Source organism: Shewanella sp. 10N.286.52.A9 (genome assembly GCF_041468985.1).
GTDB lineage: Bacteria > Pseudomonadota > Gammaproteobacteria > Enterobacterales > Shewanellaceae > Shewanella > Shewanella japonica.
Window position 1 is genome coordinate 1 of sequence record NZ_JBFRJQ010000020.1, and the last position, 115343, is coordinate 115343.

98 protein-coding genes and 1 riboswitch are annotated in these 115343 nt (G+C 41.7%); of the genes, 50 read left to right on the plus strand and 48 right to left on the minus strand.

Annotated features, from left to right (window positions below):
- The 3 genes from AB4128_RS14705 to AB4128_RS14715 form a co-directional block, all read left to right on the plus strand.
- Positions 1-2403: DMSO/selenate family reductase complex A subunit (locus AB4128_RS14705; protein ID WP_372038146.1), on the plus strand; the 2403-nt coding region annotated here is incomplete at its 5' end.
- Positions 2404-2425: 22 nt separating this feature from the next.
- The gene (locus AB4128_RS14710) at positions 2426-3052 is read left to right on the plus strand and encodes a DMSO/selenate family reductase complex B subunit (protein ID WP_372038147.1); all 627 of its coding nucleotides are present in this window, start codon (positions 2426-2428) and stop codon (positions 3050-3052) included.
- Between the two features lie 87 nt (positions 3053-3139).
- Positions 3140-3730: a molecular chaperone gene (locus tag AB4128_RS14715; RefSeq protein ID WP_372038148.1), complete on the plus strand. Its 591-nt coding sequence runs from the start codon at positions 3140-3142 to the stop codon at positions 3728-3730.
- A gap of 71 nt (positions 3731-3801) precedes the next feature.
- On the opposite strand, the gene AB4128_RS14720 is transcribed toward AB4128_RS14715, so the two are convergent.
- A complete protein-coding gene (locus AB4128_RS14720; protein ID WP_372038149.1) occupies positions 3802-4728 on the minus strand; it encodes a permease in 927 nt (308 codons plus the stop codon).
- 124 nt (positions 4729-4852) lie between these two features.
- On the opposite strand from AB4128_RS14720, the gene AB4128_RS14725 reads away from it, so the two are divergent.
- A complete protein-coding gene (locus tag AB4128_RS14725) occupies positions 4853-5179 on the plus strand; it encodes a helix-turn-helix transcriptional regulator (protein ID WP_055025955.1) in 327 nt (108 codons plus the stop codon).
- Positions 5180-5207: 28 nt separating this feature from the next.
- Here the strand turns inward: AB4128_RS14725 and AB4128_RS14730 are convergent, their stop codons facing one another.
- On the minus strand, positions 5208-5741 hold the full coding sequence (locus tag AB4128_RS14730; RefSeq protein WP_372038150.1) for a dihydrofolate reductase family protein: 534 nt from the start codon (positions 5739-5741) through the stop codon (positions 5208-5210).
- 324 nt (positions 5742-6065) lie between these two features.
- On the opposite strand from AB4128_RS14730, the gene AB4128_RS14735 reads away from it, so the two are divergent.
- On the plus strand, positions 6066-7940 hold the full coding sequence (locus AB4128_RS14735; RefSeq protein WP_372038151.1) for a methyl-accepting chemotaxis protein: 1875 nt from the start codon (positions 6066-6068) through the stop codon (positions 7938-7940).
- Positions 7941-8260: 320 nt separating this feature from the next.
- Here AB4128_RS14735 and hutZ read toward each other — a convergent pair whose 3' ends face one another.
- The 3 genes from hutZ to AB4128_RS14750 all read right to left on the minus strand — a co-directional run bounded on the left by hutZ (position 8261) and on the right by AB4128_RS14750 (position 11587).
- Positions 8261-8803, minus strand: a complete 543-nt coding sequence (gene hutZ, locus AB4128_RS14740) for a heme utilization protein HutZ (RefSeq protein WP_055025952.1) — start codon at positions 8801-8803, stop codon at positions 8261-8263.
- A 72-nt stretch (positions 8804-8875) separates the two neighbouring features.
- Positions 8876-9385: a heme utilization cystosolic carrier protein HutX gene (gene hutX, locus AB4128_RS14745; protein ID WP_055025951.1), complete on the minus strand. Its 510-nt coding sequence runs from the start codon at positions 9383-9385 to the stop codon at positions 8876-8878.
- 165 nt (positions 9386-9550) lie between these two features.
- Entirely contained in the window at positions 9551-11587 is a 2037-nt protein-coding gene (locus AB4128_RS14750) for a TonB-dependent hemoglobin/transferrin/lactoferrin family receptor (protein ID WP_372038152.1), read from the minus strand.
- Positions 11588-11941: 354 nt separating this feature from the next.
- Here AB4128_RS14750 and AB4128_RS14755 point away from each other — a divergent pair, with 354 nt between their 5' ends.
- From AB4128_RS14755 to hutW, 8 genes are all read left to right on the plus strand, one after another.
- On the plus strand, positions 11942-12706 hold the full coding sequence (locus tag AB4128_RS14755; protein ID WP_065110228.1) for an energy transducer TonB: 765 nt from the start codon (positions 11942-11944) through the stop codon (positions 12704-12706).
- A gap of 20 nt (positions 12707-12726) precedes the next feature.
- On the plus strand, positions 12727-13497 hold the full coding sequence (locus AB4128_RS14760; RefSeq protein ID WP_119968100.1) for a MotA/TolQ/ExbB proton channel family protein: 771 nt from the start codon (positions 12727-12729) through the stop codon (positions 13495-13497).
- Positions 13497-13919 (plus strand): biopolymer transporter ExbD, encoded by a 423-nt coding sequence (locus AB4128_RS14765; RefSeq protein ID WP_055025947.1) that lies wholly within the window; start codon positions 13497-13499, stop codon positions 13917-13919. The genes AB4128_RS14760 and AB4128_RS14765 overlap by 1 nt, the downstream gene beginning before the upstream one ends.
- 103 nt (positions 13920-14022) lie before the next feature.
- The gene (locus AB4128_RS14770) at positions 14023-14913 is read left to right on the plus strand and encodes a hemin ABC transporter substrate-binding protein (RefSeq protein ID WP_055025946.1); all 891 of its coding nucleotides are present in this window, start codon (positions 14023-14025) and stop codon (positions 14911-14913) included.
- 59 nt (positions 14914-14972) lie between these two features.
- Positions 14973-15989 carry a FecCD family ABC transporter permease gene (locus AB4128_RS14775; protein ID WP_372038153.1) on the plus strand — a complete coding sequence of 339 codons (1017 nt, stop codon included), beginning with the start codon at positions 14973-14975 and terminating at the stop codon, positions 15987-15989.
- A 1-nt stretch (position 15990) separates the two neighbouring features.
- A complete protein-coding gene (locus tag AB4128_RS14780) occupies positions 15991-16920 on the plus strand; it encodes a heme ABC transporter ATP-binding protein (RefSeq protein WP_235530993.1) in 930 nt (309 codons plus the stop codon).
- Positions 16921-17172: 252 nt separating this feature from the next.
- The gene (locus AB4128_RS14785; RefSeq protein WP_372038154.1) at positions 17173-19020 is read left to right on the plus strand and encodes an ABC transporter ATP-binding protein; all 1848 of its coding nucleotides are present in this window, start codon (positions 17173-17175) and stop codon (positions 19018-19020) included.
- 240 nt (positions 19021-19260) lie between these two features.
- A complete protein-coding gene (gene hutW / locus AB4128_RS14790) occupies positions 19261-20646 on the plus strand; it encodes a heme anaerobic degradation radical SAM methyltransferase ChuW/HutW (RefSeq protein WP_372038155.1) in 1386 nt (461 codons plus the stop codon).
- A gap of 90 nt (positions 20647-20736) precedes the next feature.
- On the opposite strand, the gene AB4128_RS14795 is transcribed toward hutW, so the two are convergent.
- Positions 20737-21642, minus strand: coding sequence for a LysR family transcriptional regulator (locus tag AB4128_RS14795; protein WP_080914568.1), 906 nt, complete (start codon positions 21640-21642; stop codon positions 20737-20739).
- 210 nt (positions 21643-21852) lie between these two features.
- Here AB4128_RS14795 and AB4128_RS14800 point away from each other — a divergent pair, with 210 nt between their 5' ends.
- Complete coding sequence (locus AB4128_RS14800; RefSeq protein ID WP_372038156.1) at positions 21853-22251, plus strand: VOC family protein; 399 nt, start codon at positions 21853-21855, stop codon at positions 22249-22251.
- Positions 22252-22341: 90 nt separating this feature from the next.
- The gene (locus AB4128_RS14805) at positions 22342-22881 is read left to right on the plus strand and encodes an NADPH-dependent FMN reductase (RefSeq protein ID WP_372038157.1); all 540 of its coding nucleotides are present in this window, start codon (positions 22342-22344) and stop codon (positions 22879-22881) included.
- A 5-nt stretch (positions 22882-22886) separates the two neighbouring features.
- Here the strand turns inward: AB4128_RS14805 and AB4128_RS14810 are convergent, their stop codons facing one another.
- The 3 genes from AB4128_RS14810 to AB4128_RS14820 all read right to left on the minus strand — a co-directional run bounded on the left by AB4128_RS14810 (position 22887) and on the right by AB4128_RS14820 (position 24596).
- Entirely contained in the window at positions 22887-23408 is a 522-nt protein-coding gene (locus AB4128_RS14810) for a GNAT family N-acetyltransferase (protein WP_080914566.1), read from the minus strand.
- 73 nt (positions 23409-23481) lie between these two features.
- A complete protein-coding gene (locus tag AB4128_RS14815; protein WP_055025938.1) occupies positions 23482-24138 on the minus strand; it encodes a Bax inhibitor-1 family protein in 657 nt (218 codons plus the stop codon).
- A 107-nt stretch (positions 24139-24245) separates the two neighbouring features.
- Positions 24246-24596, minus strand: a complete 351-nt coding sequence (locus AB4128_RS14820; RefSeq protein ID WP_055025937.1) for a DUF4870 domain-containing protein — start codon at positions 24594-24596, stop codon at positions 24246-24248.
- Between the two features lie 484 nt (positions 24597-25080).
- Here AB4128_RS14820 and AB4128_RS14825 point away from each other — a divergent pair, with 484 nt between their 5' ends.
- Positions 25081-27018, plus strand: a complete 1938-nt coding sequence (locus tag AB4128_RS14825; RefSeq protein ID WP_372038158.1) for a diguanylate cyclase — start codon at positions 25081-25083, stop codon at positions 27016-27018.
- A gap of 44 nt (positions 27019-27062) precedes the next feature.
- Here AB4128_RS14825 and AB4128_RS14830 read toward each other — a convergent pair whose 3' ends face one another.
- The gene (locus AB4128_RS14830) at positions 27063-27860 is read right to left on the minus strand and encodes a molybdate ABC transporter substrate-binding protein (protein ID WP_372038159.1); all 798 of its coding nucleotides are present in this window, start codon (positions 27858-27860) and stop codon (positions 27063-27065) included.
- A gap of 607 nt (positions 27861-28467) precedes the next feature.
- On the opposite strand from AB4128_RS14830, the gene AB4128_RS14835 reads away from it, so the two are divergent.
- Positions 28468-29922 carry a methyl-accepting chemotaxis protein gene (locus tag AB4128_RS14835; RefSeq protein WP_372038160.1) on the plus strand — a complete coding sequence of 485 codons (1455 nt, stop codon included), beginning with the start codon at positions 28468-28470 and terminating at the stop codon, positions 29920-29922.
- Between the two features lie 80 nt (positions 29923-30002).
- Here the strand turns inward: AB4128_RS14835 and AB4128_RS14840 are convergent, their stop codons facing one another.
- From AB4128_RS14840 to AB4128_RS14850, 3 genes are all read right to left on the minus strand, one after another.
- Positions 30003-31745 (minus strand): sugar phosphorylase, encoded by a 1743-nt coding sequence (locus AB4128_RS14840; RefSeq protein WP_372038161.1) that lies wholly within the window; start codon positions 31743-31745, stop codon positions 30003-30005.
- A 64-nt stretch (positions 31746-31809) separates the two neighbouring features.
- A complete protein-coding gene (locus tag AB4128_RS14845; protein WP_055025932.1) occupies positions 31810-33030 on the minus strand; it encodes a hypothetical protein in 1221 nt (406 codons plus the stop codon).
- Between the two features lies 1 nt (position 33031).
- Complete coding sequence (locus AB4128_RS14850; protein ID WP_055025931.1) at positions 33032-33883, minus strand: mannosyl-3-phosphoglycerate phosphatase; 852 nt, start codon at positions 33881-33883, stop codon at positions 33032-33034.
- 340 nt (positions 33884-34223) lie between these two features.
- Between AB4128_RS14850 and AB4128_RS14855 the strand changes: the two genes are divergently transcribed.
- Positions 34224-34679, plus strand: a complete 456-nt coding sequence (locus AB4128_RS14855; protein WP_065110240.1) for a hypothetical protein — start codon at positions 34224-34226, stop codon at positions 34677-34679.
- Between the two features lie 196 nt (positions 34680-34875).
- Here the strand turns inward: AB4128_RS14855 and AB4128_RS14860 are convergent, their stop codons facing one another.
- From AB4128_RS14860 to dmeF, 3 genes are all read right to left on the minus strand, one after another.
- Positions 34876-36705 carry a GGDEF domain-containing protein gene (locus AB4128_RS14860; RefSeq protein WP_372038162.1) on the minus strand — a complete coding sequence of 610 codons (1830 nt, stop codon included), beginning with the start codon at positions 36703-36705 and terminating at the stop codon, positions 34876-34878.
- Between the two features lie 195 nt (positions 36706-36900).
- Positions 36901-37317, minus strand: a complete 417-nt coding sequence (locus AB4128_RS14865) for a MarR family winged helix-turn-helix transcriptional regulator (RefSeq protein ID WP_055026387.1) — start codon at positions 37315-37317, stop codon at positions 36901-36903.
- 3 nt (positions 37318-37320) lie between these two features.
- The gene (gene dmeF / locus AB4128_RS14870) at positions 37321-38316 is read right to left on the minus strand and encodes a CDF family Co(II)/Ni(II) efflux transporter DmeF (protein ID WP_372038163.1); all 996 of its coding nucleotides are present in this window, start codon (positions 38314-38316) and stop codon (positions 37321-37323) included.
- Positions 38317-38729: 413 nt separating this feature from the next.
- On the opposite strand from dmeF, the gene AB4128_RS14875 reads away from it, so the two are divergent.
- Complete coding sequence (locus AB4128_RS14875; protein WP_065110242.1) at positions 38730-39287, plus strand: TMEM165/GDT1 family protein; 558 nt, start codon at positions 38730-38732, stop codon at positions 39285-39287.
- Positions 39288-39437: 150 nt separating this feature from the next.
- Here the strand turns inward: AB4128_RS14875 and AB4128_RS14880 are convergent, their stop codons facing one another.
- On the minus strand, positions 39438-40193 hold the full coding sequence (locus AB4128_RS14880) for a class I SAM-dependent methyltransferase (RefSeq protein ID WP_055026389.1): 756 nt from the start codon (positions 40191-40193) through the stop codon (positions 39438-39440).
- Positions 40194-40343: 150 nt separating this feature from the next.
- Between AB4128_RS14880 and AB4128_RS14885 the strand changes: the two genes are divergently transcribed.
- Positions 40344-41186 carry a 23S rRNA (adenine(2030)-N(6))-methyltransferase RlmJ gene (locus tag AB4128_RS14885; RefSeq protein ID WP_119968091.1) on the plus strand — a complete coding sequence of 281 codons (843 nt, stop codon included), beginning with the start codon at positions 40344-40346 and terminating at the stop codon, positions 41184-41186.
- A 221-nt stretch (positions 41187-41407) separates the two neighbouring features.
- Here AB4128_RS14885 and AB4128_RS14890 read toward each other — a convergent pair whose 3' ends face one another.
- The 3 genes from AB4128_RS14890 to AB4128_RS14900 are packed head-to-tail and all read right to left on the minus strand — an operon-like array spanning position 41408 to position 44253.
- Entirely contained in the window at positions 41408-41668 is a 261-nt protein-coding gene (locus AB4128_RS14890) for a hypothetical protein (RefSeq protein ID WP_372038164.1), read from the minus strand.
- Positions 41669-41704: 36 nt separating this feature from the next.
- A complete protein-coding gene (locus AB4128_RS14895; RefSeq protein ID WP_372038165.1) occupies positions 41705-43084 on the minus strand; it encodes a M28 family peptidase in 1380 nt (459 codons plus the stop codon).
- An 8-nt stretch (positions 43085-43092) separates the two neighbouring features.
- The gene (locus AB4128_RS14900; protein WP_372038166.1) at positions 43093-44253 is read right to left on the minus strand and encodes a lytic transglycosylase domain-containing protein; all 1161 of its coding nucleotides are present in this window, start codon (positions 44251-44253) and stop codon (positions 43093-43095) included.
- Between the two features lie 612 nt (positions 44254-44865).
- Between AB4128_RS14900 and AB4128_RS14905 the strand changes: the two genes are divergently transcribed.
- On the plus strand, positions 44866-46494 hold the full coding sequence (locus AB4128_RS14905; protein ID WP_055026392.1) for an AbgT family transporter: 1629 nt from the start codon (positions 44866-44868) through the stop codon (positions 46492-46494).
- 83 nt (positions 46495-46577) lie between these two features.
- Here AB4128_RS14905 and AB4128_RS14910 read toward each other — a convergent pair whose 3' ends face one another.
- From AB4128_RS14910 to AB4128_RS14925, 4 genes are all read right to left on the minus strand, one after another.
- The gene (locus tag AB4128_RS14910) at positions 46578-47039 is read right to left on the minus strand and encodes a TlpA disulfide reductase family protein (RefSeq protein ID WP_192023106.1); all 462 of its coding nucleotides are present in this window, start codon (positions 47037-47039) and stop codon (positions 46578-46580) included.
- 275 nt (positions 47040-47314) lie between these two features.
- A complete protein-coding gene (locus AB4128_RS14915) occupies positions 47315-50476 on the minus strand; it encodes an efflux RND transporter permease subunit (protein WP_372038168.1) in 3162 nt (1053 codons plus the stop codon).
- 9 nt (positions 50477-50485) lie between these two features.
- Positions 50486-51631, minus strand: coding sequence for an efflux RND transporter periplasmic adaptor subunit (locus AB4128_RS14920; protein ID WP_055026394.1), 1146 nt, complete (start codon positions 51629-51631; stop codon positions 50486-50488).
- Between the two features lie 378 nt (positions 51632-52009).
- Positions 52010-53101 (minus strand): MBL fold metallo-hydrolase, encoded by a 1092-nt coding sequence (locus AB4128_RS14925; RefSeq protein ID WP_372038169.1) that lies wholly within the window; start codon positions 53099-53101, stop codon positions 52010-52012.
- A 105-nt stretch (positions 53102-53206) separates the two neighbouring features.
- Between AB4128_RS14925 and AB4128_RS14930 the strand changes: the two genes are divergently transcribed.
- A complete protein-coding gene (locus AB4128_RS14930; RefSeq protein ID WP_055026396.1) occupies positions 53207-53827 on the plus strand; it encodes a TetR/AcrR family transcriptional regulator in 621 nt (206 codons plus the stop codon).
- Positions 53828-53834: 7 nt separating this feature from the next.
- Here the strand turns inward: AB4128_RS14930 and AB4128_RS14935 are convergent, their stop codons facing one another.
- Complete coding sequence (locus AB4128_RS14935) at positions 53835-54524, minus strand: DNA-3-methyladenine glycosylase I (RefSeq protein ID WP_055026397.1); 690 nt, start codon at positions 54522-54524, stop codon at positions 53835-53837.
- Between the two features lie 46 nt (positions 54525-54570).
- On the minus strand, positions 54571-55125 hold the full coding sequence (locus tag AB4128_RS14940) for a thioesterase family protein (protein ID WP_055026398.1): 555 nt from the start codon (positions 55123-55125) through the stop codon (positions 54571-54573).
- A gap of 239 nt (positions 55126-55364) precedes the next feature.
- Positions 55365-55540: riboswitch (FMN riboswitch) on the plus strand.
- Between the two features lie 93 nt (positions 55541-55633).
- Between AB4128_RS14940 and ribB the strand changes: the two genes are divergently transcribed.
- A complete protein-coding gene (gene ribB / locus AB4128_RS14945; protein WP_055026400.1) occupies positions 55634-56290 on the plus strand; it encodes a 3,4-dihydroxy-2-butanone-4-phosphate synthase in 657 nt (218 codons plus the stop codon).
- Positions 56291-56371: 81 nt separating this feature from the next.
- On the opposite strand, the gene AB4128_RS14950 is transcribed toward ribB, so the two are convergent.
- Positions 56372-57043, minus strand: coding sequence for a flagellar brake protein (locus AB4128_RS14950; RefSeq protein WP_082972452.1), 672 nt, complete (start codon positions 57041-57043; stop codon positions 56372-56374).
- A 196-nt stretch (positions 57044-57239) separates the two neighbouring features.
- Entirely contained in the window at positions 57240-59294 is a 2055-nt protein-coding gene (prlC, locus tag AB4128_RS14955) for an oligopeptidase A (protein WP_080914547.1), read from the minus strand.
- 296 nt (positions 59295-59590) lie between these two features.
- On the opposite strand from prlC, the gene AB4128_RS14960 reads away from it, so the two are divergent.
- The 4 genes from AB4128_RS14960 to AB4128_RS14975 all read left to right on the plus strand — a co-directional run bounded on the left by AB4128_RS14960 (position 59591) and on the right by AB4128_RS14975 (position 63857).
- A complete protein-coding gene (locus AB4128_RS14960) occupies positions 59591-60325 on the plus strand; it encodes a hypothetical protein (RefSeq protein ID WP_192021845.1) in 735 nt (244 codons plus the stop codon).
- Positions 60326-60466: 141 nt separating this feature from the next.
- Positions 60467-61030 carry a hypothetical protein gene (locus tag AB4128_RS14965; protein ID WP_192021844.1) on the plus strand — a complete coding sequence of 188 codons (564 nt, stop codon included), beginning with the start codon at positions 60467-60469 and terminating at the stop codon, positions 61028-61030.
- Between the two features lie 273 nt (positions 61031-61303).
- Positions 61304-62659 carry a glutathione-disulfide reductase gene (gene gorA, locus AB4128_RS14970; RefSeq protein WP_055025864.1) on the plus strand — a complete coding sequence of 452 codons (1356 nt, stop codon included), beginning with the start codon at positions 61304-61306 and terminating at the stop codon, positions 62657-62659.
- Between the two features lie 277 nt (positions 62660-62936).
- Positions 62937-63857 carry a helix-turn-helix transcriptional regulator gene (locus tag AB4128_RS14975; protein WP_065110277.1) on the plus strand — a complete coding sequence of 307 codons (921 nt, stop codon included), beginning with the start codon at positions 62937-62939 and terminating at the stop codon, positions 63855-63857.
- Between the two features lie 115 nt (positions 63858-63972).
- Here the strand turns inward: AB4128_RS14975 and AB4128_RS14980 are convergent, their stop codons facing one another.
- Together AB4128_RS14980 and AB4128_RS14985 are read right to left on the minus strand one after the other, a co-directional pair.
- On the minus strand, positions 63973-65925 hold the full coding sequence (locus tag AB4128_RS14980) for a BCCT family transporter (protein WP_372038170.1): 1953 nt from the start codon (positions 65923-65925) through the stop codon (positions 63973-63975).
- A 470-nt stretch (positions 65926-66395) separates the two neighbouring features.
- Positions 66396-68315, minus strand: coding sequence for a S9 family peptidase (locus AB4128_RS14985; protein ID WP_231919217.1), 1920 nt, complete (start codon positions 68313-68315; stop codon positions 66396-66398).
- Between the two features lie 497 nt (positions 68316-68812).
- Between AB4128_RS14985 and AB4128_RS14990 the strand changes: the two genes are divergently transcribed.
- Together AB4128_RS14990 and AB4128_RS14995 are read left to right on the plus strand one after the other, a co-directional pair.
- On the plus strand, positions 68813-69526 hold the full coding sequence (locus tag AB4128_RS14990; RefSeq protein ID WP_372038171.1) for a hypothetical protein: 714 nt from the start codon (positions 68813-68815) through the stop codon (positions 69524-69526).
- A complete protein-coding gene (locus AB4128_RS14995; protein ID WP_372038172.1) occupies positions 69526-70239 on the plus strand; it encodes a type 1 glutamine amidotransferase in 714 nt (237 codons plus the stop codon). The genes AB4128_RS14990 and AB4128_RS14995 overlap by 1 nt, the downstream gene beginning before the upstream one ends.
- A gap of 159 nt (positions 70240-70398) precedes the next feature.
- Here the strand turns inward: AB4128_RS14995 and AB4128_RS15000 are convergent, their stop codons facing one another.
- The 3 genes from AB4128_RS15000 to AB4128_RS15010 all read right to left on the minus strand — a co-directional run bounded on the left by AB4128_RS15000 (position 70399) and on the right by AB4128_RS15010 (position 74585).
- Positions 70399-72150: a flotillin family protein gene (locus AB4128_RS15000; RefSeq protein ID WP_372038199.1), complete on the minus strand. Its 1752-nt coding sequence runs from the start codon at positions 72148-72150 to the stop codon at positions 70399-70401.
- Between the two features lie 102 nt (positions 72151-72252).
- Entirely contained in the window at positions 72253-72897 is a 645-nt protein-coding gene (locus AB4128_RS15005) for a YqiJ family protein (protein WP_055025858.1), read from the minus strand.
- Positions 72898-73061: 164 nt separating this feature from the next.
- Positions 73062-74585 carry a DUF3612 domain-containing protein gene (locus tag AB4128_RS15010; RefSeq protein WP_055025857.1) on the minus strand — a complete coding sequence of 508 codons (1524 nt, stop codon included), beginning with the start codon at positions 74583-74585 and terminating at the stop codon, positions 73062-73064.
- A 206-nt stretch (positions 74586-74791) separates the two neighbouring features.
- On the opposite strand from AB4128_RS15010, the gene AB4128_RS15015 reads away from it, so the two are divergent.
- Positions 74792-75310: a hypothetical protein gene (locus tag AB4128_RS15015; RefSeq protein ID WP_055025856.1), complete on the plus strand. Its 519-nt coding sequence runs from the start codon at positions 74792-74794 to the stop codon at positions 75308-75310.
- Positions 75311-75545: 235 nt separating this feature from the next.
- Positions 75546-75986 carry a cyanase gene (gene cynS, locus AB4128_RS15020; protein ID WP_080914537.1) on the plus strand — a complete coding sequence of 147 codons (441 nt, stop codon included), beginning with the start codon at positions 75546-75548 and terminating at the stop codon, positions 75984-75986.
- 96 nt (positions 75987-76082) lie between these two features.
- Here cynS and AB4128_RS15025 read toward each other — a convergent pair whose 3' ends face one another.
- The 4 genes from AB4128_RS15025 to AB4128_RS15040 all read right to left on the minus strand — a co-directional run bounded on the left by AB4128_RS15025 (position 76083) and on the right by AB4128_RS15040 (position 82099).
- Entirely contained in the window at positions 76083-77804 is a 1722-nt protein-coding gene (locus tag AB4128_RS15025; RefSeq protein ID WP_372038173.1) for a protein kinase domain-containing protein, read from the minus strand.
- An 81-nt stretch (positions 77805-77885) separates the two neighbouring features.
- On the minus strand, positions 77886-78728 hold the full coding sequence (locus AB4128_RS15030) for a formate/nitrite transporter family protein (protein ID WP_065110285.1): 843 nt from the start codon (positions 78726-78728) through the stop codon (positions 77886-77888).
- Positions 78729-78938: 210 nt separating this feature from the next.
- Positions 78939-80468, minus strand: coding sequence for a cytochrome c oxidase accessory protein CcoG (ccoG, locus tag AB4128_RS15035; protein WP_372038174.1), 1530 nt, complete (start codon positions 80466-80468; stop codon positions 78939-78941).
- A 185-nt stretch (positions 80469-80653) separates the two neighbouring features.
- Positions 80654-82099 carry a sigma-54 interaction domain-containing protein gene (locus AB4128_RS15040; RefSeq protein WP_372038175.1) on the minus strand — a complete coding sequence of 482 codons (1446 nt, stop codon included), beginning with the start codon at positions 82097-82099 and terminating at the stop codon, positions 80654-80656.
- Between the two features lie 191 nt (positions 82100-82290).
- Between AB4128_RS15040 and AB4128_RS15045 the strand changes: the two genes are divergently transcribed.
- Positions 82291-83223 carry a YeiH family protein gene (locus AB4128_RS15045; protein WP_372038176.1) on the plus strand — a complete coding sequence of 311 codons (933 nt, stop codon included), beginning with the start codon at positions 82291-82293 and terminating at the stop codon, positions 83221-83223.
- Positions 83224-83320: 97 nt separating this feature from the next.
- Here AB4128_RS15045 and AB4128_RS15050 read toward each other — a convergent pair whose 3' ends face one another.
- The 3 genes from AB4128_RS15050 to AB4128_RS15060 all read right to left on the minus strand — a co-directional run bounded on the left by AB4128_RS15050 (position 83321) and on the right by AB4128_RS15060 (position 85582).
- A complete protein-coding gene (locus AB4128_RS15050) occupies positions 83321-83512 on the minus strand; it encodes a hypothetical protein (protein WP_055025849.1) in 192 nt (63 codons plus the stop codon).
- Positions 83513-83630: 118 nt separating this feature from the next.
- Complete coding sequence (locus tag AB4128_RS15055; protein WP_372038178.1) at positions 83631-84260, minus strand: paraquat-inducible protein A; 630 nt, start codon at positions 84258-84260, stop codon at positions 83631-83633.
- Between the two features lie 143 nt (positions 84261-84403).
- Entirely contained in the window at positions 84404-85582 is a 1179-nt protein-coding gene (locus AB4128_RS15060) for an HD-GYP domain-containing protein (RefSeq protein ID WP_055025847.1), read from the minus strand.
- A 346-nt stretch (positions 85583-85928) separates the two neighbouring features.
- Between AB4128_RS15060 and AB4128_RS15065 the strand changes: the two genes are divergently transcribed.
- From AB4128_RS15065 to AB4128_RS15075, 3 genes are all read left to right on the plus strand, one after another.
- Positions 85929-87287, plus strand: coding sequence for an isochorismate synthase MenF (locus AB4128_RS15065; protein ID WP_372038179.1), 1359 nt, complete (start codon positions 85929-85931; stop codon positions 87285-87287).
- A 247-nt stretch (positions 87288-87534) separates the two neighbouring features.
- Complete coding sequence (locus AB4128_RS15070; RefSeq protein WP_055025846.1) at positions 87535-88212, plus strand: 7-cyano-7-deazaguanine/7-aminomethyl-7-deazaguanine transporter; 678 nt, start codon at positions 87535-87537, stop codon at positions 88210-88212.
- A gap of 257 nt (positions 88213-88469) precedes the next feature.
- Positions 88470-88925, plus strand: a complete 456-nt coding sequence (locus AB4128_RS15075) for a GNAT family N-acetyltransferase (protein ID WP_055025872.1) — start codon at positions 88470-88472, stop codon at positions 88923-88925.
- 931 nt (positions 88926-89856) lie between these two features.
- Here AB4128_RS15075 and AB4128_RS15080 read toward each other — a convergent pair.
- Both AB4128_RS15080 and AB4128_RS15085 read right to left on the minus strand, forming a co-directional pair.
- The gene (locus tag AB4128_RS15080) at positions 89857-91989 is read right to left on the minus strand and encodes a cache domain-containing protein (RefSeq protein WP_055025845.1); all 2133 of its coding nucleotides are present in this window, start codon (positions 91987-91989) and stop codon (positions 89857-89859) included.
- Positions 91990-91992: 3 nt separating this feature from the next.
- Entirely contained in the window at positions 91993-93375 is a 1383-nt protein-coding gene (locus AB4128_RS15085; protein ID WP_055025844.1) for a sigma-54 dependent transcriptional regulator, read from the minus strand.
- 300 nt (positions 93376-93675) lie between these two features.
- Here AB4128_RS15085 and AB4128_RS15090 point away from each other — a divergent pair, with 300 nt between their 5' ends.
- The 8 genes from AB4128_RS15090 to mutM all read left to right on the plus strand — a co-directional run bounded on the left by AB4128_RS15090 (position 93676) and on the right by mutM (position 100870).
- A complete protein-coding gene (locus AB4128_RS15090; protein WP_055025843.1) occupies positions 93676-94497 on the plus strand; it encodes a substrate-binding domain-containing protein in 822 nt (273 codons plus the stop codon).
- On the plus strand, positions 94497-95204 hold the full coding sequence (locus AB4128_RS15095) for an ABC transporter permease (protein WP_055025842.1): 708 nt from the start codon (positions 94497-94499) through the stop codon (positions 95202-95204). Before AB4128_RS15090 ends, AB4128_RS15095 begins: the two co-directional genes overlap by 1 nt.
- A complete protein-coding gene (locus AB4128_RS15100; protein WP_119968074.1) occupies positions 95201-95911 on the plus strand; it encodes an energy-coupling factor ABC transporter ATP-binding protein in 711 nt (236 codons plus the stop codon). The genes AB4128_RS15095 and AB4128_RS15100 overlap by 4 nt, the downstream gene beginning before the upstream one ends.
- Entirely contained in the window at positions 95895-96479 is a 585-nt protein-coding gene (gene mobA, locus AB4128_RS15105; RefSeq protein WP_055025840.1) for a molybdenum cofactor guanylyltransferase MobA, read from the plus strand. Before AB4128_RS15100 ends, mobA begins: the two co-directional genes overlap by 17 nt.
- Before the next feature lie 39 nt (positions 96480-96518).
- A complete protein-coding gene (locus AB4128_RS15110; protein ID WP_372038180.1) occupies positions 96519-98333 on the plus strand; it encodes a bifunctional molybdopterin-guanine dinucleotide biosynthesis adaptor protein MobB/molybdopterin molybdotransferase MoeA in 1815 nt (604 codons plus the stop codon).
- Positions 98334-98356: 23 nt separating this feature from the next.
- A complete protein-coding gene (gene moaA / locus AB4128_RS15115) occupies positions 98357-99343 on the plus strand; it encodes a GTP 3',8-cyclase MoaA (protein ID WP_065110291.1) in 987 nt (328 codons plus the stop codon).
- A 171-nt stretch (positions 99344-99514) separates the two neighbouring features.
- Positions 99515-99970, plus strand: coding sequence for a hypothetical protein (locus AB4128_RS15120; protein WP_372038181.1), 456 nt, complete (start codon positions 99515-99517; stop codon positions 99968-99970).
- A gap of 84 nt (positions 99971-100054) precedes the next feature.
- Positions 100055-100870: a bifunctional DNA-formamidopyrimidine glycosylase/DNA-(apurinic or apyrimidinic site) lyase gene (gene mutM, locus AB4128_RS15125; RefSeq protein WP_119968070.1), complete on the plus strand. Its 816-nt coding sequence runs from the start codon at positions 100055-100057 to the stop codon at positions 100868-100870.
- A 103-nt stretch (positions 100871-100973) separates the two neighbouring features.
- On the opposite strand, the gene AB4128_RS15130 is transcribed toward mutM, so the two are convergent.
- Both AB4128_RS15130 and coaD read right to left on the minus strand, forming a co-directional pair.
- Positions 100974-102500 (minus strand): capsule assembly Wzi family protein, encoded by a 1527-nt coding sequence (locus AB4128_RS15130; RefSeq protein WP_372038182.1) that lies wholly within the window; start codon positions 102498-102500, stop codon positions 100974-100976.
- 63 nt (positions 102501-102563) lie between these two features.
- On the minus strand, positions 102564-103055 hold the full coding sequence (coaD, locus tag AB4128_RS15135; protein WP_055025835.1) for a pantetheine-phosphate adenylyltransferase: 492 nt from the start codon (positions 103053-103055) through the stop codon (positions 102564-102566).
- Positions 103056-103295: 240 nt separating this feature from the next.
- Here coaD and wecB point away from each other — a divergent pair, with 240 nt between their 5' ends.
- Both wecB and AB4128_RS15145 read left to right on the plus strand, forming a co-directional pair.
- A complete protein-coding gene (gene wecB / locus AB4128_RS15140; RefSeq protein WP_372038183.1) occupies positions 103296-104429 on the plus strand; it encodes a non-hydrolyzing UDP-N-acetylglucosamine 2-epimerase in 1134 nt (377 codons plus the stop codon).
- A gap of 13 nt (positions 104430-104442) precedes the next feature.
- Positions 104443-105576 carry a glycosyltransferase family 4 protein gene (locus AB4128_RS15145; protein WP_055025834.1) on the plus strand — a complete coding sequence of 378 codons (1134 nt, stop codon included), beginning with the start codon at positions 104443-104445 and terminating at the stop codon, positions 105574-105576.
- 90 nt (positions 105577-105666) lie between these two features.
- On the opposite strand, the gene AB4128_RS15150 is transcribed toward AB4128_RS15145, so the two are convergent.
- Both AB4128_RS15150 and AB4128_RS15155 read right to left on the minus strand, forming a co-directional pair.
- A complete protein-coding gene (locus AB4128_RS15150) occupies positions 105667-106419 on the minus strand; it encodes a glycosyltransferase family 25 protein (RefSeq protein WP_055025833.1) in 753 nt (250 codons plus the stop codon).
- 94 nt (positions 106420-106513) lie between these two features.
- Positions 106514-107395 (minus strand): adenylyltransferase/cytidyltransferase family protein, encoded by an 882-nt coding sequence (locus AB4128_RS15155; RefSeq protein ID WP_225442137.1) that lies wholly within the window; start codon positions 107393-107395, stop codon positions 106514-106516.
- A gap of 149 nt (positions 107396-107544) precedes the next feature.
- On the opposite strand from AB4128_RS15155, the gene AB4128_RS15160 reads away from it, so the two are divergent.
- The 3 genes from AB4128_RS15160 to AB4128_RS15170 all read left to right on the plus strand — a co-directional run bounded on the left by AB4128_RS15160 (position 107545) and on the right by AB4128_RS15170 (position 110690).
- Positions 107545-108618: a CDP-glycerol glycerophosphotransferase family protein gene (locus AB4128_RS15160; protein ID WP_192021833.1), complete on the plus strand. Its 1074-nt coding sequence runs from the start codon at positions 107545-107547 to the stop codon at positions 108616-108618.
- Positions 108619-108705: 87 nt separating this feature from the next.
- Positions 108706-109815, plus strand: coding sequence for a glycosyltransferase family 9 protein (locus AB4128_RS15165; protein ID WP_119968223.1), 1110 nt, complete (start codon positions 108706-108708; stop codon positions 109813-109815).
- Positions 109816-109841: 26 nt separating this feature from the next.
- Positions 109842-110690, plus strand: coding sequence for a glycosyltransferase (locus AB4128_RS15170; RefSeq protein WP_372038185.1), 849 nt, complete (start codon positions 109842-109844; stop codon positions 110688-110690).
- 371 nt (positions 110691-111061) lie between these two features.
- Here AB4128_RS15170 and AB4128_RS15175 read toward each other — a convergent pair whose 3' ends face one another.
- The gene (locus AB4128_RS15175) at positions 111062-112093 is read right to left on the minus strand and encodes a glycosyltransferase family 9 protein (protein ID WP_372038186.1); all 1032 of its coding nucleotides are present in this window, start codon (positions 112091-112093) and stop codon (positions 111062-111064) included.
- Between the two features lie 104 nt (positions 112094-112197).
- Here AB4128_RS15175 and AB4128_RS15180 point away from each other — a divergent pair, with 104 nt between their 5' ends.
- Entirely contained in the window at positions 112198-112911 is a 714-nt protein-coding gene (locus AB4128_RS15180; RefSeq protein WP_372038187.1) for a 3-deoxy-D-manno-octulosonic acid kinase, read from the plus strand.
- 12 nt (positions 112912-112923) lie between these two features.
- On the opposite strand, the gene waaA is transcribed toward AB4128_RS15180, so the two are convergent.
- Positions 112924-114213, minus strand: a complete 1290-nt coding sequence (waaA, locus tag AB4128_RS15185; protein ID WP_372038188.1) for a lipid IV(A) 3-deoxy-D-manno-octulosonic acid transferase — start codon at positions 114211-114213, stop codon at positions 112924-112926.
- 303 nt (positions 114214-114516) lie between these two features.
- Between waaA and AB4128_RS15190 the strand changes: the two genes are divergently transcribed.
- Positions 114517-115173, plus strand: a complete 657-nt coding sequence (locus AB4128_RS15190; protein WP_055025827.1) for a TetR/AcrR family transcriptional regulator — start codon at positions 114517-114519, stop codon at positions 115171-115173.
- Positions 115174-115343: the final 170 nt, after the last annotated feature.

Here is a 115343-nt window from a genome sequence, read left to right on the forward strand (position 1 = left end):
ATGGAACGCAGAAGTTTCTTGAAAATGAGTGCTGCATTGGGTTGTGCTGCAACAGTAACAGGCTGTAATTCAAGCTCAAAAGATGCTGAGCCACTACCGCCGCAACCACCTGTTGATGAAAAAATTGATTGGTCTTGCTGTACTTGTAACTGTGGCCACAATTGCCCACTAAAAGTAGTGACTGTTGATGGCAAAATCACTCGCGTTGAAACAGATGATGTAGGGGGTGATGAATTTGGTACTCATCAGGTAAGAGCTTGCTTAAAAGGTCGCTCAAGTCGCAAAAAAGTATACTCGCCAGATAGACTTAATGGCCCTATGAAGCGTGTTGGCCCACGTGGTTTAGCAAGTAGCTTTGTAGAGTGCACTTGGGAAGAAGCCTTTGATACTATCGCGGAAAATTTAAAAAAAGTTTACTCAGAAGCTGGCCCATCGGCTGTTTATCCTCACTACGGAACCGGCCGTTTATATGCTAACTACTCTGGTGGTGATTGGCGTTGGGCTGGTCAATGGGGCGCTAAGCTCATGTGTGAAATGGGTGGATATTTAAATCATTATGGAACTTATAGCTCGTCACAGCAACTTGCTGCGATGACACACACATATGGCACTAATGCCTCAAGTACCTACACTGAAATCTTAGACAGTGACTTAGTCGTCGCATTTGGTTTTAACCCTGCTGAAACGCGCATGAGCGGCGGCGGTGGAACATATGACTGGAGCACTTGTACTCAAGGCAAAAAAGTCATCATGATCGATCCTCGTTACTCAGATTCAGCTTTAGGTAAAGAAGATAAGTGGTTAGCTATTCGTCCAGGAACAGATGCCGCTCTATGTGAAGCATTAGCCTATGAGTTGATTTCAACTAATCGCCACAATAAATCTTTCTTAGATAAGTACTGTGTTGGTTTCGATAGTGACACCCTGCCAGCATCAGCACCAGCTGGTAGTGATTATTACTCACACATTATGGGTTTTGGCGAAGATAACACGGCTAAAACACCTGAGTGGGCAGAAAAAATTACCGGTATTGCAGCAACTGATATTGTTGAGTTAGCGAATACATTAGCCAGTGCAAATGCTCCTTTCATCTGTCAAGGCTTAGGGCCTCAACGACACGCAATTGGAGAGCAAACCGTACGTGCAATTGTCATGTTGCCATTATTGCTTGGTAAAGTTGGGGTTGATGGTACTAACTCTGGTACTTGGCCTGGGCACGGCACCAACTCTATAAGTTTATCTCCTAAAGGAGATAACCCATATGCTGGCAGCATCTCTTTCTTTACCTGGATTGACGCCATTGAACGTGGCACTGAATTCACAGCAGAGTCAGATGGTTTAAAAGGCGTTGAAAAGTTAGATAGTAATATTCGCTTTATTTGGAACTATGCAGGTAATGCCCTGATTAACCAACACTCAGACTCTTTTGGCACTCATAAAATTTTGGCAGCAAAAGAAGCCGATGAGCTATTTATTTTAGTTCACGACGTGTTCATGACCCCAAGTGCCAAATATGCTGACATTTTACTTCCTGATCTAACAGATCTGGAACAAACAGACGTATCAGCATTTGGTGGAACAAATCAAGAGACGGTTATTCCAATTACTTCTTCAGTTGACTGCCCTGTTGATGCAAAAGATTGTTTTGAAGTCACGTTAGAAATAGCCAAACGTTTAGGTGTAGAAGGGCCAGTATTCGAAGGTAAAGATTATAATCAATGGCTGCATGAACTGTACGCACGTGATCAAGCCAGAGCAAATGGGACTCTGCCTAATTACGACGATTTAGTAAAAGGTGGCTTACACAAAATCAAAAAGCCTGAGTTTAAAAACGTTGCATTTAGCTCATTTTTTGCAGACCCAGAAACAAACAAATTAAACACTCCAACAGGAAAAGTAGAGATTTACTCAGAAACATTGGCTGACATGGGTAATTCATGGGAGTTACCTGAAGGTGATTCAATTCCAGCTATTCCGAAGTATCACAAAACTTGGGAAAGTTATGAGGATACAGAAACCCGTGACACATACCCAATTCAGTTAATTGGTCACCATACAAAAAGTCGAACCCACTCTAGCTTCCATAACATCAAATGGATGCAAGAAGCATACGAAGATGCGGTATGGATGAACCCTAAAGATGCAAGTGAGCGTGGAATTACCGACGGGGCTAAAGTAGAAATCCATAATGATCGCGGTAGTGTCATTATTGCTGTGAAAGTTACACCACTGATTATGCCTGGTGTAGCGTCGCTAGCTCAAGGAGCTTGGTTAGACAGCAGCAGACTAGATGAGAAAGTGGACATGGGCGGTAATGTTAATTCATTAACAAAATACCATCCAACACCGATTGGTAAATGTAATCCACAACATACTAACTTAGTTCAAATTCGCCTAGCATAGCTAGCTATATCGAGAATATATTATGACTGAATTAACCCAATATGGTTTCCATATCGATACGCAAAAATGCAGTGGTTGTAAAACGTGCCAAGTCGCTTGTAAAGACAAGAATGACCTCGATGTAGGCCCACTATGGCGTCGTACTTACAAATATGGAGGTGGCAGCTTCCAAGAAGTATCTGACGGTGTTTTTACCAATGATATTTTTGCTTATTATGTCTCAATCAGCTGCAACCATTGTAATAATCCTGTATGTGTTAAAGCCTGTCCTACAGGGGCAATGCACAAACGTCGCGAAGATGGTTTAGTCCATGTTGCCACAGATTTATGTATTGGCTGTAATAGTTGTGCAAGAGCTTGTCCTTACGATGCCCCGCAATTAGATACCCAACGTAAAGTCATGACTAAGTGTGATGGTTGTGCTGATAGAATCGCTGACGGATTAAAACCTTCTTGCGTTGAATCATGCCCACAACGCGCAATAGATTTCGATAAAATTGACATACTAGAAGTTAAGTACCCTAATGCCGTTATTGGTGATGTTAAACCATTACCAAGTAGCAGTATCACCAACCCTAACTTGCTTATTACTGTTAATCGACATAGTAGTCGCTCAGACGGCTCTATTCAAAACGAGAACGAAATCTAGTCTCTCCAAAGATAATAAAGATGGCCTATGCGCCATCTTTATTAGTCGACTTATAAATAAATCACCATTGCTAATGCGGAGTTTCAATTGAAGCAAATTGATTTTGAGAATACTGAAGCAGTATGTCGCGTACTATCTGGGATGTTGTTTAATACGCCAAGCGAAGATTTTTACCAGCAAATGAGTAAAGAAATATTATTAAGCTGGCCAACTATTACCACCCCAATAGATGAGATTACTTGCTCAATGCAACGTTCATTGTCAGAGCAAAGCTTTACTACATTGCGTGATGATTTTTATCAACTTTTTATTGGTCCTGGCGTAAAGAAAGCATACCCTTGGGGGTCAGTCTATACAGATAAAGATAACCTAGTAAATGGAGCTTCATGCGTTGCTTTTGAGCAATTCTGCATGCAGCACGGAATGACGATTAACTTGCCCAAAAAGCAGCCGCTTGATCATATTGGTCTGATCCTGGCAGTGTTAGCTAATTTACTCAAAGAGCAAAAGCCCGATCTCGCTTTAATAGTAATTAAACAACACCTGATGCCATGGTTACCGCAATTCTTAAATTGTGTAGACACAAATGCCGAGACAGACTTCTATCGTGGTGTTGCTAAATTAGTGGCGATTACAATTGATGATTTAATATTATTAAATGATATGTCAGCTGAATAACAACACAGAAACAAAAAAGCACTCGCCACATATGATTCGTGATGAGTGCTAAATCTACTTATTCTTACCCCTTAGAAAATGAATTGATATAAAAACCCTGCACTGATCGCCATTGAAATAATGACAAACAGAAATGCCGCAATCATTTGGTTTTTAAATATCGACTTAAGCAAAATCACTTCTGTTAAGCTCGCACCTGCACTGCCTATAATTAGCGCCATTACCGCACCTAATCCCATACCTTTTGCTGCAAGTGCTGCACTTAATGGGATCACCGCTTCTGCTCGAATGTATAACGGAATACCGATAACTGCTGCCACAGGAATGGCTAATGGATTATCTTCACTAGCGATACTTGCAACAAACTCTGTCGGCATAAATCCGTAAATTAATGAGCCAATGGCAATACCCCCTAACAGGTAAGGTAAAACCGTTTTAAAGTCAGCCCATGTGCTGTTCCAAATCTTGCGCCACTTGCTTACAGGTACAGATTTAGCCCCACAACCACTCCCACAACCTTTTGACTCAGGTGCAATATAGGCTTCAGGTTTGACATACTTTTCAAACCCAAGCTTTTCAAGGGTAAAACCAGCAATGACAGACACGCCCATTGCCATCACAAAATAAAACAGTGTGACTTTCAAACCAAATGTCACTGCAAATAAACCAATAATGATTGGATTTAGCAGTGGGCTTGCAAATAAAAATACCATCATGGTGCCAAAGCCTGCTTTAGCACGCAGTAACCCTTTTAAAAACGGGATAGTTGAACAAGAACAAAATGGAGTAATGGCACCTAACAATCCTGCTACCACATAACCTCGGCCATTTTTACTGCTCAGAATCCGCTGAATTTTTTCTGGTGGAATGTATTGCTGTAATACGCCCACTAAATAACTAATAGCAATAAACAGAATCGTTAACTCAACGGCTAAGAACACAAACATGTCGAGTGTTTCTTTAATCATAGTGCTATCAACTGCATTGAAGTCGAACATAGTGTAAACCTTATATCTATATTTCTAGAATAATCGAAATATAAGTGATCTCACTAGATAGATCAATATATTTCTAGTATTATCGAAATATATTTTTGTTATACCGCTCCTAAGGAACTAAACAATGGAAATCGATACGGTTGCGAAAACACTAAAAGAATTAGGTCATCCAACAAGGTTAACCATATATAACAAAGTGATACGAGCAGGGTTTCAAGGTATTGCAGTGGGCAGTTTACAAGAAAGTCTCGGTATTCCAGGTTCAACCCTTTCACACCATATTGCCAGTTTAGCCTCTGCGGGGCTGATTTCTCAGCGACGTGAAGGGCGCACCTTATTTTGCGTTGCCGAATTTACCCAATTAGAGTCTGTCATCGTCTTTTTACAAAATGAATGCTGCGCCGATCAAACTTGCGGTGAAAAGCCCGTTATAGGCAAAAAAAACGTATAATCAAAACAAACGTATAGTCAAAATACACCTATCGAACTCGTTTAAATTGATTGGTCACTAAGCAGCCAAGATGTTGTTGACTGCTTATATGTGTAAATTTAAGTGGTTCAGCTAAATCACCGAATAATGGAATACCACCACCAAGCAGCTTCGGTATAGTGGTAATGATTAACTCATCAATCATGTCGTGCTGCAAAAATTGTTGAATTGTCACACCACCATCAATATATAAGTCATTAAATCCCTTGGCGTTAAGCTCAGCGACCACTTGTGCAAGATCGCCTTTCACTAAAGACACCTTATTTGTCAATTCACTCGGGACTTCTGATAAGGTGCGACTCAACACGAATACGGGTTTGGTATAAGGCCAATCACAATCAAAGCTCAATACTTTTTCGAAGGTATTTCGTCCCATGACCAAGCCATCAATGCGTGCCATAAAGTCGCTAAACCCCATGTCAGACCCTTCTGGGTTAGGCGTTTCATGAAGCCAATCAATGTTGTTATTTTTATCGGCAATATAGCCATCTAAACTCGTTGCAATAAATACGATATTTGCCATTGTGTCACCTCGATAATATTCACATGAGTGTAGCAAATTTATTCTGCAAATGATGAGTTTAAGAAAGCTCAAATCTACGTCGCTTTATTACTTTCAAGCTATAGCATTTTGAACAAGGATGAATTTTTATTGCAATAAAGCAAGCTTGTATATCGTCTGTTCTGGTTTCGTTATCAAGGTGTTTTGCTTGCTGATTTAATCAGCAATTTGCTATGAAAAAACGACCACTTATGACATTATCCGCCGCTGAAAAATAGCCCTATTTGGGCAAGCATTGGTTGCTAAATACTTCCCCCTTTCAATAGCAAGGTCACACTGGTTTATATGAAATCTAATTCGTTAAAATTGAAAATTATCTTTCCGGTATTAATCGCCTTAACAGTCGTCATTGCCCTATTGTCTTGGCAAAGTTATTCCAGCCAAAAAACCATGTTGTTAACCTCAAATCTAGAGCAGGTTCAGCGGCTCAGCAGCCAACAAACTGAAAGAATTAGTGATTGGTTATCATCTAAAAAAGATATTCTGAATGCGCTCAAATCACGGATTAATCAAGGCGACGACATTCATGTTTTGCAACAAGCATTAGATTCAGGTCGCTTCGAGTCCACATACTTTGGTAAAGATACCGGTGAGATGATCGATGCAGACACTAGCATTGATAATACAGGTTATGATCCTCGCACTCGTCCTTGGTATCAGCAAGCAATGACCAGCCAAGCGATGATTCTTACCAAACCTTATGTAGACTTCCCGACTAAAAAAGTCGTGATTACCCTTGCTGAAAAAATCCATAATGGCGTCATTGCCAGCGATGTGAATATTAACGACTTAGTCGATGATGTTAACCGTATGACCTTGCCTTCTAATGGCTTCGCTATCATGATGCATAAAGATGGTACGGTTATCGCTTATAAAGATGCATCAAAAGCGATGGGACATATTCGCGATATTGATAACCAACTGGATCTCAATGTATTGCAGCAACAGCGCCGCAGTGATCAATTAATTCCAATCCATTTTGAGCTTGAAGGCCGTGACAAATTAGTCTGGGTTGAGGATATTCCTCAAACGGATTGGGAACTGATTATTCTACTTGATCAAGCAACGCTTGAAGCCCCTCTAGCGAGCTTGCTTGTCAAACAACTTGGACTAGCTGCATTAGTGCTTTTAGCAAGTATGGCAGTGATTTCATGGTTAATGACTAAGTTACTTCTCCCTCTCGGTCGTGTCTCAAATGCACTGTTTAAAATCGCTGATGGAAACGGTGACTTAACCCAGCGTATTGACGTTGAGTCTAAAGATGAAGTGGGAGTGTTAGCTGATAGCTTTAATCGTTTTGTTAGCAGCCAGCACTTACTCATTAGTCAAATAAGACAAGTGGCACACCAACTTGATCAAAATGCTGATAATAGCTTAGTGAACAGTCGTCATGCTGAAAAAGAAATTCAAATCCAGCAGCAAGAAGTCACTATGGTCGCCACTGCGGTAACTCAAATGGCCAGTGCGACACATGAAATTGCATCCAGTGCAGAAAATACCGCTACCGCAGCGCAACAATCCAGTAGTAGCAGCTTACAAGGCCAAAGCTTGGTGGATAATACCCGTCAATCAATTCATTTGTTGGCCAATGAAGTCACCCAAGCAACGGATGTGATTAGTGAATTGAGCCGTCATGCTAATGCTATTTCCAGCATCTTATCGACGATTCAGGGAATTGCTGAACAAACCAATTTATTAGCACTAAACGCAGCCATTGAAGCGGCAAGAGCTGGTGAGCAAGGACGTGGGTTTGCCGTTGTTGCAGATGAAGTACGTGTACTTTCTCGTCGTACTCAAGATTCAGCCCAAGAAATCTATGAAACGATTGAAACGCTACAAACCACCACATCAAACGCTGTTGAGCTAATGCAAAGCAGCCAAGCACTCGCGACTAACAGTGTCGAAGATGCCAATGAAGCGAATAAAGCCATTGAAGAAATTACCCAAGCAGCGGCATTAATTTCAGATATGGCCAGTCAAATTGCTACCGCAGCAGAAGAACAAACCCAAGTGACAAATGAGATCACGCAGAATACAGTGGCAATTAAAGACGTCACGGATGAAATTGCACAAGCATCCGTCACAGCCCATCAAGAAGCGCAGCAATTAAAAGGGCAAGCAAAGGCACTTAATGACTTAGTGGCCACGTTTATTTTATAAGCAAAAATCGACAATTTTTGGCCAAGGCCTCAATAAGGAAAAGCCCAAGTTTACATTAAGTAAACTTGGGCTTTTTGCCATTAAAGTGAGCAACAAATCTTGTTAAAACAATATCATCTTTTGGGGTTGAAGTTATTGTATTTGTTTAAGTAAAACCACAATAATGCAGTAGCACACTCACTTGTCATGGCAAATATCGTAACATCTAGAAATGCACTTAACTAGTACTAAATCATTACAAATATATTGCAAAAACATTACAAACCCCATGTCGAGAAAGTAGCATAAAACTCAGTTAACCTAGGCTAACTGAATTCTGATTACGCTTTTTCAGCTGGCTCTTTTGGGGTGCCATGATGACCATCACGCTTCCAATCTACATCAAGTAACTCTGCACCTGACAAGCTAAATGCTTGGCCAAATCCTTTAACGTATAAGCCATGATGCGGATTTAGTTTAAATAGATTGAAGTCAGTTAATCCTGCTAGATTGTCAATCATTTCGCCAAAACGTGCCGACAATGCCGCCACACCTTTAGTGAATGTTTCACTATCACGGGCAACAATTTCAGCTGTCGCATCAAAGGTTAAACGCTTACGTGCAAACACACTTTTCGACTCAGACTCATCAGCAACTAGCATGACAGACAGTTTATTAGAGGCTTTTAAGTTAGTGCCGTGGCGTGCTAACTCGCTGACCAAAATATAAAAACCATCATCGGCCAATGCAAATGGAGCATAACTGGCGTTAGGTACACCATCAGCATCTTGCGTTGCCAATTGTAAGGTTGAACGTTGCGCTTTGAATTCTTCAATTTCTGGAAGAAGTTTCTCTCGTAAGCGTTGCTCTTTTTCTGTCGACATCACACATTCCTTTTCTCTATTTTCTAATCAGCAGCGATGACAAACAGTCATCAAAAACGTTGTCATCAACAACTAAGCTGCAATGTTCACGCTATCTTTAAGTGCCTGAAAACGCTCAACCTGTTCACTTAATAACACGCGCTTTTTGTCTCTGCCTAAATACACTTTAAAAACCACTTCACCTTGTGCGCCGAAGAAGTTAATTGAGTGGCTTTCAGTGCCTCTGAACGGCTTGCTGATCAGGGCAATTGCACTGATATCATCCAGCTTTAAGTGGCCATGTAAGCCTTCACCTTTGGTGATTAAGTTGTAGTAACCATGAGCGTACTTACCCTTAGGGAAGCTACCCTTAAATTCAAAAATGCTACCTGATGCAGACACAATCGTGGTCATATTGCCCCACTCTGGTAGTGAAGCCAGTAAGTTATCTTTTTCTGTCAGTGGTAATAAAGCCAACTGCTCTGAAGGCAGTGCTTTAACGACTTCTAACTCTGTGATTGCTAACTCAGCTGCAACCTGTCCTGGCATCGCTGCAGGGTTGTCGGCGAGGTACTGCTTGATTTGTTCTACTGATACAGCCATGGAATAACTCCAAATATTTAATAACCCTAATATACGAATCTTAAATCCTGAAAAAGCCGCTCAAGCTTTTACCCTTGAGAGGCTTTCCAGATAAGAGAGCAAGTGTTATCCACACTATTGCTCTCTCACCTCGGTCTAAATTAATTCGTTTAATGGGTAAAAGAATTAAAACGAGTAACGCGCTGACAATTTGAAATTCCTGCCTTGCTCATACAAGGTTTGCCACGCTTGGCGATATTCCTCATCACCGATATTTTCTACTGCAAAATCTACACGCAAGCCTTCGAATGTCCCCATTGCTGGTTCCCAAGCTACGTAAACATCCCACAATTTGTACGAGTCATATTGCTCTAGGTTGTCAGTTGGTAACTGATCTTGCTCAGCAACATACGTAAAACGAGTACCAAACTTCATATCGCCTTCCATAATGGCTTGCGATAAATCTAAGCCCATTTTCTTAGCTGGGATATTAGATAGATACTCATCTGACTCTTTATCTTTACCTTCAGTTTGACCATAGTTGAAGGTCAAACGAGTTTGCTTATAACGGTAGCGAGTGGTGAACTCAAAACCAGTTAATTTAGCTTCGTCGACATTATCCCAAGAGGTCGTTTGCTCAAGTCCTGGAATCCCATAAAGTGGGTTAGATACAGACTGTTCGATGAAATCATCAACATCGTTTCTGAATGCACTTAAGGTCACCACTAACTCATCATCGCCCGCTAAATCAGCAAAACGCATGTCGGCTTTGATCTCTTTGTTTTGCGCTTTTTCAGCTTTCAGATCTGGATTAATCTCGAAAGTGTTACATAAGCCATCTGGCAAGAAACCTGGGATAGAAGGAATACAGTAATGTGTCCCTGTTGAGTACATTTCTTCCATGCTTGGTGCACGGAATGCTTCGTCGTAACGTGCACTTAAGGTTAACCAATCAGTCGACTTCCACACTAAGCCAACAGATGGCGTAAACGCATTGTCGTCAGATGATTGGTTTAAGTTATTACTTTCATTTTTGAAGGTGTCGTAACGTACTGCAGCATCCAGTGCCAAGGTATCGGTTAAGCTAATATCAGCTTTAGTGAAAGCCCCCCAAACCGTAGACTCACCGTCGATATCATCAGGACGTTCACCAGCTTGACCATTATCGTCACGTACAGTATTAATGGTGTCTTTGTAACCATCCACACCATATGTCAGCACAGTATTGCCAAAGGTAGAGCTGTTATTAAGGCTAAAACCTATGGTGTCGTATTCAGTGCTATCAACTTGGTCTTTCGTCACACGATCTTCGTCGTAATTAGTGCTATTCCAATATAGCGTCGCGTTTAAATCCAACAATGGGTTATCTGTTGGGTTTAAGCTGTAATCTAACGTCACGTTTTGATCTGTCGTATTGCGTTGAACTAATGGTACTGAGCTGCCCACGTTAGTCGCTGGATTACTTGGTACTAACTCATCAGTATCTGAAAAACGTGCAGAAAACTGTAGACGCTGATCATCAGTTGGTTCCCAACCTAATTTAGCTAAACCGCTCGTTGCTTCTGAAGCACTGTTTTCAAGGGTTTGGTCGTTACCAATCTTGATATTGTTGCTGTCGTGGTAGCTACCACTTAATAACCAATCAATATTGTCAGCTAAACCATATAAAGTACCGCTGGTTTTGATCTTGTCGCCGTTCGTTTCAAAACCTTGTTTGATGTAGCCACCAAAGGTATCGCCTTCATCTAAAAAGTCTTGGGCTGATTTGGTATTTTGTGCAACCACACCACCAATCGCACCACTTCCCCATAAGCTACTTGCAGGGCCACGCACAACTTCGATTGAGCTTAGTAGCTCAGGGTCCATGAAATAGGTGCCACGGTGACCAGAATTGGTGTTTTGACGCGCGCCATCAATAGTTTGTAGTACTCGCTGTCCACTTAGACCACGGATTTCAACACCTTGAGACGAAGCACGAGGACCATTAGTCACACTAACGTTAGCTTCGTTTTTCAGTGCATCTGCAACCGAAGAAGGTTGTGACTCTTGCATTTTTTCTTCGCTAATCACTGTCACGCTTCGGCTAGTATCAGAGACTTTTTCACTGATACGCGTTGCTGTGACTAAAACTTCATCAAACTCGGTGACTGTTTTGCTTTCTTGTGCATATGCGGTTGTACTGAAAACCATTGCCATTGCTACTACGAGTGGCTTCTTGGTCATGATTAAATCCTCAAAGTATAAATACAAAATTCGGCTTAGTTCGAGGGAAGTAATGACCACTTTGTGTTAGTGAAAAAGCTAATGAATCATTCAGAAAAACTAATCACAAAGTATTATTACCGCCTAACTAATTGCCGCACTTTACCTGAGAATAAAACTTAGATCAAATGAAAATCATTATCATTTGCGATCTCATTACTTATGTTGTATGTTTAGCGATATCTTGATACTTACTATTATTAAGTGATTGTAATTATTAGCTTTGTAAAGATTGTAAAGATTTTCAGCTAACTGATTGCTTTTCTTAAGAATGGTCAATATCTAACCGAATGCTGTTGTAGAAGAATATAGATCATGACACCTAGACGATATTTTGCTTTTGGATGTTTAACCGTTTTAATCCAAGGAGGCGTTCTCGCCTCTCAAAATACTGAACCTGAAATTCAGCTCGCGGCAGGGTCTGCAATGGGGTCAAATCAAGCTGTTAGTGTCATGGTGGCAATGCAAGCAAGTGCACAAGCTCAAAGCACTGAGCAAACCATTGAAGAAGTGCTTCCAGAGCTTAAGCCAGAAATTAAACCAGAGCCGAAGCCAGAAGTTAAACCAGAACCTAAGCCAATTCCTGAGAAAGTCGTCAAAACCGATCCTAAAAAGCCAGCACCCGATAACGTCATCGCAAAAGTTGAAGAAGTCATTGAGCAAGAAGTCGTTGAACCCACACCGACGCCTGTGACCGAGCAACCTCAAACCGAAATATCAGATACCGAACTTGCCAGCACAGATGCAAGTGCAACCCATGAACAGCAACAAGTGGAGGCCCAACAAGGCGTTACTCAACAAACCGTCGCGTTACAGAAACCGACATTTTCAGCGCCGCCATCACAACCTAATTACCCAAGAAAAGCACGTAAAAGAGGCTTTGAGGGCACAGCGACAGTGGAAGTCATGTTTAATCAAATTGGTGAGCAACTTTCGCTCACTTTAGTTAATAGTTCAGGTTATAGCCTACTTGATGCAGCTGCGATTGATGCTGTTGAAAAGTGGAAATTTGCCGCACCTTCACCGCAAACCGCTTTTGCTTACACAGTAAGAGTCCCGGTGAAGTTTGCGCTAAATTAATCTGAAGATAGGAAACCAACATGTCTCAACCACTATATTTGCAGCTCTCAGAGCAATTAGGCTACTTAACTTGGCCACTGTTTATTTGTGCTTTTTTAGCATCACTTATCATTCTTGAACGACTTGCGTTAATGGCCAATGAGTTATTAAAACGTGACGCTTGGTTAACAGAACTGAGAAAACAAACTCGCAGTGCGACAACAGAGCAACGTCAGCAATTAATTGCTCAACTAAGCCAAGGCCGCAGTATGTTGGCTAAAGGAACGGGGCTATTGTTATCCCATGGTGACCATCCTAGAGCCATGCGTGAAGAAATTTTAAATTTATGGCTAATCAAGCAAAAAGAAAAACTGCAATCGGGCTTAAAAGTATTACATATTATTGGTGTCATCACCCCGTTACTCGGCCTATTGGGCACAGTATTAGGTCTTATTGAAATGTTCAGCCAGCTGGGAATTTCAGACGGTCCCGTCACTCCATCACAATTGGCAACAGGACTTGGACTAGCAATGAATACCACAGCTGCAGGTCTTATCATTGCCGTGCCAGCCATCACCATGTCACATTTGATTGGGTTATGGGCTGAAAAACGCTGCAACAAAATGGCTCATGCACTCAACCAGCTTAACTTATGGTTAGAAGGCTTCGACCAAGCATTAAATATTGGTTGTGAAGTCCCTTGCGGCGCGAATGCACCTTGCCTTAAAGCCAGCAATACCCACGCAAGTCAGCAACAGACTTCATCAAACATGACACCACCAATGGCAGCAACCTTGTCGGAGTCAAACTGATGATTGGCTCTGAACAAGGCATAGGATCGTCGGCTCAAAGTAGCATTGGCATCGATCTTACGCCGCTTATCGACATCATCTTTATCGTATTGGTGTTTCTGCTACTGACAGCCAATACCCAGTTACTGACGTTACCAGTGGATGTCCCCACTGAAACCAAGTCAGAACTGGTGGGCTTATCTCAGGAAGAACACCTTTCAGTCAACATCATGGATGAAGCACCACATTGGGCACTCGACGGACAAACGTTTGACCAATTTGACCAGTTTGAAGCAGCCTTTATTAGTGCGTTTAATGCTTCACCTGATCTCAATGTGGTGGTTGCTGCAGATAAAAATGCGCCAGTACAACCATTGATGACCGTACTTGCTTTATTACAAAGACAGCAAATCAGTAATACCCAAATTTTAATGGAACCCTAATGACTGCGCTTCTAATACTGACAATCGACTCACAGTAAAAGAAACACATAGGGTTTCCACAGTAATTTTTGAGCCTTTATCATATTTATTCGGAGTTTTAATTATGCTCAAGCAACAAACACGTCAATCTAAAACCTTTTTATTCGCCAGCTTAATGGCACTTTCTGGGGCTATTTTTAGCTCAGCAACCATGGCTGAACAGCGCGTTGTCAGCGCAGGTGCTGGTATCACTGAGTTAGTGATTGCCTTGGAGGGGAGTAACGAGTTAGTTGGTGTCGATTCGACTAGTCAAGTCCCTGAAGAACTCACCTCAGTTGCAAAACTTGGCTACCACAGAATGCTGTCGGCAGAGGGTATTTTAGCGTTATCACCAACGTTATTATTGGGCTCTGATGCTATGGGACCTAAAAATACCTTAGAGGTTTTAGCTGGCGCCAATGTTGAAGTGGTATCGCTACCTAATGCCAATACTAAAGAACAACTCCTGCAAAATGTTGAAAAAATGGGGCAGCTACTAGAAAGAGAAACTCAAGCGGCAGCACTCACAGAGCAAATTCAACAGTCTTTTGCAGAAATTGATGCTAAAAAACACACCATCGCCAAACAAGGTGATGCCCCTAAAGTCCTTTTCCTACTGCTACAACCTGACCGTCCAGCGCGTGTTGGCGGCGACGACACTGCTGCAGATATCATTATTAACCTTGCTGGCGGCAATAATATAGCGGGTTTCTCAGGTTATAAGAGCGTTTCTCAAGAAGGTATTTTAGCCCTGCAACCTGATGTCATTCTGATTTCAAACCGCAGCGAAGAAGTGGCAGAAGATCCTGCAGAAACGCTATTAGCCCAAATGCCATTACTTGCTCATACCCCAGCAGGCGAACATAAGCTGATTAAAAACTTGTCAGCTAAAGCATTGCTCGGCGGATTGGGGATCAGTGCTGTCGAAGCTGCCGATCAGCTTGCCAGTGACTTTATTGAGATCCAACAGCGCTAAGTTTGTTGAACGGCTATAGCAAATATTAAACGTGCTGCATTAACGCACTAGGAACTATCATGGAAAATCAACGTTGGCTTTGGCCCTGTTTACTCACCGCTTTGGTGATAACAAGCCTGTTGTCTGTCAGCATCGGACCATTACAAATTAGCCCTTCCACCAGCTTCAATGCCATGGTGAATTGGGCAACTGGACAAGAATTAGCTGCGGTTGCTCCCCACGAGCAACTGGTTATTAATAACGTCCGTTTACCCCGAACTCTTTTAGCTCTAGCTGTGGGCGCAACATTAGCCCAGTGTGGCGCTGTCATGCAGGGGTTATTCCGCAATCCGCTGGCGGATCCTGGCATTATTGGTGTGTCCTCAGGAGCAGCACTTGGTGCAGCAATTTGTATTGTGTTATTCCCCCAAGGTGGTGAATACCTTGTGGCTTTTAGCGCCTTTTTCGCTGGGCTTATTACCACCTTGATTGTATACCGTTTAGCATCGAGCCCAAGCGGTACCTCTGTTGTGCTACTGCTGCTTTCAGGTGTTGCCGTAGCCGCACTTGCAGGTGCTGGTATCGGAGTGCTGACCTATATGGCCAACGATATGGCATTACGTGACTTAACCTTATGGCAAATGGGCTCGGTCGCGGGAGCACAATGGCATTATGTTGTACTGAGCTTAATCGCCCTAGCCTTAATCAGTTGGCAATTTAATAAAAGTGCTAAGGCATTAAATGCATTATTGCTAGGCGAAGCAGAAGCAAGGCACCTTGGACTTGATGTTGATATGCTCAAACTCAAGTTAATTGTTTTGTGTGCTATTGGCGTCGGTATTGCTGTTGCAGCTACTGGGATTATTGGCTTTATCGGTCTTGTTGTTCCGCATTTAGTGAGAATGATGATAGGGCCAGATCACCGCTTATTATTGCCTTTAAGCGCGATGTTAGGTGCTGCAATATTGGTGGTTGCAGACATAGGCGCACGCTCTATTGTTGCACCATCTGAGCTCCCCGTTGGCCTTGTCACGGCACTGTTAGGTGCGCCTTTCTTTATTATTCTATTACTCAAACAGCGCAATAAGTTGGTGTAATATGATGAGAAATCTAGAATTAAAATCCATGCTTAAAACACATAAATCTGCGCCTGCATTATCAGGATTAGAATTGGCTGGCGCTGATACCAACAACACGCCATTGACTCAACATAAGTCAAAGCCCGATGCATTCAGTCACTCTGCAGTGCAAGCCTCACAATCGGTTATTAATATCAGAGATTTATCTGTTCATATTGGCAAAAAAGCCGTGTTAACAGATATCAATCTAGACATTATGCCCGGCCAAGTGACGGCGCTGCTTGGCCCTAATGGTGCGGGTAAATCCACGCTGTTGAAAAGCCTTTGCCAAGAAGTGGCATTAACCTCTGGTGAGATCACTTTACAAAACAAACCACTCGCCAAGTGGGATCGTGCAGAGCTAGCGAAATCCCTTGCTGTTTTGCCACAACATGCGTCACTTACGTTTCCATTTAAAGTCCACGAAGTGGTGCAGATGGGGTTATACCCATTAACCCTTAATCAGCAACAAGGCGCTGAATTGGTGGATAAACAATTAGAACAAGTGGCACTGTCTGCATTGAAATATCGCAGCTATCCAACGCTTTCAGGTGGTGAAAAACAACGTGTGCAATTAGCGCGAGTGTTAACCCAACTTGCTCAGGCACCGAGTCACCCAATTTTGTTTCTTGATGAGCCCACATCCGCATTGGATTTAGCTCAACAGCATCGCGTCCTAGAACTCGCTCAAAGCTTGGCTCGTGAGCAAAACTATTGCGTTATTGTGGTATTACATGACCTCAATCAAGCTTGCCGTTATGCCGACAGATTAGTGGTACTTGAACAAGGTGAAGTGGTCAGTGATGGCGCACCTTATGAAGCGCTAACCGCTGAAGTGATCGAGAAAGTTTGGCACTACAAGCCCACCTTAGTTATCGATCCTAAAAGCAACCTTCCACTTATTTTTTAATATACAGAAATTCAAATATCGCGCAGCCTCTTAGCCATTGCTAGGAGGTCACTGCCATTTTTACTCTAATACCAATCACGATAAGTAAGTGTTCAGAAATAGCGTAGGAAACATACTTGAGAACAAGGCAGATTTTTTTATAAGTAATTATTCTACTGTCAAAAAATCTAATACCGTTATCGCGTGTTTTCACAAGCTAGGGTGAACAGTTATTTATTACGATTGGTATAAAACCTTGTTAAGGACGCAACTTTGCAACAACCTCATCCACAGCTTAATTGGGCTTGGTTAAAACAGAAGATTCTTGCCCATAAACGGCAACTATTTCAGGCAAATATGATAGCCGTTGCCGCCACGTTATTAAGCTTACCTATCCCAATGCTAATGCCATTTCTAGTAGACGAAGTGTTGCTAGAAAAACCAGGTTGGCTATTAAACACCTTGCACCCAATTTTGCCTGACAGTATGCACAGTGCTGGCGTGTATATTGTTATTGTTTTAGTGGCTGTGATTGTGCTGCGGTTACTGACGATGGTGACACAAGTTATCCAAGCCAGAGAGTTCACCAAAATCGCCAAACGCATCAGTTTAGATGTGCGTGAGCGCATGCTAATGCAATTACCTAATATGCAAATAAGCGCGTTTGATAAATACGGTAGTGCAGGATTGGCATCTCGCTGTATTACTGATGTTGATACTCTTGAGCGCTTTGTCAGTGACACTTTGTCACGGCTGATCATCAGCGTATTGACTATCGTCGCCATTGCCAGTGTCTTGCTATGGCTCAACTGGCAATTGGGTTTGATGATCATTTTGCTCAATCCATTGGTTATCTACTTCTCTTCTCGATTTGCTGAACACGTCAAAACATTACGTCGTAAAGAAAACGCAGCAACTGAAGCATTTCAACAAGCCCTCGTCGATACCATTGATGCCACAAGAGAGCTACGGTTAGCACAGCAAGAAAAGCACTATTATCAACGTGTATTTGGCTTAGCCTCCAATTTAAGCCAGCATGCCATTGCCAACCAATGGAAAACAGATGCGCTCAATAAACTCAGCTTCACTACTTTCTTGCTGGGATTTGAATGCTTTCGTGCGATGGCCATCTTTATGGTGTTGGTTTCAGACTTATCCGTCGGCCAAATTTTTGCCATCTTCAGTTACCTTTGGTATTTGATGGGACCCATTCAAGAGTTATTGAACATTCAATATGCTCGATTTGGCGCACAAGCCTCGATGGAACGACTCAATCAGTTATTAGCGTTAGACACTGAACCCGCAGAAGTGGAAACGCAACAGCCACAAAAAGTGACTCGACCACAACAATTTACTGAAGCACCAGCACAACAACTTACTGAAGCATCAGCACAACAAGCCATGGGCTTAACCATTGAATTTGATAATGTCAGCTTTGGTTTTGCCGAAACGCCAAACTTGTTCCACCAGCTTAACTTACATATTGCTGCCAATGAATCCGTTGCCTTACTAGCAATGAGTGGCGGCGGTAAATCAACCTTAGTCAATTTACTGCTCGGCTTTTACCCTGCTCAATCAGGGAACATCTTAATAAACGGTCAGACTATCGATGACTTTGGTATCAACACATTAAGGCGTCGAGTAGGTTACGTGCCGCAACACCCTAAGCTTATCGCTGGCACATTACGTGAAAACCTGACTTTCGGCGCTGATGTAAGTGATTCAACACTATGGCAAGCCCTTGAAAAAGCGGAATTATCAACCACTATAGCCAGTTGGTCAGAAGGGTTAGATACAGACTTAGGTCGCAGCGACACACGATTATCAGGCGGGCAACTGCAACGTCTCGCAATTGCCAGAATGTGGATCTCAGCACCTGATTTAGTCATTTTAGATGAGGCGACTTCAGCCCTTGATGCCGCAACAGAAGCCAAAGTACTGCAAAACTTACACGCATTTTTGCAAAACCGTAGCTGCATTATTATTGCCCATCGACTGAATAACCTAGATTTAGCCGATCGAATTCTGGTGTTAGATGACGGCCAAATTGTGCAGTCAGGTAACCAGACGCAGCTCAAACAAGAGGCGGGATTGTTTAAGCAATTGTTTGCCACGACTTAGCGCAAATAGCATAGCAATAGGCCGTTTAACGTGACTAAAAAGGCATGCATTAGCATGCCTTTTTTATTCAATAGCAATCCAACTACTCGCCTTACAACAAGATCACTAACGCATCTATTTAACCCAGTTTCGCTGACAATCTTTACAATGCAAAGCGGCAAAACTTGATCTAAACCAAGCAAAACGCAAATGATAATGGTTATCATTAACTATATTTATTTTTACTTGATGTGAGTAACCATGATCTTAACTTCTTCCATGACAGGCATTGCAAGCCCAGACCCTTTGCAACATGCATTTAAAGTCAAAAGCGCTCCCCATGCAGGTCGAAGTGGTAGCCGTCCAATTAAAGTTGATGAACAGCTTTGGCAACAATGGTGGCAAACGGAAACAACTGCAGATAAACGTGCTTTATATATTCATATTCCATTTTGTCGTAAGCGTTGTAGCTTCTGTAATTTCTTTGAAAATGGCGCTAAACCTGAGCGCATTAGCCACTACATGGAAGTATTGTGTCAGCAGTTAACACTCGCCTCGCAAACAAGGCTGGCACAAAGTCAGCCCTTTGACACGGTTTACGTCGGTGGTGGTACACCGACTGATATTACCGCTGAGGAAATTGCCAAGTTAGGCCAAGCTATTCAACGATTTCCATTAGCTGATAATGCAGAAGTCACCCTAGAAGGCCGCCTAAATGGTTTTGATGACGCTAAGTTTAACAATGCGCTAGATAACGGTTTTAATCGTTTTTCATTTGGTGTTCAAAGCTTTGATACTGCTGTACGCAAAGCCGCAGGTCGTTTTGATGATAAAGAGACTTTGCTTAAGCGATTACAACAACTTAGCCAACATCCAAGCGCCAGTATTGTCATCGACTTGATCTTTGGTTTACCAGGGCAAACCATGGATATATGGCAACAAGATATTCAAGCTGCAATTGACTGTGGAGCCCATGGCGTCGATTTATATCAGTTAATTGGCTTAGCGGGTAACCGTATCGATAAAGCCAGCGAAAAAGGCAAAGTATTAGGTACAGAAACCAGTGAATTTCAGGCTGATAGCCAAACCCGTGCCAGCATGTATGCCTATGGCGCTAATGCACTAGAAAGCCAGCAATGGCAAAGATTATCTAGCTGTCATTGGCGCAGAGATGACCGTGAGCGCAGCGTGTATAACTCACTCGCTAAAAGCGGTATCGAAATTTTGCCTTTTGGTGCTGGCGGCGGCGGTAGCATTCATGGTCATGGCATGATGAATGCCAGAGATTTAAGTGAGTGGCACCAAGCACAAGTTGTCACTGAAGATGCAGAGTCGAGCAGCCAGACACGATTGCCAGCACAAGTACCAGGCATGGCGCTCAGTCCAAATCCATCTGCCGCATTTGATGCTATTTTTAAACGTGGCTTAGATTCAGGCACATTAACATTCGATGGGATTGAAACCGATGTTGTTATTCATTTGCAGCCATTGTTTGAAGCATGGCAGCAAAATGGACTCGCAACGATAAATGACAGTTGCTTGAAACTCACGCTTGCTGGCCGTTTTTGGAACGTGAATATGCAAACGGGTTTATTTGAGTATTTAGCTAAAAACCCAATGAATGCAGAAGCACAGTTAGCAAGCTAATTGACCAACTGAGGCGAAGCAGATATGCCAATAAACTGGGATATCTGCTGCATCAAATACCGCTTGTTCATATCGTGAATAATGGACAAGTTATGAAGCTGGCATATGCTCCACCAGCATATCAATGAAACTTCGCACCTTTGGAGTTAAATGCTTGCGACTAGGATACACAGCGTAAATATCCACTTCAGGTTGCACATAGTCACTAAACAACACCGTCAGCTTTTTCTGCTCTAATGCCTTAGATAAATAAAAAGAAGGCAGGCGGCAAATACCATGATCATCCAGCACCATTGCTAATTCCATATCCGCATTATTGCAACCGATAACTTGGGGAACATCAACCGTCACTGTCGCTTTTTCAGGATGTTCAAATACCCAACGACTAGGATGCTTTAAATTGGTGTAACAAATACATTGATGAGTAATAAGGTCTTCTGGAGACTGCGGCGTCCCATGTTTTGCTAAATATGCTGGCGTTGCTACCACTAGTGCGTGAAATCGGCTGAGGCGCTTACAAATCAAATTAGAATCATCGAGCTGTTGGGTTGCTCTTATCGCTAAGTCATAACCATCTTGAATTAAGTCGACATGACGGTCACTAAAATCAATGTCTAAGTTTATTTGTGGGTATTGCTGCATGTATAAGGACAATATCGGTTGTAAGTGCATTAAACCTAAAGTGACCGGGCAGCTAATTTTTAACGTGCCACTAGGCACTTGTAAGCGACTATCTAACATAGCGACAGCTTGCTCTGCATCTTTGACTATCTGCACACACTGCTGATGAAATAGCTTACCTTCTGGCGTTAAACTCAATGAGCGTGTACTGCGATGTAACAAGCGGGTTTGTAATCGCTGCTCTAATTTTGTCACCACTTTACTGATGTGCGATGTCGAGTGACCGGTTTTTTCGGCGGCAATCGAAAAGCTACCAGATTCGATAACTTGACTAAAAATGACCAGGCCATCAAACAATTTAGGGTCAAGATTCATATGTCACTCTCTCCATCAAATTAGCCAGACACACAGGTCGACATTCATTCCAAAGTAACACCAATTTTCAATATAACCCAGAATTACAAGTCATATGGAAATAATCATTTACCTTATACCTACTTAATCCCACGCCGTGATATCGCTAAAGTAACCACATCAACGCACGAGGGCTCAAGCCTTTAAGTGGTTAACTATAAGGAAATAATCATGGAACAGATCACTCGAATTAATCATTATGGGTTACGCGTAAAAGACCTTGATATTGCTAAAGCATTTTACGCGCAACTTGGATTTAATTATGTGGCTGGTCCATTAGGGCCAGAGCCAGTAGCGATTGTCGAACACCCGAGTGGTATCAACATTAATTTTATTTTGAATGCCGCACAAACTGACACGAATGTACTAATGGATATTCCCACTAAACACACTGGCTATACCCATATTGCGTTAGAAATTAATAATGCTGACGTCATGATTGAGCAATTAAGCGAACGCAACATTCCACTCAGTGGTGAACTAATGCAGCACATTAATGGACGTTCATTCTTCATTCGAGATCCTGACAAAAATGTCATCGAATTTATTGAATACAAGCACGTAAATTAATGTTAAACATAAATAAATACGAGTAATTTACCCCAATATACGTTTTGTTTTAACTGACTTATTCTGGCTTAAAGAGCCTAAGGCAATAACATGAAAATTTTAGCATTTGCAGCAAGCAGCAGTCGTCATTCCATTAATAAACAACTCGCACAATATGCGGCTAACCATGCCGCGACATTAGTTAATAATGCCGAAGTTGAATTGCTCGATATCAATGACTACGAAATACCATTATTCAGTGAAGACCGTGAGAAAGAATTGGGTCAGCCAGACTTGGCTAAAGCTTTTTTCAACAAAATTGGTCATGCGGATGCTATCGTTATTTCATTTGCAGAGCATAACGGCTCATACACCGCAGCGTATAAAAACCTATTTGATTGGACATCACGCATTGATCAAAAAGTTTTTCAGGGTAAGCCAACATTACTACTGGCCACCTCGCCTGGCCCAGGCGGCGCGAGTACAGTACTTGCAGCGGCAACAGGTTCAGCCCCTTACTTTGCCGCTGAGGTCAAAGGCTCGATGTCAGTCCCTAGCTTTTATCAAAACTTTGATACCGAGAAAGGTCAGTTAACCAATGCAGAACTTGTCGCAGAACTGAATCAAGCTGTGGTTCAATTAGTTAGCTAAGTCACTCAAACCACTCGATAACGCTGTATTATTGCCGCAGCGTTATCTGAGCTCTGATCGTCTGACAATGATATCTCTGAGGCTAGTACCCCGCCATTTACCATAATCATTTTTGCTGAAGCGACATTGTGCTTATAGCAATGAATGTGTAGCTCATTAATGCCTTTGAGTTTTGCCTTAGCAATAACCAGCCCCATGAGTTCAGCCCCTAAGCCTTGACCTCTATAACTTGGACGAATGCCCAAGCCAATGTGCCCGCCACAATGTCTAATAGCGTCATTTAACCGCAAGCGTAAATTGGCGACACCAACTAACTCAGCCTCATCAACTAACCAATAGGTTTCGCTGGCGACATAACCTTGAGGCAAGTTAACCCCATCAGCAAAGTTCTGAATTTTTTGCAACATGGCTTCAAAATCTTGATGTTCAAAATCCAGTGGAAAAGGATAACGCTCTTCATCGGCTAGTTCTGCAATATAAGCAAGATAACTGGATTGGTATTCTGCACTGGGTTTAACGAGTTTCAATGATACTTTCCCTATATTAATTGAGACAAAAAAAGAGCCTCACGGCTCTTTAATGTTAACGCCTAATGAGCACTTACTTGCGACCTAAAATACGTAAAATTCTTAGGAATAAATTAATGATGTCCATATACAAGGCTGCAGCGCTATCTATCGCGTTATCAACTGTTTTAGGAATTTGATTTGCGCGCCCCCAGTCGTAGCCAATATAGCCACAAAAGATCAGCACGACTATCCAATCTAATATGCCATGGTGGATCCCAAAGACATAAATTTCAATTAATTCGATGACGATAACCAACAGCAGCGCAATGGTTAACGCTCCGGCAATTTTACTGAAAAAAGCAGGGAACAATGTGCCTAAACACATCATTGCAATAGTCACTAACCCAGTAATACGAATGGCTTCAGACACGAGTGCAGCGTCATATTGACTCACAACCAAGTTAATAATGAAACCAAATGGCACGACCACGAAGTTGTAGCCAATAAAGCTCACCACAGGTTTATCTGACGATGAAAATAGGTAAATACCTAAAAAACATGACGCAAAGTAACCAATAAAAAATACCCAAGAATTAACAGATGCAATCGCTTCTGGGGAAATATTAGTCACCATCCACCAGTTAATGCCAAAGCCCCAGCATAGGGTTAACCCAATCAATAAATTGTATAATGGCCCACTGATAATCTTGTCTGTGGTATATGTTCGATCAAATACATTTGTTTCCACTTAGCTTTCCTTATCACTCAATCATTCTTCAACTTACGTTCAAATAAAAATGACGAAAGCACAGCTTTCGTCATTGAGCCTTTCTGGTCATACTGACCCAGTGAGGTTTATTTAATTAAACGTAAGATATAAGGCACTTTAAAGTCTTCTGCTTTTGATGCCGCAATCGCACCTAAAATGCAAAACACTAAGTTAAATATCCCAACAGCAAACATGGTCAACATGCCAATAACGATAATAAATAGAAGGCTTGAAATAAAGTAACCAATGATAACGGTGATCGAGAGGTTTAACGATTCTTTTGCTTGCTGGCGAACATATTCATCATCAGTCTTGACGAGATATAAAACCAAACCAGGAATAAAACCAAAAAAGATGGTGCCTATCCAACAAAGTAGTGCCAAGTTTTTAGAGTCTTGACTCACTTCTTGAGTTTGTAATGTTGTTTCTTCACTCATTTTTGCAATCCTTATTTGCCTGATTTAGGCACTTTTCTTTTAGAGTTGTTGTGGTTATCGAAGGCATATTAAGCAGAGTTTATGACAGGAATATGCAAAAGCTGGTGTAAGGATAAATCTGAAAGCTCCTTTTCACGTACTCGATAGCAATCCTTCACGTCTCGAATGACAATATGTTCCTTAACTTAGATTACCCAGCTCACCTCGTTAGTGCAATAGTACTCTTTGATTAAAATCACACTTTACAATTATCATTAAACATTTAAAAACATCATCTTATAACGCTTACCTGACTCTCCTTCCTTGCGTCATTGTTTAAAACTACAGCGTCATCAGCCTCAATAAAAAGTCGTAACAAGGCTCTGTGGCATTAAATGGTAACTCTTTAATTACGACTTTTATTAAGCTAGTTATCACCCAAGAGCGGCTGTTTGGTGACGTGCTGCCATATTGATTATCAACTTTTTATCGTCTAAGTAGGCTTATGCAACAGACTCAACGAAGAAAAAATATTCGCGTATTCAAGCTGATTTTTAGTGTCATATTGATGTTCAGTATCAGTGTGGGGTTTTACATATTTAATCAGTACCAAAAAATTGAAAATGACGAAATGAAGCGTATCAATGACAAGCACAGTCAGCGATTAACGTTTTCAACAGACAAGCTCGCAGCTGTTATTGAGGGCGTTGATGACATCATCAAAAAGCTCACTACGAGCCCGCAGATCATGAAATTTACTGAGCACCCTAGTCAGAGCAGCCGCGATACGCTTGAAAATATGTTTTATTTTGTGGCAAAAAATGAAGCCATATACTCGCAGATTCGTTATATAAACAATGATGGTATTGAGCTAATTAGGGTTAATAACCTAGGTGTTCAACCCTTGCGAGTGCCTACAGCGCAATTACAAAACAAGTCTCAACGCCCGTATTTTGTGTATGCAAAGCAGCTAAAACAAGGTGAAGTTGGTACTTGGCCAGTCGACTTAGAAATTGAAAATGGTGAGTTATCACAACCTATTCAGGCAAGCATGCGTATCATCTCGCCTGTTTATCACCAACAAAAACGTCAAGGGTTTATGGTGATAAACCTGAGCATTTCTAACATGCTAAGCGCCATTGATGGGCTTCATCAAGATAATGTCGTGACAAAAATATTTGAACATCAAGGCCACTTACTTGCAAGCGATCAACCTAATGAAACATTAGATAATTTACTTCATAACAAAGCTGGCTCTAGCTTGGCTGAGCTTATGCCTAATTTATGGAAGCAAATTCAATCGTCTGAAAATGGCCGCCTAACTCAAGATGATGCAGTCTACTCTTATGCAAGGCTATCCCTTGGAGAGGCCTACAGCCCACTTGGCCAGTATATTGTTATATCGAGCCCGACAGATTCACCTTATGTGCAACAACAAAAACAACACCTGCTGGTGAATGGCTTACTCATTTTGCTACTGATTGCGGGTATTTGTGGCTACATTTTCAAATTATACAACCAGCATGAAAATGAATTGGCTAACAGCCAATTGATTGAAGCCGCTTTTAATGGTGTTGCGGGCGTGATTATTACTAATCCACAGTTTGCATTAATAAAAGTGAATCAAGAGTTTGTGCGGGTTTCGGGTTATACCCAAAAACAACTACTCAATAAATCACTGTATCAATTAAACCTGTCGCTCAATGAGCATCAAGTTGCCGCCATAAAAATACAATTAGAAAAGGATGACTTATGGAAAGGTGAGATTGTCGGTCATAACAAATCAGGCCTGCAATATACGCTGATAACCCGAATACAAACGTTAAAAAACAACATAGGGCAAGTCAAAAAGTACGTGATTACCTTTATCGATATTACGCAACGAAAACTGCTTGAAGAAGAGTTACGAAACCAAAGTGAGTCGGATCCTTTAACCGGAGTCTGGAATCGTCGTAAGTTTGACAAGGAGCTAGATAATCTCACGGTTTATACTAAACGTTATCCTGATTACCAAGCATGTTTAGGGATCATCGATATAGACCATTTTAAAGTCATCAATGATAAGCATGGACACGATGCAGGTGATGTTGCATTGCAAAAGTTAGCCCATTTTTTAAATCAGCAATGCCGTGAGACAGACATTGTCGCTCGCATTGGTGGAGAGGAGTTTGCAGTGTTAATGCCACACACCTCAGCAGCTCAAGCTGAGGCTGTGCTTAATCGACTTTGCCGTATTATTGATGCCAATTCGCAGTTCCCTTTCACCATTAGTGCTGGAGTCACTAAAGTAAAAGACGATGCGACCTTAGCCTATAAACATGCTGATATCGCCATGTATAGAGCAAAAAAAGCGGGGCGAAATCAGGTTATACAATATGATGCGACAACGACGAGCAACACTCAGATGCGAATGACATCAAGCTCGAAACTGAGTGTCGTATAAAGCTAAAACGCTTGAATTAGGCCAGCGATACTGGCCTAAAATCACTATTTTAATGGGGTATCAAAACCGTATTTAGCCAAAATTTCTTGGCCATCCGATGATAAAATAAAGTGCGCTAAACCAGCGGCATCAGGGTTAGCCCCATTCACAAGCGTTAACCCATATTGTGCGCCAACAGATAATGCTTCTGGCACGCTAATAATTTGTAACGCTGGCACTTCTTTTTGTGCCAATACCGCATTGGTACAGTAGGTTAAGAAGATGTCTGCCTGATTATTTTCCATTACCCAACCGTAAGGGTTGCGCCCTTCAGGCGCTTTAGCTGAGTGTTCACCACCTGTTAGCTGTAACGCTTTTTGTTGTAATGTTTGCTCTGCACCTATTTGTAACTGTTCAGCTTTGGCAAATAACTTCCAAGCATAATCACCCGCAGGATCCGCTTTGGGTGTGGATGTGCCCACTCTAATATCCTTGCTTAGCATTTTATCCAATAACTGCTCACTGGTAAGTGAGACACTTTGCTGGGCAATGGCACAGAGCTTATTGCCAGCAAATCGCACTACAGGCCCTGCTTTATCAGCTTTATTAAGAGTCGTTGGGTGTTTCATGTTTGCAGAGGCATACAAATCGACATGCTCGCCTTGTTCAATTCGCTTACGTAATAATCCAGATGGGGCAAACTGCGACGCCACTGCTACATCATATTGATCTTGATATTGAGCAACGACTTCCGTCATTGCCGTCTTTAAACTTCCTGCAGCTCTAAACTCTACTGTCTCAGCGGCAACCGTACTCGCTGAGAAGCTGCTCATTACAGCTAAGGTGACTAACCATTTTTTCATGTTAATTCGCTCACAAGTTAATATTTTAAGGTCAATGATTTGGCATTAATCACTATTGATTCATGCCGTTACATTATTCTCAGTCGCTTACACTATGCTTTTCGGCACAAAATAAACTCGGCATTCATCGCAAAATCAAACATTCACATCAATAATTTACATAGAGGAAAACAGCGGTAAAGAACATAACGTTAGTGACTATCGCTCGCTATTTGGCATGACATTATTAGCCCAATGACACAGCACTTCTCGCTAAACTTTTTGTTATCTGCGCCGATATCTCTATTATCAGTGCCAATAAACAATGTGTTTATGTCACCTCACTTAGCTCAACCAATTAATTGGGTTTGATTGGTGATGTAACGTGAAATTAATCAACAGATAAATCGCTAAAAAAAGATAAAAAACAATCAGTGACTGTCAGACTGAGATCTGTCTCGATTTATTCACTGGTAATACTCGGTAACATGCCAGCTTATTACATGTAACACTTTGTATTGATGAATTAAATTATCAATATAATTTACAGAATATATTGTAGGCACTGACCGCATTTGCAACTTAATGTCAGGGCTAGATTGTTGCTTTGACTAAAGGAATGCTCGACATGAAACAAATTAGCTTTCGTAAAGTAGATGCTGTACTCATTAAGCTCAGTTTAAACGGTAAGTTTTGGGTTATATGCGCTCTTGTCACCGCGATTACCGCCGCTATAGCTATGACTCAATACGTCAATTACACCAATCAAATTGAATACAGTTCAGAGCAATTCGCTCAATCCAGAGTCAATGCTTTTGCACAAAGCGCTCAAGCTCAAGGGCTTGATGATCAGGCATTAGTTGATTTCGCTCATCTCATTGATGCAAAAGTTGGCCAATTAACTCAGGCTACACGCTATCAAGACAACATTACCGTAAGCGCACCCGTCAATAACTCAGCGTTAATTCTAACAGTGAATGTCGCTAAATTAGAGGCAGACCCCTTATCCAGCGCAAGCAGCATGCTGATTTGGGCATTTGCCGGTTTATTGCCTCTGTACCTACTGTGTTATTGGATTTCGACTTCGTTAGGTGGCGGACTATGGGACATGTATGTTGCCATCAAACGTCTTGCTGAAGGTGACTTAACCTGTCGCCTTAATTTTTTTGGTACGGATGATTTCAGTCTTATTGCCCGAGAAATTGATCGCAGTGCCGATAACATGAGCGAAATGGTGACCGCCATCGCAGCCAATGCGCAAACCTTGTCTAATGCTGCACAAGAATTTAATCAGCAAGCGCAGCAAAGTGAGCAGCTTACTGAATATCAACATAACTTTTTAGATACAGTATCGGTGGCAATGTCGCAAATGACCACGGCGATTGAAGCGGTCTCGCACCATGCAAGCAGTACCAGTGAACAAACTCAAACAAGCTCATCGCAAGCCAACAATAGCCAAGTGCAAATCAGTGAAGCCGTCAATCGTATTGGCACTTTAACGGGTCGCATCTCGCAGGCATCTATCTCTGTTGATGAGCTATCAAAAGCTGCTGCCAATATTGGTGAAGTAGTCACCACGATTAATAGTATTTCAGAGCAAACTAACTTATTGGCGCTTAATGCTGCCATTGAAGCGGCACGAGCGGGTGAACAAGGTCGTGGGTTTGCTGTCGTTGCCGATGAAGTACGTACTTTGGCTAGTCGCACTCAGCAAGCGACTGTAGAAATACAAACCATGATAGAAGGGTTACAGAAAGACACGGGCACCTTATCGCATATTACTGAAGACATTGTTAAACAAGCTGAGCAAGGGCAACAAGCCATTGCCTCGGTGGGTGAAGATGTTGATGGCATGGTCACTTCAATTAACCATGTGTTTGATATGAGCTCGCAGATCGCTTCATCTTCTGAGCAACAAAGCGCAGCTTCTCGTGATATTGCTCAGCAACTGCATGACATTCGTAGCCAAGCAGAAACGATACATGAAACATCACATCGCTCAGTGACCATTGCAAACCAACTCACTCAAGCATCTGTTGGATTAGATGATATTTTAAAACAGTATCGTTTGGCTAAATCATAAGCCGACTTAGGTACTCGCTAACTCATTGAGGCGAATAGCATCTTCGCCTCATTGTATTTTTCGTTAATAAGCTTTGATCGTTAAGGTACGTTACTAATCCAAACCGTTTGGTAAGGCTCTAATAATTGCGTAGCAGTAATATCGTGGATCACTTCGCCGTCAATCAAATCAAACCAGGTTTCGGTACCAATTAAGTTCAGCTCGGCCAAGGGTAAATCTATCGGTTGGTCTGAAATATTACTGATACAAAAAATGCTCTGTCTACGATCGCGACTCTGACGCCAAAAGCCAAATAACTGCAACCCTAAGTGCAAGGTAAATTGAGTCGCATTAGGATTAAATGCAGCTTGATTGGTTCGAATAGTTATCAGCTTAGTCAGTGCTGCAAGCACTTTAGCATGGGTACTATTGTCATCGGCAAGCAAGCCATTCAGTTGTTCTGCATCCCAACGATGACGATTAATTGAGCGATTATGAGAGGTATTAGCCAGTTTCTCATAATCATTTTCGGTGCCCAGCAAGCTATGAATATATATCCCAGGGATCCCTTCCAGCCCCAACATAATGGCATGGGCACAGGTAAAGCGCGCTAAACCAAATTGGTCTTTGCCTTTCGTTGTACCTTGCAAGGCATCGATGAGTGCGATGTTCATTTCATAGGGCTTTTTATGGCCATCTTCGCTCGTTCGGCTGGAAATCTTACCGCCAAACAACACCATGGTTTCTACTAGACTGTCAATTTCATCCTGCTCTAATATCCCTTCAACAGGCCTTAAACCCACACCATCATGTGAAGCAATAAAGTTAAAATAAGTGGTGCCATCCTGTGCTGGAGGCATGCTCATTTGCCAACGTTTTAAATACAAACAGCTTCCTGTAATCAAAGTATTAATCAGTAAAGGCGGCAATGAGAAATTATAAATACAGTGCGCTTCGTTGGCGTTGCCAAAATAAGTCAGGTTTTGAGTATTGGGAATATTGGTTTCGGTGATCACGACTGCATCTTGTTGAGCATGCTCTATTAATGTGCGTAATAAACGGATCACTTCATGGGTTTGCGGTAAGTTAATTGATTTCGTGCCGACAATTTTCCACAAGAATGCCACGGCATCAAGGCGGAAAATATTCACGCCGGCATCAAGGTATTGCCTAATGATACGTGTAAATTCGATAAGCACTTGTGGATTTCTAAAGTCAAAATCCACTTGATCATGGCTGAAGGTACACCAGACATGCTGCCAGCCTTTACTTGTATGAGTTGGCCTTAATAACGCAGAGGTTCTTGGGCGAACCACTTGAGATAAATCATCGTCAACATTGGCGGTAAAAAAGTAATCATGCCCAATACCTTCACCCTTGATAAAGTTCTGAAACCAAGCACTTCGACTAGAACAATGATTGATGACTAAATCAGACATGAGTCTGCGCTTTGACGCTATGGCGGTAATATCAGACCAATCACCCAAGCCATCATTGACGCTTGAGTAATCGATAACAGCAAAGCCATCATCCGAACTAAATGGAAAAAATGGCAGAATATGCACCGCATTAATGCATTCAAGATGCGTATCCATAAAGTCGGATAACGTGGCTAACGGTTTTTGATCTGCTGCAATAATGCTGTCGCCGTAGGTTATCACTACCACATCTTTTTCAGACCAATGATTACTGTATGGTCGAGGAGTAAAGCCACCTTGAGTAATGCGCATAATATCGACCAACACATCAGCAAGTTCATCATAACTTTGTGTTAGCTCAACATCTTTATAAATGCATCCAAGCTGTTGAATCAGTTTATGCTTTAAACTTTCTATTTCTGTCATAAGCCTATCTTCTAACGTTTATCAGATTAGACTGGCAGCCCACCAGCCTTATCGACCTTATTCATTACATAAACTCAGCGTTATCCGCTTCTACAGCCGATTTAAGTTGCTCAAGTACGTCAGGCATAGCACTGATCACTCGGCTCCATGTTGGCATGAATGGCGTTTCCATTGGGTTATCTAAAAAGCGCTGACCTGCTGTCACAATGTTTTGAGTAAACATTTCAACGGCTTTTTCTTCGGTATGAATATCGGTTGATAACCCGTTCATCAATGCGTCATTATGGTAGGTTTCCACGTAATCTAAGGCGATACGATAATAGGTTGCTTTTAATGTTCTAAAGGCTTCTGTATTAAAGGTTTCACCTTGGGTAGCCAGTTTGCGATAAAACGCCTTAGTAATATCTATCGACATTTTTGATAATCCCGCTTCGGCATTATCGAGCGACAAATCTTGATGCTTATGATCATAATTATCGGCAATATCGACTTGGCAAATACGGTTGTGGGCATAGTTACGGTGCATTTCACTGAGCACGCCAATTTCTAAGCCCCAATCACTCGGAATACGTAAATCATTTAGCACATCACGTCGAAAGGAGAATTCACCTGCCAGTGGGTACCGAAAACTATCCATGTATTCAAGGTAATCGTTATGGCCAACGACTCTTTGCAGCGCTTTGATCAATGGCGTAACCAGCAGACGTGACACACGACCATTAATTTTGCCGTCTGACATGCGGGCGTAATAGCCTTTACTGAACTCATAATTAAACTGCGGGTTAGCAACAGGATAAAGTAAGCGCGCTAACAATGACTTTTCATAGGTGACGATGTCACAGTCATGCAGGGCGACTGACTCAGTTTTGCCTGATGCTAAAATATAGCCCATGCAATACCAAACATTTCGTCCTTTCCCCAACTCTTTGGGCGCTAAACCCAGTGCACTGAGTTTTGCATCTAGTGCTTGTAATCTTGGCCCATCGTTCCATAACACTCGGTGATGTTGCGGTAATTGATTGAAGAATTTTAGCGCTTGCTGATACTGCGCTTTATCAGCTCGGTCTAAACCTATTACCACTTCCGATAAATACGGCACATCTTTCAATTTATTAATGATATTGGGTAACGCTTCACCTTCTAGCTCTGAATATAGCGAAGGTAAAATTAGCCCTAGTGGTCGAGTTTTGGCAAATTTCATGAGGTCCTTTTCCATTTCCTCATGGGTACGCTGGGTTAAATTATGTAATGTGGTCACAATACCATTCTGATAAAAGTCAGCCATGTTATGCCTCCTCAGCTGTAAATAAACTTGGGGTGGGAGAATCAAGTAATAACGCTTGCAAGCATTCAGCCCAGCCCTTGGGACCGTAGTGGCGGCTTTGCATGGTTTTATTGCTGGTTTGAATTGTTGGGAAAGTATGGGTTGGCGACTTAATTTGAATCGCAATATCGGCGGCTTCAAGCATGGCACTATCATTTCCGCTATCGCCCAAGGCTATTGTGTTAACCCCTACCTGATATGCGTTAGCATAAACCTGTGCCAGCCAGTTCATTGCACACCCTTTGTCGGTATGGCCGCCCACATGCAAAAATCGACCACCTTGCAACATATTGGCACCAAGCTTCTGCATATGGTCAATAAAGCGTTGCTTGCGCTCTTCATCAGCCGTCCACAATAGCGGCTCTGAGTAATGCCTTACTAAGGCAAGTTCTGCTTTCTCTGCGGATAAGTCGGTGAGTTCACATAGCTCATCAGCACTGAGTGATGAAAAGCCAATGAAGTCTTCTGCAAATTCACTTGCTTGATTGTCTAATAGACTGAGCCAATGTTGCCTTGTTTCACAAAAGGCTTTAACCCAGTAATACCCCTCGGTCACAGTATCTTCAGGTTGTTGTTCAAAGTAGCCAATTGGGATATATACCACGGCGCCATTTTCAGAAATAAATGGAGAATTAAAACCAATGGTTTGTTGAATTTTTTCCATTTCAGCAAAGGTTTTACTGGTATTGGGAATAATAGGAATTTGTTTTTCAACCAACGCCTCTATCACGCCAATTGCACTCGAAAAGCTATAGTCATAGTGGTCGAGTAAAGTGCCATCCATATCGGTAAAAATAAGCGGTTGAGTCGTCATTTTCTTCCCCTGCCATTTCGCTAATCATTGTGTGATTAAATTAAACGTTACAGGGAACATGCCAGCTTGATATAAAATGCACCAAATTGGTTAATTACTTACTTTAGCTATTGATTTTAAATATTAATTTATTAACGCGCGGAATCATAAATAGGATTAAAAATTCAAGATTCAAACAATGTTGTGCTGACTTTTACATCATCGATGCACTATAAAGGTGCAATTTTACATTGTTCACACTATCGACTACACCTTAATAAGCTGTCATTACATTAGGGCTGAAATTTAACCTAGAAATGGCTTATTTGAACTAGCGAAAACCGCTATGTAAGGAGTGAGCATGCGATTTAACCAGGCTTTTGAGGTATTAGATCATTTGATTGATGTTTATGAAGCTATTTCGATGGCGTGTGAACGCTTATTAGATGAAACAGAAACTGAACGATCTCGGATGTTGCTGCATTATTTAATTCAAAAACAACGTGAAAATATCCAGTACATACGCGATATAAAATTGAGAATGCCAGAGTCACTGCTTAACACATGGATAGATGAAGATATCGAGAAAAGCATTATTAGTGCGACAAAAGATATTCATGTTGCCTCTAATGTCAAAACCCATGAGTTGATGGAGCACGTCGACACGCTTCATGAAAACATCATCGTTTGGCTTAATGTCACGACCAACGTAATCCCCAATCAAGATTTGCTGATTCAATTACAGAACATCACTGATTCGCTTAATCAACGCCATCGACAATTAGCTCAAGCTGTTAATCGTATGGATGATATGTAAGTGAGGGTCTGATCCTTCAAATGCGAGTTTGGCCTTTGCGACCTTTCACTTATCATTCTGACGTCGAAAGACATTGGCAGGCAACGAGAATGTTTAACTCAACTAAACATTGCATCCACTCCAAGGGTTTCGTTGCTTGCTTTTTTTATCTATTTCTATGCACTGTTGGATATACTCTCGCCTCGTTAACTGAGCTTTAAGCACATTGGGGAGCAAGGTAGACTTTATTTTTACCAGAAAACTTCGCTTGGTATAATGCATCATCTGCTTGCTTGGTAAGATCGGATAAATTTGATGGCTGACCAGCACTCAATGTCGCGACGCCTAAACTAATCGTAAACTCCACTTCAATCCCATCAAAGTGAAATGATTGAGCCGCAATACCGTTTCTCAACCTATCTGAGATGGTAAAGGCTTCGTCCAGCGTGGTGTTGTCTAATACAATCAAAAACTCCTCTCCACCAATACGCCCGACTAAGTCTTGTTTTTTGAGCCAACTGCTTGCACGTTTGGCAGCCGCCTTAATTGCTAAATCACCAATATGATGCCCATAGCGATCATTAATTGCTTTAAAGTTATCAATATCAAAAATTATCACTGAGGCTGGGCGCTGTTTTTTGATGGCTCTTTCTATAATGCGCTGGCCTTTTCGGAAGGTATAGCCTCTGTTTGATAATCCGGTGAGATAATCGGTTTGAGCACGTTTTTTCAAGGTCTTTCGAGAATGCAGTAACACTAAAATCACACTAAACAATACAATGGCCAAGACCAGAAATAAGGTTAGCTTTAGATCGCTTATGCGTTCTTTATCAGCAACTGCGGCCCAGTTGAGTTCATTAATGGCTAAGCGATTGGCTAATAACTCATTCTCAAAACTCGCCAGTTTTATATTATGATCAAGTGACGTTGTCAGTACCTTATTATCGATAATGCTTTGATTATCTTCCCTTTCAACATCAATAACTTCCAAAAACAGGTTAGCAGCTTTATTCGACTCGCCTGCTGCAAGGGCGATAATCGCATCCGCTTTTAAAAACATGGCTTTCATGTTGGCTGGGAAGTTTTTATTTTGCCTAAATATCTGTGCCATTTCCGCAGCGCGAGGTAGGTTACCACTACGAACATACGCAATCGCCAGATACAAATACCCACTTGTGACAAAATACTGCTCTTTAGTGGTGTCTTTTAACGATATGGCTTTTTCGAGATGCAATACCGCTTGATTAAAGTCAAAGGTTCTTAGCGCCACTCTGCCAGCATTAAGATGGGAGAAAAATAACAGATCATTTGGCTTTGTGGCCTGACGGGCAAGTTCAAATTGCTGCTGAATATTGTCTTCGGCTTTATCCCAGTCACCTAGCTTAATCGCTTGGCTCACCATGTTGTGCTGCATATTGAACATGTCTTCAATATCGTTAATGGTTTTCCAAGTTTCATACGCTTTTTGAAAGTTTTCGTAGCCGCGTTGGTGCAAGCCTACTCGACGATATAAGCTGCCTGTGGCGTTATATATCATTGCCTTACGATTGACATTCAAACTGTCACTTCTATCCACAATCAGCAATGCTTCATCTAATAAGTCTATGCCCTTATAGACATTGTCTGGTTCAATAAAGCAAAAGGCAGTTTGTGTCATCGCCTTAGCTAATAATTCTGCATTGTCATAGTTACGAGCATATTCGAGTGCTTGGTGTCTATCAGGACAATAGCTTGCGGGGTCATTCGCTTTAAGGTACCAAGCAAATGAACGCTCTAAATGGCTGTCGATTAACACCTCACTGATCGGGAGGTATTTTACTAGAGCAATACCTTTATCATAACTACTGATGGCGAGGTCGAGCTGGCGTAGCTTTTCGTGTATTTGTCCATACAGGAAGTACACTTTGGCCTGCTCTTCAGGTGTAAAATCATGATTGTTCAGATCAAACTGATCCAGCAAGTTAATTGCTTCGGCGGGAGTAACGGCATAAACATCAGTTTCTAACTGATTAAGTGTGGGGTTTGCTAATCCTTCAGTAGTGAACATCAGAAGGCATCCGCATAAGCAGAAGATCCACCCTCTTGATAACAATACATCCATATACCGCCCCAATTTTATCATCCTTTCGTATTATGCTTGCCAGCAGGGTAACATGATAATACGTCTAGATTAAAGCATTGATTGTATGGGGATAATGTTACCTTTAGTTACATTAATAACGAAGTGCCTAGTTAACAGTTTTTAAAATAATTTATTCATTTTTTGCATAGCAGATATCAAGGTTTCAGCCTCTGACGGAGACATCTCTAAGGTTAAATCTTGCATTAACTCGACATGTAGCTGATGGTGCTGGCGATGAATTGCCAGGCCCTCCTCGGTTAAGTTCAATAATGTGGCTCGACCATCTTTAGGATCAGCACAACGTACCATCAGCCCAAGCTTCACTAATTTATCGACTTGTACAGTTAACGTACCTGTGGTGATCCCCAGTTTTTGCGCTAATGCATTCATTCTTAACGCGCCAAAGTTTCCCAACACTTCTATAGTGTGAGTCTGAGCTAAACTGTAGCCAGTCTCTTTTACAACCGATTGCTCCCAAGAGGACATCTTGTCATAAAATTCAGTAATGGTTTGATTTAGCAGTTCAGTATTTGGCATCGCTTATCTCATAGGGTGTACTTCAAGTGTCAAGTGATGGATTTTATCAAACTGATTTAATAAGGTCTTATATTCATGCAAAGAATAAGTTGTTTGTTTGGCAACTAATGTTATCGCCGCCGAATAATGATGACCACTGACCTTCCAAACATGCATGTCTTTGACATCAGCATAAGGGGCTAATGCCTGTTCAATTTGCTGTTTATATTCAGCATCAATACTCTCATCTAATAACACAGGACTAGTTTGCTTCATTAATCCTAGCGTCCATTTAGTAATCACAATTGCACCCACCATCCCCATCACAGCATCAAGCCAATGCCACCCATAAAACTTACCGAACACCAACGCCACTATCGCCAAAACAGAGGTTAATGCATCTGCTAACACATGCATGTAAGCCGCCCGTAGATTATGGTCATGGTGTTTTTCACCTGATGCGTGATGATGACCGTGTGCATGCTGTTCATGATGGTGCTCATGGGAATGAGAATGTGATGTGTGGTCATGGGCATGAGAATGACCGTGAGAATGGCCGTGCGAATGATCATGATGGTGATGATCACCTAACAAAAAAATACTTGCCACATTAACCGCTAAACCAATAAAAGCCACCATAATAGCTTCGTTAAAATGAATCTCATGTGGGTTAAATAAACGATTAATTGATTCCACCATCATTAATAGTGCCACCACACCAAGTACAATCGCACTGGTGTACCCGCCTAAAACACTCACCTTACCAGCCCCAAATGAAAACTTATCAGAATTGGCATGTTTCCTAGCATAACGGTAAGCAAACAATGTAATGCAAAAAGCGGCGGCATGGGTGCCCATATGCCAACCGTCAGCTAACAAAGCCATAGAGCCATATACTGTGCCAGCAATGATCTCAACCACCATCGCCGTCACAGTCAATATCAATACGTAGAGGGTTCTCTTTTCACCGGAACTTTGTTGGGCACAAAAGTCATGTTGATGTTCTGTAGTAAATCGCACGCTGGCACCTATAGTTTGACAATCAAAGTATTCTTTAGAATTTAACTTGATTATCAAACTATTTCAACACCATCCTTTTAAACCAATGACATAGATAACATAACGAAGAAAGCTACCGAGTCGATAAAGCCAATAATGGCGCGACTTCGGCCGTTATTTAGCAAACGCTAACTTGAAAAGAACGCTGACAATCTTTACAATGCCGCTGTCTTTGGGGAGTAACTTGCCACTCATTTAAACAGCCTTTAAATAAGTTGGTTTGTTCGTCAACATAATTGATGCAAAATCATCATGGCGTTCAAGGCTTTGTCACCACAGAGCTGAGTGAGACCATAGACAACAATCGCAACCCGAGGTGGGGAGCGAGTGTTGTCTTGGTTGTTAATTTTCCCCACCTCTAAAAAGAGAGCCTCTTGAGCGTACTTGCCATATCAATTACCACAGTCGCATTAGCCGAAATTGGTGATAAGACTCAACTATTATCATTACTGCTTGCCAGTCGGTACCGTAAACCTATCCCTATAATTGCAGCGATATTTTTAGCCACTATTGCAAATCATGCCTTGGCTGCCTATTTAGGTGTCATCATTGCCGATATCATCACTCCAACAATGCTTAAATGGGTTCTTTTTGCCAGTTTTATTGCTATGGCTGGATGGATTTTAGTACCAGATAAGCTCGATGATGATGAGAAAGTGTCAAATAGAGGGCCATTCGTAGCTAGCTTTATCGCATTTTTTATTGCTGAAATAGGTGATAAAACACAAATAGCGACATCAATATTAGGCGCTCAATATGCCGATGCATTATTGATGGTGGTGCTAGGCACTACCATAGGTATGTTACTTGCCAATGTGCCAGTGGTGATCATTGGTAAACTGTCAGCAGACAAGCTGCCGTTAAAACTGATACGCCAAATCACCGCTGGGTTATTTGTCATACTCGCTGTGTCGGCAATCGCTATTACTTAATGTGCTGGGCGGCTAGTAGCCTAAATAAGGGGTAAGGGGTAAGTCTTAACATCAGTGATAATCAATGCCATCACTGACTAAGAGAGGGTGTGATATTAAGTCAATCTTGAACGGCGAATAGGCAATGCATCGAGCACGCTAGAAAGCACGTTACCCTGCCTTCATCGCCGCTTTGACGTAAACATCAAAGCGATTTTTCTTCTGCGCGAGCACCATACTGGGTTTCACTCCATCAAGGTCTTCCGCGTAATCTGGGCGTTTAACCACAACTCTTTTTGTCGCCAACGCTTGCGCAGGTGTTAATAGAGCATCAGCATCTAAGTCTGCGCCAACAAGGGTTTGAAACACACGCATCTCTTTTTTAACCAATGCTGATTTTTCACGATGAGGATACATTGGGTCAAGGTAAACCACATCAATTTCTTCACCCGATGCCGCCGCAGCATCGGCCAGAGCTTCAATACTCGACCCATGAAATAAGCTCATTCGTTGTTGCATCCATTCACCAATTTCAGCATCTTCATACGCTCGGCGTAAACCATCTTCAAGTAACGCAGCTACTACGGGGTGACGCTCTACCATAATCACTTTACAACCCAAACTGGCTAATACAAATGCATCACGACCTAAGCCCGCCGTACCATCGACCACTGTGGGACTAATCCCTTGCTTTAAGCCCACAGCTTTAGCAATCGTTTGCCCACGGCCACCACCAAATTTACGACGGTGTGCGACGGCACCAGAAACAAAATCTACACTAATACCATCTAGCTTTGGCTCATCACGTTTATGCAAACTTAAGGTGTTGTGTTCAAAGCGCAGTTCAAATAACGCGGCTTTATCCCATTCCAATCCCCAACGTTCACTAATATCGACCAGTGACGGATATTGCTGATTAAAAAACATTGGTATGTGCAAAAGTATTTCCAGTATTTATGAGACTCAAGCCTATTATGCCAAAAGCCTGCAACAGTGAATACCTATACCTGCTATGACTTAGCCCCTATAATGTGTCCATCTTGCAGTTTTACTGCTTACTCATATTCGGACATTCTCATGTTAAGTTACCGTCACGGTTACCATGCTGGCAATTATGCTGATGTACTCAAGCACACTATGTTGCTGCAAGTACTTAAACTTATGCACAAAAAACATAAGCCTATGGCTTACATTGATAGCCATGCGGGTGCTGGCGGCTATGCTCTTACCGATGAGTTTTCAAAAAAAACGGGCGAGTATTTAGATGGTGTCGCCAAACTGTGGGGCAAAGACGACTTACCTGAGCCTTTGCAGCAATATGTTGATGATGTAAAACATTTTAATCAAGGTGAAGAAGAACTAGCTTTTTACCCAGGCTCACCAGCATTTGTTGACATGAATATGCGCGAAAAAGACCGCATGGTATTACATGAGCTACACGGTACTGACTTCGCTTCCCTTGATGAACAATTTGCCAATGACCGCCATATTCGAGTTGTAAAAGGTGATGGTCTTAAAGGCTTAATAGCGGCTGTACCGCCACTTGAACGTCGTGGTGTTGCGCTAATTGATCCAAGTTATGAAATCAAAACAGACTATCAAGATGTCGCCAATGCAATCATTAAGGCTCACAAACGTTTTGCCACTGGGGTTTACATGCTTTGGTATCCTGTTGTGGATAGAGCGCAAACAGAGGCCATGTTGAAAATATTGGCAGATAGTGGCATTAAAAATCAATTGCGAATTGAGCAATCCATTACACCTGACAGCGATGCTTTTGGTATGACTGCAGCTGGATTATGGATTATTAATCCGCCTTGGCAGTTAGATATTGCAGCAAAAGAAACCTTGGATTACTTAGAGCGATGCTTAGGGCAAAGCGGCGGTAAGACCGTGGTTAAGCTAGAAGTACCAGAATAGGGCACTAAAACAATCTAGATTAACAGGGCCTGCAAACAATCATTTAGGCCAGTTCATTTAGTGAATTGTGCCTTCATATAAAAGCCCATGTCGCTCTTTGTAATAAAAGAGAGTACATGGGCTTTAATACTTCGAGCCAGTTAAACTAAGCTGCTATATAAAAAGCGGCTATATAAAGAGCGGCTATATAAAGAGCGACTTACAAAAGCTAAATACCTGCACTAAATACAACTAGATTCATCATTATTCAATGCGCGGCTCAGTGCACCAAACATGGCACTAAAAAGGCCGACTGCCGCATCTTGTTTATTGTTATCACTAGAAGACACATGGTGAGATCGCGATTCCCTCTCCTCTCTGTCTTTAGCATTCCCGTATGCTCCTGTGACAAAGTCACAACCAGCATTTGACGCAGACCGAGACGAACATCCTGTCATCATCATTGGCATTAGTAGACATATAAACAGCATCCTTTTCCGCATCTATCTCTCCATTTACATTAACAAGCTCATGTCACACTAATCAAAATAGGCACCTGCAGCCCCCGGAAACACGACTGGACTGCTATTACCATTTTTACCCACAGCTGCAACACCGTATAGGTAGTTATCTATGACCATGTTTTTTAACAAAAATTCATTCACGTCTCCCACATAGCGACTATGAGTCCATTCAGGCTCTGTGGTAAGGCGCCAATAAACACGGTATCCCGCAATGGTATCATCATCCGCACTTGCCCAGCTTAGGGTCGTATTCGCCGAGACTTGCCCCTTAATACTCACCTTTGTTGGCGGTGCTGGCGCCCATGCCATAGAGGCTAGACTAATGGCATTCAATCCGGTCAGTTTGGCATTAAAATCAAAGTCGACACCTTCAATCACATCACCGTATTCAATGCCATTTTCGGTGCGTAAATCTTGATGTTGGCGATCATAATGTTCGTTAGTTTCCATTACACGTACAGCGGGTAAGCCAGCTTTATTAAACGGTAAATGATGTCCACCGCGACCAAAGCGGTCAAGACGGTATACCAACATAACATCTAAATTTGTCATATATTGATCAACCAAGGCTTTAATATTTCGAGCTAAATTACGCGACGCAGAATCATTCTCTCCGCCGCTAAAATAACGCTCTTTGGCTTCTTCTTTCGTTTCAGCAATTCTGACGCCTTCCGAAAAAACCCTAACCGTTGAATTGTTTATCACCCCGTTAATACCAGCAATATTACCAATCATGTCGTTATTCAAGACAGCCTGAATTTGCCAGTCATGCTTGTTGGCATAATTGATTAACACATCACCGCCATATAGACCTTGCTCTTCACCAGACAGTGCTGCATAAACAATGGTGCCGTTAAACTGATACTTTGATAACACTCGAGCCGCTTCTAGTGCACCAGCAACGCCTGAAGCATTATCATTTGCCCCAGGAGAGTCTGAGGTAGAGTTCATCGGTTCGGTTACCCTCGAATCAATATCGCCACTCATCATGACGACTCGATTAGGGTCAGTTTTGCCACGTTGAATGGCAAATACATTGACCACTTCGGTCGGTTCGGGAATCCGTTTTCCAGATACGGTTTCCCCTACCATAACGACTTCAAGACAACCGCCACAGTCTGCAGAAATTCGCTCAAACTCAGATTTAATCCAACGCCTTGCAGCACCAATCCCACGAGTATCAGATTCGGTTTCAGATAAAGTATGTCGAGTACCGAAGCTGACTAGCTTAGCGACATCGTTATGCAATCTGCTTGCCTGCGGCGCCTCAGCAATATCATATAAACGTAAGTCTTCTTGCGAAGGCGCTGGCGTAGCGCTCGCGCCTAAACTGAATAATGATATGAGCCCAGACAATGCAGCGGCCATAGGGGTTAATTGTAATGTTTTTTTCATAGTTTCCTCTAACTTTGCAGTGCAGTGCGGTAACGTTTTAAGAGTATTTTGACTCGCTCTACATAGGCTTGGGTTTCAGGATAAGGCGGTATTCCTTGGTATTTCGTCACTGTTGTCGGTCCAGCATTATAGGCAGCACAGGCTAAATCAATATCGTTATCGAAGCGTTTAAGTAAATACGCTAAATACTGACTGCCCCCCCAAATATTTTGTTTAATATCATAGGCATCACTGACACCTAACTCTTTTGCCGTTGCTGGCATCAATTGCATTAACCCTATCGCCCCCACTTTTGAGCGCGCTTTGGCATTAAATGCAGATTCCGCATGGATCACTGCCCGTATCAAAGCAGGATCCAAGTCAAACTGCTCGGCAGCATCGCTGACAAAGTCGCTGTGTTTAGAAGCGAATAAGGGAATACGATGCCAATCAACTTGTGAGTTCACTTGGCAAGCAAAACAGTCGTAAAGTAAGACTTCAAAGTCCGCTGAGTCAGGCACAATATTTGAGAACGTCGTAATCCCACCCTGCTCATATTGGTAGATTTTACGTTTGGGTTTATTACCGGTATTAAGGCTTTGATCGGAAAAAGAAGCGGTTTTTGATGGTTTAACCCATTTAGGCTTGCTCACTGATTTACTGGGCGAAGATGGGGCAACGACCACCGCTGGTTGGGCGATAACTTTAGGTTGCAGCACTAGCATAGGTTTAGGTGATTCATCAGGCAGTGCCACAACAGCCGGATGGAGTACTTGCTGCTTTTTAGGTTTTAAGTGTAAGCGGCTTTCAACATCTTGATTATCATCTTCTGCTGGCAGCACCACAATGGGCGCTAACAAAACTTGTCGTGACTTAGGTTTATCTTGATTGCTTAATGCAACTTGAGGCACTGACACCCGAGTCGGCTTATGTTGAGCTAGGGATGGTTGTAATTGTTTTTGTGCTTTGGTTTTGACGATAGCTTGATCTTGGATATCAGCAACAATATCTGTGTTATCCACAACTGAAGGCGAAAGCGTTTTTTGCGGTTTTAATGTAATGACTTCATCATTGGCATCGTTAGCTTGCATTGACACTTTGGCTTTTATCACAGCCTTAGGTTCTGGAAGATATGCACTGTTAGGATCAGCCAGTGCACTACCACACAACGCAGCAATGGCATATGTCACAACAGCCTTGTAAATTACACACACAATTTTATTCATTTTCTTATAATTATCTAATAAATCACATTATTTTAGTTTGTTTAAGCAGTAAATTTCTTGCCACTTTTTAATATCGAATCGCCCCACTAAAGCGTAAGGCTTACTGCTATCACTTCCCCATAATAGCCATATTTCAGTACAAAGTTCATCTTAGTAATACAATGAAGGTGTTTTTTTATTAGTCATTTTTTCACAACCTTGGCTAAAACCTGACAAAAATAAGGGTTAAAACCTTACAAAATGAATGCTTTACAAATAGCTACGACGAAATACTGATTAAGCAATAAAATCATGAACAAAAAATATCGTTTGTTTTTTTTATTATTTAAAAACATAAAGCTAACTCAAAACAGCAGTGGGTGTTTTTTATACCCTCTTACAAAAAAATCATGGTTTAAATACCAATTTCAATTAAAATGAGTTGTCATTACGTTGCGTTGATTGAATAACTGTTGTTAAGTATTATTTATCAACTGTTTCATCGTTAAATTAAGCTTAATTTAAAATTTATCAGCTAGTCTGTAAGTTGGCAAAATCTCAAACTCATAATAAATAAGCCAAGCTAAAGGGAAGATCATGTCCGTTACTCCATCAAATACCACGCCGCCTAACAACGGGGCGCCACCAAGCAACACGCCACAAGATCTCGCTTCAAGTGGGGCTTTCGTAAAATTTCTTAATATTGTTGAACGTTTAGGTAATTTATTACCGCATCCAATCACCTTATTTGCCATGTTCTGTTTAGCGGTGATCGCACTCAGTGGCATAGCAGGTTACTTCGAACTCACCGTTGCAGACCCTAGGCCAATAGGCAGTTCAGGCCGAAGTGAAGACGGACTCATTCACGTTGTCAGCCTAATGAATGCTGAAGGTTTGAGAATGATCGTCTCAAACTTGGTAACCAACTTCACCGGATTTACCCCATTAGGCACAGTGTTAGTCGCACTACTGGGTGTGGGGATTGCCGAACGTTCAGGTCTACTTTCCGCAGCAATGCGTTTATTGGTCATGGGGGCATCAAAACGCCTTGTCACTTTAACCATTGTGTTTGCCGGTATCGTGTCTAACACGGCCTCCGAGTTGGGATATGTGGTACTAATTCCAATGGCAGCCATGATATTCCATTCGCTGGGACGTCATCCATTAGCAGGGCTTGCTGCCGCATTTGCTGGGGTTTCTGGCGGTTACAGCGCTAATTTATTATTAGGCACGGTTGATCCTTTGCTATCAGGGATTACTGAAGCAGCTGCGCAAATGATTGACCCTGACTATATCGTCGGCCCTGAAGTGAACTGGTACTTCATGTTTGTCTCGACCTTCTTAATCACTGGGCTAGGCGCCATCGTGACTGAAAAAATCGTTGAGCCTAAGTTAGGCAAATACGATGTCTCTGAGGCTGCAGATGATCTATCTGAACAGCAGATGGATAAAGTCACTCAAACTGAAAAATATGCGTTAAAAATGGCGGGACTTTCTGTATTGGTTTTCTCAGCATTATTAGCGCTCACTATCTTGCCTGACTGGGGGGCTTTACGTAACCCTGAAACTGGCTTAGTTGCTGGTTCGCCTTTCTTAAAAGGGATTGTCGCTTTCATCTTTATTGGTTTTGCAATACCAGGCCTAGTGTACGGTAAAGTCGTCGGCACAATGAAGAAAGATACTGACGTGATTAATGCAATGTCACACAGTATGAGCACCATGGGCATGTATATTGTTCTTGTGTTCTTCGCCTCGCAGTTTGTTGCTTTCTTTAAGTGGACGAACTTAGGCGCTGTGCTTGCCGTGACAGGCGCGGATGCACTAAGCAGTATCGGCTTAACAGGGCCTTTAGTGTTTGTGTTGTTTATTATGCTGTGTGGCGTGATTAACTTAATGTTAGGTAGTGCTTCTGCCCAATGGGCTGTGACAGCGCCGATTTTTGTTCCTATGCTGATGTTGGTGGGTTACGCACCAGAAACCATTCAAGCGGCATACCGAATCGGCGACTCAGTCACTAACTTGATTACCCCAATGATGAGTTACTTCGGGCTTATCCTTGCGGTAGCGAGTCGCTATAAGAAGGATTTAGGTATCGGCACACTCATCGCAACCATGTTGCCATACTCAATCGTGTTCTTTATCGGTTGGACCTTGTTCTTCTTCCTTTGGGTGTTCGTACTTGGCTTCCCGGTAGGCCCAGGTGCAGCGACTTACTACACGCCGTAATGACATAGGTTAAGCTGACAAATAAAAACCAGTAGCATATTTCGTGTTACTGGTTTTTTTATGTTCGCTCATCGCTTTATAAGCTATTTAGGTTGTAAAAGCTCAACCAATTCTTGTTCATATTGCTCGAGTTTATCCAAGTTAAACCCTGTATGCTGCTGCACTAACTCACCTTGGCGATTGAAGATAAAACTGCTTGGCATACCTTTAAGTGCAAATAGCCTTGCGACCTCACTATCTGGATCGTAACGAACGGTAAACTCAGCAGGAAAGTCTTGTAAAAACTGCTGTGCTAACGACAATTCAACATCTAAATTAATTGCCACTACAGCTAACCCTTGCTGTTGATATTTAGCATGCATTTGATTCATCCACGGAAACGACTTACGGCAAGGTCCGCACCATGAAGACCAAAAATCCACATAAACAACTTTACCTTCAAACTCATTCAAACTGACTTGCTCACCCAGTTCGTTTTGTACCATGTGTGTTAACGACGGCGCAGCGTTAACTTGATTCGATACTGTTATTGCAGCTATCAGCATAAAACCAAAGACCATTAACTTAACAGGCTGTGTGTTTGTCATATCTTTACTGTCCCTATATGCCGATGTCTATTCAGTTAACCCTCATAAAAATGACGACTTGCATCAATTGCTCGTATTGGCCACTTCTATCAGTTAACGACTCGCTGTTAATAACTACGTTTATAGCCCATGCTAAAGATCAATGCGGCTCAATGTATCGTTATATTTTATGTTCGGACATAAAAAAGCCTGCTTGATGCAGGCTTTTAGTATGAACCAGTTAAGAGGGTTTATTAACTCTTATCTGATGTTTCAGTTTGTGCTTCCGCTTCTGGCGGCTTGTAACCTTTGCGCTCTTTCTTACTGAATATTTTCTCTACCACAACGAAGAATAGTGGAATTAAGAAGATACCAATAAAGGTTGAGCTCATCATGCCACCAAGTACACCTGTACCCAGTGCATTCTTACTACCTGAACCTACGCCGGTACTGATAGCAAGTGGTACAACACCTAAACCAAACGCTAACGAAGTCATTAGGATTGGACGTAAACGTACACGCACCGCATGCAGTGTTGCTTCAATCAAGCCAGCACCTTTTTCGTAGAATTCTTTAGCGAATTCTACAATTAAGATCGCATTCTTGGTCGCAAGCCCCACCGTCGTCAATAGACCCACTTGGAAGAACACGTCATTAGGTAAACCACGGCCATTCATCGCAAGTAGTGCACCAATCACACCTAACGGTACGACTAGAATAACCGCAAATGGTACAGACCAGCTTTCATATAGCGCTGCAAGTACTAAGAATACAACTAAGATAGATAAGGCATAGAGCGCTGGCGCTTGGTTACCTGATAATCTTTCTTCGTATGATAAACCGTTCCATTCGATACCGAATCCTGGTGGTAATTGCTTCACCATTTCTTCGAAATCTAGCATTGCATCACCTGTACTATAGCCAGGCATTGTCGCACCTTGGATATTGATTGCAGGTAAGCCATTAAAGCGTTGTAGCTGTGGTGAACCAAATTCCCATGTACCTGTTGTAAAGGCAGAGAATGGTACCATTTCACCTTCAGCATTTCGTACATACCACTTGTCTAAGTCGCTTGGTTGCATACGGTATTCAGCTTCACCCTGAACATATACTTTCTTCACACGACCACGGTCAATAAAGTCATTCACATACGACCCACCATAAGCGGTAGCCAGTACGCTGTTGACGTTATCAATATCAACACCTAAAGCACGAATTTTAGCTTGGTCAACATGGATCTCGTACATTGGTGCATCTTCTTGTCCATTAGGACGAACACCAACTAGGTTAGGGTTTTGTGCAGCCATACCTAACAACTGATTACGAGCATCAATCAAGGCTTCATGGCCCATACCACTACGATCTTGCAGGTACATATCGAAACCATTCGAGGTACCTAGCTCAATTACCGCTGGCGGTACAAATGCAAATATGAAGGCTTCTTTAATTTGCATGAAGCGACCCATTGCACGATTTGACAATGATTGAACATCTTGGCCAGGTTCAGTACGGTCAGCCCAATCTTCTAGACCAACGAATGAAATACCCATATTCTGACCAGAACCTGCGAAACTGAAGCCCGCAACACTGAATACAGATTTAACAGTGTCACCTTCTTCATTAAGGTAATAGTCACTCACTTCTTCCAGCACTTTAATGGTGCTTTCTTGTGTTGAGTTAGTCGGCAAAATAGTTTGAGTAAATAAGATACCTTGGTCTTCATCTGGTAAGAATGCCGTTGGCATACGCATGAAAATCCATGCCGTTGCAATCACCAATACAAGATAAACCCCCATCATACGAACTGTGCGCTTCAAGATAGCAGCAACACTGGCTTCATAACGTGAGGTTAACTTATCAAAGTTACGGTTAAACCAACCAAAGAAACCCGTTTTAATGTGGGTATGACCTTTTGGAATAGGCTTAAGCATCGTCGCACATAATGCTGGGGTTAAAATCATCGCAATCAATACAGATAGCGCCATTGCAGACACAATCGTAATCGAGAACTGACGATAAATCACACCCGTAGAACCTGACATAAATGCCATAGGAACGAATACAGCAGATAGGGTTAAACCAATACCAATCAATGCGCCAGTAATCTGATCCATCGATTTACGGGTTGCTTCAAGCGGGCTTAATCCCTCTTCGGACATAACCCGTTCAACGTTTTCCACAACAACAATGGCGTCATCTACCAGTAGACCAATCGCCAGTACCATCGCAAACATGGTTAAGGTGTTTATCGAGAAGCCTGTGGCCGATAAAATAGCAAAGGTACCCAGCAGTACCACAGGTACAGCAATTGTCGGAATCAATGTTGCTCTGAAGTTCTGTAGGAACAGATACATAATCAAGAACACTAAGATAACCGCTTCAACTAGCGTATGAACCACTCCTTCAATTGATTTCTCAACGAACGGAGTCGTGTCATATGGATAGTAAATTTCTAAGCTATCTGGGAAGTAAGCTTGTAATTCAGCGAGTTTTTCACGTACGTTATCAGCAGTTTCAAGTGCGTTTGCACCTGTTGCTAATTGAATACCAATACCTGCAGCAGGTTTACCATTGAAGAAAGACTCAACCGAATAACTTTCAGAGCCTAGCTCAACACGAGCCACATCATTCAAATAAACGTTAGCACCTGAAGAATCAGATTTCAGGATAATCTCACGGAATTGTTCAGGCGTTTGCAAACGACTTTGCGCCGTCACTGTCGCATTCAATTCTTGACCTGCAATTGATGGCGCACCACCTAATTGACCAGCAGAAATTTGCGCATTCTGCTCTTGAATTGCCGCCATAACATCAATACTAGTTAAGTTGTATTGCGTTAGTTTTAACGGATCAAGCCAGATTCGCATCGCATATTGCGCACCGAAAAGCTGAATTTCACCAACACCAGCAACACGACTTAACGGGTCTTGAATGTTAGCAGCAACATAATCGGCAATATCGGTCTTTTGTAGCGAGTCATCTTCAGATACGAACGCTGCAACCATTAAGAAGCCAGCACTAGACTTAACAACGTTAACCCCTTGCGACTGTACTTCTTGTGGTAACAAAGTCATTGCTGCTTGCAACTTGTTTTGTACCTGAACCTGAGCAATATCTGGATCGGCTTCAGCATTGAAAGTTAGGGTAATAGTCGCATTACCAAAGCTATCACTGCTAGACGAAATATAGCGTAAGTGGTCAATACCTGTCATACGCTGCTCAATAACCTGAGTTACCGTGTCTTCCATGGTTTTTGCTGAAGCACCAGGGTAAAACGCTGTAATCTCAACGGTTGGCGGCGCAATCGTCGGGTACTGTGCGACAGGTAGGTCTTTAATCGCTAAGACCCCTGCCAACATAATTAAGATTGAGATCACCCAAGCAAAAATAGGGCGATCGATAAAGAAACGAGCCATAACGTTACCCTATTTAGTTGCTGGAGTGGCAGATAAAACTTGTGGTGTCACGACTGCGCCAGGACGGATTTTTTGCAAGCCATCAACAATCAGTTTATCACCCGCTTGTAATCCGTCAGTCACACGCCATTGGTGATTAATCACCTCGGCAGTAGTCACAATGCGTGTTTCTACTTTGTTTTCTGCACCAACTACCATAGCCACAGCTTGACCTTTGGTGTTTCGTGTCAGCGCTTTTTGAGGCACTAAAATCGCTTTTGGATCTTGCCCTGCATTAAGAATTGCACGTACATACATACCAGGTAATAACACGCCATCTGGATTCGGGAACTCAGCTCGTAGTGTCACAGAGCCTGTTGCTTCATCCACACTCACTTCGGCGAATTGCAATGTACCTGTTTGCTCATAAGTCGACCCATCTTCAAGAATCAACTTCACTTCAGCATTCTCGCTTTGCTGTAGCTTGCCAGCTTTCAATTTGGCCTTTAAACGCAGTAATTGCGCGCTTGATTGAGCAATATCAACATTGATTGGATCAAGCTGCTGAATTTTAGCTAAGGTGTCAGACTGGTTAGCTGTTACCAAAGCGCCTGGAGTTACACTTGATTTACCAATACGACCTGAAATAGGTGCTTTAACTTCAGTGTATTCAAGGTTAATGTTTGCTGTGTTAATTGCCGCTTTAGCTACCGTTACATTGGCAATCGCTTCTTTATAAGCCGCATCTGCTTCATCAAAATCTTGTTTACTAATCGCATTGGTTTGTACCAATGCAGCATAACGATCAGCTGTCGCTTTAGCCGATGCTAAAGACGCATTTGCACTTGCTAAATCAGCTTCTGCGCTAATCAGCGCCGCTTTATATGTTGCTGAATCGATTTGATATAGTGATTGGCCAGCTTCAACGTCCTTACCTTCAACAAAACCACGGTTCGTGATAATGCCAGAGACCTGTGGACGCACTTCAGCTTCCAAAAATGCACGACTACGACCAGGTAACTCAACATGAATAGCTTGAGATTGCTCAGTCACACTCAACACGCCAACTGGAACGGGTGGTGCTTCTTGCGGGGCCTGAGCCTTTTGGGCTTGACCACATGCTGTAATCCATAAAGCCGCAGTGATAACTGAGGCTATTTTCAGTGCTTTATGCATGACTGTTCTTACTCCTAATGACATCATCAGTAACCTTACGCTTCATTACGTAACGATTGCTAAATAGCGATAATCCTAACGTTTTAAATTGACTAAACTTTATGGGCACTGTTATCGCATACCCATGTGAACTCAACAACCACTTAAAATATTATAAATTGTAAACAAATAATAAGTTTTGCGGCTTTGTTTCAAGCTTGTTAACAAGGCTGTGCTAACAAAAATTAAACAGCCTTAAATGTTACTATAACGTTACAACTGAATGAGTTAAAAAAACTCCAATATACAACATAACGTTAAAAAAAATGCATATGAAATAGTATTTTATTTGGTTTATTGTAGGTGAAACCAGATATTTTTCTATCTCTTAGCAAAAAATTATTGAGATTGTAAAATCCATTCATCATTCGATAGCATCTCACGCCACCAAGCCTGTGTTTTTTGCGGTGAGGCGACATTAACCGGCTCTCCGAAAACGGGAGTAATCACTAACACATTGGCCTGTTCGCCTAAGTCGCTAATCCACTCTAAAGGTTCAAACCAATCATGTAGCGCCAAGTCAAAGGTGCCATTATGAATTGGCATCAACACACTGCTTTCAAATTCAGAACCATTTAAATCAATATGTGCCTGCAGGCTTTGTTCAGGCATCATGTGGATCTGACTCCACATTTCATTATAGGCGCCAGTTTCAATCATCGTGATATCAAAAGGCCCATAACGTTCTCCAATTTCTTTAAAACCTGAAAAATATCCGCCATCACCACTGAAAAATAGATTGCTGTTAGTACCTTTAATAACCCAACTTGCCCATAACGTTGTATCACGATCACGTAATCCACGACCTGAAAAATGCTGTGCAGGTGTTGCCGCTAAGGTTAGCTCTCCAATAGTGAGCTCTTGCCACCAAGAAAGCTGACTGACTTTACTCGGCTCAACACCCCATTCAATTAAATAATCGCCCACCTTTTCGGGCGTGACAAAATGCTCCACTTTATCGCTTAATTCGGTAATGGCTGATTTATCAAGGTGATCATAATGATCATGACTAATGATAACCGCTTTGATTGGCGGTAATTGCTCAATACTGATCGGCGATTGATGAAAACGCTTAGGCCCAGCCCATTGTACTGGCGAAGCACGCTGACTGAATACGGGATCTAATAGGATATAGTCACCATCAAGACGAATAAGTATCGTTGAATGACCTAGACGAAAGAGCTGATCTTCATTGCTAAAGCTTAAACTCGTTGCCGTTATCGGTTGTACTGGTACCTCAACCACAGGAGCAGGGTGTAAACGTTTGGTAGTCATGTAGCTTTTAGCGATATTCCAAATATCACTGAAGCCTGATTGGTATTGAATATCGGTATTTTCAAATTTAACAGCGTCAGTTTTATCAGCTGCAAAAAATGATTTAATTGAAAAAGCCATCACCAATACCCCCACCAAAATCAAAAAATATTTCATTGTAAAACCCAAAAGTAAACTGCACGGTGCAGTTTATTAAAATATGATTGAAAAGTAAACTACCCAGTGTAGAATGTCTCGAGATTTACATTACGAGTAAAAACCATGCCGACTGAAAAAATGACTTTGAGCCAAAAAAAACGTGCTGCCATCATCAACGCAGCCAAAGTGACCTTCACTGAATTTGGTGTTGCAGCAACCAGTATGGACAAGCTGGCCGAAGTTGCCGGCGTGTCTAAGCGCACGGTTTACAATCACTTTGCCACGAAAGAAGCGATTGTTATGAACTTAATGGCTGATCTATGGGACCGCTCTTTCAAACATAATGTTGCAGAATACCAAAGCAATACACCTTTGCTTGAGCAGTTATCGGAAGTGGTATTTAAAGAAATCAATTTTATCAGTAGCCATGAATACATAGAGCTGACACGTATGGCTATTGGGCATTTTTTCTATACACCAGAGTCCATGAACCAAGAGTTTCAACGTGTTAAAAAGCAAGAAAGCGCCACAATGCGCTGGATAAGAGCAGCCATGGCCGACAAAAAGATTTCAGTCACTAATGAGGAATTGGCGCTACAGCAAATACATAGCTTGATTAAAGGAAGTTGTTTTTGGCCTCAAGTCATGCAATTTGCTGACAGACTTAACCATGATGAGCAACAAGAAATAGCCAATGAAGTCGCCAAGATGTTTTTGTGTCGCTATCAAAACGCATCAACTTAGCCCGTCGCTAGACGCGATTGTCACCCACACCTAATGAAATGATACGGCTGATTTGAGCTTGGCTTAAGCCAGACTCTTGTTGCCAATGGTTAAACGCAGCTTGCGCCTGTCTTAGCGCAGTTTGAGAGGTAAATCCTGCATCAACGACCTTGTTGGCTTTTAAATAAGATTGCACATCATTGGTCAATAAAAAGGTATCTTTACCAACCGTGCGCAAAAAATAAGGCCCAGTATTCCCCCCTAAGCGACTGCCTTTTTTCTTCAGCACTTGCCAAAGTCCAGTAATGTCATCTTCTGGCCAGTTAGCAATAAACTCAGCAAAGCTGCCATGCTCTGCTGCCAATTGTTGCACCATATAAGCATTATCAACAATGGATTGGGTTTTCTTTTGATGACGAATAAGCGTGGCATCTGTGGCACGCTCTTGAATTTGATCAGGAGACAACATTAACACTTTAAAAGGTTCAAAGTTAAAGAAGGCTTCTTCATAAGCAGGCCATTTATTCTCAACCACTCGCCAAACAAAGCCACTTTGAAACACTTGCTTGCTCATTGCAGATAACAATTGGGCATCGGTAAATTGCCCAATCTCATCAGCATCTAATGTTTGCGGCATTAATAAGCCTAGCGCTTTAGCACCACCTTTACGTTCGGCTGCGCGGTCAAAAATATCGCTAAACTTCTCTAATGTGGCCACTTAGGTTACCTACTCAATACATTATTATCTTTGGATATAATAACGTTTACGAAGCTAAACTCAATTTAGGAGCAAGGTTTTGGTCTTTCTTAACTTGTAAAAATTCTTTCCACTTAACCAACTCCGGAGGCATAGCGGGTGTCGGCCCTTCATAGCCCGCTGCAGCAACTAAATCAGTAATCGGAACTTGTTTACCCTTACAAATAAACACGCCACGTACATGCATGATGCAATGTAAGCCTCTTGCGGTAACAAAGCGTTGTTCAATATAAAAATATTTCTCATCCCATCCAACAATGCGAGTTTCGATTTCAAATTTTTCCATCGGTTTGATATCACGGAAAAAAGTAAACTCTGATGCATTCACAATAGGCAGCCATTTCAGCTTCAGAAATTTCTGCATTAGGCCCATTTCTGCAATCATATGAGTACGAGCAAGATCCATAAACGCAGGATAACGAGAATTGGTTAAATGCATATTGATGTCGCAATCTAGCGGCAATGCACGGTAACTAATACGGCTGGTATCTAAAAAACCAATTTTTTTAGCTTGGCGATTACGCCACAACATCAACCAAATGAGACGAAAATATAAATTCATATACTGCTTACTCCTTATGAACGCATCAGGCTAACAGAGGTCATACCAGCTATCAAGTCCACTCACTAAATTAACAAATCATTAAATAGAACAACTTATACGAAAATGTCTCCGCCAAAGTTCAGCCACCTTAATGATAAAAATATTTATGAACTCTGAGTGCCTTATCACTTTTTAAATCCAAACTTTTGGCTTACCATGACGGCGCTGTTTAGCACATAGGGTGTTAAGCAGATTATTTTAATTCTCAGGGCGGGGCGAAATTCCCCACCGGCGGTGATGTTAACTTACCCTAATGTAAACTTAACTAAGCCCGCGAGCGCTCGATTCGTCGAGGTCAGCAGATTTGGTGATGTAGATGTAATGTCTACGATTCCAGAGCCGACGGTTATAGTCCGGATGAGAGAGAATAGAAATACGCCAGTGAGCATTGTGCTTGCTGGTGTATTTCGGTTGGCGTAAAAACCCTCTTTAAAGCCCTGATTCTGGTATTTTTTAGGAGTTAACCATGAATCAGCTATCACTACTTTCGCCATTTGGCGATCCTATCGAACGTGTCGAAAAAGCCTTATCTGCTTTACGAGAAGGTAACGGCGTATTATTGCTAGATGATGAAGATCGCGAAAATGAAGGCGATATTATTTATTCAGCAGAGCACCTCACCAGTCAACAAATGGCATTAATGATCCGTGAATGCAGCGGCATTGTGTGTTTATGTTTAACTGATGAGCAAGCCAACAAGCTAGAACTACCGCCAATGGTGGCGGATAACAATAGCGCTAATCAAACGGCTTTTACCGTATCCATTGAAGCTAAAGAAGGCGTGACCACGGGCGTTTCAGCCCAAGACCGCGTGACAACAGTTAAAACTGCCACGGCAGCTGACGCTAAAGCATCTGATTTGGCTCGCCCAGGACATGTGTTCCCACTTCGTGCACGTGCTGGCGGCGTTATGTCACGTCGCGGTCACACAGAAGGTACGGTAGATTTAATGCAAATGGCAGGGCTACAACCAGCTGGTGTGCTATGCGAAGTCACTAACGAAGATGGCACTATGGCAAAAGCCCCTGAAATAGTCGCCTTCGGCCTTAAGCATAATATGCCAGTACTGACGATTGAAGATATGGTGATGTATCGTCAGCAATATGAGTTGAAACTGGCGTAAGTTTATATCAATAGTATATCGACAAAAAAGCGACTGTTATCAGTCGCTTTTTTATAATCTAAATCTGAGTTCACCCCTGCATTACAAATCAATATATAGCTGAGTCAGTAATGTTTTGACTTGCTCATCATCATTTTCAAACTGAATACCAACATTCACTTTGCCATGCTCAAACCGGCTATTGCACACCTTGGCAGAAATATAAATATCTTCGTTATTGGTATTACGAATGGTAACTGTGATGTCTTTTTGGCTCACTTTCACTTTAGGGTTGTCAGCTTTAAAGACGAAACCGCAACCTTTTATAGAAATATCAGAAATAATACCTCTTAGCTGAGAACCATGAGCGGTGTCGTTTTCACCTTTGGCTTGAATCATTGCTGGCAAATGGGTGGTATAACGTTGATGGGTGCGTAACTGACGGTTTTCTATCTGCTTAGGGTACGACAGAAAAATAAACTTTTCTGGAATTTTAGTGATATTGCGAATAATAGATTTAAATGCATAACATTCGCCTTGCTGACCTTCTAGCAAGTAACGTACAACCACACCATTACCTTCAACGAACACATCTTTATAATTGTTCATTTGCTGCGGAGCAGGATGTTTTAAAATGATATATTTACCCAATTCATAGCCTACCAAAGTGGCTTTAATTCTGAATTTGACTGGGAAATCAATTTGTAAATCTACGGTTCTGCCCGGAGTTAAGGTGAAGAATACTGGCTCTTCTGGAGATGCTTGCTCTGTCAAAGTACGAGTCCGTTCAATTTATGCTATCGATAACATAGTAATGTAACTTTACTGAATTAATAAGTTCATCAGCAAAATTAATTGACCTAAGTAGCATAAAGACAAAAAAGGCACCCTTGAGGTGCCTTTTATCATTTAATTTTTGCAGTGCCTAAACAATCACTTATAACAGTATGCTTGTTTATTTCTCACAAGGTTACGCATTAATGCCTGAATGACGTAATAGCGCATCAGTATTTGGCTCACGCCCCATAAAGCGCACAAATAAGGTCATAGGCTCTTCACTGCCCCCCATTTCAAGGATGTTGTTAAGGAAGCTTTTGCCTGTTTCTGGGTTAAAGATCCCTTCATCTTCGAAACGAGAAAATGCATCTGCTGATAACACTTCTGCCCATTTATAGCTGTAGTAACCAGCTGCATAGCCACCAGCAAAAATGTGTGCAAAACCATGTTGGAAACGGTTAAAAGCAGGCGGTACATTCACAGCAACTTGGCTACGAACTTCATCTAAGATACCTTGAATATCAGCGCCTTTCTCAGCATCAAACTCATGATGCATTCTAAAATCAAACAACGAAAACTCTAACTGACGAAGCATCATCATGCCTGACTGGAAATTCTTAGCCGCTAGCATCTTGTCTAATAAGGCTTTAGGCAAAGGTTCACCCGTTTCAAAATGGCCCGAGATCTCAGCTAATGCCTCTTCTTGCCAGCACCAGTTTTCCATAAATTGACTTGGTAACTCTACGGCATCCCAAGGCACACCGTTAATCCCAGCAACACCACCGACTTCAATTTTAGTCAACATGTGGTGAATACCATGACCAAACTCATGGAATAGGGTTGTCACTTCATCATGAGTAAAGAGCGCTGGTTTGCCATCAACTGGACCATTGAAGTTACAGGTTAAATAGGCAACTGGCTTTTGCAGACCATTGCTTGTTACACGGCGGCCACGGCAATCATCCATCCATGCCCCACCTCGTTTACCACTGCGTGCATATAAATCTAAGTAGAAGCTACCACGATGCACGTTATCCGCATCGTAAATATGGAAGAAACGCACATCATCATGCCACTTATCAAAACCATGTTGCTCTTCAATGGTTAAACCAAATAAGCGTGACACAGTGTAGAACAAACCTGATAAGACCTTGTCTTCTGGGAAGTATGGACGTAATAACTCTTGTGACACTTCATACTTATGCTGTTGTAGCTTTTCAGCATAAAAACTCAAGTCCCACGACGCCATCTCTGTCACGCCAAACTCTGCTTTAGCAAAGGCTTTAAGCTCTGCTAGCTCGGCTTTACCTTGCTCTTTTGAACGCAAGGCTAATTCATTTAAAAACGATAATACTTGGCTAGGATCATTCGCCATCTTAGTTGCTAATGATTTATCAGCATAGCTATCAAAACCCAATAGGTTAGCAAGCTCATGACGCAGCGCTAGGATTTCGTCCATGTTGGCACTGTTATCAAACTCGCCCGCATTCGGGCCTTGATCTGACGCTCGAGTGACAAATGCACGGTAGCACTCTTCACGCAGTTCACGGTTTTCACTGTAGGTCATCACGGGTAAGTAAGATGGGAAATCTAGCGTAAATAACCAACCTTGTTTTTCTTGCGCTTCAGCCATCGCCTTGGCCGCTGCAATCGCAGAGTCTGGTAAGCCTGCTAGCTCAGTTTCATCAGTAATCAATTTAGTCCACGCTTGTGTGGCATCTAATAACTGATTAGAAAAACTGCTAGTCAGTTCAGAAAGGCGTTTTACAATTTCGCCATATCGGATTTTTTGCTGTTCATCGAGCCCAATGCCCGACAACTCAAAGTCACGAAGGCTTTGAGTTAGTAATGTTTTTTGTGCCGTAGACAGCGTATCAAACGCCGCCGACTCTTGAATGGATTTGTAGGCTTGATACAAGCCTTGGTGCTGGCCAACAAACGTACCGTATTCAGATAATAACGGCAGACAAGCATCATGAGCTTCACGCCATTCATCAGTGCTGGTCACAGAATTCATGTGTGATACAGGCGACCAAATTTTACTGAGCTGATCATCCACTTCTTCTAATGGCTCAATTAAGTTTTCCCATGAATATGTGCTGTTTTCAGCTAAGACTTCATCAATTTTACTGCGACATTGAGCAATAGCATGTTCTACAGCTGGTTGAATGTGCTCCGCTTTAATTTTCGAAAACTGCGGAAGCTCGCTCTGCTCGAGTAAAGGATTATCTAGCAATGTATTGCTCATAGGTGATTCCTCGGGGAAATAGGGTAATTGTGGCCTTTATCCATTAATAAGGGCAACAAGCTGTAAATTCAAGTCTATAGCAGTTTTGAGCTCACCGATTTGGTATTGTCTATACACTAAACACGTATATTAAAATAAGCTTAAAAAACGTGAGTAAACACCCAGATTTTTTTACGCAAACTTTACACTGAAGATATTGACAACTCGATCGCAAATCTAACTCGTTATCATTTCCAAAAAATGTTTTTCAGGTATTCTCCTTTATTGAATATATGATTTTGAGAAAGGTTGTCGAAATGCGAACTAAATTATCCCCTTTATTAGTGACAACTCTAAGCCTGATATCAACATACCTAACCACATCGTTTCATGCCCATGCCGAAGACCTTAGTTTTGGCGTTGCTTTAGGTTGGGATTCAAAATACATCTCGGAAGGGCGCAACAATCTAGAAAGTGGTGGCATATATTCTGGTGCTGCTGCAGTATCTACAGGTGATTTAACAGCATATGCAGCTGTAATCAGAGGCGATTCAACGCATTACATTGAATATAATTGGGGGCTTGAGTATGAACTTCACCTCCATGACAATCTAGAAACCATTATAGGTTATCAACGCCTTGAGTTTTACGGCGATGAACGCGCTAACGACAACGAGTTTTTTGCTGAGATGACTTATACCGCCGTTGAATGGTTAGTCCCTTCTGTTGCTTATACCTATTCAACGCAAGCTGGCGGCTACTTTGTTGAAGTGAGCCTCCATAGCCCTTGGCAACTCAGTGAGCGATTTACTGTCACGCCATATATTACCCAAGGATTTGATTTTCAATATGCAACTGAAGAGCATAATGGGGCAAACCATTTCCAAATGGGAATTGAAGCCAATTATGAAATTTCAGATAACCTTGCTCTTAGTGCTCAATTCAGCCATGTCATCGCCATGGATGATATTAAACAAGAGGCGAAAGCCGAAGGTTATACAGGGAGTTTAGACGAAAGCTTTGGTGGCATTTACTTAACTTGGCGCTTTTAATTATCAGTAATACCTATATTGCCTGACACTTAGCTCAGACTAAAACATCTCTGTGTTTGGCAAATCCCCCTATTCCCTTCTAAGCTAAGTGAGTCGTTCCACATGATGTGGTACTCGTTTAACTAAAGCAAAGGAATGCTGATGAAACACACTCAGGGATCATATCGCCTATTATGCTATTGGTTTATCCGCCAATTTCCCCATCATATTCATATACTGGTTACCCCTTTTATTATCACTGTATTGCTATTGTTTAGTATTCAAACGCAAGCAAGTGATTTAACCCAGCTGCGTCAATCAAAAAATATCAATCAACAGAACCCCACAAATGCGCTTCCCATTGGCAGCGTGCTAGACAGCCAAGGTCAACCCATCGCCATACCACAGCCACAAAGTGCGCTTGAATATGCTGCAGATGAAATGCAGTTAGATAGAGCGGACACCATACAAGTGTCATCAGACCCAGTCTCAATGCACGATACCTCTGCCGCCAAGGTTTCTCCCAAGATGGTGGTTGCCAACGATCCGAGCTGCCGCTGGTTGGCTAATCGAATCAAACAATTATCAACACAACTCAAGCACAATAAAGATGCCAGCTATTTGCAAACAGAATTATCCCATCGACAAGATGAGTGGCAATGTATGGACTGCCAAGGTTCAGGCCCAGCTCAAGGCCAACAGGCTGAATGTCAATATCGTCGATAAACCTAGTACTTGGTCATACTGAGTGAGCGTATTTGAATTAATAATGCGTTACTTTCTCAAGTTTAAGCACCACTGATTGAGCGTTTGCAGGTACAGTGTCAGCTTTTCGCTGCAATAAATTAGCCGACTTTACGGTCTTAGAAACTAGCTTGTGATGACATTCCCCCCTACAATGGCTGCAATAAAAATTGTCAAACTCACATAAACGCTTAATAAAAGTCAGGTTGCCGTATTAGCAATCTGATTCAAGTATCAATAATAGAGAGGGTTAACATGGCTCAACATTATGACTATATCTGCCTTGGTGCAGGTAGTGGTGGTATCGCTTCAGGTAATCGCGCGGCAATGCGTGGCGCAAAAGTTTTAGTTATTGAAGCAAAACATGTTGGCGGAACATGCGTCAACGTGGGTTGTGTACCGAAAAAAGTCATGTGGTATGGCGCTCATGTTGCTGAATCCATGCATTTATACGCCAAAGATTACGGTTTTGACGTTACAGTGAACAACTTTAATTGGAATACGTTAGTCGATAACCGTGAAGCCTATATTGGCCGTATTCATGAGGCATATGGCCGCGGATTTGCCAGTAATAATGTCACCCTATTGAACGGTTACGGTAAGTTTGTTGACGGTAATACCATTGAAGTCAATGGCGAGCATTACACGGCTGATCATATCCTTATCGCCACTGGTGGTGCGCCAACAATTCCAAATATTCCTGGCGCTGAATACGGTATTGATTCAGATGGCTTCTTTGCATTACGTGAGCAACCTAAACGTGTTGCTGTTGTGGGTGCAGGCTACATTGCCGTTGAGCTTGCTGGCGTATTACATGCACTCGGTAGCGAAACCCATTTATTAGTACGTAAACATGCTCCACTACGTAATTTTGATCCTATTTTGACCGACACGCTTGTAGAAGCGATGGCGACAGATGGCCCAACCCTGCACACTCACAGTATTCCAAAAGCTGTGGTTAAAAATGCAGATGACAGCCTAACCCTTGAACTTGAGAATGGTGAAAGCATCACTGTTGATAGCTTAATTTGGGCTATTGGGCGCTCTCCTTCTACAGGAAACATTGGCCTTGAAAACACTGATGTGAAACTGAATGACAAAGGTTACGTGGTCACTGACGAGCAACAAAATACGACAGCAAAAGGTATTTATTGTGTCGGTGACATCATGGAAGGCGGCGTTGAATTAACACCTGTTGCAGTCAAAGCAGGTCGCTTATTATCAGAACGTTTATTTGGCAACATGCCAAATGCAAAAATGGATTACAGCGTGATCCCAACGGTCGTATTCAGTCACCCACCAATTGGTACTATGGGATTAACTGAACCAGAAGCAGTTGAACAATTCGGCGAAGACAACATTAAAGTGTATACCTCTGGTTTTACTTCAATGTACACCGCTATTACAGCTCACCGACAAGCGTGTAAAATGAAGCTGATTTGCGCAGGTGAAAATGAAGTGGTTGTTGGTATTCACGGCATTGGTTTTGGTATGGATGAAATCCTCCAAGGCTTTGGTGTTGCCATGAAAATGGGCGCGACAAAAGCAGACTTTGATGCAGTTGTTGCGATTCACCCAACTGGCGCAGAAGAGTTTGTCACTATGCGCTAAGCACTGAATCATTTGACGGATTCAACTCATCAAAAGGCGAGAATAATTTCTCGCCTTTTTTGTGCCTACTTTCCACAGAACTCACTGAATTGCTTTACCTAAAAAAGCTAAGCCGTTGTGACTCAAACCGCAGTTTTATAGACAAAGTCACTATTCACGATATCTATTCACGGTTCTTGATATACAAGCAGTGCTATTTGGCCGCACATTTTTTATAATCGACAAATACGTTTAACACATATTGTTTAAACAGAAATACGCTCTTTAAGGATATTGCATGACCCAAGCTAACGAATTGACCTACATGAGTTTAACTCAGGTTGCAGAGTACTTGTCGCTCGATGAAGACTCGGTCAGCTCAATGGCCAATGAGCGTATTTTGCCTGCCACAAAAGCTACGGGAAAATGGCTATTTCCCAAAATACTGGTAGATCGGTGGCTGATGGAATCTTGTCATAGCGGAATGCTATCTGATCGAATGCACATCACGGGCAGCGACGATCCACTACTGTCTATGTTGGTTGCTAAAACCATGTCACAGGTAGGTACCACTGAACTCATTAGCTATAGTTCAACAGGTTCAGGCTTAGGGTTAGATGTATTATCTCAAGGGTATGCTGATATCTGTGCCTTGCATTGGGGAAGCCTTGAAGACGATAGCCTGAGTTATCATGAATTATTAACCAGTTACCCAAATCATAAACAATGGTTGTTGGTGCATGGCTATAACCGCAAACAAGGGTTAATGATGCGCTCAGAGACGTTTGAGCAATACGAAGCCTTAGCAAACGCTGCCACCAATACCTCATTTAAATCATGGCGTTGGGTCGCTCGTCAAGCAGGCTCTGGTAGCCAGCAACACCTAGAGCAATGGTTGTTAAAACAAGGTTTTAACTTCAAATACCTTAACTCTACCTTGGTGGCGCAAAGCGAACGGGAATTAGCAGGTTATATCGCACGACATAATGCCGATATCGGTTTTGGTTGCCAATCTGTAGCGCTTGAAAGCGGATTAAGCTTTGTGCCGATTTTAACGGAATCCTTTGATTTAGTGATGCCACAGGGCATTTACTTTAGACGCCAATTGCAGCAGTTGCTAGATTTACTGCAACAACCTGAATCCATCAGACTAGCTGCCACGTTAGGCGGATACGACCTCACCAATACAGGCAAATTATTGTGGAACGGCCAAGAGTAACTTGCTGCTTGGCTATGTAAGACTTCTACTAATCAATGCACAACGCAAACAGCAAAACTAAAAAGAGATGGCTAACTCATCCAGTGTTAGCCATCTTATTATTCGTTACTTATCCTTAATTAGATGAGTTTAATCTGGCTTGAATCGCTAACTTCACTTCCTCTTGTTCGAGTAGCAACTCTTGCTCTTCTTTGCTGCGCATCAAATCATTAAATGATGTTCTGGCCTCTTGCGCCAGTGTTGAAGCTGCAAGTTTAGACTCTTTAGCTTTTGCCGCATCAGCAGTTAATTGTTGTAGCTGCTCGATAATATCATCAGGTGCATTGCCTAACTCTACACTCGACTCACCACGTGATAATGCTTCTCGACGTAACTGCTTTTTCAGCAACCATATTGCCTCATTGGCTTCTCGTTCAGCATTGGCAGCATCAATAGCATTGTCACGTAACAATTCAAAGCGTGCTAAGGCTTGGCCTTCTTTGCTCCAAGGATCAACATCGGGTAAATCAGAAATATTAATCACAGGATCGACATAGTCATCTTGATGGCTTAAATCCAATGACGCGGCTTTAACACCTGAAATCATCAACATCACTGCAATAACAAGGAGCGGTAAACCACCAACAATTGCGGCGGTTTGCAAGGTAGCTAAGCCTCCCATAAACATCAGGGCAGAAGGCATAAAGGATAATGTAAACGCCCAAAATAATCGGTTCCAACGCATCGGATCTTCGGTCACATTGGTTTGTACTACTGAGGCTAAAATGTAGGAAATCGAATCGAACGTTGTCGCAGTAAAAATGATGCACAACAAAGTAAAGACTGCGATGACCACGGTGCTAAATGGCAGCTGTTCTAAAATAGCAAAAATGGCCCTAGTTGCCCCTTCGCTATTCAACAGGGCAACTACATCAAGTTGCCCAGATAACTGCAAAGACAAACCATAGTTACCCAATATAATGAAGTACATTGAGCAACCCAAAGAGCCAAAAAAGACTGCTCCGGTGATCATTTGCTTAATGGTTCTGCCACGAGAAATTCGGGCAATAAACAAGCCCATACTCGGCGCAAATACCAGCCACCAAGCCCAATAAAAAATTGTCCAATCTTGTGGGAAGTGAGTATCTTCAAAGGTGCCAAGGCCACCAAACGGCTCAGCCCATGTTGCCATAACAAAAAAGTTAGATAGCATTCGGCCAATGGAGTCTAGACCGGTTTCCAGCATAAAAATTGTTGGGCCACAAACCAATACAAAGACTAACAAGCCTAATGCGCCCCAAAAGTTAATATTACTGAGAATTTTGATGCCTTTATCCATGCCCATATAAGCTGAATAGGCAAAAATAGCCGTACACAACATCAACACACAAATTTGACTACCCGTTGTTGCAGGGATGCCAAACAAATAACTAATGCCTTCGTTAATTAATGGCGCTGCTAAGCCTAATGTTGTCGCTGCACCACCTAATAAACCAAAAATAAACAATACATCAATCACTTTACCAAGCTTACCAAAGCTATTGGCTTCACCAATCACAGGCATTAGTGCAGCTGACACCTTTAATACTGGCTGCTTGCGCACATAGAAAAAATACGCAATTGGAATAGCTGGGATCATATAAATACACCAAGCGATAGGTCCCCAGTGGAACAAGCCATAAGTCGCAGCCCAGCGAATTGCCTCTTCACTTCCCGCCGCTAATTGAAAAGGTGGGCTCTGGTAGTAATAGGCCCACTCAATGGTGCCCCAATACAAAATGCTTGCGCCAATACCACCACAAAACAGCATGGCTGCCCATGAGGCTAATCCAAACTCAGGTGACTCATCAGGGTCTCCTAGTTTAATCTGACCTATATCTGAAAAAACGATATAAATCATAAAGAAAAAAGCAGCAATACCTAGACCTAAATAGGCAAAGCCCAGTCTATCTGTCATAAATGTTTTAGCGATAGCAACCCACTGTGCCCCTTCAACTGGGAAAATAAGTAAAGGGATAACCACAGCAAAAAGTAATATCAACGCACCGAAAAAAGTCGGTTTATCAATAAGCTCGAAGTGTTTGTTCATTTTATTTGTCCGAAACAATAAAACTGATTAAGAGAGTCCACACCACAAGTGCTTCCCCGTGCTGCGAGACAGCCAGGTTGGTTTACTGTTTGAAGAGTTGGAATACTGTGCGTGAACCGTTTTCTATAAAACGCCAGGTCGTTTAATGTTTGTGACATTAACGGCAACACAGGCACGCTAAAATAATGTTAATCACGTAAACTGTCGACTAACTTATATTAACAATCGATTCAGATTGTGAGCGAGATCTCACCAAGATTTAAGGGTAACGATGTGCTGATTTAGCAAGGTTATTTCCTGTACAAAAACCTACAAGATTTTGGCTGGCATTTGGTTATCTAGCAGGTAAAGAGAGTCATAGATTAACTAATCAATAGCACAATAAACTCAACATATTGAGAATAATAAAGCCCGATAAACTCACCACAAATTGCGGGGCTTACCGGGCTTATTGTGTTATCAGCGATGGATTACTTTGCCGAATCACCAATGTGCTTTTCTAAGAAAGCTAAAATCGCTTTGTTGGCCTCTAGAATATTTTCTTCATTATAAAAGCCGTGTCCTTCTTTATCTTTAACTAACCATTCATAGGGATGGCCTTTTTCATCTAACGCCTCTTTAAGTGCTAACGCATGCTCAAAGTGAGCACGTTGATCATCCTCACCATGAATAATAAGTACTGGCGCGTTAAGTTTATCGACATTACGACTTGGAGACTGGGCAATAAGTTCAGCAGGGTTAGTACCGAGAGTTTTATTCAGGTAAGACCCTCCCCAAGTTAATGTCTTAATATCCCCTTCATCAAACATCATAGGTAGGTCATAAACCCCTACGTAGCCAATTGCGCACTGATACATATCCGGCTCTCTAATTGCACTTTGTAAAGCGCTATAACCACCAAAACTCGCACCAAAGATGCATACACGATTTTTATCTGTCACACCTGTTTGAATCGCATAATTTAATGCCTGAGTTATATCATCTTGAATACCCGTTCCCCACTCGCCGTAGCCAGCTTCCATAAAGTGTTTTCCGTAACCATCTGAGCCTCGAAAATTCACTTTAATGACAGCATAACCGGCGTTTGCGAGCATTTGAGCTTGGGGGTCGAATCGCCAATAATCTCGAAGATGCGGGCCTCCATGAGGCAATACCACTGTGGGTAAATTTTGTTTTTTACCGATAGGAAGGGTTAGGTAACCGTTTAGCACTAAACCATCAGAAGACTTAATTCGAAAAGGTTCTGTTTCAGCTTGCTGCTCTTTTTTAATCCATTGTTTGCTCGACAATAAATAACGTGCACTCATTGTGTCTGTATCGAATATATAAAATGAGCCGGGATTGCGGTCACTAGAAACACGCACCACCATTTGCTTACCGTCTTTTGTTTTACTGGTAATTTCGACACTGTCGCCATTGAACGCTTGAATTAATGCTTTATGGAGTTTGGCTTCTTGGGTGTCAGGTTTAATAAAAATATAGCTAGAATAGTCTTCATCTACTCTCAAACCATACACTTCGTTTAAATCAGAACTAATAGCATAGGTAGGATCAGCAATATCACTGCGGTACAAAAACGTTTCTTTTTGAGTATCTAAATCGTAGCGATACAGGCCTTTCGGTTTATTTTCTTCAGTTTTTAATGCGTAAACTGACTTATTATCACTACTAAAAGTCAACGGAGTAAACTCACCGTCAAACTTTGTATTAAACACTTGCCAATCTTCTCCTTTACCCTCTGAGTAGTACATTTTAGTGTCATGGTTTTTATCTACCCCCACAACAAACCTAGGCACACTATCATTATCAACTAAAAACTGGCTGTAAGAAATTGGCGCACGTTTAACTTTACGCTCCTTGCCAGTATAGACATTAAGCCTAGTCACTTCAGGCAGCACATCGCCATTTCGACTTAGCAAACGTTTGGTAATTAAAACGTGCTTGTTATCACCTTCAAGTTTATCCAATAAAAAACCACCGTATCCCGACAGCACAATACCTGGTTGAGATCGGATACCGAAAATCATTTTACGCTTACTACCGTCATAATTAACGGCAAAGATTTCACCTAAATTAATCGGTAATTCTAATCTGCCACGGCTCTGTACCACTTGAACGATGACACGTTCATTATTGACCCAGTAATATTCTGCAGGTTGATCCCGACCACTGGAATTGAGCGCAAAAGTAACTTCAAAGTTGTCGGTGCGTAAAAAGGCGAGTCTCTTTCGACCTTCATCATTCATTAAAACAGCTAAATGCTTGCCGTCAGGGGATATTTTTACATTGTAGTAATCACTATGGCGTGAATAATCTTCGACAGAAGCGGCGAGACAAATATTTGAAATGCACAATAGCATTCCCCATATCATCAATTTGATGTACATCATGGAAACTCCTTTAATCCATCTCAAAGAGACAGCTTTATCCTTAAAACCTTGAAGCGATATGGCACAAGAAGTAGATGAAATAACATTGAGGTAATGCGATATTCCCTAACTCCTTGGGATCATACTTCCTAAACATAGATAGTCATGTTTCAATTAATTTTGCAGCGATACCCACATTGATTCAATAGATTAGCTGCTATTTGGCATATTTAACCGACAAAACAACATCTCTCACTAGGCTAGGTTGACTCAATAGTTAATAACACTGGCTGAGTCATGACGTAATTTCCCCTGTTAATCACTGAATGTAAAAAGTGACGTCCAAATATTGAGGGGGAGTCGCAATGTTCATCGTTAAAAATTTGTAGTAAAATTGTGTCTGAGGACGACCTCAACCTGTTGAGCACCACAATCAATCACATCGAATTGATGAATTTGGTAAACAGGCTTCCATCCGGGGACGGCCCCTTCTGACTAACTTCCAGATAGGAGCCCATATGAGAATCTCTCATTACTTTTGCGTTATTGTTACCAGCCTCATTTTTTGCATGTCCCCCACAACCTCAGCGAATGAAAGCCATATGGGCTTACATGGTATGACTCTATTTGGCGGAAAAGATGGCTTATTTGCCTCACATTTGCCTATGTATCACCATCCCCACAATGTACAAATGGTCATGCAATTTCACTTTGCCGATCCTGAAACTGATCATGCAATAAAGCAGCAGCTTGAAGCAATGGCAACAGCACCAGAGCAGCTTTGGACTATTGTACCCAAGCCTTTTGACTTAATGCGTCTCAGCCCTCTGGCAACCGACCCAATCGAACAACTGCAAGTTGATGTTGTAAAAGGTCACTTTGAGCGAGGAGGCATTAACCAGTTTTCTCAACAATCACTCATCATTGATCGCATCATTATGTTCACTGAATTAAGCATGAAGGCAGGGCAAGATAAGGCGCCAAATGCACAATACCGAGTCATTACACCAACTGAAAATAGCCCAAACCAGTTCTTAGTTAAGGTCATTGAAAATCGTCCTGAAGCAGACCACTTGCTGCGAGTGATTCAACATGATTTCATTAGAACGACTCAAATAACCGTGCCACTCAAAGGCAAACTGCACCCTAGTCCAAAGGATTTAGCGGATCAGCTATCCATTCCCCTCGAGCACATCATTGAAATCTATCTAGAAACTGGCGAGTTACAGTAATGGTTTCATTGTCGCTGGCAATCATTCAGCACCATCAGGCTGAAGGACCAGGGCGCATTTCTGACTGGTGCAAACTCTCGGGACATAAGATCACCCGTTTCATGGCGCCCGATGGTTGCTTGCCCGATCTAAACCAATTTGATGGCATCATCATTTTGGGCGGCCCTATGGATGTAGAAGATAACCCAAGATGGATGCAAAAAGAGCGCTCTTTGATTCACACGGCGATTGAAATCAACAAACCGCTAATCGGTATTTGTTTAGGCTCGCAACTATTAGCATCGGTATTAGGAGCTAAGATTTACCCACTTAAACAGGCTGAATTAGGTTGGTATGATCTCAGAGTTAATGCCAACGTATGCTCAGCAAGTCTAGCGAACAAAAATTTGATTAATTTAGCCGTACCTCAATGGCATTATTTTGGGTTTAACTTTGATAGTCACTTAGCTCCGCTAACCCATAAATCGGTTGAGATAAAAGCCTACTCATCATTGTGTCCTCAACAGGTGTTTCGGCATCAACAGCAATATGGCATTCAATTTCATCCCGAATGGGACGCTGTGCAACTGGCTTATTTACAACAAGCATTTAGTGAGCAGTGCCCAGAAGATTTATATGCTAAATCACGTATGAACGAACAGACACAGTTACAACACTGGTTTTTTAACTTGTTAGATACTGTGTTTCGTTCTGCAATAACGAGCGATGACTAAGGGTAGTAACGCTAATCGGGACAATACAGCGATAAGCTGATAATGAAAAAGGCGGTAACTGACTGTTACCGCCTTGTCGATACAAACAATGAATTCAATGCAGCAAGCTAACAATGATCAACTTAACAGTATCACTTCACTCCTATGTTATGTGTGGCGCTATGAAGCTGGACTTGAAGCTACAGTATTATTTACCACCTCAGATTCGGCACCATTCAATGGCATAGCCGTTTGAATATTAGCTTGTTTAATCGCTGCACGGGTTTGATCGGTCAAACTATTCTCGCCATTTAATAAATCGGTTAACGTGCCAGTGTCGCCATTCACTAACCCCAGCTCCTGTAACATGGCATCGACTACTGGCGCATTCGCACGATAGTTTAATGCTGCCGCTGTGATTTGTTCGGCTACGCCACCAGATTGTCCCTGCATGATTTGGGTACCATTTGCGGTTGCAGCGCCAGCGCCGTGGTAACCTTGTAAGATCTTAATGCCTTCAATGTTTTCTAGTGGTTTGACTGCATTAGCAACCACTTCTGGTAACGCTTGCAGTACAGCCAAGGATTTTTGCAGCTGAATTTGCTCATCTTTCAGAGTATTTTCTGCTTCATACAAAGCTTGTTTACCTGCCGCTTCAACTGCAAAGACTTTTTCATCCGCTTCAGCTTTTAGCTTTTTAGCATCAGCATCAGCGCGAGCTTCAGTTAATATGGCTGTTGCCTTATCTTCAGCCGCTTGCTTATCTGCAGCGGCTTGCACAGTAATCCCAACGGCTTCACGTTCTGCTTCTTTTTTCGCATCAATGACTTCAATTTCTTTTTGACGATTTGCCATTGCCACTTGCTTGGCTGTGATTACAGCCTCTTCTTTTTCAACTTTACCCTTTTCAACATCTGCGGCTTTAGCACGTGCAGCTGACTCTTCTTCTGATTTTTCTGCTACTGCAATCTGCTTATCTTGTTCAGCGACTTCAATATCACGCTGCTGTTGAATACGAGCTTGCTCAAGGGCTTTCCTTTTAGCAATTTCACGGGTTTCAATGTCTTTTGATTTTTCAATTTCTGCCGCTTCAATCGCTTGCTCTTTCGCAATCTCAGCTTCGCGCTCTTCTCGCTGTTTATTTTCACGCGTTTTAGCAATTTCCGCTTTTTGCTCTGCACGTTTAAATGCCAAAATTTGCTCTTGGCTTAAACGAGCTTCTTCCTCTTCTTTTTGAATCTCTAAAGATTGACGCTCAGCCTCTAAATTCCGACGCTCAATTTTAACGCGGTTTTCTTGTTCAATATCATTGGTTTCTTTACGTTTTTCTTCAATGATTTTTGCAAGACGTGCACGACCTTCAGCATCAAATGCGTTATTTTCATTAAAAAATTGTAGGTCTGTTTGGTCAAAGCCAGTTAATGAAACAGACTCAAGTTCTAGCCCGTTTTTCTCTAAATCATTGGCCACATTTTGCTGAACCTTTTGGACAAAATCAGCACGCTGCTCATGCATTTCAGTCATGGTCATTTCAGCAGCCACAGCACGAAGTACATCAACAAATTTTGACTCCATTAACACTTTAAGTTCTTCAACACGCATGGTACGTGTACCCAAAGTTTGCGCAGCCATCGAGATGCCTTCTTGGCTTGGTGCCACACGAAGGTAAAAATCCGCTTTAACATCGACACGCATTCTATCTTTGGTGATCAGCGCATCTTTTTGTGTTTTCTCAACTTCGATGCGTAATGTGTTCATATTGACCGGAATAGTTTCGTGCAACACAGGTAAACACACTGTGCCACCATCTTTAACGACTTTCTCCCCACCTAAACCAGTTCGGACAAATGCAATTTCCTTAGTGGCTCTAATATAGAGTTTGGCAAATATTAACCCTATGGTGATAAACGCCAACATTGCCACGCCAGACATTATTAAAATAAAGGTGGTATTTGACCCTGCAGATAATTCAATCCCTTCCATTTTCTTTCCTTGTATTACTACTATAAAAATCTTGGTTCCATGAATAGACGGCTAAATACTATCGAGTTTTGCTGCTATCCAAATATTATTTTTTTTATTCAGCAACACGACTTGGTCATGCTGGTTAAAACTTTCTTCTGCAAACTCTGGCGCGACCATCACGTAATGTTTCTGCGCATGTTGATCCACCAGCACCGCCTCTGCAGGACTGTTTACTCTGGCAGTGCCCACGGTAATTTTGGCCAATAAACCACTAAAACTAGTATTAGAAACGGCATGGGATTCATTTTTGGGGAGGATTTTTGCCAAAGGTCTACCAATGATGGATGTGCTGAGCAGACTCAGTACAAATACAATTGGAGCACTAATCATTGGGGAAAGTAGATTACTAGCGTATTGATAACTAATAAAATTTAAACTGTAGCCAATGAGTGCAAAGCAAGTAAGCAATAACACTAGCCAGATTAATAACGGTAACTTATTCAGGCATAGCCAACCAACTAATGGGGTCAGCCCAGTATTAGCCACATTAAGGTCGGCATCGACATCAAGTTCAACAGGAGAAAGGTGGTCTATCAGATTTGAAATGCTAAAGCCTATCACTAAGCCAACACCTTCTAACAGTGCAAGCATCAACACCATCGTCATCGCAATCGCAAATGGGGTATTGGCGTTTATGAGTAAAAAATCGAGCATGACTGTATTCCTTTACAGCTAGATTAATCACTCAACCTGGCAGTCATCCTATGCCAAGTTTATAAGCAATTAATATAATTAGATTATATCTGTCAAAAACAACATCACCTTAACAAAAACTTCCTTAGAAGTGAATTAGATTATCAGTCTTTGTGATGACCGACTTATTCGCACTGTGCTTGACCACTGGCATAGCAGCTAGGTTGTCGTGGGCATACTGCGCCACGAGAGCAAATCACTCTGGCATCGTTTTCTATACCACGTTCAATCCAATTAATATTCAAGATTTTAGCCACGCTAACCAGATCTGCTTTGATGTGTTTTGGAATGGCGACTAAGCCGCCGTTTTCAACACACGTTTGCTTTAAATCTTCGGTAATTTTTGCAGCATCTTTACCTTGCGCTTCAATGGCGGGGTTTAAATCTATCCCTGCACATAACACATGTGGATTACCCGCTGAATCATCGACTTTTATTGATTCACAACAGTAAATTCGCGGCTCATTACCTACATTTAATATTGAAATTTGAGCAGATGTTCCCGATGTCGGCTCGTTAATTTTCCTAAATACAGCCCAATGGTGGCAAGGGTCTTCAACTATGCGCATATTGCCCCAAGGCAGTGGAATACCATTACCGCGATAGACCGCTTTAAGCTTACCTGGTGCATAAGCATCAAAGTAATGCCAATGAGGGTAAGGAGAGACAACTGTCATTCTGCGCATGGCAACCGACGCCGACACCTGTAACTGTTTATGGATATCAATCTCGTAGCCGTGACGATCTAATAGCTGTCTGAATGGCACTTTAGGGCAGAGTAATGCCCCTGCAAAAAAGCTTGATTCAAAATCACGCCATGCATGCAAGATATCTTGGGCATTAAGTGTGTTTGACTGCACAGTTGCATCATCATCCGCCTCAACTCGACGCCCCGATGTCATGACACTTTTCAAGCCGTCTTTATTGTGGAGCACGCAATGACCAATGTGCACTGCCAAGTCATATTTAAGCCTTGGCGCATTGGATTTGAGCGCTTTATTGATAAAAATTGTCGCAGGTGGTTCAAAAAAAGAAGTGGTTAACCGAGAAGAACGAGCGCCAGTTTCATCTAACACTTCAGTCGGAACTTCATCAATCCATTTAATTTTAAGTCCCATACTCTTAGCAATGCTAAGCATCTCATCAGCACTTAGCGGCATCTGTTTTCTGCCAATTTCTTCAGCGGCGCGTTCTAAATCAGGGAAATGATTTTGATGGTGTTCTTGGTGTGCGCGAATTAATAACTGAGCAAACTGCCGACCTGATGTGCCTGTTTGTGACAGCATTTCAGGTATCGCGATTTGTAAAATGTCATTAGAAAATAAAAAGCTTGGTTCGAGTGGCATACCGCTAATACCACCACGGCGTCCCTTTTCTGGGGTGATTGATTGCTCTTCTGGCATGTCATCTAAAAACCAATCGACATCTTTTTGGAACACAGTAGCAATCACCGCCAGCATACCAGCACTGGGCACTCTTTTACCTCGTTCTATCATTGATAGATACGACACCGAAGGCGCAGAGCTCGAATCTACACGTATACATCGGGCAGACAAGTCTTCCATTGTCAGATGATTACGTTTACGCAGATTTCGAATCTTTGTACCCAGGAAATGTGACTTTCTCATCAAGCTTTGTTCATTACGCATTTTGTAAAATTCACACTGTAAAATTTTTATTGTGAAATTGTAGTGAAAAATACACTAGACTACAAATTAAGCAATCGGGAAACAGTGTTCATCATTTTGATTCCCATTGCGACTAAGGCAATCGATAACAAAAGATGTAAGCACGGCCTAATGATATGAATATTTAATTAGCCCCGTGTAATGACCCAAGCGAAGAGGATAAGGTTATGACTATGACAACAATGCACACCAACACAGCCGCTCACAACCTTAACAGCTTCATTGAGGAACAATTTGTGGCAACCAGTACCAACGCAGACAAAATTAACAATGCAAAGGTATTTTTAGATGACAACTTCCCACTTACTGAAGGCTCACACGCCGATGTGAGTAGCTATGTTATTTACTACACTCATCTTCTAGCCTTTATGAAAGATGGTAGCCAATGTGGTTTACAGAACCCATGTCAATTTGTTGCTTTAACAGGTCATAAAAGCGAACCAACATCGATTGTCCTTAAAAATAACGATACCCATGTTGAAGTCAGTTTTGACAGAAATGGCGAGTTAGGATCGAAAGATCCTGCGCATATTGAAGATATTCAAGTGGCGCTGCCAATTAAAAACTTACCAACGCCATATAAACAATGGGTTAGTATGCTGCATTCTCGCTGCCTACCTACTGAAGGTAACTGCAAAGTATTTACTGCAAAAGATGGCACTGAATACGCCATGCATCAACGTTAATCAGCGCAATAAGCCGCTAGATTACATTGCACTCTCAAGGTCGGCATTATTGCCGGCCTTCTTGTCAGTGAATAAAAACGTCTTCTCCTGTCGCACCAACAATTAGCTAATAATGCACTAAAATAGCCGTACTCCTATCCTATAAAAAATTAACTTATTGATTAATATATTATTTAATAGTGGTCTAACTCTTGCGAGATCTTATAGACGTTTATCATGCCTATAGGAATTTATAATGAATAAAGAACAAGTGGTTGAAGCGATTATTTTAGCGAAACATGCCCGCCAACTAAGTTGGCAAAATATTGCAGATGAGTTAGAAATGGGCTGTGTTTGGGTCACCTCAGCATGTTTAGGCATGAACAGCATGCCAGAGAACGTCGCTGATAAGTTGTGCCAGCTACTTGAGCTTCCTGCAGGTTCACAAGCTGCGCTCACGGCTTACCCGACCAAACAATGGCAACGTGATGTGCCACAAGATCCACTGGTCTATCGCCTCTATGAGGTGGTTGGTGTATATGGCGACACATTAAAAGAAGTCATTCAGGAACAATTTGGTGATGGCATAATGAGCGCCATTGATTTTTCAATGGATGTTGCAAAACAAACTGATCCTAAGGGCGATAGGGTCGTGATTACCATGAACGGTAAGTTTTTACCTTATAAAGCATGGTAATTAATCCTTGGTAGCCTGATAAAAGCTCAATATCGGGTTTGTATTAACGCAGTACTCTTGCTGCTGTGTTAATACAGACAAGCATTAAGGTCGTGCTTAATAAAATAAGGCTATCACTAACCCTAGAGCTAATAAGAAAGATAAACGCTGCCAAAATAAAATGGGGTCTTTATCAATATAAGGCGTGTGCTCACGTATTGATTTAGGGTGAGGATGTTTAAGGTTATAAATAAACTCCGATACTTCAGCAGTGCGTTTTGACGGGGACACTTCAAGGGCTTTTTCAAGGGCATAATCTACCCACTGAGGTACTGCGGCATTTCTACTTCGGGCAGGAACATAGCGTAAGCTTTGCTGCGCTTTTAACGTCGTTGCCTTGGCAACATCCACCCCGTAGGGCAGCTGACCAGTCAGCATTTGATAAGTTATTACCGCCAGAGAAAAAATATCACTGCGACCATCGCCAAGCTCGCCCACAAAATATTCAGGAGCACTGTATTGGGCCGTTCCCAAAATGTGATCATCAATCCCTTGAGTTTCAATGATTCCTGCAACAGCTGTCGCACCGAAGTCAATAATTTTGACCACACTTTCAGTGGTGATCATGATGTTTTCAGGGCGTAAATCTTGGTGCACCATCTCTTGTCTGTGCATAGCTTGTAACCCTCGAGCGATTTGAACCACTATCGTTCTCACTGAATCTAAATCGGGCTGTTCATGATCGTGGTTCCATTGAGCTAGCGTGCAGCCTTCAACATACTCTGTTGCCGTGTAAAGGTAACCCTTAGGAACACGCGACTTAACAGGTTTTAATAAATGCGTGTTAGATACCCTTTGCGCCACCCATTCTTCCATTAACAAGGTTTCTAAGTGGTCTTCATTTTGGCGCATTTCATCAGAAGGAACCTTAATTGCCACACGCTGACCAGAGGCTTTATCTTGAGCTAGGTAAACTCGGCTGCGACTACTCACATATAGTTCACGTTGAATCACCACATCTTCGAATTCTTGGCCGCTATGTAATGGTGGCGGTAAAGGGAGTCGATTCAATAACTGTTTGAACTCATTGACGTCTGGATCAGGTAGAGAATCTACCCGCACAATTTGAATACTCAAATTATCATCGCTACCAGCATCAAGCGCCTGCTGAACCAGCTCTTGCGCCACATTGGTTAAATCTCTGTTTTGCTCTAGTGCATCATTAATGGCATTGGCAATGGTTCTCGTGGTTAAAAACTCGTGCACACCATCGGTGGTCAATACAAAAATATCGCCCAAGTTAATCGAGCAGGAGTGATAATCACTATTGAGTAACGGGTTAATGCCTAAAGCTTGATTAAGGTAACTGACTTCATCGTCGACATAACGTCGATGATCTTCCGTTAATTGCTCTAAACTATTCCCGCTCAATTGGTAGATACGAGAATCACCACAATGAAAAATATGTGCTGTATTTGATTTAAACACTAACCCACTAAAAGTGCAGACATAACCTTTATTCAAGTCATGACGATGCGGGCCATTTTGGCTTTGGGCATATAGCCAATGATTAAGTGCCTGCAGCACTTTAAGCGCAGACTTTTTAACTGACCAGGCTTCAGAAGTTGCATAGTAATCACTGATAAAATTACTTATCGCACTTTCACTAGCAACACCACTGACGTCACTAGAGCTAATACCATCAGCAATCGCAACCACTGCGCCTTTACTATGTATCAGGGCATTATCTGGTTGCATACTGCCACAGCAATCTTGATTGATCTGTTTTAGTCCAGAAACGCTTTGTTGTGCAATGGTAAGTTTTAGCGAATTTTGCATTAAAGCTTCCTTGCCGCCACAACAATTACAGTGCCATTAAGGTAATCGTGTGACGGTAAGAACTCACTTAAGTGTCCAATATTAAGCAAGCTTTTCACGACGAGCTTCTGCTTGTTTGCGTTTACGCACAGGACTTTCTTTCACGTGAGTTAAATACAGCGGTAACCCAACAAGCGCAAATCCACCCACTAAATTACCCAATGCGGTAGGGATTTCATTCCAAACGAGGTAATCCATAACCGTAAATTCACCGCCCATGATCATTGAGAATGGGAACAAGAACATATTGACAATTGAATGCTCAAAACCCATGAAGAAGAACAGCATGACGGGCATCCACATTGCCATCATTTTGCCGCTTGCAGAAGTAGAAATCATTGCACCAACGACTCCCATTGATACCATCCAGTTACACAGCATGCCGCGAATAAAAATGGTCATCCAACCTGCAAAGCCATGTTCTTGATAACCCAGAGTACGTGACTCACCGATGCTACTCACTTTCGCAGCGAGTACGCCACCATCAGTGTTATAACCATAGGTCAAAATAAACGATGCAAAGAAAGCAACCGTGAGGGCACCAGCGAAGTTACCCACAAACACTAGGCCCCAATTCCGCAGCATTTGGTCGACGGTACAGCCATTTCGTTTATCCAAAACCGCCAATGGCACTAAGGTAAATACCCCAGTTAACAAATCAAACTTCATTAAATACAGCATGATAAAACCAACAGGGAACAAAAGTGACCCCGTTAATAAGCTGCCAGTTTTAACTATCACTGTAATGGCAAAAAATGCCGCTAGACCTAAAATAGCCCCCGCCATAAAAGCACGAACAAATGTATCTTTCGTTGACATGAAAATTTTTTGTTCACCAGCATCGACCATTTTGGCTGCGAACTCTTTTGGTTCAATATACGACATAGCTTCACACTCCTAGATTTAATTCTGATCATGTTTTGCGAGTTCTATGCCACTATAAAAAAGTCAAATTAAACAACTTGTTAACATAAAGGTGTACCATAAGCTAATTAGCTAAAGCACTATAATAGTTCATTTTTTATTCACCCCGCCCTATATTGGAACGTCATCAAAGAGCTCAATCAAGTTGTATCTATCCTTAAGGTTGAATGACTAAGGCCTAAAAAAGCGTGAAGCTTGAGCCACTTGATTAAGCGGTTTTCCTTGGACAATTTCACCACCCGAGTTCACTTCGGTGATAAAAAATGTCAGCGCTTCGCGTGTTTGAGATAACCCCTGTTTATCTGGATGCTTTATCGAGCTGGTGACTGTAATAGGGTATTCAAGTTGCTCAGCCGCTTTAATCAATACCAAGGTGTTATTGGTTATTTTGAAATCATGAGCAGATAACTTATCGGAGCTAACACTGATCTGATAAAAAGCAGCTTGCTGGGTTTTGTTACGTATTTTCAGTAAATAGCTATTTTCGATGACGGGGTTTGTTGGCTCAGAGCTGACAACACGATATAAGCTTTGGCGATCTCGAATAACGTTAAGCTGAATATCCGCTCGGCTTTGTAAATCTAAAACAATCATGACCAGCATCACCACTAATGCACCCGCATAACCTAAGGCTTTTAATGACCACATTGACGGAGTGCGGCCCGTTTTTAGTGCGTTTTCACTGGTAAAGCTGATCAAATTGGGCAAATAGCCAAATTTACTCATCGTTTGATTGCAGGCATCGACACAGGCACCGCAGTTAATACATTCATATTGCAGACCATTTCGAATATCAATCCCTGTTGGACACACATCTACACAAAGATGACAATCAACACAGTCGCCTAAGCCATTGCCAGCCTCTGTCGTTGCCTGAGTCTTGGTGCTTTTTTTATTACGTTTTCTCGGACCACGGTTTTCACCACGAGCAGCATCATAGCTAACGGTTTTAGTATTCGCATCGAACATCACTGCTTGGAAACGCGAATATGGGCAACAATGTAAACACATCATTTCTCGCATCCATCCAGCATTAAGGTAAGTACATAGTGCAAAAAACCAAACCCAAACTCCTGTCCAAAAGCCGCTGCTAAAACTAAAAATATCCACATAAAGCGCCCTTGCAGGCATAAAGTAAGCCATAAAACCACAGCCAGTCACCAATGCCATTAACGCCCAAACAGTGTGCTTCGCAACTCTTTTAGTCACTTTATTCACTGACATTGGCGCTTTATCAAGGGCGGCACGGTGGTGATGGTTACCTTCAACTTTTGCCTCTACCCACATAAACACAGCTGTCCAAGCGGTTTGCGGACACATAAAACCACACCAGACTCTGCCGAAATAAACAGTAATAAAAAACAATGCAAATGCTGCGGCCATAAAAAACCAAGCAAGCACGGTAAAGTCTTGCGGCCATAAGGTGACATTAAAAAAGAAAAATTGCTGCTCTGTTACATCGAATAGAATGGCCTGACGGCCCTGGAAATTGATAAATGGAATAAGGAAAAATAACGCAATCAACACCGTATTAGTGTGCAACCTAAGACGCTGAAATATTCCTTGCTGCTCTCGCACATGAATCTTCCCCGAATCGCTAATATTGATAACTGGAATACGTTGCTGCTGCACAGCAGACGTGGCTTGTGATGGTACTTGTGATAGTGAGGGTGTTTGCTGACTCGCTATTGGCTCTGACATATCTAAGATCCTACTGCTCTAGTAACTTGCTTTCATTCGCAAAGCTAATAGAGCAAAACCTGAGCCAACCCAAAATAAAACCTAAAACACTGATTAATAGACACTTATCAATTTTCATTAAACAAAAAAATCACGATATATCACGTTTCCGTGAAATATCGTGACTTTATCGTATCGACAGTAACTTAACGCTGTATGCCAAGCTTTTTCATTCTTGAGCGCAGCGTACTTGGCGGCATATTCAGCACTGCAGCAGCACCTTGTGGCCCCGAAATACGCCACTGAGTATGTTCTAGGGTCTGCTGTATATGTTCTGCTTCTGCTTCAGCCATCGTTAGCGGTTGTTTAAGCTTGGTTTCATCGGCATGTTGCGAACCGCTAAGCGATAGGCTATTAAATTCTAACACTTGATTTTGCGATAAAATAATCTCTCTTTCGATGAGATTTTGTAATTCACGCACATTGCCAGGCCAAGTATATTGCTGCAGCTTTTTCAACCCTTTAGCACTGACGCGAGTCACTTTTTTTCCGAGCTTTTGACTTAACGATGTGACTAAGTCACTAACTAAGGACGGGATATCCTCTGGGCGTTCACGAAGTGGCGGCACCACAATTGGAAATACATTTAGACGATAATACAAATCCATTCTAAACAAGCCCTGCTCAACCCTTGCCTGCAAGTCATGGTGGGTGGCAGCAATGAGTCTAATATTCACTTTAATGGTTTCGCTACTGCCAACCCGCTCAAAAGACTGCTCTTGAATCACTCTCAGTAACTTGGATTGTGCTTCTAAACTTAACTCGGCAATTTCATCAAGAAATAAGGTTCCATTATGCGCCAACTCAAAGCGGCCTTTCCGGCGACTTGTCGCTCCCGTAAAGGCTCCCTTTTCATGACCGAATAATTCACTTTCCAGTATCGATGCTGAAAATGCAGCGCAATTGACACTCACCATGGGTTGCTCATTACGACGACTTAATTGATGTAAACTTCTTGCGACAAGTTCTTTACCTGTGCCATTTTCACCACAAATAAGCACCGTACTATCAGTATTAGCAACCAAATTAATTTGCTGAGTTAAATGGTTAATAGCGTCACTATGCCCTGACAAGCCCATTGCACCTTGCTTGCCCTGCAACTCGGTTAGTAAATATTGATTTTCTGAGGCAAGCTTCTCTGATAATGCCTGTACTTGCGCAAGCGCTTCTCTCAGTGATGTTTCAGTGTGTTTTTGCACACTGACATCACGAAATATCGCTACCACACCAATCAATTTATCTTGGTCATAAACGGGAGTTGAGCTGTAATACACTGGAAAACAACTGCCATCTTTGCGCCAAAACACGTCCTCTGAAACCTGCCGCGCAATACCATCATGCAATGTTCGATAGATTGGACAGTCATGTTGTGGATATGGGCTACCATCGGCATGGCTATGGTGGTGACAATCATGAATATTTTTGCCAATCAACTCTGCACTTTTCCAGCCAGTCATCTGCTCTGCAGCTGGGTTGATAAATACCGCATTACCGTTAAGGTCAAAGCCGTATACCCCTTCCGTGATGGCATTCAGGAGAAGGGTATTTTCAGGTAAAAAGTGACTGGTGGTGACACTGTTTTTTGCATTCATCGCTGATGGCCTCAACTTTCGTGATATCTAGCATATTACATTAGATCACGATATTTCGTTACATAAATAGGTTCTAATTCAAAAGATAGCTCGATAGATACAGTTGTTGACCGATTTTCACTATCAAATATCGTTCATCAGCCTGCATCTTGCTACAATAAGGCATCTGTATTTAGGCGATCACCATCAGCATGCAAATCTCTTCCACATTTAAACTATGGCTATTTATCGCCATGGGTTTGATTTGTTTAACACCCATAATTTCTTCTCCTATCGCCTTGCTGATGGGCTTTACATTGGCGAGTTTAGGTATGGTACCGACTTATATCGACTTAAATAAGCTCACTAAAAAACTATTAGCATACTCAATTGTTGGTTTAGGTTTCGGAATCAACTTACCTGAAGCAATTGCAGCAAGTAGCAACAATTTAGGGCTAATTGTCGGTTCGATATTTTTAACCTTAGTGTTAGGTTTTGGATTAACGATACTATTGAAACTTGATAATAAAACGGGTCATTTAATCAGTTGCGGCACCGCAATTTGTGGCGGTAGCGCTATTGCCGCCGTTGCACCAGCAATCAATGCTAAGAACGATCAAATTGCGGTATCGCTTGCCTGTATTTTCTTATTAAACTCAGCCGCGTTATTCTTATTTCCGACAATTGGTCATGCATTATCATTAAGCCAATATGACTTTGGTGTGTGGAGTGCGATTGCGATTCACGATACCTCGTCCGTTGTGGGCGCAGCGTCAGCTTACGGTGACGAAGCTTTAAAAACGGCCACCACAATTAAACTGGCTCGTGCACTGTGGATTATTCCTATTGCGCTGCTCAGCGCGATTATCTTCGGTGGCGACAAGTCAAAAATATCTATTCCATATTTTATTGGCTTTTATTGTCTCGCCATAATTACGGCCTATTTATTTCCTCAGGGGCAAGCTGTTTATCAGGTGCTCTTTAGCGTTTCGAAGCAATTACTTATCGTGTGCTTATTTTTAATTGGTGCAGGTATCACCGTCAGTAAAATGCGAGCGAATGGGCCTAAGCCACTGCTATTGGGCGTGCTATTGTGGGTTGCAATTGGTGGAATATCGTTGGGAGTCATTCTCTGGCAGAGTTAATCGCTTTTTAGTTGTTCATTGAAAAGTAAATTAAGTTAGGCTAGTTAAATTGGTCTCTTCAGCACTAAAGCCGACTATTGCTGCCAACAAATATTAATCACTCTTCTTCGTTTATCTCTTGCTGTATATAAGGTTTTGCCAAAGCCAGGGCGATTAACCCACCAAAAGCTAATAGTTCAATTACCGCACGAGTAAGCCCAGAGGTTTGCACAGATGCCACTACCGCAATAATGCAAAGGCATATTATCGCAACAGCTTTAAAGGTCTTACTTTGTATCAAGGACATCATCATGGTCTCCAATTAAGTAGACCATTATCTAAATCCCAGTATTTCGCTGCCAATATCAAATATTACTATGTTATTCACATAATGACTTTTGCCCACTGTTACCAGGCTAGATAACGCATTAAGTCTTTTTGTCTGTGGCTATCCAAACTGACACAAGCCTATGACTTACAATAGAAAATACGCAATAAGCTGTAAAATAATAAAAACCAATTTCGAATGAAGCAGTGGTTTTTAACATCTCTCCCATTCCAGCGGAGGCATTTCCAGCCATGTAGACAATAATTAATGCCACAACAAACACATCAGCCATCGACCATTTACCGATTGCACCGATAAACCGGTTCACCGCTGACTGATACCTTGCCGTAGCAGGAATACACATAGTCAACAGCAGTAATAATTTAGTGGCGGGAATGACCACACTAAATAAGCCAACTAGCCCAGCCACCAGCACGTTATTAGATAGGTAAAGTTCTTTCACGGTATCAACAATGCTGCGGGTTTTGTAAAACACCTCCACTTCGCCTTCGAGGTTATCAAAACCAAACATACTCACCGCCATGTCGAGCATGCTGCGGGCATTACCACGTGCTCCTTCAGATAAACTCTCGGTAAACATCGTCACGCCAGTTTCTACCAATTCAGCTTTCTCAATACTGCCTTGTATCGTCAAAATGGGTTGAGTGACTCCAGGGATCAGTAAAGCCAATGACAATATAATGACCAATGAGCTAAATAAGGGTTTCATAGGTACTCCAAGTAAATATCACAGCCAATCACATCAAATGAGGGAAAAATAGTACGTTAAACGCCATAAAATAACGGATCGCAACATTAAGTCCAGTGGCGACACCGCACTTTACAAAGTCGTATCCTGTTTAGGAAAGGTAATTAGTAGAAAGGACTTGGATCAACATCAAGTGAACGTGGTGAAATACCTCGTTCAATATGTAAATCTGACTTTTTCAAATCCACAAAGGTCACTTCGGTATAGCGTCGATGTTTTAATGAATAAAAACACTTAACGACAGGGTTTAACGCATCCCGCCCTTTTGACTCCCAGACAATGCCAACCCGCTCATCAGATAACTGAACTAAAGAACCTACAGGGTAAATGCCTACACAACGAATGAACTCGTAAACTAATGTTTGGTCTAGATGAAAAGGCGTCAAACTCATTAAAATTTTAAACGCTGCCGCTGGGCTCATCGCCTCTTTGTAACAACGAGTAGCCGTTAACGCATCAAAAATATCCACAATACAACTCATGCGGCCATGTTGAGGAATTTCATCACCTTTAAGGCCTTTAGGGTAACCCTTGCCATCTAGCTTTTCATGATGCATCAAGCACACATCTTTGCTCACCTGCGAAAGGCCAACGGTTTCATTCATGATATCAATTGCATAGGTTTGATGCTTTTTGATTTCTTCGAACTCTGCTTCGGTCAATTTCCCAGGTTTATGCAAGATTTTATTATCAACTTGAATTTTGCCTATATCGTGCAAAATGCCGCCGATAGCCATTTCTTTCAACAATGACTTATCTAAGTTCAAGTGTTTACCGAAAGTCACCAGTAAAAATGCGACATTCACTGAATGCTCCAGTAAGTAAGCATCTTTAGTTCTAAGCGCTGACACACATTTAAGAGCATCGGCATCATCCATCACCGATTCAATCATGTTATCGGCAATGTCTTCAAAAGGGGCAACTTCAACCGCTTTGCCTTCATAGGTTTCTGAAAGCACTTTGCGAACAAGGGTCTTTGCTTCGGTCAGGATATTTTTAGCTTGCGCTTGTTTGGTAGCTCTGGTGATAACCGGTTTACGCGCCTTTAACGGAGCAGCCTTTTTCTTCAAGCCACAGCTATCCGATGAGCGCTCAACGTCTACCCACACACTTTTAATGCCGGCTTTTTCTAATTTCGCAATCGAATCTTTATGTTTTATCTGGCCAGCATTACTGATAGCCACTTTGCTCTCTTTGCGATCGATAGCAACGACAAACATCCCGAGCCCTAAACGGCTAACGGGAATACGGATAACGTCTTTAGATTCTTCAACGGAGGACATTAACGATTAACTCTCCAAACGACAACCAAAACACCGACAAGAATGATAATACTTATGATGGAATTTAGTGACAATGTAACAATGTTAATGACATTTTATCTTGTCTCGACTAAATACTCCAAATTAAATGTTATATTTTGTATCACCCTTAAAATACAGTCGCTTAGCAGGCTGCTCTTTTTAAAAACCGCCGATACTATGATTATATTAGCATTTCAGATCACAGCATGAGCGGCTTGGCATTGACAGTTTTTGAACCCTTCATTAACTTAAGGCATAATTTACTAAAACGAATACCTCTCTTTATCATTTCACCTGTTTGAGATATCAACCTTTGGAGTCTTTGTTGCCTAGCCAAATTTTTTCTGAGCAATTTAGCCAGTTAATCGAAAAGCTAAACGCTATGAAGTTGGCCGTTGCCAAAGAACCTATTGTGCAAATATCTGTCGAAGCGAAGTCGATCCCGTTACTGTCATGGTTGGGCGCACAAACCCAATATCCACGTATTTATTGGCACGGGCGAGAAAAGCAGGAAGAAATTGCCGCTATTGGTGCCTGCAAAGATTTCAAACAAGAGCAAGAGATTGATGATGAGTTACTCTCAAGCTTATACCAATCTCAACGAGGTAAAAGCAGCAACCAAGATATCCGCTATTATGGTGGCGTTGCATTTGATCGTACCGTAGAGTGCTGGCCAGACTTTGGCAGAACACGTTTTGTCTTACCGCGTATTGAGTTACGTCGTCACGGTACAATTGTAAAATTACTCATTAACTTAGATTTTGAAAACAACTCGCAAGTTGATGAGTGCGATGCCGCGATTGATGCGATTAAACAACTTCAACCAGCAAAGCCATTATCGCCACCCAATAAACTGCCCCTAATGGGCCGCAGTGATTTGCCAAACTACCAACGCTGGAAAGAACTTGTAGAGCAAGTCACTCATCCCAAGTTTAATCAAACGACACCCAAAGTCGTGTTATCTCGACAAACTCAGCTTGAGATTAACGATGCGGTCGATCCTTGGATGGTGTTGGCCTGTTGGCAAGGACGTAACCCGAATAGTTTTCAGTTTGGGTTTCAGTTTAGCCCAGATAGAACGTTTATCTCTTGTTCTCCTGAACGCTTGTACTTACGCAGGCAAAAAGAATTATTTACTGAAGCACTAGCTGGCACAACTGTGCGTGGGCTCAATCAGGAAGAAGATGATTTTCTGGCTAAGCAATTACTCGAAGACACCAAAAACAGTTATGAGAACCAATTAGTCAGGCAGCAAATTGTTGATGTTCTTACGCCACTCAGTAACTACATTGGCGCAGACGAATCAGCTAAAATTTTTAAACTGACTCATATTCAGCATTTACACCGCTCTATTCGTGCTGAATTAAAAGCGGGCGTCAATGATTTTCAGCTGCTGCAAGGCTTACACCCAACACCAGCTGTCGGCGGACTGCCAAAACAGTCAGCACTAAGCTTTATTCGTCAACGTGAAGGGTATAACCGTGGATGGTACGCTGGTGCTTGCGGTTATCTCAACAAATACGAAAGTGAATTTTCCGTGGCGATACGCAGTGCATTAATTGAACCTGGGCGCATTAATTTGTTTGCAGGAGCAGGCATTGTTGCTGGCTCAGATCCCTTAGCTGAGTGGCAAGAACTAGAAAATAAACTCGCGACTATTTTATCCATATTAGTGGAGCTCTAACCTCCCATATCATCGCTGACACTTACTTTTGTTGTTGCCAATTCATTTAGGCTAACTCCATTTTATGAACTTGAGAGTTGCATCTTATTTTTCGATCACTATAATGCGTCCTCCTTGGCAACAGCCGATAGGCTATGATTAAGCCAGTTTATGGCATATCACTAATCAGCTTTCTAACAATAATACTGCCATCCTTAATTCAATACGGGTTCCCTCACCCCGTCTAACCCAATAAAAAGGCTACAAGATGTTAAAACTATCTCAGGCGCAATGTCGCCGTGCACTGATGTTTCTAGTCAGTTTTCATATCATCATTATTTGCGCAAGCAACTACTTGGTGCAGCTTCCGTTTCAAATATTTGGTTACCATACAACTTGGGGCGCATTTAGCTTTCCTTTTGTATACCTAGCAACCGACCTAACGGTACGTATATTTGGCCAGAAAGCCGCGCGGAGTATTATTTTTAAAGCGATGCTACCTGCGTTGCTGATTTCCTATGTGATGGGAGTTATCTTTCATCAAGGCGCATTTCAGGGCGCTGCATCATTAGTTGAGTGGAATCAATTTGTGTTCCGAATTGCTTTTGCAAGCTTTGTGGCCTATCTCGTAGGACAACTCATGGACATCACAGTATTTGCTCAATTACGTAAAGCAAAAGCGTGGTGGATAGCACCAGCATCCTCGACCCTTTTTGGTAACCTCGTTGATACTATCGTCTTTTTCAGCGTCGCCTTTTACGCTTCAACCGACGCATTTATGGCTCAACATTGGCCTGAAATTGCTATGGTCGATTATGGCTTCAAGTTAATCGTTAGCTTAGGGCTATTTTTGCCTGCTTATGGTGTTTTGTTAAAAGTGCTGAGTGATAAACTTATCGAGACACCGGCAGAAAATTTGATTTTGACTAACGAAACTAAGTCGTAAACATCACTTAGCTGTCGATTAATTGATCAATGCGGCATTTTTCAATCAATCCTGCACGCCAACTGGTACGATGAGATATAATAATCCAGTGTTTATTCGCTGCTAACCAAGATTCAAAAAGACTTTCACAGTTTTCAATCATTTGCTAATACATCGCAAAAGATAAATTGAAAGCACGTGAAGGTCTCTTTAATAACAAGTCTACTCACCTTGAAGTAACTTGCTGTATTAAGGTTCTCAGCCCTGCGGAAGATAAAATGTTAAATATCCAAATCGAAGCTTATACAGAGCTTTCAGCTGAAGTGTCAGAAAAACTGGCTTTATTAACGTCTCGTATTAGTGAGCTCGATCGCACTCAAAGTGCCGAGTCGCTTGTTGAACGCATAGGTGATAAGCCTAGTTTAATTCTATTTGCTTATGTTGAAGGCGAATTAGCGGGCTTTAAATTAGGTTATCAGTCTGAAGAAGATTGCTTTTATAGCTGGCTAGGTGGTGTTGATGCAGATTTTCGTCAACTTGGTTTAGCAAAGTCTATGCTTGAATATCAAGAAAAATGGGCAAAAGCACAAGGCTATACTCGCCTAGAAGTGAAAACCCGTAATCAGTTTCAAGCCATGCTAAATATGTTGGTAGCTAATCAGTACCAAATTACGCAAGTTGAAAGCCACCCTAGCATCGACAAAAACAAACTTCACCTTCAAAAAGTTCTATAAAACAAACATTTGAACAAAGAGTTATGTTCCCTATTGTTAGTGCTAACCGGTTAACGATTATGGTTAGCGCCTAATGTAGACATATATTTGGAAAAAAATTGAGCAATTACCTTGCAAACGCAAATGATAATGATTATTATTAACTTACGTTCCAAAACTCAGTTATCAACATTAATAGCTTCATCTCCTATTAACCTAACTGAGTCTGCAAGCACAACATTGCTCCAACACTCTTTTAGCCAGGCTCATCACCTGGCTTTTTCTTGCCTGCAATTCACACAATGATTAACCCCCAATGTAAACACTATGTAAAGCCGATAACAAAATGTAATAAAAACTTGCTAACGATAATGAGAATGATTATTATTTATTTGCGTTCCAAAACTCAGTTATCAAATTAATAGCTTCATCTCCTATTAACTTTTCTGAGTATGCAAGCACGACATTGCTCCAACACTCTTTATAGCCAGGCTCATCACCTGGCTTTTCTTTGCCTGTTTTTCAGATACTGACAACTCTAAAGCTTAAAATCACTCATTGTCCCCACACAAATACCTTTCAGTATTTTAGGCGCGAACTTCTTATGCTTATGTGTAAATCAAGGAAGTGAATGCCACTGTAACGGGCTGAATTTGCCATTGTAAAAAAACTGGATGTAAAGGGAATGTAAAGTAAGTGAAAAAGCCCAATTAATATTTGCAAACGATAATGAGAATGATTATTATTTATGTGCGTTCCAAAACTCAGTAATCAAATTAATAGCTTCATCTCCTATTAATCCCCTCTGAGTATGCAAGCACGACATTGCTCACACACTCTTTGTGGCCGGACTCATCATCCGGCTTTTTTTTGTCTATTTTTTATCGTCTAAGTTAACGCTCAACTTTATCTATTATTGACGATAAATTCAGTCGACGTTATTTAGCCTTAATTAGTCATCTAGTCGCTTAGTATCTCCAAAATGTAGCCCTTCATAAGGGTTATCACCTTGTTCTTCTTTAGCTTTGTGATACATACCAATGGTAAATACGGTTCCTTTACCTAAGGTTGACTTCACTTCAATTGTGCCGCCTATGCGCTTAATAATGCCGTAGCTCAGTGACAAACCTAAACCAGTACCATCTTTGCGTGTGGTATAAAACGGATCAAAAATACGACTTAATCTTTCTGGCGCAATCCCGACACCTTCATCTTCCACTTCAACTTTTACACCCACGACTTGTCCTTGCTCAACCCAATCATTGGCTCTAATCCAAATGCGGCCTTTACTTTCAATTGCATGGGCTGCGTTGACCACTAGATTAATCAAGACTTGAATAACTTGAGGGCGATTGACTTGAACATCTGCAGTGGTATTAATCTCTTGAATCAACTCAACTTCTTGTTTTTCAATCGAGTGGCGAACCAATACCAATACTTCTTCAATCATGGATTGAACTTGATGCATTTCAAGCGGAGCATTAAATTCACCTGGACGACTGTATTGCAACAAGCTTCGAATAATAGTGCTGATCCGTCCGACTTGCTGAATGACTAGCTCTATCTCTTCTTCAACTACATTCGCATTGGAGCCAAGTTCATATTTCATTAGCTCCATATTGCCAAGGATCACCGCTGTTGGGTTATTAATCTCATGAGCAATACCAGCGGTTAACTCACCAAGAGCAGTTAATTTCTCATTGGTGACAAGTTGTTGACGAGTCTCATTGAGTAAAGCAACGTTACGTTGTAGCTCTTCTGTCTTGTCTTGTAAGCTGCGAGTACGTTCTTCTACTTTCACTTCTAATTGTTCTGCTGCGGCTTGAATTTGAAGATTACGTCTCTGCAGTAAATCCAGCATATGATCAAACTGCTCTGCCAAATTAGACAGTTCATTATCTCTGTCTAAGCCAAGTTCGCCAATGCGAAGATCTCGACCAGACTGTACTGCTTTTACAACATGATGGATGCGCTCAATAGGCTCTAATAAACTATTAGCACCTCGATATACTAAAAAACCAGAGACTAAAAGCACTAACATTAATATCGTGCCGAGTTCGATAATATTGAGAATATAAGTATGAATAAAAGGAGCTTCAGAGAAGCCTGTGTAAATCATGCCAATTCGATTACCACGTACATCTTCTAACGGCGAATAACCAGAAATAAACCAGTCATTTAGTACAAATGCTCGGTCTACCCACGGCGTGCCTTCAACCAAGACTTTCTGTCGTACTTCATCAGATACCAGTGTCCCTAAAGCACGTGATTGCGCGGCTTGCTTAGTTGAAAACAAATCCATCGGCACATTGGTACTGACACGGGCATTATCTAAGAAAATCGTCACAGTACCAATCGAGCGCTCTGGCAGTGTACCTTGGTCGTACACTAAATCTCGAATATGATCGACAATAGCCGTATCACGGTTAAATAACGTTGCCCCATCAAGGTACCAGCTCACTTGCCCATCTTGATCAACTATCGGTAATAATGTCCGGCTGAGCATGCCACGAGTCTCTTCTGACTTTTGCGGTTCTTGTGCTCGCAAAGTCGCAGACAAGGGTACTCTAGCAAGATCGGCTAAATTGGGGTCAAGCCGATCTAACCTTTTAGCAGATAACACCATTAGCCCAGAATAAGCCTGATTATTACTGATTTTGGGTAATAGCTGCCTCAAGTCCGGATCAGCATTGGCTTCTTCAATTCTAATGAGTCGCAATACATCTAGATCAAGAATCTTTTTTTGTTGTGCTAAATAGCCGTCAATTATCGCTATAGGCTCTTTGTCACCCTGCTGAATTCGTTTAAATGCTTGCTGAAAATCCCAAGATTGACTGACATTGTGCAACTGTATTTCTTGCTGCTTTTGCACTTGTTCTAAGGTGTTTATGGCAACGGTCAAGTCCGCCTTAACCTTCATAAACAACTGCTTACCTGTATAACTAATATTCCAATAAATCGTAATAAACACGAGGCTAATTAACGTCAGCAAAATAGGAAGCAAGGTTAGAATCAAAATACGATAACGCACCTTGGCTTGCATTTGCTGCCAACTAACACCGAAGAACTGACGAAAAACAGACACGATTTAGTCTTCCTTATCCGATTCGATTTCGAACCATTCTTTGTATTTTCGATCTAACGTTTTACGAGAAACCCCAAGATCACGTGCAGCAGCAGATTTATTGCCATTATGGGCATCAACCACACTCATGACATGCTGTTTTTCAACTTCTTTTAATGGCCAGCTTAGTGGATAACCCGCTTGAGTCACTACTTCTGTCTCTTGGGATTTTTTCCAATATTCTGCAGGCGGCTTGCCCAATAAAATGCATCGCTCGATCATATTACGTAATTCTCGAATATTACCTGGCCATTCATGTTGTTGCAGCACTAACAAATCTTCATGGCTCCATACAACTTCTTTTACGCCTAACTCACGTGCAAGTTGCCAAGTAAAATGATGCGTTAATTCAATGACATCTTCAGGGCGAGTGCGCAATGGAGGAATAAGAATATTAAGCACATTAAGGCGGTAATATAAATCGCTACGGAAATTTCCTTCAGCCACTTCTTCGGATAATTTTCGGTTGGTTGCAGCCACAACTCTGACATCAATCGCCACTTCTTTTTCGCTGCCCACAGGGCGAATCGCTTTTTGCTCAAGCACACGTAGTAGTGCGGTTTGCATTTTCATTGGCATTTCACCAATTTCATCTAAGAAAATCGTTCCACCGGTGGCAAAATTAAATAATCCTTCTCGATTACCTTTAGCTCCAGTAAAGGCGCCAGCGGTGTGACCAAACAGCTCACTACCTAACAATTCTGGCGCAATAGCACCACAGTTAACGGGTACAAACGGGCCTGTACGTCCGCTAAGTTGATGTAATTGCCTTGCAACGAGCTCTTTACCTGTACCAGATTCACCTTCAATCAATACCACGGCATTGGTTGGCGCAACACGTTCAATAACTTGTTTCACCTCCATCATGGCGTCGCTATTACCAATCATAGTGGTTGAGTGGCCACTTGATAACTCACGACGTAACATGAAGTTTTCACGCTTTAATAAACGGCGCTCAATACAGCGATCAACTGATGTCATCATTTGTTCTAAGTGAAACGGCTTCATGATGAAGTCGGATGCGCCAGCACGCAGTGCTTTTATCGCTACGTCCATATCAGCATAGCCGGTCATAAAAATAATATCTGAACGGCGCTCTTTTTCATTGAGTGCTTCATGCCACTCAATACCTGAACGATCTGGTAAGCGAATATCAACAATTAATAAATCAAAATGGCCACGACTACGAAGCTTTTCAGCCTCTGCAATGGTAGAAGCGGTTTCAACTAATGCGAACTTCTTGGAAAGCGCCTTTTTTAAAAAACTGCGCATGCCTGGCTCATCGTCAACAATCAAAACAGATACCGCTGTCGGAAGTGGTTTTGAGTTTGATTCATTATTATTCATATGGCTTCTACTTTGGACATTTTGACTATATTAATCATTATCGTATCACTAAAAACCTATAAATGGGTCAGTTTGCCCTGCAGAATCCTCGTTTTGAGACAATTTGTCTATAAAACCGAAACTTGCGATGTGAGGGTGATCACAGTTTTATTTTAGTCGTGATCCATATTTTTTTTGTTACTTTTGGCATACCTCTTGCTCTGTGAGTTTTGTTACGGGCAACGTTGCCCGAGTTCATTAAAAACCATCAGCAACACAATCACGTTGTATAGCAGGTTACTTTTTTATCAAGGAGATAAAATGTTTAATTTAAAGTCAGGTTTAACTGCTTTTTTAGGTATGGCACTAATCAGTAGTGCAATGGTCAGTGATTCAGTTGAAGCGACAGAAACGATTAAGTTAGCAACCACAACCAGCACAGATAACTCAGGTTTATTACGCGCAATTTTACCGACATTTGAAGCTGAATCTGGTTACAAAGTACAAGTGATTGCGACCGGAACGGGCAAAGCATTAAAGCTTGCACGTCAAGGAGATGTAGACGTAGTCATGACTCACGCTCCAGCTGCGGAAGCAAAATTTATCAATGAAGGTTATGGCACAACCCCTCGTGGCATTATGGAAAATGACTTCGTAGTGCTTGGACCTAAAAATGATCCAGCCAAAATGAACGGCAGCAAAGATGTTGTTGAAGCGTTCAAAAAAGTAGCAGAAAGCAAGAGCACCTTTATCTCTCGTGGTGACAATTCAGGCACCAATATGAAAGAGCTCGCAATTTGGAAAGAAGCTGCTGTTACCCCAGATTTTTCAGGCTATACTTCAATTGGCCAAGGCATGGGCAAGACATTATTAATGGCTGATGAGAAACAAGCTTACACATTAACTGATCGTGGTACGTTTGTTGCTTATAAATCTAAATTAGATTTAGCAATCACTTTTGAAGGTGGCGCTGCATTAGCCAACCCTTATCAAATCATGCTAATTAGTGCAGAAAAATATCCTGATTTAAATCATCAAGGAGCAAAAGCTTTGAGCGACTGGTTTATTAGCCCTCAAGCACAACAGATGATTAATGATTTCAAAGTTCAGGGAGAACAATTGTTTAAGGCAACATATAAGTAATGAATGATGGCTGGTTAGCCCTAACGCAGCAAGCTTTTAGCTTGCTGCTTTCTTTAGACCCAGACGTATGGTCTATCATAAGTGTATCTTTTTCGGTTTCTTTTGCGGCATTAATCATCACATTAATCCCGTCAATCATGCTTGGCTTTCTGCTTGCATCATACCAATTTCCTGGTCGCTGGTTTGTCACTAACATAGTTCAAACTTTGCAATCAATTCCTACTGTTGTCATAGGCTTACTTGCTTACTTACTGCTAACTCGAAACGGTCCTTTGGGCGATTTACGCTGGTTGTTTACTCAACAAGGTATGATCCTCGGTCAGATGATGATTTGTGCGCCAGTACTGATTGCATTATCTCAAGCAGCCTTTAGCAGTATTGATAAACGTGCTTACGAAACCTCACGCACCTTAGGTGCATCTTGGTCTAGAGCTATTTGGACGGTTTGCCGCGAACTCCGCGTGCCATTATTATTGGCTGTGATTGCCGCATTTAGCCGTATTTTAACTGAGGTTGGTTGTTCGATGATGGTAGGTGGCAATATTCTGCATCATACTCGAAATATTCCCACTGCCATTGCGCTTGAAACCAGTAAGGGTGATTTTGCCCAAGCTATTGCACTAGGACTGGTTTTATTAATCTTGGCGATTGTGATTAATTTCGCTATCGGTTCATTGCGTGGTAAAGCCATGCCTAGGAGCCAATAATGACAGTCAAATTAGTTGCAAAAAATATACGTAAAAACTTTAAAGACAGACTGTTATTTGAATTTGAGCAACTCACATTTTGCCAAGGGGATGTTATTTACCTTCAAGGCGACAATGGCTCAGGCAAATCAACATTGATGAAATTGATTGCTGGCATTATTAAACCTAGCGCTGGCACTGTTACAGCTGAAGGTTTTGAGCCAACAAAATGGTGGCGCAAAAATTCATTGCTTGGCAAAGCGGTATACTTGCATCAGCATGCTTATTTATTTGATGGTTCTGTAGAGTATAATATTCGTTATGCTTTACCAAAAAGTCAGTTATCACCTCAGCAACAACAAGAGCGAGTTGAGCAAGCAATTAACATGGCACAACTGGGCGCATTATTAAAAAGCGATGCAACAGATTTATCTGGCGGTGAGCGGCAACGTTTGGCAGTTGCTAGAGCCTGGATCACTCAGCCCAAATTGCTCATGCTCGACGAACCAATTTCCAATATGGATAAGCAATCGCAAAAATTAGTACTTGCGATGATAAATCAGCTCAAACAAGATGGTACAGGATTGCTAATTAGTAGCCATCAAACTTGCGGTTTAACAGCTTTATGCCAAAAACACTGGCATATATCAGAGCACAAAGTTGTTGAAAGTAACCATATACCTCGCTTTGAACAATCTCAGGAGTTTCACTATGTCAGTGCAAATTGATGCGGTGATTTTAGCTGGCGGTATGGCCAGAAGAATGGGCGGTATTGATAAAGGCTTAGTTGAACTTAGCGGTAAGCCAATGATTGCTCATACTATCGCTCGGGTTCAGCCACAAGTTGATCGTATAATGATTAATGCTAATCGCAGCCAAGCGCAATATGCTGAGTTAGGCTTTGATGTATTAAGCGATCAAGAAAGCGGTTATTTAGGCCCATTAGCCGGAATGGTCACAGCCATGAACAATACCGATGCTGACTTATTGCTAGTGGTGCCTTGTGATAGTCCGATGCTCCCGACTGATTTGTGTGAACGTATGTATGCATCGCTTAAAGAAGCCGATGCCGATATTGTGGTCGCCAGTGACGGTGAACATCATCAGCCAGTGGTTTTACTGCTCAAACCACACTTAAAAGATTCTATGCAGGCATTTTTAGATGCAGGCGATCGTAAAATTTTCCTTTGGTATGAACAACACAAGTATGTGGTCACCAGTTTCGCTGACCAACCAAATGCATTTGTGAATGTGAATACACTTGAACAAAAACTTGTCATCGAGAATGCCAAATAACCTGTGGCAACACAGCGAAAAGTCAACAATGAGGTCTTTATGAGTATACCGTTTTCCAATCCGCTTAATATTCCCGTTCTCGGATTCTGTGCCTATAGCGGCACCGGTAAAACCACCTTATTAAAACAACTTATTCCTGAGCTTAACCGCCGCGGGGTGCGTCTAGCGGTAATAAAACACGCCCACCATAATTTTGATGTCGATATTCCAGGTAAAGACAGCTACGAAATGCGCAAAGCAGGCGCTAAACAAATGTTGGTCGCTTCACATGTTCGTTGGGCGTTAATGACTGAAGATGCTGTTGAGGGCGATCCAAAACTACCGCATTTATTAGCGCAAATTGAAGCAGATAAAGTCGATATCGTTTTAGTTGAAGGCTTTAAAAAGCTCGAGCTACCAAAAATTGAATTACACCGCGCAGCGCACGGCAAGCCCCTTATTCATACTCATGATGACAACATTGTGGCTATTGCCTGTTGTGACGAAACTGAAACGCCAGCAGAGTTAACTCGTTTAGATTTAAATAATGTCGGCCAAATTGCTGACTTTGTAATTGAATACCAAACAAACTGGCAAGCACCAGACATCGAACTGCCGATTCCAGCTGAAGCAACACCAGTATCAGACGAGCAAAAGTTCTTATCTGTTGCTCAAGGCTTAAAGCAATTAATGGCGATGGTGAAGCCACTCACTGTCAGTGAGCAAGTTGAGATTGATGATGCCGCTAACCGTGTACTGGCAAGCGATGCGATTTCTCCCGTAAACGTACCGCAACAAACAAACTCAGCAATGGACGGTTATGCCTTTGCTTATAGCCAAGATAACAGCCCTGAACACCCAGTTGCACCACTTACATTAATGGGTGAAGTGCTGGCAGGCCACGAGTACCCAGGCACCTTAGCAGCAGGTGAAGCTGTACGCATTATGACGGGGGCAACCGTACCCCAAGGCGCTGATACCGTTGAAGCTCGAGAATTAGTCGTCGAGCAAGATGGACAAGTACAGCTACAAGGGCCAGTTATTGCGGGGCAACATGTACGCTTAGCAGGTGAAGATATTGCTAAAGATGCCTTAGCATTAGCAAAAGGTCACCGCATACATGCCGCTGAACAGGGATTATTAGCCTCATTGGGTTTAGCCACTGCCGATGTGGTCAAACAGCCTACTATTGCCGTATTTTCTACAGGCGATGAAGTCAGCCAACCAGGTGAGCCACTAAAAGCCAACTGCATTTATGATTCAAACCGCTACACCATCAAATCAATGGCGCAAAAGTTAGGTTGCCATGTCATTGATTTAGGCATTATCGAAGATAGCGAAGAAGTATTAACAACCGCATTGTCAAAGGCTTCAGTTGATGCGGATATTGTTATCAGTTCAGGCGGCGTATCTGTAGGAAATGCAGATTATATTAAGACTGTCCTCGCGAAGATTGGCGAAATTAACTTCTGGCGTATTAACATGCGTCCAGGTCGCCCTCTCGCATTCGGAAAAGTGAATGAGAGTTTGTTCTTTGGTTTACCAGGTAACCCTGTGGCTGTAATGGTGTCGTTTTTACAGTTTGTTCAACCTGCTATTCGAAAACTCGCTGGCGAAATCAATTATACACCACAGTATTTACCAGCTATTACCGATACTATGTTGCGCAGTAGAACAGGACGAACTGAATTTGTTCGTGGTCAGTATCATTTAAGCAATGATGGACGTTTACATGTTGCCTCTACTGGGGCGCAAGGTTCAGGGATGTTGAACTCAATGGTCAAAGCAAACTGTCTGATTGTTATCGGCGAAGCCGAAGATTCAGTTATGCCAGGCCAACAAGTCTACATTCAGCCTTTTGCTGAACTGTTATAACTAACCAAAAGATGTGCTAATTCATGAGTTTAATAGTCGACAAGTTTAACCGAAAAGTAGAATACTTACGTTTATCGGTCACTGACCGTTGTGATTTTCGCTGTGTATATTGCATGAGTGAAGATCCCAGCTTTTTACCAAGAGAACAGGTATTAAGCCTTGAAGAACTGGCATGGATTGCACAAGCTTTTACCGAATTAGGTGTAAAGAAAATTCGCTTAACTGGCGGTGAGCCTTTAGTTAGAACCGACTGTGACAAATTAATTGAGTTACTCGGTCAACTACCGGGCTTAGATGACTTGTCGATGACCACTAATGGTTCGCGCTTAAGTAAGCTTGCTCAGCCAATGCATGATGCAGGCCTTAAGCGTTTAAACATCAGTTTAGATACCTTAAACCCTGATCTCTTTACCGAAATGACTCGCAATGGCAAAGTCGAACGAGTGATTGCGGGAATTGATGCAGCAAAAGCCGCAGGCTTTAAACACATCAAAATCAATGCGGTGATTTTGCGTGGCAAAAACGATCACGAGGTGATTGATTTAATCAATTTTTGCCGTGACCGTGAGTTAGATATTGCTTTCATTGAAGAAATGCCATTAGGTGTAATGGATGAGCGTAAACGTAGTCGTCACTGCTCAAGTGAAGAAGTGAGAGGACTAATTGAAGAAGCTTATCCATTAATTCCATCAAGTAAACGTACTGGCGGGCCTGCTCGCTATTACAAAATGGCCGACAGCAATATTCATATCGGTTTCATTTCACCTCACAGTAATAATTTCTGCCACGAATGTAATCGTGTTCGCGTGACGGTAGAAGGTCGTTTATTGTTGTGCTTAGGCAATGAGAACTCGGTGGATTTGAAATCAATCGTTCGTGAATTCCCTGGGGATATCGGCAAACTCAAAGAGGCCATATTAGAAGGAATTCAACACAAGCCAAAAGAACATTACTTTGGCACCGATGATGACGTGCAAATCTTACGTTTTATGAATTCAACAGGCGGCTAGTGAACATCAACTTCAGTTAACGAAAGGTGATGCTAAATAATGCATCACCTTTTTTGGATGACTCAGTCAACGCCATTTTCAACTAACGATAACTATTCACTTTTTGCTCACCAGTATTTTGCTATACACTTAGGGACACTATCGGACTCACAAGCAGTAATGCATTAGTTTATGGCTTTATCTCGAAAAAAATGGAACAACATTCTCATCATTGCCTGTGTCTTTATGGTTGCAGTGTTAACCTTTATCGACTCCAAAACCAATAAAATGCCAGATGATGCTCATGCATTATTTGATGAAAGCAACCAGTTAACCCAATTGCAATTTAATGGTATTTGGCTTAATAAGTCAGCCTCTCAATGGCGTTGTGACGATAGCGTGCTCAATTGCCAACCCCTTGCTACTGCTTGGTCAAAACTAATGGTTTCAGCGGTTCAAATGCCTGCAAATGAGATCCAATTGCTTACCCCCCCCGTAACATTGACCATTGCCATTAATCATCAACAACAAGCGCAACATTGGCAGTACTATCCTGCTGAAGGGCTTTTACAATCGACATCAAGCAATTGGTATCAAATACCACCAAGCTTACGCAGTGAGTTAGCACCGATTATCTCAACCCAATAATTATCATCATCTAGTGAGTAACGATAAAGACCAAGTAAACGCCACCAGCGTCAAACTTAGCTAATAGACAATAAATGGATTCATATGCCTGAATTACCAGAAGTAGAAGTCACTAAGCAAGGTGTATCACCGCATCTTGTTGATCAAACCGTACGCGATTTAGTCATTAGAAACGCCTCTTTGCGTTGGCCTGTACCTGATATTTGTAAAAACATCATAGGGCAAACCATTAAGCAGGTTCGCCGCCGAGCCAAATACTTATTAATCGACACCGATGCGGGGATTACCATTGTCCATCTTGGTATGTCTGGCAGCTTACGCATCCTGCCAGCGAATACTCCCGTCGAGAAACATGATCATATCGACCTCGTATTAGAAAATGGCCGAGTACTGAGATACAACGACCCTCGACGATTTGGGGCTTGGCTTTGGTATGAACTGCCAGAAGATGGACACCCGCTACTGTCAAAGTTGGGGCCTGAGCCTCTTAGTGACGGCTTTAATCCACAACAGTTACAACAGGCATTAACCAATAAAAAGAAAGCCATCAAACTGTGTTTAATGGACAACCACATCGTGGTGGGTGTAGGAAACATTTATGCTAACGAAGCACTTTTTGCCGCCGGAATTCACCCGCAAGCAGCGGCTGGCAACATTGATATAGACAGGCTGACAATATTGGTCGCTGAAGTAAAACAAATCCTTGCCCAAGCAATCAAACAAGGCGGCACAACACTTAAAGACTTCACCAACGCAGACGGTAAACCTGGCTATTTTGCGCAAAAGCTCCATGTTTATGGCCGCGGCGGTGAAACTTGCACCGCATGTGGTAACTTACTCAGTGAAATAAAGCTGGGGCAGCGGACTACGGTTTTTTGTGGTGTGTGCCAAAGCCATTAAGCTCACTAGACTTTAGCCTGTGGAGTTTTTTCAGAAAGTAATTTAATGGAATTTCGCTAATAAAAAGCCTCAATCAATGTTGAGGCTTTTTTAGCAAATCATCTTAGAACTTGTACTCGTAGCGCGTAAATAAAGTACCGTCGGTTTCAGAGTCTTCCTCTTCAAATTCAGATTGTGACACGGTTCCGCCAAAGGTCATCATACCGCTCATCAGTGGCATTCTGTAAGACAGCTCTAACATCAACAAATCTTCTTTTGGCGGCTGTGGCGCCCAGCCATGGCTTGGACTTTCTCCATCTTTATTTAACTGTGCATACCTAAATATTGAGGTAAATGCATGGCTGTTTTTAAATTGCCCTACTAACCCTAAAGCATATACCTGCGCATCGCTGTCGTAAGTGCTGCCAAAGGCTCGGCCATGATAACGTGAGCCACTTTTATAGGTTCCATGTTCATAAAAACAATTAAACTTGGTCGAGTCTTCACCACAATAAACCATGGTGTCTGTGTACTCAAAAAACAATTTGTACTGTTGAGAGTCGAAACTAAAGCGGGTATCTACGCCGTACATTTTTCCACAATCGACAATTTCCCAAGGGTCGCCTTTAGAGTCTTCACAGGTACGCTCTAAAAAGATCCCCACAGGGACATCCCAGAAGGTTTCTGAATAGCGTACATCGAAGCCTGCCATTTGGTTGCCATAGTTGGAACAGTCACCATCTTCAAAGCCGCGACAATCACGCTGCCCTGTAATGGACTTCCATGCACTATCTAAATCACACTCCTGACCTTCACCGCAAAATTGTGTGGTCCAAGATAGGCCAATTTCAAGCTGTCTTAACGGTTTAATAGAAGCTCGTAAGTTCCATAACAAAGCATGGGGAGCATACCTTTCTTCTTCCATCATGCTGATGCCACCAGTTAGTGTCCAAGTGCCTAACCATGATAACCAAGGTGTCTCAAAAGCTTCTGCATTGTTACGAGAGACCATTAACGAAGGCATTGGACGAGCATTATTTGATTTATGTAAACCAGAATCAAATCCCGGCCCCCACCATTGCTCTATGGTGCCTGCCGTAACAATCCAGTTGCCTAACACCACGGCCATATATGAATCATCTAATCGAAATGTCTTATCATCTTGTGGGTCGTAATTTGCTGACGCTGTAACCTTATAAGCGAATCGCTCGCCAAGATATTCATGGGAAGCGGTGAGTTCACCTTTTTCACGATAATCTGAGCCAAAATGCTGAAAGCGAGCTTCATCAGTCGCTGCCGTTGCGGCAATTGTCGTATTACCTCTATTTTCAATTGCATTTTGGTAGTAAAAGTTAACCCTCGCAAAAGCATCAACTAGCGCCGGAGACATAATTGATGGCTCAGCTTTTCTCAAATCATTACCGATACCTGACCACATGAGCGGAAAAGTATTAATGGGTACGGTAATCACTCCTGCATCGGCAAGCGCTTGAATGTCGGCACGAAGATAAATATCAGAAGTATCGACCCATGGGGCTGCCACAACAGAAGAACTTAAACAACACCCTGCCAGGCTCAGTGTGGTAAGATGTTTTCTAATAAATCGTTTTGATAACGTACACTTTTGAGATAACGACTGAGATAGTTTCATGCTGTGCTTAATAGGTAATTAAAAAGATTAACGTATTTGAAAAGTCCATTTCACGTTACGTTGCTAAGACTTGGTCGAGGCAATTTTATCCAACAAGGAAATCGCCACATCTTGGTGCACAAATTGACTTACATCGCCGCCGTGTAAAGCAACCTCTTTAACTAAAGTTGAAGAGATAAAAGAGTTTTCTTCGGCAGGTGTTAAAAACACGCTTTCTAAATCAGGGCTTAATCGACGATTCATGTTGGCCAATTGAAATTCATATTCAAAGTCCGACACTGCTCTTAAACCACGCACAAGTACACTGGCCTGTTGTTCTTTAGCAAAATCAACCAACAATCCAGTAAAGCCGACAACTTCTACGTTGTCTAAATGTGCCGTCACAAGGTTCACTTGCTCCACTCTTTCTTCAAGCGTGAACATAGGCTTTTTGGACGGATTTGAGGCAATACCAATGATAACGTGACGGAAAAGTCTCGCAGCACGTTCTATCAGATCAGCATGGCCATTGGTAACAGGATCAAACGTTCCTGGATATATTGCACGTCTATGCATGTAAGTATTCGCTATATCAGTGAATTCAGTCCGTTGAAGAGTATATCATTCAGAACTAAACAAGGTTCATTATCGGTCAACTAAGCCGCCAAATAATACTACAAGGCCGACAATGACAGCAAAATTAATATCGATAAAATGGCTCGATAACGTAAATCAAATACTTTCAGTGCATGGTTATCATAAAAAATAACAGGTAAAATCAGCATTAATCCAATTTCGACCTGTATAGCTATTCAATTGAACTTACTCCCCTTTAAAGTTTTACTGGTTTTCGGCACCCGCCCAGAAGCAATTAAAATGAGCCCACTGGCAAAACTACTTGCTCAGCACCCTAGTTTCGAGGTGCGAGTTTGCGTTACAGGTCAACACCGAGAAATGCTAGACCAAGTATTAGGCTTATTTAATATTACCCCTGATTACGACCTGAACTTGATGAAGTCGCAACAATCTCTTGAATGGTTAACTTCCGCCATTATTGAGGGAACAAGCCATGTTATTAACGACTTTCAACCTCAACTGGTGTTAGTTCATGGAGATACGACTACTTCATTTGCGGCTGCACTTGCCGCCTTCTATAAAAAAGTCGATGTAGGTCATGTTGAAGCAGGCCTCAGAACCGGCGATTTACAATCACCTTGGCCAGAAGAGGCCAATCGAAAACTGACAGCCACACTCGCTAAACACCATTTCGCGCCCACTCAAACGGCTGCAAATAACTTACTAGCGGAGGGGCATCAACCTGATAATGTCCATATCACAGGCAATACCGTGATTGATGCGTTACTGCAAACAGTTGCTTCAAATCATGAAAATGGATTTCAGCCAACGGCATTAACTGAACTACTTAACAGCGTAAGCTATCAAAAAGTGATACTGGTTACAGGCCACAGACGGGAAAATTTTGGCACAGGTTTTGAGAACATTTGTTTGGCATTAAAAAAGATAGCCACTACATATCCTAATGTCGCTATCATCTATCCAGTACATTTAAATCCACAGGTGCAAGCCCCTGTGAATCAATACCTTGGTAATATTGATAACGTTCATCTCATTGCGCCACAAGATTACCCTTCTTTTGTTTATCTCATGGATCGTGCAGATATTATTTTAACCGACTCTGGAGGCGTCCAAGAGGAAGCACCAGCACTTCACAAACCCGTATTAGTGCTTAGAGATAAAACCGAACGTATTGAGGCGCTTGAAGCCGGAACCGTCAACCTTGTAGGAACCGATACTGATCGTATCGTTAACGCTGTCACGACCTTACTTGAGCAACAAGAACAGAATACAAAACCTAGTAACCCTTATGGCGACGGACAAGCCTGTCAACGAATTCAAACGCAAATATTGCGCCATTACCAACTCATTTAATGCAGGCTAGTCCATGAAAAATATTTTTATCATCTATCGCTCAATGTTTACCCCACAAGGTGAGGTACACACCATTGGCGGAATTGAAAACTATATTATGAGCCTCATTGAGACATTTAAGACTCAGCAATGGCGAACTCAAATTGTTCAACCAGCTAAAACATCTTTTTGTCTTGAAAGAGAAGACGTGATTATCAATGGAGTCACAACAGGCATATATCGGGGAAATAGTAAAAAGTTTGCGTTAGCACAATGGGTTAAACAACATGCCAAAGAAGGCGATGTGGTTATCTTCGCCACTGATTCTTATGCAGTCAAAATACCTGGACTCGCCACAGTCGGTATTCAACATGGAGTGTCATGGGACAAGCCCCAAACTAACTCGTCATTTTTAGGGCAGTTTGTGTCTTCGCTGTTGAATCATTATAAGTATCTAAAATTTGCTAGAAAAAGTGATACACTCATTTGCGTCGATCATAACTTTGTAAACTGGTATCGCACTTGGTGCAGCCCCCAAGCCCAACAAATCAAAGTCATCTATAATTTTTATCAACAACGATTATCCACAGACCAGTTGCTACAGAAATGGGCTCAATCGCCGCAACCTCTCAAACTCATCATCGCAAGACGGTTCGTTGACTACCGAGGTATTGCGATAATTGCGCCAGTAATTGAAAAACTGTTAAATCAATTTGAACACCTCGAGGTCACATTCGCTGGAGAGGGGCCACTTCAGCCTTTACTCGAAAAAGCCTTTGCAAAACATCCTCGAGTTACAATCACTCAGTATCAAGCCCAAGAAAGCTTTCACATCCACCAGCAACATCATATAGCGGTTATTCCAACCTTAGGTTCAGAAGGCACATCATTGTCCATGATTGAAGCTATGGCAGCGGGCTGTTTGGTAATAAGCAGCAATGTAGGAGGCCTTTCAAACTTAATTATCGACGGCTATAACGGCCATTTGGTTATGCCTAATGCTAATGAGTTTGAACGGGTTATTTACCGAGCAATTAATGATATAAACCAAACTCAACAGCTGGCAATCAATGGATATGAGTCAATTAAACACGTCTGCTCGCAAGCGCAATGGTCTCGGGCTTGGGTTGATGTCATAAAAAGCTTACCTTCTAAAGCTTGTCATTAAATCTTGTTTATCGACTAAAAATCACAGCCACAAGAATCAAAAAAAGCGACAATATTGCTATTGTCGCTTTTAAAGTAAAAACATTAATATTTAACGCTTTAACTGATTAATATCAGGTAACTTATTTCTATTTATCCGCACGTTTGCTTCAAAACACACCTTTTGCCAAATACGTCTCACTGGATGTTTTTTAGCATTATTTCTATTTTCTAAAGTGCAGATTTCACTTTCAAAATCAGCCTCTAATACCGGAAAGGGTTTAACGACATAGCAAGCTAATGATTTTTCATACCAATACTGTATATCGATATCAATTGGCCTCGTAATCGGAGTGGCGCTAGCTAATAACTTTTGGGCCCCTGATATCGATACAAATTGCCCGCGAGTGGAAGACGGTAACTTTAAACAAGTCGACAATGAAAATAGCTCTGTTAACTCAATACTATCAATGACTTTTTTCTGCTTTCGTCCATGACATAACTTAATGTAATCCCATGAAGAAGGTAATTGGCTAATGCTCTGTATCAGTGAGAGTAACTCAGGGTTAAGCACTGAGTCATCCTCTAGAATAAGCGCAAAATCTAACCCTTGCGAAACCATCATGTTCCAGCAGTTTATATGGCTCAGATAACAGCCAATTTCACCCACATTAAGCACTTTATCGTACTTTGCAAGATTCGCTTTTTCATTGAAGACAGCGTGGATTTCAGCATCATCTAGGTCTTTGCCATATACAGCCGGTACTCTTTCATAGTCTATATTGAGTAGTTCTAGCTGTTGACGCATAAAAGCCATTCTTTCGGTGCTTTTATCAAGATTTATTACAAACACTTTAAACTGCATAATGTCTCTTCTACCATCCTTGGGCTTATCTATATAATATTCTACACAGTCAAAAAGCGACTCATTGATGGTTCTTCATTTTGTCTGTAATACTCTACTTTGGCGTGATATTTAATTTTTGCTTTAACACGGTTGAACTAACATTGGGCGTGTAATCAAAATAAACCATTTCACACGTAACTGGTGGATATTTTCCTTTCCAATCTGAACCAACTGATATTGCATCGATATTATATTGATCAACTACTGCCTGCTTATTCTTATCAACCTGAGGGATCACTTCATCAACGTAGCGGTTGGCTTCCAGAATCGAAATCCGTTCTTCAAATGGAATAATCGGAGGACGACCTTTGGAATTAATTATCACCTCATCGGTAGACACTCCCACGATAAGATAATCGCACAGCTCTTTGGTTTTCTTTAGAATATTCAAATGACCTTGATGAAAAATATCGAAACACCCAGATGTATACATTCGTCGATATTTCTTCGTTGTCTCTTTTGACTCAAGAGAAATGAAGTCACTTTTGAGGGTTTTTAATAACTCTTGCTGATAAATATCATCAAGTTGCAATTCATTGGCAAGACTCGGCTGGTTCGGCCATTGTTTATCAGTAAACACTTTGTCACAGAATTCAACAGGTGACTCATAACGCGGTATCACATGAAAATGTACGTCAGGGTCGACCATCATCAGCATCAAATAGTTAATTTTTGTATAATCAAAACGCTTTTTTAGCACTCTTTCAATATCAGAGATGATTAGTGACTGTTCGTCAGCAGCTTCTTTTGAAATCGAAGAATATTGATGCACACTCTCTTTACATATCAACACCATTGAACCTAATGTTGGTTGTTCAGGTCTGAGTAATAAATCCCAGTGCTGATAAGATTTAATAAGACTTTCAGGGTAGGCAAATTTTTTAAGCGTTACTTGAGGCATGAATTCAGTACACAGTAGAATTGTGGGAAACATTTTAGTTCAATATTGTAAAGCCGTCTACGAGTTAGTCTGTTTGAAAGTACCAATGTAACAAATCGGTAGTTGGAATTTGATTGCTTAAGATTAACTAACATATAATTAAACACTGTAAACATCTTTGAAGCATAATTAATAGGAATATCATGCTAATTTTTTTCGATACTCTCAATGTGTATTATCTTCCCCAGTACGTTCCTATTATTCAAGAATTAAAAAAACAAGGTCATTCTGTTAAACTCGTTTGTTATCATGAGCGCAATGAGAAGGATGTCGTTCAGCAAATTTTTAATCAATTAGATTTAGAGTGCCTTTGGGTTAATGATGATAGTGAAGCTGAAACACTCTACCTCGCTCAAAAACCTGACTGGATTTTCTTCGGTAATAAATGTACTTATCTCGACAGTATCCATCAGTACTCAAAAACGGCTCAACTTGGCCACGGTATAGGACCTAAACCTTCTTATTACCATAAATCTATCACTCCGATGACAGTAAGATTTATTGAAGGGTCGTTGCGGTTAGCCAAAATCAAAGAATTTTACCCTGACGATAACTTTGTTCAGGTCGGATTTTCAAAATTAGACCCAATCATTAATCATCAAGAGCCTGGGTTAGATTTAGACAAAGTAGGTCTAGATAGTAATAAGAAAACGATTCTGTACGCTCCGACATTTAATCCGAGCTCCTTAGAGTGTTTTCCTGATAATTGGCCGAAAGATTTTGCAGATTACAATATTCTAATTAAACCTCATTCGTTAACCCAGATGAGAGATAAATTCAAAAATCAACAGCTAAAATTAAAGAAATGGTCTGCATTTAGTAATGTATATGTTGCTTCTGCTGAAGATATTTCACTGCTCCCTTTTATGCAGAATGCAGATATTTTACTCAGTGAAGCATCCAGTACTTTATTCGAGTTTTCCGCATTGGCAAAACCGGTTATCGTATGCAATTTTTTTAAACTCAAATGGTCATATCGCGGCATTTTTCACTTTCGTTTTGTAAAGCGCTTCGGTAAAGATAATGTGCTTTATAGCGATATAGGGTTACATGTAAACAAATATTCTGAGTTGATATCTGCTGTTCCACAACAATTAGCCCACCCAGAACAGTACGAAGCCAATAGGCAAAAATATACGGATGAACATGTTGGCCCCACAGATGGAAACGCATCAAAGCGGATCGTTGAATACCTTGAGAATTTTCAATCAGCGTAAAGAATTACCACAATTGATAAATTCGTTAACTGGTTTACTTACATAGGAATTATTGAACGGTTGATTCAATAATATATGAATAAAAATATGGCTATTATCTCTGCATCACAATTACAATCTTGTCAGCGAATGTTATTCATGTCGCCGCTAGCATTAGGTGACTTTCTATATCTAAAAACATTTTTAATTGCTCTTAAAGCTCAAAATCCGCATATCACATTGGATATTTGGCTAGACGATAACCGTTGTACAGACACAAGTTGGCGGTTATCTAGAAGCGCAATTTTGCAACAATGGATAGCTTCAGACTCCTCGTTTAATATCAGCTACGGTTGTACTAAATCGACTTCAGATCATCAAGCACAGATCCAACAAGCTAAAGCTAATGACTACGACATTATTATCTGCCATTCAGCAAGTAAAAGTGCTCGTTATTCACAAATAGCAAGAGAAATAGCGCCAAAAGCATTCATTGTTTCAAGTATCACTAAGCAACCTTACAATGGATTGTTTAATCGCTTGATTTTTAGGCATAGTGATCACGTTATTGCGCTAGATACTAGTGAACTAGATAAAAATCATCATATTACTGATAGGTTTTATGCCGTTTTCAATAAAATATGTAACGTTACACTCGATAAATCACAATTTATGCCAACTCTAGACATACCAAATCAAATGGATAGTGTGAGTAAAAAATGGTTATTAAATAAATTTAATAACCAAGATAGACAAGGAAAGTTATATTTCCTCAATCATTTATCGACAAATACCAAAAAAGATTGGCACTTATCACAACTCTTTGAATTAATAACTTTACTTGCAAAAGTGTCAACTGACGGGCGCTTCATTATTAATGTTACTAAAGAGAATTTTGATGAAACGGTGCAAAAAGTAAATGAATTTACATCCCAGACTTCTTTTCAAGTCGTCGTATTCACAGTAGAAGATCACTTCTTTGAATTACCATCACTGATCTCTCTTTCAGACTTTGTCATCACCGTCGATACAGCTATTTTGCATTTTGCATTTGCAGCTAAACGCCCTTTAATTTCTATGATGAGATCTAAAAAGCCCTATTGGGCTCCGCCAGCAAGTAAACAGTCTCACGTATTATATGCAACTGAAGGTAAGGGCCATGTGTCAGATATCAGTGTTGAAGCCGTTTACCAGCAATATCTAACAATGGTTCACTAAATATTAAGGGTTAAAAACAAATCAAGATGAAAATAGCAATATTTACTCTCGCCATAGGCGATAACCCAATGTATCGCGCCGCCATCGATAGTTTCAGTTCCTACGCTGACAAAGTTGGTGCTGATTTGATTGTTTCAAACGAGCTACATTATCAGCTTAACGTTAAAAATAAATACTACGATGCAAGTCCAGCTTGGTCTGAAAAGTTATATATAGCCGAGTTATTAAAAGAATACGATAGAGTGCTATATATCGACGCCGATATGATTATTACACCTTGGGCGGAAAATATATTTGAACAATACAATTCTTTAGAGACTGTATATATGTTCAATGAAGGGGCTTATAAAGATCGCTCTGAACATGCCAACAAAATCAGTAGTATTTTAGGTGAAGTAGACTGGCCTACTCTTGATAATGCAATGGTGTACTTTAACTCTGGTATGATTTTAGTTTCTAAACAATCAAACTTATTTATCAATGCAAGTGCAGAAGAGATGCAAAAGGTGTGTAACGAGGTAAAATTTTACGACCAAACTTACATAAACTATCTTATTTTTCGAGAGAAAATTAAGTACCACTGTATCGATAAATCATTTAATAGAATGCCTCTACTTGGCTTAGAAGGCTATAAAGAAGCGAGCTTCATTCATTATGCAGGCAGGGGGTATCGCGAAAAAATACCTATGCGTGAACTAAAATATATTATTGATTATTGTGACTTTTTTTCAAACGAATTATCTGAACAAGACAAGCTTGAGTTTAAGCAGCAGTCATGGCACTGGTACATGCTTAAACAACACAGAAAATCTAAACTTCCAATTCCTTTTTTAAGCGCGGTTTTTGGGCTTTTTCACCCTCAACACAAATATTGATGTCCTTGCCTCTGTCACATTAACAACACACAACATTTATTGCTGTGCCGTGTGATAGAGGCTTATAAGTGACATAACTCTTAAACAAAGGTTATCAAAAGCCAGCTTTATTCTTTACTCTGGCAAAGGTATCGTATTAAGTGCCCACGTTGTGAAGTTCGTTATGTGGATAATTACTGCCAATTATATTCAGATAATGTCTCTCCAGAAGAGAAGCGTCAATGAAATTGAATGCATGGAATTTATTTACTAAACTTCTCGCAAAAAAGCGATGCACCTCAAAACATTTTAAACTCAATTGGTAAGCCTACAATTGGTAGAAAGTGGCTATAAATTTAATTTAAAGTAGATACTTAGCAATCATTAGATTGCTAAGTCATACTATCAAACTGCTGAATCACTTTCTCAACGCTTATCAGGCTCATCAAGTCATCCCCTTTAGCCCGTTTCCCCCAAGGAATCGTCATGTTAGGGAATTGCTGACGAATAACCTCATCATACACACTCACCACTTGCATTAAGGACATATATGGCCCAGTTCGCCCAGGGTTAGAGTGTGCGTATAACCCTATCACTGGGGTGCCTTGAGTAACGGCCATATGAGCAGGGCCGGTATCAGGAGCAATCACTATAGAGGCCCTATTTAACACGGCTAATAATTGAGTCAGTGTAGTTTGCCCCACCTTGTTTTCTATCGATTGCGAGGCAAAATGGTTAATTGATGCCGCTAAATCAACTTCGAGCTGACTAGGGCCGCCACACAATATGACCCGATAGCCTTTTGATACGGCATGTTCAGCCACTGCAGCATAACGCTCTGGTAACCAATTACGTTCTGCTTTACTTGCTGCTGGGCAAATAACTAACACTTTTTCAGTTTCAGCAATCAGCTCATTTGCAAACTCGCTATCTGACTCTAATACTGGAATATTCCACTTCGGCGATAAGTCTTTCACACCAATGGTTTTAGCAAACCCCATAAAGCCTTCTAACACATGAGGGGTTGCCAAGGGTTCGACGGCATGATTGGTCACCAACCACTGTCCTTCTTTAGCCCGTGCTTTATCAAAGCCCACTCTCACTTTCGCCGAAATCATCAACGAAGCGATAGTTGCTCTTAGCGCCACCTGCATGTGCAACAAAACATCAAACCTCTGCCCCGCTATGTCTTGACGTAACTTACCGTAACTTCGCCAACCTTGAGATTTATCAAAAATAACAAAGCGGATGCCGGGCAAATGCTTGAGCAACTGATATTCAACCTTGCCTATCACCCAAGTCACGGCTAAATCAGGATACTGACGTTGAATCGCTTGCACCATTGCCACAGCATGACATACATCACCAATAGCGGATAAACGGAGTAAACATAATGATTTCATTGACGAAAAGTCTGCTTTCATGGATTACCACTATCAATGCAAAGGGAATATAAGTACAAGCATTCGATCTTAATGTAGAATATCTTTTTTAGCCACAGACAAATCAACGCATTATTAATTGACCTATGCAAATTGAATCAACAGGTAATGGGGTTATCGCATGGTGCGAACCTCTTGCACAACACCTTACTCCAGCTCAGTTTCAAGCTGATTATTGGCAACAGCGCAATGCTGTCATCGGTCAATCAAAAGGGCGTTATATCACTTGGTTTGTTGAGTACAATCAACAACAATGGGTGCTTCGTCATTATTGGCGAGGTGGGTTAATAGAAAAGCTAAGCCGAGATGCTTACATTTATACGGGCATGCAACGCACTCGAGCTATTGCAGAACTTGCCTTATTAGAAAAGCTCCATGCAGAAGGTTTGCCTGTTCCTCGCCCAATTGCAGCCAATGTTGAACGATTCGGTATTTGGTACCGCGCTGATTTACTTATCGAGCTCATTGATGGAGCCAAAGATTTAGTCGCTTATTTATCCACTCAAACGATGACAAATGAGCAATGGCAACAATTAGGTCAATTAATCGCGACCTTTCATAATCGCGGGGTTTATCACGCCGATCTGAATGCTAAAAATATTCTGTTGGCTAAAGGCAAATTTTACCTCATCGACTTTGATCGGGGTGAAATAAAAACACCCGCAAGTGCATGGCAACAAGCAAACTTAGCGCGTTTATTACGTTCATTTAATAAAGAAAAAACCAAACTCGCTTCGCTTAACTTTTGTTCTGAACATTGGCAAGCATTATTAAAAGGTTATCAGGCTAACATTAATTAATTGATACGATATCTATATCAACTGCGCCTGTTTTAATTGCTCCTCGATAACATCAAGCTGCTTTTGTAGGGCTCCGCGGTTTTGGCTTACCACCCCTAAGCCGGCATTAGCTGCATTTTGATGTTGCTGTTGATCATCAAAGTAAGCTAATAGCTGCAATGCGAGCTGCTCAGCATCTGATACCACAGTTAATCCACCTGCTTTTTGTAGTAACTCAGTAATCTCTGCAAAATCCCAATGGTGCGGTCCTACACTGACAGGTAACCCCATTGCTGCAGGTTCAAGCGGGTTGTGACCTCCATTTTCTATCAGTGTCCCGCCAACAAAAGCAGCATCAGCTGTGCCATATAACATTAGCAATTCACCCATGGTGTCACCTAATAACACTTGCGTATTTTCGCTCACTGGTTCATTCATACTGCGTCTTGCTAATGATAAACCAAACTGCGTAGTTGTTACCGCAGCCACATTAAATTGCTCTGGATGACGTGGAGCCATAATCATAAGTGCATTAGGGTATTGGGATAATATTTGTTGATGAGCAGCAAGCATTATTTCAAACTCACCAGGGTGTACGCTACCAGCGACCCATATTGGCGTTTGTACTCGCCCCCACTGCTGGCGTAACGCTTTGGCTTGTTGATGTTTACCCTCATCAATCTGTAAATCAAATTTTAAGCTACCGCAAATATGTAACTGTTCAGCATGCACACCTAAAGACGCAAATCGCTCCGCCTCTGTGCTTGTTTGCACAGCTATCTCATCTAAACTGGCTAGCATAGGCTGACTTAACGCAGGTTTCTTTTGATATTTAGCCGCTGATTTTGCAGATAACCTTGCATTAGCTAACACCACTTTCACCCCGCGCTTTCGGGCAAAATGAACTAAGTTCGGCCATAACTCAGTTTCCATAATTACCATTAGTTTCGGGTTAACTTGACCTAAAAAACGCTGCACACTCAGACTAAAATCTAATGGCAAATAACAATGCTGCACCCGGTTACCTAAATACTGCGCAAACGCTTTACGCACTTCATCTGAACCGGTTGGACTGGTCGTGGTAATCGTAAAAGATAGATTGGGATATTGATCCATTAGATGGTTAATCAGTGGAATCGCCGCCAGCGTTTCACCCATTGAAACACTATGAATATGCACATCCGTTTCATTAAGGCGCGCAATACCGAAACGCTCAGCCCAACGTAAACGATACGCAGGACTTTTGATGCCACGAAAAGCAAAATATAGCACCACTAAAGGTGATAATAGGTATAAGAGGATAGAATATAGGCCACGAGTCATGAAAAGAGTCTTAATCAATTTTGCTTGTCAGATAAACACAATGTTAACATAAACCAAAACCACATAAATAAGTGTTACAGCAACATATTCTTCGTATAGTGAGCTATGTTGTATAACCTAAATGCTGTTGTTTATGTCGCCTTCAAAACTGCCATTGGGCATCAAGACCTAGTTCTCAATGTGATTAAGGCTGAACTGACCAGATGTAAGTGTGTTTTAATATAAGATTCATAAGGATATGCATTAAGCGTCTTATTGGGTCACCAAGACTCCTATAGTTAGCAATTGATAATTGGAACCGATATGAAAACCCGCGATAAAATTGTTTTTGCCAGTCTTGAACTCTTTAATGAACACGGTGAACGTAATATTACCACCAACCATATTGCCGCTCATCTCGGAATAAGCCCTGGAAATCTTTATTATCACTTCCGCAATAAAGAGGACATCATCAACTCTATTTTTGCTCTGTACGAAAGTCACTTAGAGTCTGGCTTTAAGCCATATGAAGACACGACAGTCGATATTGAGCTATTGATGGGCTATTTTGATGCCATGTTTTATACCTTATGGCAGTTCCGTTTCATGTACGCCAATCTTGCAGACATATTAAGCCGTGATGAAGCACTTAAAACACGATATTTAACTGCGCAAGAACAGGTATTACGTCGTTCAAGCGATGTATTACGCAAGTTAATTAGTGATGGTTTTCTTGAGATAGAAGACGCCAAGGTTACTGCTTTAGCCGATACGATAAAGATGATGGTCAGTTTTTGGATTAGTTATCAACTTACACAATCAAGTACATCTACTATCACTAAAGCCACGCTATATGAGGGCTTGTTACGAGTGCTGATGATCTTCAAAGCCTATTCAACCCAAAGTTCAGAGCCAACATTCACCCGCCTTGAACAACATTATCTTGATATAGCGTCTCAAGAACGTGACGCAGCAGCATAAAACCCAGCAAACATACGCATACAAACCGCCTTTTTACGACTAAAATATAGCTGTAAATTGGCGGCTCACTGACTTTTAACATGATAAGCCCTTCATTATTCAGCACTTAACAAAACGGTGTTAATGATTAGTATATCTAATGTGAAAACAGCCCTAGCCCTAATCATTTT

Bases quoted from the DNA above. Each gene is read 5' to 3' on its own strand.
- AB4128_RS14820 (WP_055025937.1), bottom strand. From the start codon at position 24,596: ATGAGTGAAGAAACAACATTACAAACTCAAGAAGTGAGTCAAGACTCT.
- AB4128_RS14795 (WP_080914568.1), bottom strand. From the start codon at position 21,642: ATGAATCTTGACCCTAAATTGTTTGATGGCCTGGTCATTTTTAGTCAA.
- AB4128_RS15025 (WP_372038173.1), bottom strand. From the start codon at position 77,804: ATGCAAAATTCGCTAAAACTTACCATTGCACAACAAAGCGTTTCTGGA.
- AB4128_RS15175 (WP_372038186.1), bottom strand. From the start codon at position 112,093: ATGAAAGCAGACTTTTCGTCAATGAAATCATTATGTTTACTCCGTTTA.
- AB4128_RS15170 (WP_372038185.1), top strand. From the start codon at position 109,842: ATGAAAATAGCAATATTTACTCTCGCCATAGGCGATAACCCAATGTAT.
- AB4128_RS14895 (WP_372038165.1), bottom strand. From the start codon at position 43,084: ATGAAAAAAACATTACAATTAACCCCTATGGCCGCTGCATTGTCTGGG.
- AB4128_RS14835 (WP_372038160.1), top strand. From the start codon at position 28,468: ATGAAACAAATTAGCTTTCGTAAAGTAGATGCTGTACTCATTAAGCTC.
- AB4128_RS14850 (WP_055025931.1), bottom strand. From the start codon at position 33,883: ATGACGACTCAACCGCTTATTTTTACCGATATGGATGGCACTTTACTC.
- AB4128_RS14960 (WP_192021845.1), top strand. From the start codon at position 59,591: ATGCGAACTAAATTATCCCCTTTATTAGTGACAACTCTAAGCCTGATA.
- AB4128_RS15085 (WP_055025844.1), bottom strand. From the start codon at position 93,375: ATGAATAATAATGAATCAAACTCAAAACCACTTCCGACAGCGGTATCT.
- AB4128_RS15145 (WP_055025834.1), top strand. From the start codon at position 104,443: ATGAAAAATATTTTTATCATCTATCGCTCAATGTTTACCCCACAAGGT.
- AB4128_RS14860 (WP_372038162.1), bottom strand. From the start codon at position 36,705: ATGTTCACTACTGAAGGATTAGCAAACCCCACACTTAATCAGTTAGAA.
- AB4128_RS15050 (WP_055025849.1), bottom strand. From the start codon at position 83,512: ATGATGTCCTTGATACAAAGTAAGACCTTTAAAGCTGTTGCGATAATA.
- hutW (WP_372038155.1), top strand. From the start codon at position 19,261: ATGATCTTAACTTCTTCCATGACAGGCATTGCAAGCCCAGACCCTTTG.
- AB4128_RS15190 (WP_055025827.1), top strand. From the start codon at position 114,517: ATGAAAACCCGCGATAAAATTGTTTTTGCCAGTCTTGAACTCTTTAAT.
- AB4128_RS14730 (WP_372038150.1), bottom strand. From the start codon at position 5,741: ATGGCAAATATCGTATTTATTGCAACGAGTTTAGATGGCTATATTGCC.
- AB4128_RS15120 (WP_372038181.1), top strand. From the start codon at position 99,515: ATGGCTTTATCTCGAAAAAAATGGAACAACATTCTCATCATTGCCTGT.
- AB4128_RS15165 (WP_119968223.1), top strand. From the start codon at position 108,706: ATGGCTATTATCTCTGCATCACAATTACAATCTTGTCAGCGAATGTTA.
- AB4128_RS14980 (WP_372038170.1), bottom strand. From the start codon at position 65,925: ATGAACAAACACTTCGAGCTTATTGATAAACCGACTTTTTTCGGTGCG.
- moaA (WP_065110291.1), top strand. From the start codon at position 98,357: ATGAGTTTAATAGTCGACAAGTTTAACCGAAAAGTAGAATACTTACGT.
- AB4128_RS15015 (WP_055025856.1), top strand. From the start codon at position 74,792: ATGACTATGACAACAATGCACACCAACACAGCCGCTCACAACCTTAAC.
- hutZ (WP_055025952.1), bottom strand. From the start codon at position 8,803: ATGTCGACAGAAAAAGAGCAACGCTTACGAGAGAAACTTCTTCCAGAA.
- AB4128_RS14880 (WP_055026389.1), bottom strand. From the start codon at position 40,193: ATGTTTTTTAATCAGCAATATCCGTCACTGGTCGATATTAGTGAACGT.
- AB4128_RS14760 (WP_119968100.1), top strand. From the start codon at position 12,727: ATGTCTCAACCACTATATTTGCAGCTCTCAGAGCAATTAGGCTACTTA.
- mutM (WP_119968070.1), top strand. From the start codon at position 100,055: ATGCCTGAATTACCAGAAGTAGAAGTCACTAAGCAAGGTGTATCACCG.
- AB4128_RS14765 (WP_055025947.1), top strand. From the start codon at position 13,497: ATGATTGGCTCTGAACAAGGCATAGGATCGTCGGCTCAAAGTAGCATT.
- AB4128_RS14975 (WP_065110277.1), top strand. From the start codon at position 62,937: ATGACCCAAGCTAACGAATTGACCTACATGAGTTTAACTCAGGTTGCA.
- AB4128_RS15030 (WP_065110285.1), bottom strand. From the start codon at position 78,728: ATGTCGTATATTGAACCAAAAGAGTTCGCAGCCAAAATGGTCGATGCT.
- AB4128_RS14910 (WP_192023106.1), bottom strand. From the start codon at position 47,039: ATGCTGATAGCTGCAATAACAGTATCGAATCAAGTTAACGCTGCGCCG.
- AB4128_RS15045 (WP_372038176.1), top strand. From the start codon at position 82,291: ATGCAAATCTCTTCCACATTTAAACTATGGCTATTTATCGCCATGGGT.
- AB4128_RS15160 (WP_192021833.1), top strand. From the start codon at position 107,545: ATGCTAATTTTTTTCGATACTCTCAATGTGTATTATCTTCCCCAGTAC.
- AB4128_RS14905 (WP_055026392.1), top strand. From the start codon at position 44,866: ATGTCCGTTACTCCATCAAATACCACGCCGCCTAACAACGGGGCGCCA.
- AB4128_RS14800 (WP_372038156.1), top strand. From the start codon at position 21,853: ATGGAACAGATCACTCGAATTAATCATTATGGGTTACGCGTAAAAGAC.
- coaD (WP_055025835.1), bottom strand. From the start codon at position 103,055: ATGCATAGACGTGCAATATATCCAGGAACGTTTGATCCTGTTACCAAT.
- AB4128_RS15150 (WP_055025833.1), bottom strand. From the start codon at position 106,419: ATGCAGTTTAAAGTGTTTGTAATAAATCTTGATAAAAGCACCGAAAGA.
- AB4128_RS15010 (WP_055025857.1), bottom strand. From the start codon at position 74,585: ATGCGTAATGAACAAAGCTTGATGAGAAAGTCACATTTCCTGGGTACA.
- AB4128_RS15095 (WP_055025842.1), top strand. From the start codon at position 94,497: ATGAATGATGGCTGGTTAGCCCTAACGCAGCAAGCTTTTAGCTTGCTG.
- AB4128_RS15110 (WP_372038180.1), top strand. From the start codon at position 96,519: ATGAGTATACCGTTTTCCAATCCGCTTAATATTCCCGTTCTCGGATTC.
- gorA (WP_055025864.1), top strand. From the start codon at position 61,304: ATGGCTCAACATTATGACTATATCTGCCTTGGTGCAGGTAGTGGTGGT.
- AB4128_RS14840 (WP_372038161.1), bottom strand. From the start codon at position 31,745: ATGACAGAAATAGAAAGTTTAAAGCATAAACTGATTCAACAGCTTGGA.
- AB4128_RS15055 (WP_372038178.1), bottom strand. From the start codon at position 84,260: ATGAAACCCTTATTTAGCTCATTGGTCATTATATTGTCATTGGCTTTA.
- hutX (WP_055025951.1), bottom strand. From the start codon at position 9,385: ATGGCTGTATCAGTAGAACAAATCAAGCAGTACCTCGCCGACAACCCT.
- prlC (WP_080914547.1), bottom strand. From the start codon at position 59,294: ATGAGCAATACATTGCTAGATAATCCTTTACTCGAGCAGAGCGAGCTT.
- AB4128_RS14750 (WP_372038152.1), bottom strand. From the start codon at position 11,587: ATGACCAAGAAGCCACTCGTAGTAGCAATGGCAATGGTTTTCAGTACA.
- AB4128_RS15040 (WP_372038175.1), bottom strand. From the start codon at position 82,099: ATGAATGCAAAAAACAGTGTCACCACCAGTCACTTTTTACCTGAAAAT.
- AB4128_RS14710 (WP_372038147.1), top strand. From the start codon at position 2,426: ATGACTGAATTAACCCAATATGGTTTCCATATCGATACGCAAAAATGC.
- ccoG (WP_372038174.1), bottom strand. From the start codon at position 80,468: ATGTCAGAGCCAATAGCGAGTCAGCAAACACCCTCACTATCACAAGTA.
- AB4128_RS15155 (WP_225442137.1), bottom strand. From the start codon at position 107,395: ATGTTTCCCACAATTCTACTGTGTACTGAATTCATGCCTCAAGTAACG.
- AB4128_RS14775 (WP_372038153.1), top strand. From the start codon at position 14,973: ATGGAAAATCAACGTTGGCTTTGGCCCTGTTTACTCACCGCTTTGGTG.
- mobA (WP_055025840.1), top strand. From the start codon at position 95,895: ATGTCAGTGCAAATTGATGCGGTGATTTTAGCTGGCGGTATGGCCAGA.
- AB4128_RS14735 (WP_372038151.1), top strand. From the start codon at position 6,066: ATGAAATCTAATTCGTTAAAATTGAAAATTATCTTTCCGGTATTAATC.
- AB4128_RS15130 (WP_372038182.1), bottom strand. From the start codon at position 102,500: ATGAAACTATCTCAGTCGTTATCTCAAAAGTGTACGTTATCAAAACGA.
- AB4128_RS14830 (WP_372038159.1), bottom strand. From the start codon at position 27,860: ATGAAAAAATGGTTAGTCACCTTAGCTGTAATGAGCAGCTTCTCAGCG.
- AB4128_RS15005 (WP_055025858.1), bottom strand. From the start codon at position 72,897: ATGCTCGATTTTTTACTCATAAACGCCAATACCCCATTTGCGATTGCG.
- AB4128_RS15090 (WP_055025843.1), top strand. From the start codon at position 93,676: ATGTTTAATTTAAAGTCAGGTTTAACTGCTTTTTTAGGTATGGCACTA.
- AB4128_RS14805 (WP_372038157.1), top strand. From the start codon at position 22,342: ATGAAAATTTTAGCATTTGCAGCAAGCAGCAGTCGTCATTCCATTAAT.
- AB4128_RS15070 (WP_055025846.1), top strand. From the start codon at position 87,535: ATGTTAAAACTATCTCAGGCGCAATGTCGCCGTGCACTGATGTTTCTA.
- cynS (WP_080914537.1), top strand. From the start codon at position 75,546: ATGAATAAAGAACAAGTGGTTGAAGCGATTATTTTAGCGAAACATGCC.
- AB4128_RS14845 (WP_055025932.1), bottom strand. From the start codon at position 33,030: ATGGCTGACTTTTATCAGAATGGTATTGTGACCACATTACATAATTTA.
- AB4128_RS14720 (WP_372038149.1), bottom strand. From the start codon at position 4,728: ATGTTCGACTTCAATGCAGTTGATAGCACTATGATTAAAGAAACACTC.
- AB4128_RS14885 (WP_119968091.1), top strand. From the start codon at position 40,344: ATGTTAAGTTACCGTCACGGTTACCATGCTGGCAATTATGCTGATGTA.
- AB4128_RS15180 (WP_372038187.1), top strand. From the start codon at position 112,198: ATGCAAATTGAATCAACAGGTAATGGGGTTATCGCATGGTGCGAACCT.
- AB4128_RS14965 (WP_192021844.1), top strand. From the start codon at position 60,467: ATGAAACACACTCAGGGATCATATCGCCTATTATGCTATTGGTTTATC.
- AB4128_RS14855 (WP_065110240.1), top strand. From the start codon at position 34,224: ATGCGATTTAACCAGGCTTTTGAGGTATTAGATCATTTGATTGATGTT.
- AB4128_RS14930 (WP_055026396.1), top strand. From the start codon at position 53,207: ATGCCGACTGAAAAAATGACTTTGAGCCAAAAAAAACGTGCTGCCATC.
- AB4128_RS14865 (WP_055026387.1), bottom strand. From the start codon at position 37,317: ATGCCAAATACTGAACTGCTAAATCAAACCATTACTGAATTTTATGAC.
- AB4128_RS15060 (WP_055025847.1), bottom strand. From the start codon at position 85,582: ATGTCCTCCGTTGAAGAATCTAAAGACGTTATCCGTATTCCCGTTAGC.
- AB4128_RS14940 (WP_055026398.1), bottom strand. From the start codon at position 55,125: ATGAATTTATATTTTCGTCTCATTTGGTTGATGTTGTGGCGTAATCGC.
- AB4128_RS14890 (WP_372038164.1), bottom strand. From the start codon at position 41,668: ATGCGGAAAAGGATGCTGTTTATATGTCTACTAATGCCAATGATGATG.
- AB4128_RS14925 (WP_372038169.1), bottom strand. From the start codon at position 53,101: ATGAAATATTTTTTGATTTTGGTGGGGGTATTGGTGATGGCTTTTTCA.
- AB4128_RS14990 (WP_372038171.1), top strand. From the start codon at position 68,813: ATGAGAATCTCTCATTACTTTTGCGTTATTGTTACCAGCCTCATTTTT.
- AB4128_RS14920 (WP_055026394.1), bottom strand. From the start codon at position 51,631: ATGCATAAAGCACTGAAAATAGCCTCAGTTATCACTGCGGCTTTATGG.
- AB4128_RS14915 (WP_372038168.1), bottom strand. From the start codon at position 50,476: ATGGCTCGTTTCTTTATCGATCGCCCTATTTTTGCTTGGGTGATCTCA.
- AB4128_RS15000 (WP_372038199.1), bottom strand. From the start codon at position 72,150: ATGTCTGGCGTGGCAATGTTGGCGTTTATCACCATAGGGTTAATATTT.
- ribB (WP_055026400.1), top strand. From the start codon at position 55,634: ATGAATCAGCTATCACTACTTTCGCCATTTGGCGATCCTATCGAACGT.
- AB4128_RS14725 (WP_055025955.1), top strand. From the start codon at position 4,853: ATGGAAATCGATACGGTTGCGAAAACACTAAAAGAATTAGGTCATCCA.
- waaA (WP_372038188.1), bottom strand. From the start codon at position 114,213: ATGACTCGTGGCCTATATTCTATCCTCTTATACCTATTATCACCTTTA.
- AB4128_RS14780 (WP_235530993.1), top strand. From the start codon at position 15,991: ATGATGAGAAATCTAGAATTAAAATCCATGCTTAAAACACATAAATCT.
- AB4128_RS14995 (WP_372038172.1), top strand. From the start codon at position 69,526: ATGGTTTCATTGTCGCTGGCAATCATTCAGCACCATCAGGCTGAAGGA.
- AB4128_RS14985 (WP_231919217.1), bottom strand. From the start codon at position 68,315: ATGATGTACATCAAATTGATGATATGGGGAATGCTATTGTGCATTTCA.
- AB4128_RS15075 (WP_055025872.1), top strand. From the start codon at position 88,470: ATGTTAAATATCCAAATCGAAGCTTATACAGAGCTTTCAGCTGAAGTG.
- AB4128_RS14825 (WP_372038158.1), top strand. From the start codon at position 25,081: ATGCAACAGACTCAACGAAGAAAAAATATTCGCGTATTCAAGCTGATT.
- AB4128_RS14770 (WP_055025946.1), top strand. From the start codon at position 14,023: ATGCTCAAGCAACAAACACGTCAATCTAAAACCTTTTTATTCGCCAGC.
- AB4128_RS14755 (WP_065110228.1), top strand. From the start codon at position 11,942: ATGACACCTAGACGATATTTTGCTTTTGGATGTTTAACCGTTTTAATC.